This is a genomic window from Haloarcula rubripromontorii (assembly GCF_001280425.1).
Lineage (GTDB): Archaea > Halobacteriota > Halobacteria > Halobacteriales > Haloarculaceae > Haloarcula > Haloarcula rubripromontorii.
Window position 1 is genome coordinate 53,346 of record NZ_LIUF01000004.1, and the last position, 109,266, is coordinate 162,611.

125 protein-coding genes (2 of these 125 running past the window's edge) are annotated in these 109,266 nt (G+C 63.5%); 69 read left to right on the forward strand and 56 right to left on the reverse strand.

Translation table 11 applies throughout. From position 1 onward, the window contains the following. From ilvC to AMS69_RS12615, 4 genes are all read right to left on the reverse strand, one after another. Nucleotides 1-327 carry the beginning of a ketol-acid reductoisomerase gene (gene ilvC, locus AMS69_RS12600; RefSeq protein ID WP_053968430.1) on the reverse strand. It extends 705 nt beyond the left edge of the window, so only the first 327 of its 1,032 coding nucleotides appear in the window; the start codon lies at nt 325-327; the stop codon falls past the left edge of the window. Then, nucleotides 320-907, reverse strand: coding sequence for an acetolactate synthase small subunit (gene ilvN / locus AMS69_RS12605; protein ID WP_053968868.1), 588 nt, complete (start codon nt 905-907; stop codon nt 320-322). Before ilvN ends, ilvC begins: the two co-directional genes overlap by 8 nt. Before the next feature lie 14 nt (nt 908-921). Then, complete coding sequence (ilvB, locus tag AMS69_RS12610) at nt 922-2,679, reverse strand: biosynthetic-type acetolactate synthase large subunit (protein ID WP_053968431.1); 1,758 nt, start codon at nt 2,677-2,679, stop codon at nt 922-924. A 345-nt stretch (nt 2,680-3,024) separates the two neighbouring features. Then, complete coding sequence (locus AMS69_RS12615; RefSeq protein WP_053968432.1) at nt 3,025-4,269, reverse strand: LeuA family protein; 1,245 nt, start codon at nt 4,267-4,269, stop codon at nt 3,025-3,027. 134 nt (nt 4,270-4,403) lie between these two features. On the opposite strand from AMS69_RS12615, the gene AMS69_RS12620 reads away from it, so the two are divergent. Further along, nucleotides 4,404-4,706: a DUF5779 family protein gene (locus AMS69_RS12620; protein WP_053968433.1), complete on the forward strand. Its 303-nt coding sequence runs from the start codon at nt 4,404-4,406 to the stop codon at nt 4,704-4,706. Nucleotides 4,707-4,824: 118 nt separating this feature from the next. On the opposite strand, the gene AMS69_RS12625 is transcribed toward AMS69_RS12620, so the two are convergent. Continuing rightward, a complete protein-coding gene (locus tag AMS69_RS12625) occupies nt 4,825-5,103 on the reverse strand; it encodes a hypothetical protein (protein WP_053968434.1) in 279 nt (92 codons plus the stop codon). A gap of 147 nt (nt 5,104-5,250) precedes the next feature. Further along, the gene (locus AMS69_RS12630; protein ID WP_053968435.1) at nt 5,251-5,937 is read right to left on the reverse strand and encodes a VOC family protein; all 687 of its coding nucleotides are present in this window, start codon (nt 5,935-5,937) and stop codon (nt 5,251-5,253) included. A gap of 126 nt (nt 5,938-6,063) precedes the next feature. Between AMS69_RS12630 and AMS69_RS12635 the strand changes: the two genes are divergently transcribed. Both AMS69_RS12635 and AMS69_RS12640 read left to right on the forward strand, forming a co-directional pair. Beyond that, nucleotides 6,064-6,738: a hypothetical protein gene (locus AMS69_RS12635; RefSeq protein WP_080508841.1), complete on the forward strand. Its 675-nt coding sequence runs from the start codon at nt 6,064-6,066 to the stop codon at nt 6,736-6,738. Between the two features lie 47 nt (nt 6,739-6,785). Next, nucleotides 6,786-7,196, forward strand: coding sequence for a hypothetical protein (locus AMS69_RS12640; protein ID WP_053968437.1), 411 nt, complete (start codon nt 6,786-6,788; stop codon nt 7,194-7,196). Nucleotides 7,197-7,204: 8 nt separating this feature from the next. On the opposite strand, the gene AMS69_RS12645 is transcribed toward AMS69_RS12640, so the two are convergent. The 3 genes from AMS69_RS12645 to AMS69_RS12650 all read right to left on the reverse strand — a co-directional run bounded on the left by AMS69_RS12645 (nt 7,205) and on the right by AMS69_RS12650 (nt 9,059). Next, nucleotides 7,205-7,414 (reverse strand): ribbon-helix-helix domain-containing protein, encoded by a 210-nt coding sequence (locus tag AMS69_RS12645; RefSeq protein WP_004593281.1) that lies wholly within the window; start codon nt 7,412-7,414, stop codon nt 7,205-7,207. A 44-nt stretch (nt 7,415-7,458) separates the two neighbouring features. Continuing rightward, nucleotides 7,459-7,629 (reverse strand): hypothetical protein, encoded by a 171-nt coding sequence (locus tag AMS69_RS20660; RefSeq protein WP_170083701.1) that lies wholly within the window; start codon nt 7,627-7,629, stop codon nt 7,459-7,461. A 254-nt stretch (nt 7,630-7,883) separates the two neighbouring features. Next, the gene (locus tag AMS69_RS12650) at nt 7,884-9,059 is read right to left on the reverse strand and encodes a M24 family metallopeptidase (protein ID WP_053968438.1); all 1,176 of its coding nucleotides are present in this window, start codon (nt 9,057-9,059) and stop codon (nt 7,884-7,886) included. A 133-nt stretch (nt 9,060-9,192) separates the two neighbouring features. Between AMS69_RS12650 and crtD the strand changes: the two genes are divergently transcribed. From crtD to AMS69_RS12685, 7 genes are all read left to right on the forward strand, one after another. Beyond that, on the forward strand, nt 9,193-10,680 hold the full coding sequence (crtD, locus tag AMS69_RS12655) for a carotenoid 3,4-desaturase (protein WP_053968439.1): 1,488 nt from the start codon (nt 9,193-9,195) through the stop codon (nt 10,678-10,680). Between the two features lie 3 nt (nt 10,681-10,683). Beyond that, nucleotides 10,684-11,568: a prenyltransferase gene (locus tag AMS69_RS12660; protein WP_053968440.1), complete on the forward strand. Its 885-nt coding sequence runs from the start codon at nt 10,684-10,686 to the stop codon at nt 11,566-11,568. Then, on the forward strand, nt 11,561-12,442 hold the full coding sequence (gene cruF, locus AMS69_RS12665) for a bisanhydrobacterioruberin hydratase (RefSeq protein ID WP_053968441.1): 882 nt from the start codon (nt 11,561-11,563) through the stop codon (nt 12,440-12,442). The genes AMS69_RS12660 and cruF overlap by 8 nt, the downstream gene beginning before the upstream one ends. 80 nt (nt 12,443-12,522) lie before the next feature. Next, the gene (locus AMS69_RS12670) at nt 12,523-13,359 is read left to right on the forward strand and encodes an RAD55 family ATPase (protein ID WP_053968442.1); all 837 of its coding nucleotides are present in this window, start codon (nt 12,523-12,525) and stop codon (nt 13,357-13,359) included. 133 nt (nt 13,360-13,492) lie between these two features. Continuing rightward, nucleotides 13,493-14,365, forward strand: a complete 873-nt coding sequence (locus AMS69_RS12675) for a hypothetical protein (RefSeq protein ID WP_053968443.1) — start codon at nt 13,493-13,495, stop codon at nt 14,363-14,365. Then, complete coding sequence (locus tag AMS69_RS12680) at nt 14,358-14,993, forward strand: hypothetical protein (protein ID WP_053968444.1); 636 nt, start codon at nt 14,358-14,360, stop codon at nt 14,991-14,993. The genes AMS69_RS12675 and AMS69_RS12680 overlap by 8 nt, the downstream gene beginning before the upstream one ends. A gap of 32 nt (nt 14,994-15,025) precedes the next feature. Then, nucleotides 15,026-15,349 (forward strand): transcription factor S, encoded by a 324-nt coding sequence (locus tag AMS69_RS12685; protein ID WP_053968445.1) that lies wholly within the window; start codon nt 15,026-15,028, stop codon nt 15,347-15,349. Here AMS69_RS12685 and AMS69_RS12690 read toward each other — a convergent pair. Then, a complete protein-coding gene (locus tag AMS69_RS12690) occupies nt 15,346-16,119 on the reverse strand; it encodes a winged helix-turn-helix domain-containing protein (protein ID WP_053968869.1) in 774 nt (257 codons plus the stop codon). The two genes, AMS69_RS12685 and AMS69_RS12690, sit on opposite strands and share 4 nt — an antisense overlap. A gap of 304 nt (nt 16,120-16,423) precedes the next feature. On the opposite strand from AMS69_RS12690, the gene AMS69_RS12695 reads away from it, so the two are divergent. Further along, a complete protein-coding gene (locus AMS69_RS12695; protein WP_053968446.1) occupies nt 16,424-17,251 on the forward strand; it encodes a hypothetical protein in 828 nt (275 codons plus the stop codon). A 77-nt stretch (nt 17,252-17,328) separates the two neighbouring features. Here the strand turns inward: AMS69_RS12695 and AMS69_RS12700 are convergent, their stop codons facing one another. Next, nucleotides 17,329-17,601, reverse strand: a complete 273-nt coding sequence (locus AMS69_RS12700; RefSeq protein ID WP_053968447.1) for a DUF7553 family protein — start codon at nt 17,599-17,601, stop codon at nt 17,329-17,331. Nucleotides 17,602-17,720: 119 nt separating this feature from the next. On the opposite strand from AMS69_RS12700, the gene AMS69_RS12705 reads away from it, so the two are divergent. The 3 genes from AMS69_RS12705 to AMS69_RS12715 all read left to right on the forward strand — a co-directional run bounded on the left by AMS69_RS12705 (nt 17,721) and on the right by AMS69_RS12715 (nt 20,486). Next, nucleotides 17,721-19,031 (forward strand): phosphoribosylglycinamide synthetase C domain-containing protein, encoded by a 1,311-nt coding sequence (locus tag AMS69_RS12705; protein ID WP_053968448.1) that lies wholly within the window; start codon nt 17,721-17,723, stop codon nt 19,029-19,031. An 89-nt stretch (nt 19,032-19,120) separates the two neighbouring features. Next, complete coding sequence (locus AMS69_RS12710) at nt 19,121-19,372, forward strand: DUF7127 family protein (protein WP_053968449.1); 252 nt, start codon at nt 19,121-19,123, stop codon at nt 19,370-19,372. A 103-nt stretch (nt 19,373-19,475) separates the two neighbouring features. Next, complete coding sequence (locus tag AMS69_RS12715) at nt 19,476-20,486, forward strand: DUF368 domain-containing protein (RefSeq protein ID WP_053968450.1); 1,011 nt, start codon at nt 19,476-19,478, stop codon at nt 20,484-20,486. Nucleotides 20,487-20,492: 6 nt separating this feature from the next. Here AMS69_RS12715 and AMS69_RS12720 read toward each other — a convergent pair whose 3' ends face one another. Then, entirely contained in the window at nt 20,493-21,593 is a 1,101-nt protein-coding gene (locus AMS69_RS12720) for an NADH:flavin oxidoreductase/NADH oxidase (RefSeq protein WP_053968451.1), read from the reverse strand. Nucleotides 21,594-21,690: 97 nt separating this feature from the next. Continuing rightward, entirely contained in the window at nt 21,691-22,656 is a 966-nt protein-coding gene (locus AMS69_RS12725) for a beta-ribofuranosylaminobenzene 5'-phosphate synthase family protein (RefSeq protein WP_053968452.1), read from the reverse strand. A 121-nt stretch (nt 22,657-22,777) separates the two neighbouring features. On the opposite strand from AMS69_RS12725, the gene ilvD reads away from it, so the two are divergent. Then, on the forward strand, nt 22,778-24,505 hold the full coding sequence (gene ilvD / locus AMS69_RS12730) for a dihydroxy-acid dehydratase (RefSeq protein ID WP_053968453.1): 1,728 nt from the start codon (nt 22,778-22,780) through the stop codon (nt 24,503-24,505). Nucleotides 24,506-24,749: 244 nt separating this feature from the next. Here ilvD and AMS69_RS12735 read toward each other — a convergent pair whose 3' ends face one another. Continuing rightward, nucleotides 24,750-24,992: a hypothetical protein gene (locus AMS69_RS12735; RefSeq protein ID WP_053968454.1), complete on the reverse strand. Its 243-nt coding sequence runs from the start codon at nt 24,990-24,992 to the stop codon at nt 24,750-24,752. 324 nt (nt 24,993-25,316) lie between these two features. On the opposite strand from AMS69_RS12735, the gene AMS69_RS12740 reads away from it, so the two are divergent. Then, nucleotides 25,317-26,669, forward strand: coding sequence for an ATP-binding protein (locus AMS69_RS12740; protein ID WP_053968455.1), 1,353 nt, complete (start codon nt 25,317-25,319; stop codon nt 26,667-26,669). On the opposite strand, the gene AMS69_RS12745 is transcribed toward AMS69_RS12740, so the two are convergent. The 3 genes from AMS69_RS12745 to AMS69_RS12755 form a co-directional block, all read right to left on the reverse strand. After that, nucleotides 26,666-27,385, reverse strand: coding sequence for a metal-dependent hydrolase (locus AMS69_RS12745; RefSeq protein ID WP_053968456.1), 720 nt, complete (start codon nt 27,383-27,385; stop codon nt 26,666-26,668). The genes AMS69_RS12740 and AMS69_RS12745 overlap by 4 nt on opposite strands. A gap of 74 nt (nt 27,386-27,459) precedes the next feature. Further along, nucleotides 27,460-30,051 (reverse strand): heavy metal translocating P-type ATPase, encoded by a 2,592-nt coding sequence (locus tag AMS69_RS12750; protein WP_053968457.1) that lies wholly within the window; start codon nt 30,049-30,051, stop codon nt 27,460-27,462. 138 nt (nt 30,052-30,189) lie between these two features. Then, nucleotides 30,190-30,453: a hypothetical protein gene (locus tag AMS69_RS12755; RefSeq protein WP_053968458.1), complete on the reverse strand. Its 264-nt coding sequence runs from the start codon at nt 30,451-30,453 to the stop codon at nt 30,190-30,192. Between the two features lie 146 nt (nt 30,454-30,599). Here AMS69_RS12755 and AMS69_RS12760 point away from each other — a divergent pair, with 146 nt between their 5' ends. Further along, a complete protein-coding gene (locus tag AMS69_RS12760; RefSeq protein ID WP_053968459.1) occupies nt 30,600-31,685 on the forward strand; it encodes a S1C family serine protease in 1,086 nt (361 codons plus the stop codon). Between the two features lie 37 nt (nt 31,686-31,722). On the opposite strand, the gene AMS69_RS12765 is transcribed toward AMS69_RS12760, so the two are convergent. From AMS69_RS12765 to AMS69_RS12780, 4 genes are all read right to left on the reverse strand, one after another. Continuing rightward, nucleotides 31,723-32,154 carry a hypothetical protein gene (locus tag AMS69_RS12765; RefSeq protein WP_053968460.1) on the reverse strand — a complete coding sequence of 144 codons (432 nt, stop codon included), beginning with the start codon at nt 32,152-32,154 and terminating at the stop codon, nt 31,723-31,725. 102 nt (nt 32,155-32,256) lie between these two features. Continuing rightward, the gene (locus tag AMS69_RS12770) at nt 32,257-33,216 is read right to left on the reverse strand and encodes a hypothetical protein (protein ID WP_053968461.1); all 960 of its coding nucleotides are present in this window, start codon (nt 33,214-33,216) and stop codon (nt 32,257-32,259) included. Continuing rightward, nucleotides 33,213-34,391 carry a DNA primase small subunit PriS gene (priS, locus tag AMS69_RS12775; RefSeq protein WP_053968462.1) on the reverse strand — a complete coding sequence of 393 codons (1,179 nt, stop codon included), beginning with the start codon at nt 34,389-34,391 and terminating at the stop codon, nt 33,213-33,215. Before priS ends, AMS69_RS12770 begins: the two co-directional genes overlap by 4 nt. 39 nt (nt 34,392-34,430) lie before the next feature. After that, nucleotides 34,431-34,910 carry a GNAT family N-acetyltransferase gene (locus tag AMS69_RS12780; protein WP_053968463.1) on the reverse strand — a complete coding sequence of 160 codons (480 nt, stop codon included), beginning with the start codon at nt 34,908-34,910 and terminating at the stop codon, nt 34,431-34,433. A 120-nt stretch (nt 34,911-35,030) separates the two neighbouring features. Here AMS69_RS12780 and AMS69_RS12785 point away from each other — a divergent pair, with 120 nt between their 5' ends. Next, a complete protein-coding gene (locus tag AMS69_RS12785; RefSeq protein WP_053968464.1) occupies nt 35,031-36,125 on the forward strand; it encodes a DoxX family protein in 1,095 nt (364 codons plus the stop codon). Nucleotides 36,126-36,147: 22 nt separating this feature from the next. On the opposite strand, the gene AMS69_RS12790 is transcribed toward AMS69_RS12785, so the two are convergent. Next, nucleotides 36,148-36,576 carry a type IV pilin gene (locus AMS69_RS12790; RefSeq protein WP_053968465.1) on the reverse strand — a complete coding sequence of 143 codons (429 nt, stop codon included), beginning with the start codon at nt 36,574-36,576 and terminating at the stop codon, nt 36,148-36,150. A gap of 90 nt (nt 36,577-36,666) precedes the next feature. Between AMS69_RS12790 and AMS69_RS12795 the strand changes: the two genes are divergently transcribed. Next, nucleotides 36,667-37,518 carry a translation initiation factor eIF-2B gene (locus tag AMS69_RS12795; RefSeq protein WP_053968466.1) on the forward strand — a complete coding sequence of 284 codons (852 nt, stop codon included), beginning with the start codon at nt 36,667-36,669 and terminating at the stop codon, nt 37,516-37,518. Between the two features lie 99 nt (nt 37,519-37,617). Continuing rightward, a complete protein-coding gene (locus AMS69_RS12800) occupies nt 37,618-37,839 on the forward strand; it encodes a hypothetical protein (RefSeq protein WP_053968467.1) in 222 nt (73 codons plus the stop codon). An 8-nt stretch (nt 37,840-37,847) separates the two neighbouring features. On the opposite strand, the gene AMS69_RS12805 is transcribed toward AMS69_RS12800, so the two are convergent. Then, nucleotides 37,848-38,042 (reverse strand): hypothetical protein, encoded by a 195-nt coding sequence (locus AMS69_RS12805; RefSeq protein WP_053968468.1) that lies wholly within the window; start codon nt 38,040-38,042, stop codon nt 37,848-37,850. 125 nt (nt 38,043-38,167) lie between these two features. After that, a complete protein-coding gene (locus tag AMS69_RS12810; protein WP_053968469.1) occupies nt 38,168-38,902 on the reverse strand; it encodes a proteasome assembly chaperone family protein in 735 nt (244 codons plus the stop codon). Nucleotides 38,903-38,979: 77 nt separating this feature from the next. Here AMS69_RS12810 and AMS69_RS12815 point away from each other — a divergent pair, with 77 nt between their 5' ends. Then, nucleotides 38,980-40,041, forward strand: coding sequence for a mechanosensitive ion channel family protein (locus tag AMS69_RS12815; RefSeq protein ID WP_053968470.1), 1,062 nt, complete (start codon nt 38,980-38,982; stop codon nt 40,039-40,041). Here the strand turns inward: AMS69_RS12815 and AMS69_RS12820 are convergent. Then, nucleotides 40,011-40,457: a universal stress protein gene (locus AMS69_RS12820; protein ID WP_053968471.1), complete on the reverse strand. Its 447-nt coding sequence runs from the start codon at nt 40,455-40,457 to the stop codon at nt 40,011-40,013. The two genes, AMS69_RS12815 and AMS69_RS12820, sit on opposite strands and share 31 nt — an antisense overlap. A 32-nt stretch (nt 40,458-40,489) precedes the next feature. Beyond that, nucleotides 40,490-41,848, reverse strand: coding sequence for a bifunctional metallophosphatase/5'-nucleotidase (locus AMS69_RS12825; RefSeq protein ID WP_053968472.1), 1,359 nt, complete (start codon nt 41,846-41,848; stop codon nt 40,490-40,492). A 72-nt stretch (nt 41,849-41,920) separates the two neighbouring features. Here AMS69_RS12825 and AMS69_RS12830 point away from each other — a divergent pair, with 72 nt between their 5' ends. The 7 genes from AMS69_RS12830 to AMS69_RS12860 all read left to right on the forward strand — a co-directional run bounded on the left by AMS69_RS12830 (nt 41,921) and on the right by AMS69_RS12860 (nt 45,809). Next, nucleotides 41,921-42,160, forward strand: coding sequence for a DUF5816 domain-containing protein (locus AMS69_RS12830; protein WP_053968473.1), 240 nt, complete (start codon nt 41,921-41,923; stop codon nt 42,158-42,160). Between the two features lie 189 nt (nt 42,161-42,349). Then, nucleotides 42,350-42,682 carry a DUF7116 family protein gene (locus AMS69_RS12835; protein ID WP_053968474.1) on the forward strand — a complete coding sequence of 111 codons (333 nt, stop codon included), beginning with the start codon at nt 42,350-42,352 and terminating at the stop codon, nt 42,680-42,682. A gap of 24 nt (nt 42,683-42,706) precedes the next feature. Then, a complete protein-coding gene (locus AMS69_RS12840; RefSeq protein WP_053968475.1) occupies nt 42,707-43,240 on the forward strand; it encodes a mechanosensitive ion channel domain-containing protein in 534 nt (177 codons plus the stop codon). Nucleotides 43,241-43,308: 68 nt separating this feature from the next. Further along, nucleotides 43,309-44,223 carry a metal-dependent hydrolase gene (locus AMS69_RS12845; RefSeq protein ID WP_053968476.1) on the forward strand — a complete coding sequence of 305 codons (915 nt, stop codon included), beginning with the start codon at nt 43,309-43,311 and terminating at the stop codon, nt 44,221-44,223. 61 nt (nt 44,224-44,284) lie between these two features. Further along, entirely contained in the window at nt 44,285-44,905 is a 621-nt protein-coding gene (locus tag AMS69_RS12850) for a hypothetical protein (RefSeq protein WP_053968477.1), read from the forward strand. Beyond that, nucleotides 44,902-45,561 carry a hypothetical protein gene (locus AMS69_RS12855; RefSeq protein ID WP_053968478.1) on the forward strand — a complete coding sequence of 220 codons (660 nt, stop codon included), beginning with the start codon at nt 44,902-44,904 and terminating at the stop codon, nt 45,559-45,561. The genes AMS69_RS12850 and AMS69_RS12855 overlap by 4 nt, the downstream gene beginning before the upstream one ends. Nucleotides 45,562-45,608: 47 nt before the next feature. Further along, nucleotides 45,609-45,809 carry a dodecin gene (locus AMS69_RS12860; protein WP_004516608.1) on the forward strand — a complete coding sequence of 67 codons (201 nt, stop codon included), beginning with the start codon at nt 45,609-45,611 and terminating at the stop codon, nt 45,807-45,809. Here the strand turns inward: AMS69_RS12860 and AMS69_RS12865 are convergent, their stop codons facing one another. Further along, nucleotides 45,810-46,184, reverse strand: a complete 375-nt coding sequence (locus AMS69_RS12865) for a HesB/IscA family protein (protein WP_053968479.1) — start codon at nt 46,182-46,184, stop codon at nt 45,810-45,812. Between the two features lie 86 nt (nt 46,185-46,270). Beyond that, a complete protein-coding gene (gene hisD, locus AMS69_RS12870; protein WP_053968480.1) occupies nt 46,271-47,542 on the reverse strand; it encodes a histidinol dehydrogenase in 1,272 nt (423 codons plus the stop codon). A gap of 211 nt (nt 47,543-47,753) precedes the next feature. Here hisD and AMS69_RS12875 point away from each other — a divergent pair, with 211 nt between their 5' ends. Then, complete coding sequence (locus tag AMS69_RS12875; RefSeq protein WP_053968481.1) at nt 47,754-48,680, forward strand: hypothetical protein; 927 nt, start codon at nt 47,754-47,756, stop codon at nt 48,678-48,680. 38 nt (nt 48,681-48,718) lie between these two features. On the opposite strand, the gene AMS69_RS12880 is transcribed toward AMS69_RS12875, so the two are convergent. Together AMS69_RS12880 and AMS69_RS12885 are read right to left on the reverse strand one after the other, a co-directional pair. Then, nucleotides 48,719-49,900: a redox-regulated ATPase YchF gene (locus tag AMS69_RS12880; RefSeq protein ID WP_053968482.1), complete on the reverse strand. Its 1,182-nt coding sequence runs from the start codon at nt 49,898-49,900 to the stop codon at nt 48,719-48,721. A 45-nt stretch (nt 49,901-49,945) separates the two neighbouring features. Further along, the gene (locus AMS69_RS12885) at nt 49,946-51,055 is read right to left on the reverse strand and encodes a Gfo/Idh/MocA family protein (protein WP_053968483.1); all 1,110 of its coding nucleotides are present in this window, start codon (nt 51,053-51,055) and stop codon (nt 49,946-49,948) included. Between the two features lie 102 nt (nt 51,056-51,157). Between AMS69_RS12885 and AMS69_RS12890 the strand changes: the two genes are divergently transcribed. Next, nucleotides 51,158-51,538, forward strand: coding sequence for a CBS domain-containing protein (locus tag AMS69_RS12890; protein WP_053968484.1), 381 nt, complete (start codon nt 51,158-51,160; stop codon nt 51,536-51,538). 23 nt (nt 51,539-51,561) lie between these two features. Here AMS69_RS12890 and AMS69_RS12895 read toward each other — a convergent pair whose 3' ends face one another. Together AMS69_RS12895 and AMS69_RS12900 are read right to left on the reverse strand one after the other, a co-directional pair. Further along, nucleotides 51,562-52,275 (reverse strand): TIGR00266 family protein, encoded by a 714-nt coding sequence (locus AMS69_RS12895; protein ID WP_053968485.1) that lies wholly within the window; start codon nt 52,273-52,275, stop codon nt 51,562-51,564. A gap of 93 nt (nt 52,276-52,368) precedes the next feature. Further along, the gene (locus tag AMS69_RS12900) at nt 52,369-53,337 is read right to left on the reverse strand and encodes a sugar phosphate isomerase/epimerase family protein (RefSeq protein ID WP_053968486.1); all 969 of its coding nucleotides are present in this window, start codon (nt 53,335-53,337) and stop codon (nt 52,369-52,371) included. 145 nt (nt 53,338-53,482) lie between these two features. Between AMS69_RS12900 and AMS69_RS12905 the strand changes: the two genes are divergently transcribed. The 12 genes from AMS69_RS12905 (at nt 53,483) to AMS69_RS12960 (ending at nt 61,743) form a co-directional block, all read left to right on the forward strand. Further along, nucleotides 53,483-54,355, forward strand: a complete 873-nt coding sequence (locus AMS69_RS12905; RefSeq protein ID WP_053968487.1) for a 3-hydroxyacyl-CoA dehydrogenase family protein — start codon at nt 53,483-53,485, stop codon at nt 54,353-54,355. Beyond that, entirely contained in the window at nt 54,352-54,951 is a 600-nt protein-coding gene (locus AMS69_RS12910) for a hypothetical protein (RefSeq protein ID WP_053968488.1), read from the forward strand. Before AMS69_RS12905 ends, AMS69_RS12910 begins: the two co-directional genes overlap by 4 nt. A 72-nt stretch (nt 54,952-55,023) precedes the next feature. Beyond that, nucleotides 55,024-55,203: an HVO_2753 family zinc finger protein gene (locus AMS69_RS12915; RefSeq protein WP_004516620.1), complete on the forward strand. Its 180-nt coding sequence runs from the start codon at nt 55,024-55,026 to the stop codon at nt 55,201-55,203. A gap of 2 nt (nt 55,204-55,205) precedes the next feature. Beyond that, complete coding sequence (locus AMS69_RS12920) at nt 55,206-55,472, forward strand: elongation factor 1-beta (RefSeq protein WP_004593354.1); 267 nt, start codon at nt 55,206-55,208, stop codon at nt 55,470-55,472. Nucleotides 55,473-55,585: 113 nt separating this feature from the next. Then, nucleotides 55,586-55,876, forward strand: coding sequence for a 50S ribosomal protein L21e (locus AMS69_RS12925; RefSeq protein WP_053968489.1), 291 nt, complete (start codon nt 55,586-55,588; stop codon nt 55,874-55,876). Continuing rightward, nucleotides 55,873-56,229 (forward strand): RNA polymerase Rpb4 family protein, encoded by a 357-nt coding sequence (locus AMS69_RS12930; RefSeq protein ID WP_053968490.1) that lies wholly within the window; start codon nt 55,873-55,875, stop codon nt 56,227-56,229. Before AMS69_RS12925 ends, AMS69_RS12930 begins: the two co-directional genes overlap by 4 nt. A 175-nt stretch (nt 56,230-56,404) precedes the next feature. Then, the gene (locus AMS69_RS12935) at nt 56,405-56,977 is read left to right on the forward strand and encodes a DUF655 domain-containing protein (protein WP_053968491.1); all 573 of its coding nucleotides are present in this window, start codon (nt 56,405-56,407) and stop codon (nt 56,975-56,977) included. A 38-nt stretch (nt 56,978-57,015) separates the two neighbouring features. Then, nucleotides 57,016-57,873, forward strand: a complete 858-nt coding sequence (locus tag AMS69_RS12940) for a 16S ribosomal RNA methyltransferase A (RefSeq protein ID WP_053968492.1) — start codon at nt 57,016-57,018, stop codon at nt 57,871-57,873. Nucleotide 57,874: 1 nt separating this feature from the next. Next, nucleotides 57,875-58,504, forward strand: coding sequence for a HemK2/MTQ2 family protein methyltransferase (locus AMS69_RS12945; protein WP_053968493.1), 630 nt, complete (start codon nt 57,875-57,877; stop codon nt 58,502-58,504). A 62-nt stretch (nt 58,505-58,566) separates the two neighbouring features. After that, nucleotides 58,567-59,565: a 5-methyltetrahydropteroyltriglutamate--homocysteine methyltransferase gene (locus AMS69_RS12950; protein ID WP_053968494.1), complete on the forward strand. Its 999-nt coding sequence runs from the start codon at nt 58,567-58,569 to the stop codon at nt 59,563-59,565. A 3-nt stretch (nt 59,566-59,568) separates the two neighbouring features. Further along, complete coding sequence (locus AMS69_RS12955) at nt 59,569-60,642, forward strand: methionine synthase (protein ID WP_053968495.1); 1,074 nt, start codon at nt 59,569-59,571, stop codon at nt 60,640-60,642. Between the two features lie 588 nt (nt 60,643-61,230). Next, nucleotides 61,231-61,743: an HTH domain-containing protein gene (locus AMS69_RS12960; RefSeq protein ID WP_053968496.1), complete on the forward strand. Its 513-nt coding sequence runs from the start codon at nt 61,231-61,233 to the stop codon at nt 61,741-61,743. Here the strand turns inward: AMS69_RS12960 and AMS69_RS12965 are convergent. From AMS69_RS12965 to AMS69_RS12975, 3 genes are read right to left on the reverse strand one after another with little or no spacing between them, the layout of a single operon-like run. After that, nucleotides 61,740-62,873 (reverse strand): ABC transporter permease, encoded by a 1,134-nt coding sequence (locus AMS69_RS12965; RefSeq protein ID WP_053968497.1) that lies wholly within the window; start codon nt 62,871-62,873, stop codon nt 61,740-61,742. The two genes, AMS69_RS12960 and AMS69_RS12965, sit on opposite strands and share 4 nt — an antisense overlap. Then, the gene (locus AMS69_RS12970) at nt 62,863-63,546 is read right to left on the reverse strand and encodes an ABC transporter ATP-binding protein (protein WP_053968498.1); all 684 of its coding nucleotides are present in this window, start codon (nt 63,544-63,546) and stop codon (nt 62,863-62,865) included. Before AMS69_RS12970 ends, AMS69_RS12965 begins: the two co-directional genes overlap by 11 nt. Then, entirely contained in the window at nt 63,543-65,036 is a 1,494-nt protein-coding gene (locus AMS69_RS12975) for a hypothetical protein (protein ID WP_053968499.1), read from the reverse strand. The genes AMS69_RS12970 and AMS69_RS12975 overlap by 4 nt, the downstream gene beginning before the upstream one ends. 168 nt (nt 65,037-65,204) lie before the next feature. Here AMS69_RS12975 and AMS69_RS12980 point away from each other — a divergent pair, with 168 nt between their 5' ends. After that, on the forward strand, nt 65,205-66,083 hold the full coding sequence (locus AMS69_RS12980; RefSeq protein ID WP_053968500.1) for a carbohydrate kinase family protein: 879 nt from the start codon (nt 65,205-65,207) through the stop codon (nt 66,081-66,083). Here the strand turns inward: AMS69_RS12980 and AMS69_RS12985 are convergent. Beyond that, entirely contained in the window at nt 66,080-67,096 is a 1,017-nt protein-coding gene (locus AMS69_RS12985; protein WP_053968870.1) for a phosphotransferase family protein, read from the reverse strand. The genes AMS69_RS12980 and AMS69_RS12985 overlap by 4 nt on opposite strands. Before the next feature lie 96 nt (nt 67,097-67,192). Further along, a complete protein-coding gene (locus AMS69_RS12990; RefSeq protein WP_053968501.1) occupies nt 67,193-68,380 on the reverse strand; it encodes a sensor histidine kinase in 1,188 nt (395 codons plus the stop codon). Nucleotides 68,381-68,503: 123 nt separating this feature from the next. Here AMS69_RS12990 and AMS69_RS12995 point away from each other — a divergent pair, with 123 nt between their 5' ends. Then, nucleotides 68,504-69,661, forward strand: a complete 1,158-nt coding sequence (locus AMS69_RS12995) for a dihydropteroate synthase (protein ID WP_053968502.1) — start codon at nt 68,504-68,506, stop codon at nt 69,659-69,661. A gap of 120 nt (nt 69,662-69,781) precedes the next feature. On the opposite strand, the gene AMS69_RS13000 is transcribed toward AMS69_RS12995, so the two are convergent. Next, the gene (locus AMS69_RS13000; protein WP_053968503.1) at nt 69,782-70,435 is read right to left on the reverse strand and encodes a potassium channel family protein; all 654 of its coding nucleotides are present in this window, start codon (nt 70,433-70,435) and stop codon (nt 69,782-69,784) included. 3 nt (nt 70,436-70,438) lie between these two features. After that, nucleotides 70,439-71,893 carry an APC family permease gene (locus AMS69_RS13005; protein ID WP_053968504.1) on the reverse strand — a complete coding sequence of 485 codons (1,455 nt, stop codon included), beginning with the start codon at nt 71,891-71,893 and terminating at the stop codon, nt 70,439-70,441. Nucleotides 71,894-72,105: 212 nt separating this feature from the next. Between AMS69_RS13005 and AMS69_RS13010 the strand changes: the two genes are divergently transcribed. The 3 genes from AMS69_RS13010 (at nt 72,106) to AMS69_RS13020 (ending at nt 75,526) form a co-directional block, all read left to right on the forward strand. Then, the gene (locus AMS69_RS13010) at nt 72,106-72,759 is read left to right on the forward strand and encodes a potassium channel family protein (protein WP_053968505.1); all 654 of its coding nucleotides are present in this window, start codon (nt 72,106-72,108) and stop codon (nt 72,757-72,759) included. A 101-nt stretch (nt 72,760-72,860) separates the two neighbouring features. Next, complete coding sequence (locus tag AMS69_RS13015) at nt 72,861-73,292, forward strand: universal stress protein (RefSeq protein WP_053968506.1); 432 nt, start codon at nt 72,861-72,863, stop codon at nt 73,290-73,292. Continuing rightward, nucleotides 73,289-75,526 carry an amino acid permease gene (locus tag AMS69_RS13020; protein ID WP_053968507.1) on the forward strand — a complete coding sequence of 746 codons (2,238 nt, stop codon included), beginning with the start codon at nt 73,289-73,291 and terminating at the stop codon, nt 75,524-75,526. The genes AMS69_RS13015 and AMS69_RS13020 overlap by 4 nt, the downstream gene beginning before the upstream one ends. A 91-nt stretch (nt 75,527-75,617) precedes the next feature. Here the strand turns inward: AMS69_RS13020 and AMS69_RS13025 are convergent, their stop codons facing one another. Further along, a complete protein-coding gene (locus AMS69_RS13025) occupies nt 75,618-76,298 on the reverse strand; it encodes a haloacid dehalogenase type II (RefSeq protein ID WP_053968508.1) in 681 nt (226 codons plus the stop codon). Between the two features lie 108 nt (nt 76,299-76,406). Then, nucleotides 76,407-76,739, reverse strand: coding sequence for a DMT family transporter (locus tag AMS69_RS13030; RefSeq protein WP_053968871.1), 333 nt, complete (start codon nt 76,737-76,739; stop codon nt 76,407-76,409). Between the two features lie 247 nt (nt 76,740-76,986). Between AMS69_RS13030 and AMS69_RS13035 the strand changes: the two genes are divergently transcribed. Continuing rightward, nucleotides 76,987-77,985, forward strand: coding sequence for a TIGR04024 family LLM class F420-dependent oxidoreductase (locus tag AMS69_RS13035; protein ID WP_053968509.1), 999 nt, complete (start codon nt 76,987-76,989; stop codon nt 77,983-77,985). A 15-nt stretch (nt 77,986-78,000) separates the two neighbouring features. Here AMS69_RS13035 and AMS69_RS13040 read toward each other — a convergent pair whose 3' ends face one another. Next, nucleotides 78,001-78,693, reverse strand: coding sequence for a 6-hydroxymethylpterin diphosphokinase MptE-like protein (locus AMS69_RS13040; RefSeq protein WP_053968510.1), 693 nt, complete (start codon nt 78,691-78,693; stop codon nt 78,001-78,003). A gap of 327 nt (nt 78,694-79,020) precedes the next feature. Between AMS69_RS13040 and AMS69_RS13045 the strand changes: the two genes are divergently transcribed. Next, a complete protein-coding gene (locus AMS69_RS13045) occupies nt 79,021-80,481 on the forward strand; it encodes an alpha,alpha-trehalose-phosphate synthase (UDP-forming) (RefSeq protein WP_053968511.1) in 1,461 nt (486 codons plus the stop codon). Nucleotides 80,482-80,500: 19 nt separating this feature from the next. Here the strand turns inward: AMS69_RS13045 and AMS69_RS13050 are convergent, their stop codons facing one another. Beyond that, on the reverse strand, nt 80,501-81,346 hold the full coding sequence (locus AMS69_RS13050; RefSeq protein WP_053968512.1) for a DUF7537 family lipoprotein: 846 nt from the start codon (nt 81,344-81,346) through the stop codon (nt 80,501-80,503). 200 nt (nt 81,347-81,546) lie between these two features. Here AMS69_RS13050 and AMS69_RS13055 point away from each other — a divergent pair, with 200 nt between their 5' ends. Continuing rightward, nucleotides 81,547-82,629 (forward strand): polymer-forming cytoskeletal protein, encoded by a 1,083-nt coding sequence (locus tag AMS69_RS13055; RefSeq protein WP_053968513.1) that lies wholly within the window; start codon nt 81,547-81,549, stop codon nt 82,627-82,629. 43 nt (nt 82,630-82,672) lie between these two features. Here the strand turns inward: AMS69_RS13055 and AMS69_RS13060 are convergent, their stop codons facing one another. Both AMS69_RS13060 and AMS69_RS13065 read right to left on the reverse strand, forming a co-directional pair. Further along, on the reverse strand, nt 82,673-83,752 hold the full coding sequence (locus AMS69_RS13060; RefSeq protein WP_053968514.1) for a dipeptide epimerase: 1,080 nt from the start codon (nt 83,750-83,752) through the stop codon (nt 82,673-82,675). Beyond that, entirely contained in the window at nt 83,749-84,792 is a 1,044-nt protein-coding gene (locus AMS69_RS13065; protein ID WP_053968515.1) for a DUF1611 domain-containing protein, read from the reverse strand. Before AMS69_RS13065 ends, AMS69_RS13060 begins: the two co-directional genes overlap by 4 nt. Before the next feature lie 135 nt (nt 84,793-84,927). On the opposite strand from AMS69_RS13065, the gene AMS69_RS13070 reads away from it, so the two are divergent. Beyond that, the gene (locus AMS69_RS13070; RefSeq protein WP_053968516.1) at nt 84,928-85,674 is read left to right on the forward strand and encodes a helix-turn-helix domain-containing protein; all 747 of its coding nucleotides are present in this window, start codon (nt 84,928-84,930) and stop codon (nt 85,672-85,674) included. 99 nt (nt 85,675-85,773) lie between these two features. On the opposite strand, the gene AMS69_RS13075 is transcribed toward AMS69_RS13070, so the two are convergent. After that, on the reverse strand, nt 85,774-86,526 hold the full coding sequence (locus AMS69_RS13075; protein ID WP_053968517.1) for an IclR family transcriptional regulator: 753 nt from the start codon (nt 86,524-86,526) through the stop codon (nt 85,774-85,776). Between the two features lie 330 nt (nt 86,527-86,856). Between AMS69_RS13075 and AMS69_RS13080 the strand changes: the two genes are divergently transcribed. From AMS69_RS13080 to AMS69_RS20670, 10 genes are all read left to right on the forward strand, one after another. After that, complete coding sequence (locus tag AMS69_RS13080) at nt 86,857-88,410, forward strand: Na+/H+ antiporter NhaC family protein (RefSeq protein WP_053968518.1); 1,554 nt, start codon at nt 86,857-86,859, stop codon at nt 88,408-88,410. After that, nucleotides 88,407-88,679 carry a DUF7513 family protein gene (locus AMS69_RS13085; protein WP_053968519.1) on the forward strand — a complete coding sequence of 91 codons (273 nt, stop codon included), beginning with the start codon at nt 88,407-88,409 and terminating at the stop codon, nt 88,677-88,679. Before AMS69_RS13080 ends, AMS69_RS13085 begins: the two co-directional genes overlap by 4 nt. 79 nt (nt 88,680-88,758) lie before the next feature. After that, the gene (locus AMS69_RS13090) at nt 88,759-89,772 is read left to right on the forward strand and encodes an ornithine cyclodeaminase family protein (RefSeq protein ID WP_053968520.1); all 1,014 of its coding nucleotides are present in this window, start codon (nt 88,759-88,761) and stop codon (nt 89,770-89,772) included. 115 nt (nt 89,773-89,887) lie between these two features. Continuing rightward, entirely contained in the window at nt 89,888-90,847 is a 960-nt protein-coding gene (locus tag AMS69_RS13095) for a nucleoside hydrolase (protein ID WP_053968521.1), read from the forward strand. A 130-nt stretch (nt 90,848-90,977) separates the two neighbouring features. Next, nucleotides 90,978-92,060: a M24 family metallopeptidase gene (locus tag AMS69_RS13100; RefSeq protein ID WP_053968522.1), complete on the forward strand. Its 1,083-nt coding sequence runs from the start codon at nt 90,978-90,980 to the stop codon at nt 92,058-92,060. A 92-nt stretch (nt 92,061-92,152) separates the two neighbouring features. After that, a complete protein-coding gene (locus tag AMS69_RS13105) occupies nt 92,153-93,862 on the forward strand; it encodes a glycoside hydrolase family 13 protein (protein WP_053968523.1) in 1,710 nt (569 codons plus the stop codon). A gap of 11 nt (nt 93,863-93,873) precedes the next feature. After that, on the forward strand, nt 93,874-95,583 hold the full coding sequence (locus AMS69_RS13110; protein WP_053968524.1) for a glycoside hydrolase family 13 protein: 1,710 nt from the start codon (nt 93,874-93,876) through the stop codon (nt 95,581-95,583). A gap of 80 nt (nt 95,584-95,663) precedes the next feature. Then, entirely contained in the window at nt 95,664-96,434 is a 771-nt protein-coding gene (locus tag AMS69_RS13115; protein WP_004516660.1) for a creatininase family protein, read from the forward strand. Between the two features lie 75 nt (nt 96,435-96,509). Then, nucleotides 96,510-96,674 carry a hypothetical protein gene (locus AMS69_RS20665; protein ID WP_004516661.1) on the forward strand — a complete coding sequence of 55 codons (165 nt, stop codon included), beginning with the start codon at nt 96,510-96,512 and terminating at the stop codon, nt 96,672-96,674. Between the two features lie 89 nt (nt 96,675-96,763). After that, complete coding sequence (locus AMS69_RS20670; RefSeq protein ID WP_004516662.1) at nt 96,764-96,928, forward strand: hypothetical protein; 165 nt, start codon at nt 96,764-96,766, stop codon at nt 96,926-96,928. 93 nt (nt 96,929-97,021) lie between these two features. On the opposite strand, the gene AMS69_RS13120 is transcribed toward AMS69_RS20670, so the two are convergent. Together AMS69_RS13120 and AMS69_RS13125 are read right to left on the reverse strand one after the other, a co-directional pair. Further along, nucleotides 97,022-97,222, reverse strand: a complete 201-nt coding sequence (locus AMS69_RS13120; RefSeq protein ID WP_053968525.1) for a hypothetical protein — start codon at nt 97,220-97,222, stop codon at nt 97,022-97,024. Between the two features lie 159 nt (nt 97,223-97,381). Beyond that, on the reverse strand, nt 97,382-97,669 hold the full coding sequence (locus AMS69_RS13125; protein WP_053968526.1) for a DUF5789 family protein: 288 nt from the start codon (nt 97,667-97,669) through the stop codon (nt 97,382-97,384). A gap of 134 nt (nt 97,670-97,803) precedes the next feature. On the opposite strand from AMS69_RS13125, the gene AMS69_RS13130 reads away from it, so the two are divergent. The 3 genes from AMS69_RS13130 (at nt 97,804) to AMS69_RS13140 (ending at nt 99,949) form a co-directional block, all read left to right on the forward strand. Continuing rightward, nucleotides 97,804-98,883 (forward strand): DUF7139 domain-containing protein, encoded by a 1,080-nt coding sequence (locus AMS69_RS13130; RefSeq protein WP_053968527.1) that lies wholly within the window; start codon nt 97,804-97,806, stop codon nt 98,881-98,883. A 118-nt stretch (nt 98,884-99,001) separates the two neighbouring features. Beyond that, nucleotides 99,002-99,328, forward strand: coding sequence for a transcription factor S (locus AMS69_RS13135; RefSeq protein ID WP_005535365.1), 327 nt, complete (start codon nt 99,002-99,004; stop codon nt 99,326-99,328). A 9-nt stretch (nt 99,329-99,337) separates the two neighbouring features. Next, the gene (locus tag AMS69_RS13140; RefSeq protein ID WP_053968528.1) at nt 99,338-99,949 is read left to right on the forward strand and encodes a hypothetical protein; all 612 of its coding nucleotides are present in this window, start codon (nt 99,338-99,340) and stop codon (nt 99,947-99,949) included. On the opposite strand, the gene AMS69_RS13145 is transcribed toward AMS69_RS13140, so the two are convergent. The 4 genes from AMS69_RS13145 to AMS69_RS13160 form a co-directional block, all read right to left on the reverse strand. Further along, nucleotides 99,930-100,310: a hypothetical protein gene (locus AMS69_RS13145; RefSeq protein WP_053968529.1), complete on the reverse strand. Its 381-nt coding sequence runs from the start codon at nt 100,308-100,310 to the stop codon at nt 99,930-99,932. The two genes, AMS69_RS13140 and AMS69_RS13145, sit on opposite strands and share 20 nt — an antisense overlap. A gap of 2 nt (nt 100,311-100,312) precedes the next feature. Further along, complete coding sequence (locus AMS69_RS13150) at nt 100,313-100,522, reverse strand: hypothetical protein (RefSeq protein ID WP_004962941.1); 210 nt, start codon at nt 100,520-100,522, stop codon at nt 100,313-100,315. Nucleotides 100,523-100,598: 76 nt separating this feature from the next. Further along, complete coding sequence (locus AMS69_RS13155; protein WP_053968530.1) at nt 100,599-101,321, reverse strand: methyltransferase domain-containing protein; 723 nt, start codon at nt 101,319-101,321, stop codon at nt 100,599-100,601. 1 nt (nt 101,322) lies between these two features. Continuing rightward, nucleotides 101,323-101,712, reverse strand: coding sequence for a nascent polypeptide-associated complex protein (locus tag AMS69_RS13160; RefSeq protein ID WP_053968531.1), 390 nt, complete (start codon nt 101,710-101,712; stop codon nt 101,323-101,325). A gap of 146 nt (nt 101,713-101,858) precedes the next feature. Here AMS69_RS13160 and AMS69_RS13165 point away from each other — a divergent pair, with 146 nt between their 5' ends. Continuing rightward, on the forward strand, nt 101,859-102,809 hold the full coding sequence (locus AMS69_RS13165) for an AEC family transporter (RefSeq protein ID WP_053968532.1): 951 nt from the start codon (nt 101,859-101,861) through the stop codon (nt 102,807-102,809). Here AMS69_RS13165 and AMS69_RS13170 read toward each other — a convergent pair whose 3' ends face one another. Both AMS69_RS13170 and AMS69_RS13175 read right to left on the reverse strand, forming a co-directional pair. Continuing rightward, the gene (locus AMS69_RS13170; RefSeq protein ID WP_053968533.1) at nt 102,810-103,295 is read right to left on the reverse strand and encodes a hypothetical protein; all 486 of its coding nucleotides are present in this window, start codon (nt 103,293-103,295) and stop codon (nt 102,810-102,812) included. Between the two features lie 117 nt (nt 103,296-103,412). Further along, the gene (locus AMS69_RS13175) at nt 103,413-103,880 is read right to left on the reverse strand and encodes a PUA domain-containing protein (RefSeq protein ID WP_053968534.1); all 468 of its coding nucleotides are present in this window, start codon (nt 103,878-103,880) and stop codon (nt 103,413-103,415) included. Nucleotides 103,881-104,468: 588 nt separating this feature from the next. Between AMS69_RS13175 and AMS69_RS13180 the strand changes: the two genes are divergently transcribed. Continuing rightward, a complete protein-coding gene (locus tag AMS69_RS13180; RefSeq protein ID WP_053968535.1) occupies nt 104,469-104,651 on the forward strand; it encodes a hypothetical protein in 183 nt (60 codons plus the stop codon). Between the two features lie 137 nt (nt 104,652-104,788). Here AMS69_RS13180 and AMS69_RS13185 read toward each other — a convergent pair whose 3' ends face one another. Further along, on the reverse strand, nt 104,789-105,286 hold the full coding sequence (locus tag AMS69_RS13185) for a LabA-like NYN domain-containing protein (protein WP_053968536.1): 498 nt from the start codon (nt 105,284-105,286) through the stop codon (nt 104,789-104,791). Nucleotides 105,287-105,476: 190 nt separating this feature from the next. On the opposite strand from AMS69_RS13185, the gene AMS69_RS13190 reads away from it, so the two are divergent. The 3 genes from AMS69_RS13190 (at nt 105,477) to dapB (ending at nt 107,822) form a co-directional block, all read left to right on the forward strand. Beyond that, nucleotides 105,477-105,767 (forward strand): hypothetical protein, encoded by a 291-nt coding sequence (locus AMS69_RS13190; protein WP_238378415.1) that lies wholly within the window; start codon nt 105,477-105,479, stop codon nt 105,765-105,767. Nucleotides 105,768-106,155: 388 nt separating this feature from the next. After that, nucleotides 106,156-107,076, forward strand: coding sequence for a 4-hydroxy-tetrahydrodipicolinate synthase (dapA, locus tag AMS69_RS13195; RefSeq protein ID WP_053968537.1), 921 nt, complete (start codon nt 106,156-106,158; stop codon nt 107,074-107,076). Next, nucleotides 107,073-107,822, forward strand: coding sequence for a 4-hydroxy-tetrahydrodipicolinate reductase (dapB, locus tag AMS69_RS13200; protein WP_053968538.1), 750 nt, complete (start codon nt 107,073-107,075; stop codon nt 107,820-107,822). The genes dapA and dapB overlap by 4 nt, the downstream gene beginning before the upstream one ends. Nucleotides 107,823-108,185: 363 nt before the next feature. On the opposite strand, the gene AMS69_RS13205 is transcribed toward dapB, so the two are convergent. Continuing rightward, on the reverse strand, nt 108,186-109,266 hold the 3' end of the coding sequence (locus AMS69_RS13205; protein ID WP_053968539.1) for a glycoside hydrolase family 97 catalytic domain-containing protein. The gene runs 2,141 nt beyond the window's last position; the window shows 1,081 of its 3,222 coding nt (coding positions 2,142-3,222); its start codon lies beyond the right edge, outside the window — the gene reads right to left on this strand; the stop codon is at nt 108,186-108,188.

Here is a 109,266-nt window from a genome sequence, read left to right on the forward strand (position 1 = left end):
CTGGAGCGTGTCGCCGGCGTCGAGTTCGTGCTCGATGGCCTCGTAGACGGCCGGCTGAATCGTGTCGGGGACGAGCATCACGACGCGGTCCGCCTCGCCGGCGGCCACGTCGGGCGTCTCAACACGCAGGCCGGCGTCCTCGGCGTCGGCCCAGGAAGACGAATCCTCGCGGAGGCCGACGATTACGTCCACGCCGGACTCGTGGAGGTTCAGCGCGTGGGCGTGGCCCTGCGACCCGTAGCCCAGCACGGCTACGGTCTCGTCGTCGATAGTCGATACGTCAGCGTCCTCGTCGTAGTAGACTGTTGTGGTAAGTTCGTCAGACATCTTTCTCTAATGTTTTCGGGCCGCGTTCCAGTGCGGCGGCCCCGGTTCGCACGATCTCCTGCACATCGAACTGCTTGAACGCCTCGATGGCGGCGTCAATCTTCTGCTTGCTTCCCGTAATCTCGACGGTGACCGAATCGGTCGACGCGTCGACGGCCTGCCCGTCGTACATGTCGGCGACGGCGTTGACGTCGTCGGGCTTCTCGCCGCTGACTTTCACCAGTGCGAGCTCCCGACGGACGGCCTCGCCTTCGAGTTCTCTGACCGAGATGACAGGCACGAGCTTCCGAAGTTGCTTTTTCGCCTGATCGATCCCCGGTTCCGGCTCCTCGATGAGGATCGTCATCCGGGCTGTGTCCTCGTCGACTGTTGGCCCGACGGTGAGACTTTCGATGTTGAACTGCCGGCGGCTGAACAGCGCCGACACCTCCGACAGCACGCCCGGTCTGTGCTTGACCAGCGCGGACAGCACCGCCTGGCGCGGTTCGTGTGTCACTTCGGCCTCGGGGTCGACGCGGATTCCCTGTGTGTTGCGTCGGCCCTTCGGGCGCATCCGTTCGTCCGGCGCTGGGCCTGGCATTCCTCCAGTCATTGTTAGAGCATCTCCAGATGGTCTTCGTTGAGCGCGAACAGGCCGTTGTCACCGCCGCTTGGGACCATCGGGAAGACGTTCTCCCCGGGGTCGATGTGGGCGTCGATGACGCTCGGGCCGTCGTAGTCGCGTGCTTCCTGTATCGTCTCCTCGACGTTCTCGTAGGATTCGAGCGTGAACCCGCGTGCGCCGAAGGCCTCGGCGAGCTTGTCGAACTGTGGGATCCACGGGTACTCCGAGGCCATCCGGCGACCCTCGTAGAAGCCGTCCTGCCACTGGCGGACCATCCCGACCGCCTCGTTGTTGAGGACGACGTAGGTGATGTCCAGTTGCTCGCGGACGGCGACCGACAGTCCCTGAACGGTCATCAGGAACGAGCCGTCGCCGTCGAAGCAGACGACCTCCTGGTCCGGGGCGGCCAGTTTCGCGCCGATAGCGGCGGGCACGCCGTACCCCATCGTCCCGAGACCGTGGGAAGACACCCACGTCCGGGGCTCGGTGTACTCCCAGAACTGGGAGGCCCACATCTGGTGCTGACCGACGCCGGTACAGACGATGGTGTCGTCCGGTGTCACGTCCGAGAACCGCTCGACGACGTACTGTGGCTTCAACGGCTCGTCGTCGGGCGTGTCGTAGTCCATCGGGTACTCCGACTTCCACGCCTGGCACTGGTCGCGCCACTCGTCGGCGTCCGGTGCACGCGGCATCGCGTCGAACAGCTGCCGCAACACGTTCCGGGCGTCCCCGATGAGCGGGTAATCAGCGTAGACGTTCTTGCTGATTTCGGCTGGGTCAATGTCGACGTGGATAACCTCCGCGTCGGGGGCGAAGGAGTCGACGCCGCCGGTCAGGCGGTCGTCAAAGCGCGTCCCGATAGCCAGCATGCAATCGGTGTTGGTGATTGCCATGTTGGCGTAGCCGGTCCCGTGCATCCCGGCCCACTCAAGCGAGAGTTCGTGGTCCTCGGGGAAGCTCCCGATGCCGGGCATCGTCGTGATGACCGGAATCTCGTACTCCTTTGCGAACTCCCGGAGTGCGCTTGAGGCGTTCGCCTTGATGACGCCGCCGCCCGAGAGGATGACCGGGCGGTCGGCTTCGGCCAGCGCTTCGGCGGCCTCCTGAACGTTTTCGTCGTCCGCTTCCTCAGGCACCTCGTAGGTCTCTGGTGTCTCGGGGGCACCGGGTTCGACCTCGGTTTCGCCCTGGGTCACGTCCTTCGGCAGGTCGACCAGCGTCGGCCCCTGTCGGCCGGCGTCGGCGAGGGCAAACGCCTCGCTGACATTGTCCCCGACGGTGTCGGAGTCGGCGGCGAAGTAGCTCTCCTTCGTGATCGGCTGGGTGATGCCGACCGTGTCCGTCTCCTGGAAGGCGTCGTTGCCGACGAACTCCGTCGGGACCTGCCCGGTCAGTGCGATGACCGGATCTGAGTCCATGTTGGCGTCAGCGATGCCGGTCACGAGGTTCGTCGCCCCGGGACCGGACGTGGCGAAACAGACGCCGGGGTCGCCGGTGACGATGCCGTACGCGTCCGCCGCGTGTGAGGCCCCCTGTTCGTGGGCCATGGTGACGTGGTTGATGTCGGAGTCGTACAGCGCGTCGTAGACGGGCATGATCGCGCCGCCCTGAACGCCGAAGACGTAGTCGGTCCCGGCGTTTTCAAGCGCACGAATGACCGATTGTGCGCCCGTTGTGACCGGCTCCGGTTCAGTTTCTGGCTCCGTTTCGTCCTCTTCCTTGGGGACGGATGCGCGTTCGCTCATCGTGTCAGCCCTCCGTCTGTTCGTGTTCGGGGTCGATACCGCGGTGATGTGTGTGCTGCGTGCATGACTGATGACTCTGTGGTGGTATGACGAATCGATTCGGCCGGGGGTGAAAAGGTAAAGAGAGGGGCTATAGTGCCCCTACAATACGCACGCCGAGAATAGCGGTCGCGGTGCTGGCGGGGGTTCGAACCTGTTTTCCAGCAGCCGCGGTCATCACACCCGAATGCAGTTCGTCCCGAATAATAAACGTTCTGTGATAGCTGTTGGCGGACAGCGACTCGAAACCGGGTACTCACCGGTGGCTGCTCACTCGTAGTGACGGCCGGAAGCGAAGGCATGGGCCTACGCCCGGACCTCCTCGCTCTCCTCGGTCACGCCGATCTCCTCGGCGAACCGTTCAAGCACCGACATGGTGACCTGCTCCTCCGCGCCGTACTCCTTGACGCGGCGGGTCACTTCTCGGACCTCCGCCTCGGTCGGGTCGTATCCGGCGTCGACGAGCCGTTCCCGGACCGAGTGCGCCCCGGTGTGCTTGCCGAGCACGAGTTCGCGTGTGGCCCCGACCATTTCGGGAGTCATGACGCCCGGCTCGAACGTGTCGGAGTTCTCGATGACACCGGCGGCGTGGATGCCGCTCTCGTGGGAGAAGGCGTTGCGCCCGACGACGGGCTTGTTCGCCGGCACCCCGATGTCGGATTTCTCCTCGACGATCCGCGACAGCTCCGTGATGCGGGTGGTGTCGATTCCGGTGTCGACGTCGTACAGCGATTCAAGCGCCATCACGACCTCTTCGTAGGCCGCGTTGCCGGCGCGTTCGCCGATGCCGTTGACCGACACCTGCGCCTGGCTGGCCCCGGCCTCGAAGCCGGAGATGGCGTTGGCCGACGCCAGCCCGAAGTCGTCGTGCGTGTGCACGTCGATGTAGGCGTCGGTGCAGTCGTCGACGATCTCGATGAGGTCGTAGAACCGCCGCGGCGTGGCGACCCCACACGTGTCCGGAATGTTGATCCAGTCCGCCCCCGCCGCGGACGTGGCCTCGATGACGTCGACGAGGAAATCCTCGTCAGTTCTCGTGGCGTCCATCGGCGAGAACATGCATTCGACGCCCGCATCCTTGATCATCTCGACACAGTCGACAGCGGTGTCGAGCGCCTCTTGACGGGTCGCGTGCATGGAATCCTGCAACTGTACATCCGACGTCGAGACGAAGGTGTGGACCATGTCCACACCCGAATCCAAGGCCGCCTCGATGTCTTTCTCGACCACACGCGCCAGTCCGCAGGTCGTCACTCGCGTGGACTCGGCGATGTCCCGAACTGCCTCGAACTCCGCGTCGGAGTTGACGGGGAACCCGGCCTCGATGACGTGGGTGCCCATCTCGTCGAGCAGCGCGGCTATCTCGCGTTTGTCCTCGTAGTTGAACGACGTACGTGGTGACTGCTCACCATCGCGCAGCGTGGTGTCGAAAATCCGTGCGTCTGTAATCTCAGACGTGGAATCCAGTGTGCCCTGGAAGAACTCGATCCGCCGGAGATTCCGACGTGCCCTCGTTGTTGGACATAAGCACCCGTAACTGGATGCTTCCACTATTTATACTTGTCCATAAGACGGTGGCACGTCCACACGGCACACAGCTACAGGCCGGGTATTGCAGCCAGTGCGACTGCCGCGCGTCAGACAGGTGGGGAGGATTTTTGCTCTATCCGCCCATGGATGTGGCTATGAGTGATTTCGAGGGCCTGGACCTGCAGGCCGTGGAGGACCAGATGGACGAGGACCGTGACGGGGCCGGCAGCAACCGCGTCGTGCTTGGAGTCCTTGATGGGTCAGAACCGCCCGAACAGTGGATTCAGACAATCGAGAGTGGGTCAGTGCTGGTTCTCAACGTCGATGGCGACCTGAACGAGCTTGCCGCCGGATTCGCCCGCCCTGTCCGAGAGGCCGGCGGGGAACTGATGCACTTCCGTGGGTTCCTGATTGTGACGCCACCGGGAGTCAGCATCGACTCCGAGCGCCTGGATTGAGCGGTAGAGCGGCCTGTATCCGCCGCGGCCCTGTCGCAGATAATACGTTTCTGTGGGGCATTCGCCGAAACCGCAGCGTAGCGGTTTTGATCGACGCCGTCACAGTTAGCACGACCGCTCAGGGGGAGAGCAGTCGCTGCAACAGTCCGTTCCACGCTCGAATGCCGTGGTTCCACGCTTGCCAGTAGGTGTCGAAGAACCGGGACGCTCCACAGTCAGTGTGGCTCGGTCTGGTCGCAATCTGAGCGTGGCACTCCGGGCAGCGGTAGTGCGTGCCGGCGGCGCGCTCGACCACGATCCAGTCACCGTCGTATCTGCTCTGGTGCCCACAGTCCGGACAGAACAGCGTCGCCTTCGCAGGGACACTGTGTTCAGCCCGGGAGTTAGTTGGGGACATCCTCACTTAGACGGTGGCTATCGACACGAAAAGAACCTGCCTATGAGGGGTCTATACGGCTACTAGTACAGGGGAGGTCATTATATTCGCGTCCAGCGAGTGTCTCCCCCGATACCGCTGGTCGGCCGCGCCGACACCGGCGGCTGCCTACGCGGACACCAGCGTCAGGTAGTGGCCGTCCGGGTCCCGGATTCGCACGCCGTCATCGACCGACGTGACCGCGAGCGCGTCGTCGGCGACCTCCCTGGCCGTCGATTTCGGGTCTGCAGCGACAACGCCGAAGTCGACGTGGACGCCGCCGCGGGCGTCGGCGATGCCCAGCCGCGGCGACCACAGTTCCAGATCGAGTTCGCCGGTCGAGAGTCTGACTCGGCCCTCGTCACGGCCGTCGTCGACCACCTCGAACCCCAGCGTGGTGTAGAACTCCACCGCCGAGGACAGCTCTTCGACTTCAAGAACGAGTTCGAACAGGCCCGTGACGCCAGTGCCGCCGACCGCACGCTCACCGAGTTCGACGCAGTTGCCCTGTGGGTCGTAGAAGTACAGCGAGCGCGCGTCCCCGAAGGTGTGTTCGACCAGGTCGAAGCGCTCGTCCAGCCGGTCGTACCAGTCGTCGTACTCCCGCTCGGGGATGGTCAGTGCGTAGTGCGTGTGGAGCCCACCGCGCGGCACTGTCCCCGGCGCGCGGAGTCTGATTTCGGTGTCGCCGGCCGCGAGTACGGCCTCATCTGGGGCCTCTGAAACGATGTCGAGTTCCAGAAAGGCCTCGTAGAACGCTGTGGCACGGTCGGGATACTTCACTTCTAACGTGAGCCAGGCGGGCGACGAGAGCATATCGGCGCTTCGACCGCCACCGACAAAGCCGCTGTGGACCCGTTTCGGGAGCGAAACAATCCCAGCACGCGTGTTTCCCGTTCTCGACCATTTATTCACCTCAGGCTCGTACGGAGGCGTATGCCAATGAAAGGCCAGGGCGAGGCAACGGAGTGGCTGGAGACGAACCGCTGGGAGCGCGGCGTGAGCTACATTCCGTATCCCGACGAAATGATGGTCCGGGCGAGTCACGTCCTCAAGACGGAAGCCGGCGTGTTCGTCGTCGACCCGATAGACGTCGACGGTATCGACGACCTGTTCGCTGAGTTCGGCGAGGTTGCCGGCGTCGTCATTCTGCTGGATCGACACAAACGTGACAGCGCCGCCGTTGCAAACCGACACGACGTATCAGTGTATATCCCCGACTGGATGTCTGGCGTCGAAGAGGATATCGACGCGCCGGTCGAACGCATGCACCGACAGTTGCCGGACACGGACTACGGCGTCCACAAGATAATCGACAACGCGTTCTGGCAAGAAGCCGCACTGTATGGCGACGACGACGACACGCTGGTCGTCCCCGAAGCGGTCGGGGCGGCGGACTACTTCCTCGCTGGCGACGAGCGGCTCGGCGTCCACCCGATGTTGCGCCTGTTCCCGCCCAAGAAGCTGAGCCGCCTCGACCCCGAGCGAGTACTGGTCGGACACGGAGAAGGCGTGATGGAGGACGCCGCCGAGGCCATCGCCTACGCACTTCGTGGGTCCCGCGGCCGGACGCCGGGGCTGTACGCGAAGAACCTCAAGTCGCTCGTGCTCGGCTGAATCGGGGCAAGCGACGCCGTTTTACCCGGGCCGTGCGAAAGTATGGCGTGGTCTACGTCACACGCGGACTCGTCGAGACACTGTTACGGCTCGCCAGCGAGGCCGAACCTGACGACGTGACGATTTCGCTGGCCGTCACGCCTGCAGGAGACCTTCCCGATGCGGACCTACCGGACGAGACACCGGTATTTACTGACTTCTACCTCCCCTCAGCCGGGGCCTCAGTGAAGGCAGTGTTCGGCGTCGATCTGGGGACGCCGGCCGGCCAGACGCAGGGTCGGTTCGTCTCCCACCCAGACGGCTACATGGGTGTCAGCAAGACCGACGACCTCCACGAGGTGGTCTTCGTCGGCATCCCGCCGTGGGATATCGACGCCTTCGGGGCCTTCGACAGAGCCGGACAGGTCCAGGAGATTACGGTTCTCGATGTCGAACCGCCCGAGAAGTATCCGCAGTAGCGGCCCAACTACTCCAGGTAGCCCAGGTCCCGTAACTGGTCGGTGATATCCTGAAACTGCGCTTCGGTCAGTTCGCCTTCCCGCTGGTGTTCGACGACGATACTCCGAAGCAGGAACCGAACGAGGTCGGACGTACTGGAGAAACTTGTCCCTTCGATTGTCTCTTCGACGCGCTCCGCGAGGTCCTTCGGGATGGATACTGTGGTGTAGTCAGCCATATCGGGACGGAGGCGGGCCGTCGGGATATGCGTTATGTCCCAGTTCAGCGCGGGTCTGTGGCCTCAGTGTCGAACTGGCCCATCGTCGCGTGATTGGTCGGAGAGAACATCTTCGGCGCATGGCGGGACCGGGACTGATCGTCCGCGTTGTCGAAAGGCAGCGTGGTTGTCGGGTACGAGTCGTCGTTTCGGGGGGTCGTGATTCGTGTTGTCATCCTGGGGGTCGTGTTGGCCGGCGTCTGTGGTTTGTAGGCAGTGCAGTGGGGGCGGTGTGTGCGGGGCGTACAATGGATACAAGCATTGAGTATCACCACCTTTCGACCCATTCATAATAAATGTTCATGATGAAGTTGTGGAAAATGATGGTAGCAAGTAACATGCGTCTCGGATCTATGCCCTGTGGACCCGGACCGACTGCACCAAATCGGCCTGTTCGTCCTGTGACCAGATGGAACGGCTCTGAATCGACTCAGACGACCAGCTGGACCTCGTACTCGGTCAGGTTTTCGTAGCCGTCGGAGGTGACGACGGCGATGTCCTCGATTCTGACGCCGCCGACATCGGGGTCGTAGAGGCCGGGTTCGATGGTGACGATGTGCCCCGGCTCGAGTTCGCCGCCGTTCGGTGCCAGCCGTGGAAGCTCGTGGACGTCCAGCCCGACGCCGTGGCCCGTGCTGTGGATGAATCCGGTCTCCGTCCGCTCGTCGTCACGCAGTGTCGGTTCGCCGGCGTCTTCGTACACATCACAGACAGCGTCGTGTACGTCCGCGCCGGTCGCGCCGGGTTCCAGCGCGTCGAACGCGGCTTCCATCGCGCGCTCAGTGAGGGCGTACCACTCGCGCACCGTCTCGCTTGGCTCGCCTTTCACGAACGTCCGCGTCATGTCGGCGTGGTACTTTGTCGCCTTGTCCTGCGGGAAGATGTCGATTATAATCGGCTCGTGAGCGAGGAGCGGCCCGCTCCCCCGGTCGTGAGGGTCCGTAGCGTCCGCACCACAGGCGACGATTGTTTCGTCCAGTGAGCAACCGTGACGGAGCAGCGTCACCTCGATCTCCTCTTTGACGCGCTCGCTGGTCAGCGTCTCGCCGTCGAGTTCGAGCGTGTCGTCTTCGGCAATGTCCGACGCATCGAGCAGCGACTCGGCCGCCGCCATCGCCGCTTCGTTTGCCCGCTGTGCCGTCCGGATGTGGTCGACTTCTGTCTCTGTTTTCGTCGCCCTGATCTCCGTGACGATGCCGTCGGTGTCGGCCGTCACGTCGACGCCGCGTGCGCGCAGGCCGTCCGCGGTCCGAAGGGGGAACCGCGGCGGCACGGCCACGCTCTCCACGTCGTAGGCCGCGAGGAAATCAGCGAGGACGTGCGAGACCGCTTCGTCCGGGCCGTACTCCTCGACTTTCTGCTGGTGGTCGAAGTCGACATACCGTTCGACGGTTTCGGCCCGAGACTCGCGCTTGGCTCGGCCGAACTCCAGACTCCGCGGAAAGAGAAGATGTGTCTCACCGTCGTACAGCGTGATGAACGGGTCCGGCGCGTCAAAGCCCGAGAGATAGTACTGGTCTGACACCTCGGAATCCGCATCGAGGAGGTAGCCATCGACGCCGGCGTCGTCGAGATATGCGTCCAGTGCTGAGAGAGCAGGTTCCATACGTGTCAGATTGGCCCCCATCCACATATACGTCTCCACTGCGTCGCTGAACGGCCCGACACATGGCCACGAATACCATACCGATGCAGTTTGGCCGCTCATTTATTGACGTTCCAGCCCCTCAGTTCTAGTAATGAGTGACTTGTCCGGTGAAGACGTGACCGTTGTCGGCGGCGGCATCGGTGGGCTCTCCGCTGCGTGCTACCTGGCGGACGCAGGCGCGGACGTCTCGCTACTGGAGAAAAACGAGCAACTTGGGGGCCGCGCCTCCCGGCTAGAGGTGGACGGATTCCGGTTCGACATGGGTCCGTCGTGGTATCTGATGCCCGACGTGTTCGAGCGCTTCTTTGCGTACTTCGGCAAGGAGCCACGGGACTACTACGACCTCCAGCGGCTCGATCCGCACTACCGTATCTTCTTCAAAGACGGCGACCAGATCGACGTGACCGGCAACAACGACGAGATGCGCGAGAAGTTCGAGGCGTACGAACCCGGCGCGGGCGAGGCGTTCGAAGAGTATCTGTCGACCAGCGAACGCCACTACGAGACGGCGATGAACAAGTTCGTCTACGAGGACCGCTCGGAACTGCGCGACTGGGTCGACCTCGACGTGATGACCGCCGCCCCGGTCGGCCTGCAGCTCATCGGCTCGATGCAGAGCCACGTCGAGGACTACTTCGAACACCCGAAGCTCCAGCAGATCATGCAGTACACGCTTGTCTTCCTCGGCGGCTCACCGAAGACGACGCCGGCGCTGTACAACATGATGAGCCACGTCGATTTCAACCTCGGCGTCTACTACCCCGACGGCGGCGTCGGCGCGGTCGTCGACGGCCTAGTCGAACTCGGCGAGGAACTCGGCGTCACCTACGAGACTGACGCCGAGGTCGCGGAGATTTCACGCCGCAAGCAGGGCTTTCTCGTCGAGACGGTGGATGGCGAGACGACCCACCCCGACGAAGTGGTCGTCAACGCTGATTACGCCCACGCCGAGCGTGAACTCCTCCCGGACCACGAACGCCAGTACGACGACGATTACTGGGACGACAAGACCTACGCGCCGTCTGCCTTCCTCATGTACATGGGCGTCGAGGGCGACGTGGAGCCACTAGAACATCACACGCTCGTTTTGCCGACGGACTGGGACCCCCACTTTGACGACATCTTCGAGGAGCCGGCCTGGCCCGACGACCCGGCCTACTACCTCTGTGTCCCCTCGAAGACCGACGACAGCGTCGCTCCCGACGGCCACTCGAATCTGTTCGTGCTGGTCCCCATCGCGCCCGGACTGCACGACGGCGACGAGATACGGGAGGAGTACCGCGAGAAAGTCTTGGCCGACATCGCCGACAACACCGGCGTCGACCTGCGCGACCGCATCGTCTATGAAAAGCAGTTCGCCGTCTCCGACTTCGGCGAGCGGTACAACGCCACCGAGGGGACCGCCCTCGGTCTGGCGCACACACTCCGCCAGACGGCCCTGTTGCGGCCCAACAACCGCTCGTCGGCCGTCGACGGCCTCTACTTCACGGGGTCGTTCACGACGCCCGGCATCGGCGTGCCGATGTGTCTCATCAGCGGCGAACACACCGCGAAGGCGCTCATCGAGGACACCGCCTGAGTAATGCCCGAACTCCCGACCGACCGCATCACCGCCGTTATCCCGCCGGAGGAGACGCTGCTGGGCTACCTGTTGCGCCTCTCCCGGCCGCGGTTCTGGCTGTACCTCGGTGGCCCGGTCATCGTCGGCGTCAGCTACGCGGCCGACGGCCCGGGAGAGCTGTTCTCGCCGCTGGCTATCGCGCTGTTTCTGTACTTCACCATCCCCGGGAACGTGTTTCTTTACGGCGTCAACGACATCTTCGACGCCGACATCGACGAACACAATCCCAAGAAAGACGAGGGCCGCGAAGTGAGCTACCGCGGGGACAGCGCCGTCACGGCAATCGTCGTCGCCAGCGGCGCGCTCGCGTTGCTGTTTATGCTCGGGCTGCCGACGCTGGGGATCGTGGCCCTGCTCGTCTGGATTGCGCTCTCTGTCGAGTACTCGGCACCGCCGCTGCGGTTCAAGACGACGCCGTTCCTCGACTCCATCTCGAACGGTCTGTACATCCTGCCCGGCGTCATCGGCTACACCGCTATCGAAGGAGTCGCTCCACCGGCGACGGCGGTGGTTGGGGCGTGGCTCTGGGCGATGGGGATGCACACTTTCTCGGCGATTCCCGATATCGAACCCGACCGCGAGGCCGGTATTCAGACGACGGCAACGTTTCTGGGCGAGTCAAACACCTACTACTACTGCGTGATGTGCTGGCTCATGGCATCGTTCGCGTTCAACTTCACGCACTGGGTGTTCGGCCTGCTACTGCTCGTCTACCCCGGCCTCGTCTTCGGGATTCTCGGGGTCGGCGTCGACATCGACGAGGCCTATTGGTGGTATCCTGCGATCAACACCATCGTCGGCATGGTGTTCACGCTCATCGCGCTGTGGGTGATGCTGTATGGGTAGCGGCGAAGACCGGACACTGGCGGGCTGGACGCTCCCGGAGACAAAAACCGATGCGACCGCGCGGTTCGACCAGTTCGTCACCGAGAACCGGTTTACCATCGCCGTCGTCTTCCCGCTCGTCGGCGCGGTCACGCTGCTTGCCAGCGCCGAGGGAGTCCTGCCGGACCCGCTCGCGTTCAATCCCTACTTCGTCCTCTTTGGCACGTTCGTGATGCGATTACCCCTCGTGGCCGGCGTCTTCCCGCTCGTGGACCGCCGTGCTGGGCTGGCACTGATTGCGCTGACGCTCTATTCCTACGGCATCGAACTTGTCGGCGTCAGGACCGGGTGGCCATACGGCGAATTTACCTACGGTGTCGACCTCGGCCCGATGTTGCTCGGTGAGGTCCCGTTCGGCCTCCCGGTCTTCTTCTTCCCGCTGGTCCTGAACGCCTACCTGCTTGTCTTGCTGTTGCTCGGCAGCAGAGCGGCGTCAACCGCGGTTCGGCTGCTGGCGACGCTTTCGACAGTCATGCTTATCGACCTCGTACTCGATCCGGGTGCCGTGGCTATCGGCTTCTGGACATACGCGGTGCCCCAGTTCTACGGCGTTCCGTGGCAGAACTACGCCGGCTGGCTCCTGTCAGGCTCGGTTGCCGTCCTGCTGTTCGACCTCGGGTTCGACCGCGAGGGGCTCCGACAGCGGCTCGAAGCGTGTCCGTTCATGCTCGATGACCTCGTGAGCTTTGTCCTGCTGTGGGGCGGTATCAACCTCTTTTACGCGAACTGGGTCCCGGTCGGTATCGCCGCGCTGCTGGGAGCGGGCCTTCTCTGGACGGACCGCTTCGACTTCGACCTCTCAGAGACTCGGGTCGGTCGTGCCGTCTGGCGGTGACGGTCGGCAGGCTCGCTGTCGCGCTGCTGACGACGCTGTGACAGCCAAGCGTTTAAGCAACCGCGTAGGTAGGTGGACGTATGGATCGAATCCCGTTTGGAATCCGCCAGCTCGACTCCATCATCAACGGTGGGGCACCCGCCGGGAGCGTCGTCTTGCTCTCCGGCGAGGCCGGTGCTGGCTCCCGGGAGTTCATGCACACGAGCGCGCTGATAAACGGGCTCGGACAGGTGGATTCGGAGCTACACGACCTCTACTACGGTGACCTCTCGGCGGACGCCGTCGCGCCGGAGGAGGTCCACTACGTCTCCTTCACCGCGAACGAGTCCCAACTGGTCAGCGAGATGCGGCTGGCGATGGACGGCGACGTGGTCGAGAAGGGGAGCCGGGCCGTCGAGTTCCACGACCTCTCGGAGCGGTACTTCCACATCAGCCCGGTCCCCCGGGACTGGTACGCCGACGAAACCGCGTCGATCACCGACCTCCGGGCGCGCCACGAGCGAGAGGACCTGCTCGGGACACTCGGGATGGTTCTGAACGAGGTGGCGGCGAACAATCTCGTCATCATCGACTCGCTATCGGACCTCGTCAGCGCCATGGGTGAGGAAGTCGACTGGGCGGACATCAGCTCGCTCGTCCAGGGGCTCCAGAAGGCGGCCCATCAGTGGCGCTGTCTGCTCCTCTTGCACATTAATCCTGAGACGCTGTCGGCGGTTCGACACGGGCAGCTCGTCGACGCATCCCACGGAACGATGGAGTTTGCGTGGGAATCCGGCGGCTCCACCCGGGCTCGAACCCTCGTCGTTCAGCAGTTCCGTGGCGTCCTCTCACAGATCGAAGACGAGGACATCGTTCAGTTCGAGACGGAACTGGGCGATGCCGGCTTCGATATCAGCGACGTGCGCAAGATTCGATAGCGATAGTCGGCGGGACAATTGGCAGTAACTGTCGACAGAGAACAACGAGAACGGTGCTTCGGAGTCGCTTCAACTCTCGGTATCTGAAATCGGCGGTAAACCCTTATCAGTCTTGTTCGTCAAGGGTGTCGTAATGTCCTCCGAGTCGACTGATGACGGGGGAGTGTACGTCGAGCTATCTGCAGATCTAGACGAGTGGCTGACCGAGCAGGCCGAGACACTCGGCGTGTCTCGCGACGCCGTCATGGAGCAACTGCTGGCCGCATACATGACGACGGTCGATTCGGACAGCGAGATGGGCGACCACATCCAGCCGTCGTCGGACGAACTGGATGCCGTCGTCGCCGCGACCGTGGACGAGAAGCTGAACGGCTCAGTCGAAGCAGCAACCGAGAGCGCCGTCAACGCTCGCGTCCCGGACGTCGTCGACACGGTAGAACGCCAGCTCGCTGATCGGTTCGAGTCGCTCGAAGCAGACTTTCAGACGAAGATCGAGGATGTCCGCGAACGCGTCGTACAGGTCAAACGGGAGGCCGACGCGAAAGCGCCTGCCGACCACAGCCACGAGGAGTTCGACCGCATCGATGCACTCACACAGGAGATTGAACAGATAGAGACGGAACTCGCCGCGCTTCGAGGTGACGTGACCGACTCGCTCGAAACGCAGGACGAACGCATCGCCGACATCGACGACCGTCTCGACGATGTCGAAGACAAGCTCACCCGCGTCGCCTGGGTCGTCAGCGACCTTCGCGACGACCGAGGTGGTCGGGACCAGAATCAAAAAGCGGTCGACCGGCTGAAACGCGCCGCGGCACAGGAAAATATCTCAACGGCACGGTGTTCAAACTGTGACAAGCAGGTCGAGATCGGGCTACTGACCGAACCCCAGTGTCCACACTGCAACACGACAGTGTCGGATGTCCGACCCGAGGGCGGTATCATCCGCTCGAAGGCGCGGCTGGTGGCCGCAGCACAGCTTGAACCGGGCGAGACCCATGAGTGACGACGAGCGAGACCCCTTCGAAGAGCTTGACCCCGGCGACGACCGCGAGGGCGACCCGTTCGAGCGCCTCGACTCGGGGCCTGACGACACGGACGAATCGACAGACACACGCCAGCCGTCCGACGATGGCTGGACTGCTGCCGAACCGAGCGACACGTCGGCCAACGATGCATCCAAGACAGGTCCCGGTGCGACCGATGTCGACGACCTCCTCTCGGCTGTCGATACGGAGGAGTTCCGGTCGGATTCGGCGGCTGAATCGGACAACTCCGTTCCAGAGTCGTCACCTAGCCCGGACGACCCGTTCTCGGGGATGGACGACCGCGGCGAAGACCCCTTCGGCAGCGCCGAAAGCGCGTTCGAGCGGGTCGATGTCGACCACATCGACGCCGACAAAGTGTGGGCAGAAATCGCTGATGACGACGAGAGCAAGAGCGCGCCAGAGAGCCGTTACGCGGAGGTGTCGAAACACCGCTACTGCGAGCAGTGTGAACACTTCTCCGAACCGCCGAACGCCCACTGCACGAACGAGGGGACTGAAATCGTGGAGTTCCTCGACATGGAGACGGTCCGGCTGCTGGACTGTCCGATCGTCGCCGAGCAACACGAGATCGAGGACGAGCAGTAACGGCTTTTTGCCTCGGTGTCGGACGGGCGTGTATGCAGTTCTGCGACGACTGTGGTTCGATGATGCACGCCGACGGTGACGAGATGGTCTGTCAGTCCTGTGGCACGCGGGTCGCGAAAGACGAGGACCGGGCGGCCGAGTTCGTCACCACGGACGAACAGAGCGGCGACGAACTGATAGAGACCGAAGCGGGCTCGAACTTCGAGGGCAAGCCGACGGCCGACGACGTGACCTGTGAGGAATGCGGGCACGGAAAAGCGTGGTACACGATCAAACAGACCGGGTCAGCCGACGAACCGCCGACGCGGTTTTTCAAGTGCCAGGAGTGTGGCCATCGGTGGCGAGAGTACAACTAGAGGAGCGACTCCAGAATCTGGAGCTCTTCTTCTTCGGAGATGTTCTCGGAGTTCATACACGCATGGACGACTTTGTGGACGAGTTCGGGATCCTGAAACGGATCGGATTGCAGCGAGCCGCCGCCGTCCGCGATGGTTTCGACCTGCCCTTCGAGCTCGGCCAACTGTGCGGAGAGGTCCTCGACAGTCGACTGGAACGTAGTCAGCGTGGTATTCACCTCGCCGGCCGCTGTCTCGACCACCGCTGCCGAGCGGTCGCCGTCGTCGGACGCGGTATCGGGCTCAGACACATGTTCGTCGCGTTCGTCAGGGGTGTCCGGTGACTCCGGGGACGCGCTCTCGGATGCCAGCGCCTCACCTTCGTCCGAGGGCGTCGAATCGGTCTTTTCGTCGCTGAAAACCGCGTTTGCGAACGTTTCTCGGTTCGCCCAGTCGAACCCGTCGATGCCGTTGACGCGATTGCTCACAGTCGAGGCAGTCACATCGAGCTTTTCCGCGAGATCTCGCTGGGACGCAGTGGGGTGTTGCCGAATCGCCCGGAGCGTCTCTCGTTCTGTCGACGAGAGGTCCTCCGGGGTCGGGTGTGGCTGTGACTCCGCCGACGATTCACTCGGTGCCGCGTCTGTCTCGTCGGTCTCAGCTGGGTCGCCGTGTTCTTCGAGGACTCGCTCGACCAGTTCCGCTGTCGCGCTCGGTACTTCGGCCGCAAGCTCTGCGATGGACGCTTCAGGGTTCTCGGCCGCTACGTCGAGTATTTGTTTGTGACGCATCGATTTGGGGGCCGTTCGGCCGTTCGTTGATTTGCTCATTGATATCACCACGTAGGGAAGGTACCGCCACCCGATCCCCCAACCTGATATACATTTGACTGAAACCAATGGAATTGTCAAAAGCTTTTGGTTAGACACAAACATTAATTAATATGTTATTTACGCAGACAGTGCCCGGATGCTACTGATACAAACTATGCAGAGCGGGGGGACCGATCTATTCCGGGACGAACACGGCTCCGTCGGTCAAAACAGAACCTGAGCCTTCTGAAAGCATTTATTCAGGGCAGGGCAACGCAAAGCCATGTACCGCCGTCGTGTTCTGGCACTCTGCGGACTGGCTATCACCGGTGCGGGATGTCAGGGTGAGACTGCTGACACCGAAACAGTGACGCCGGTCCCGTCGCCGGCCGCTAGCGAATCCGACACCGGGCCGCCGCCCGCGGTGACGATTACGCACTCGGTAGTGATGCCCGGTGTCGTGGTCCCGGGCACTGACTCTATCACTGTCCAGTCAGCTGATGGCCAGTACCTTGTGCTCACAGCGACTGTCGAAGGCTCCGGCGTAGACCGCGCCGCGTTCTCGCTCAGATTCGACGGGTCGACGTACAGCCCCGAAACGTTCAGAAACGGCCTGTATCGCGACGGCGAGTGGGGCCGACAGTTCACCGAGGCAGGTGGACCACTGGTCTTTGACCTCCCTGAAACCGGCACAGCCAGCGACGCCCAACTCTCCTGGCCCGGCGGGGAGTGGACGCCGCCGGAACCTGTCAAGAACAGACTCGAAGCTCCGCTCCCCTCGTTCGATGTTACCTTTACCGGGCCGGAGCGCGTCACTGAGCCAGCCATGCCGACGCTTGAAATAACAGTCACGAACACGGGCGACACCCCGGGCCGGTACGTCCTCGCACTCAACCGAACCGGCCCACGCATCGCGTACACGCCGGTCGGACGGTTTGACGGTAAGCTGGCACCGGGAGAAACAGAGCGTATTACACGCGATGGCAAGAGTCCCTACGTCGACGAGACGGGGCCGCGTGAAGTCACGTATCACCTGCGAGCCTCGGAAGATCACAACGACGCGACACACCGAGTCAAGCCGGTCGATGCGGAGACCGCGACCGAGTCGTAGCGATCTATCGCGTTCGAGAACGTCTTTTCGCCGTAGAAAGCCACCGAACAGCTCTGCGGTGGTGCAGGAGCGCCGCCTCAGACCCCTTCGAGGTCGGACCGGTACTCGTTGATCACGTCGTCGGCGTCTTCGATGACGCCAGCTACGTCTTCCGCGTCACCGCTACTCAGGTCGTTGAGCGCCGACTGGATGCGGGCGAGCCGACCGTGGTCCGGGCCGCGTTCGGCTGTCGCGAGGGTGTCGAGCTGGTCGGCGAGTTCGGCGAGACGTTCGCTCGCCTCGTCGCTGTCGGTGTCTTCGGCTGCCGATTCGAGCAGTTCACTCGCAGACGCGAGTTCGTCGCGTGTCATACGTGGAAGTTTACAGATGGGGACTAAAACGGTTCGGCTTATCGGAGCAGGTTTCTCATAACTAAACAGTGGGCGGGGGGACAGGCAACGCTTACCCCGTCCCCGCTCCCAGACCGGGCATGGCAAACTTCCTCTTCTGTTCGCTGGATGCGGCGCTCATCGGCGACATCGCCTGGCAGGTCGCCCGAGAGGGGCACGACGTGAAGTACTACATCGAGGCCGACAGCGACAGGGAAATCGCCGATGGATTTGTCCCGAAAACCGACGACTGGCGCGGGGACCTCGACTGGGCCGATGTCGTCATCTTCGACGATATCTGGGTCGGCAGCGATATCGGTACCGGCGAGATTGCACAGCAACTCCGGGCCGACGGCCACGCCGTCGTTTGCGGGACACCAAACACGGACACGCTCGAAGAGGACCGCGGCTACGCCATGGCGGTCCTCGAAGAACACGGCGTCGACACTATCGAGCACCATGTCTTCGAGGACTTCGACGCCGGCATCCAGCACGTCCAATCGAATCCGGCTCCGTACGTCATCAAACCGCTCGGAGAAGTCCAGAACGTCAAGCGACTCCTCTACGTCGGCAATGAGGACGACGGCAGCGATGTCGTCGACGTGCTCCGGGCGTACAAGAAGGCGTGGGGCCACCGCATGAAGGGGTTCCAGCTCCAGCGGAAGGTCGAGGGTGTCGAAATCGCCGTCTGTGGCTTCTTCAACGGCGAGTCGTTCGTCGAGCCCATCAACTTCAACTTCGAGCACAAGAAGCTGTTCCCGGGCAACATCGGCCCCTCGACCGGCGAGATGGGGACCTCGATGTTCTGGGCGGGGCGCAACGAACTGTTCGCGGAGACGCTCGGCAAACTGGAGGGGTGGCTCGCCGACGAGGGGTACGTCGGCAGCATCGACGTCAACTGCATCGTCAACGACAGCGGTATCTACCCGCTGGAGTTCACGCCGCGCTTTGGCTATCCGACGATAACGCTACAGGAGGAGTCGTTCGAATCCGGAACGGGGCAGTTCTTCCTCGATCTGGCGAACGGGCGTGACCCCGAACTGGCGGTCCATCGCGGGTATCAGGTCGGGGTCCGGGTCGTCCTGCCGCCGTTCCCGTTCGACGACGAGCAAACCTACGACGAGAACTCCCGCAACGCCGCGGTCGTCTTCCAGTCCGACAGCCGCGAGGGCATCCACATCGAGGACGCAAAGCGGGTCGACGGGCAGTGGCGAGTCGCCGGCGAGAGCGGGATGCCGCTGGTCGTGACCGGCAAAGGCGAAACGATGCAGGCGGCGCGAGAGCAGGCCTACGAGCGCGTCGATGACATTCTCATCCCTAATCTGTACTACCGCGACGACATCGGTGAGCGCTGGGTCGACGGTGATGGGGATCGGTTGCAGGCGTGGGGCTATCTCGGCCCGGCCACGTAACGACGTATTGCCTGACTCATCAACTACATCTCTTTGGCACGCGCCGAACGGGGACCTTTACGTGTGTAACACGTACCCATGGTTGACGGATGGACGCACAAACTGAACGGTCGCCGCTACACGTCTCGCATACCGACCACGACGACGGCTGGACGGTCGCCGTCGACCTCGACTCGCTTCAGGTTAGCGACGACCACGTGACAGTCGATGTCATTGGAACAGAAGCCATCGTTGCCGTCGACGCCCCGCACCTCCAGACGGAGTTCGACATCGATCTGCCGGCCGCCGGGGCAGTCCAGACACTCAGGAACGGCGTGCTCACGCTCTCGCAGCGAAGCTAGCGCTGTCGCGGACTCCTTTTTAATCATACCCGCTGTTGTGACAACCACACAACACGATGAAACTCCACAAGGGATTTGGGCGTGATGCTGGAAGCGTTCAGTGATGACCACCCATCCCGACCGGGACCCGAGCGCTCTGTCAACGATTTGGGGCTCGGTGCCGCCGCTTCGTGCGTGGATTCGAACGTTTCTCATTGGCCTCTGTATGGGCAGCGCGGACGGCGTCCCCGGTGTCTCCGGCGGAACAATCGCGCTCATCGCCGGCGTCTACGAGCGACTCATCGCCGCGATTACCGCCGTCACCCCGGGCCGTATAATTCGGTTCGTTCGCGCGCTCGTTCCCGTTGACGGCGGCGTCGATGTCCGTAGCGCGTTCTCCGAACTCCTCGAAATAGATATTTGGTTCCTGCTCGCGCTGGTCGGCGGTGTCGCAACCGCCGTCGTCATCGTGACGCGGATTGTCCACATCGCCAGCCAGGAGACGCCGGCACTCCTCTTCGGGTTCTTCTTCGGGCTCATCGCCGCCTCAGCGCTGGTGTTACTGCGCAGTCTCACGGTTGACTCCGCGTTTCAGATCGTGACCGGAGTCCTCGGGTTTCTGGTCGCGTTCTACGTGTCCGGGGTGTCGACAGCCGCCACAGGTGGTGGCGGCCTCGCACTGGTCTTTTTCGCCGGCATGATAGGCGTCAGCGCGATGATTCTACCCGGCATCTCGGGGTCGCTGTTGCTCATCATCCTCGGGCAGTACACTCGTATGTCGACGGCGCTCAGCGAGTTCGTCGACGCCCTCATCGCCCTTGTCACCGGCGGGCCAGCCGAAGACGTGACCACGACCGCCGTGCCGGTCGTGACGTTCATCCTCGGCGGCCTTGTCGGCCTGTTCACCATCGCCCGCGTCGTCCGTCGTGCGCTTGATTACAACCGCCGGGCGACACTGGCTTTCCTCGTCGCCCTCGTCGTCGGCGCGCTACGCGCCCCTGTCGTGGAAGTTCAGGAGAATGTAGGTTTTTCGACGGACGTACTCATCGCGTTCGTCGCCGCTGGTGCCGTCGGCGCGGTTTTCTTGCTCGTCCTCGACTGGTACGCCGTCGACCTCGACCTCGATAAGGTCTAGCGCGGTTCAGAAGCCCCAGGCGCGGCGGTACTGTGGCGGTCCTTCGATTTCGTCGGTCGCGTCGAGTTCTCTCGCGGCATTCATCGTGAAGTACGGGTCCCGGAGGTGTTCGCGGCCGACGATAGCCATATCGGCCCGGTCGTTAGCGATGACGGCCGCAGCCTGCTCGGGCGTCGTGATGCCGCCGACAGCGCCGACGGCGATATCCGACTCGGTCTCCTCTCGAATCCGCTCGGCGTACCGGAGCTGGTAGTTCGGGCCGGCGTAGTCGGGGCTGGACTCGGGGTGGATGCCGCCGCCGCTCACGTCGATGAGATCCACGCCGATGTCGGCGAGTTGGTCCGACAGGCGCACGGAGTCCTCGACAGTCCACGCGTCGCGGTCGGGGAGCCAGTCCGTCGCCGAGAGACGGACGAACACCGGCTTGTCGTCCGGCCAGACCTCGCGGACGGCGGCGGTGACCTCCCGTGTCAGCCGTGTGCGCCCCGCAAAGTCGCCGCCGTAGTCGTCCTCGCGGTGGTTGGTCACCGGCGAGAGGAACTGATGCAAGAGGTAGCCGTGGGCGGCGTGGACCTCCGCGACCTCGAAGCCGGCGTCAAGTGCGCGCTCGGCGGCGGCGCGGAACGAATCGATGACGGACTCGATGCCGTCCTGGTCGAGTGCTGTCGTCGGTGGGGCCTCGTCGTCGTACGGCCACGGGTCGTCACTCGGGCCGACGACTTCCCAGCCGCCGTCGTCGGGCTGGAGCGGGTCGTGGCCATCCCATGGTCGTTCGATGGAGGCTTTCCGACCGGCATGGGCCAGTTGGATGCCCGGCACGCTGCCCTGGTCGCTGATGAACGTCGTAATCGGTTCCAGCGCCGCCGCGTGCTCGTCGCTCCAGATTCCGAGGTCCTCCGGAGAGATGCGACCGCGAGCTTCGACAGCGGTCGCCTCCGTCATGACCAAGCCCGCGCCACCGACGGCGCGTGACCCGAGATGTGTGCGGTGCCAGTCGGTGGCGAGGCCGTCGCGAGCCTCGCAGGAGTACTGGCACATCGGAGACACCATAACGCGATTCGGGACTGTCGTCTCGCGGAGTTCCAGCGGTGAGAACAGTGCAGTCATCGACGGAGGTTCGCTGGCGAGACGGATAACCGCATTGGCGACTGCAAGCATCGTCGCTTGCGCCGGTGTCAAAGGTCGAACGTCGAAATCTCGGCCCCTAATCCGTCAGTGAGGCACCGGTGTTCCGGGGCGCGACGACGCTGACCGTCCCATCGACATCGGCCGCATCCAGTGCCAGCACGCCCGCTTCGTGGCCCTCAGATTCGTAGTCCGCTGTCGTCAGTCCCCAGACGGTGGGTCCCCAAGAACTCTGGCCGGCCCCGGAAATAACTGGAGCGCTCGCCAGCGAGTCGACGAGTTCACCAGCGGGCGGGCGGTAGACGCCACCCTGCTCGTCGGCGTACCATGCGCCGTTGAGTCGTCCCAGCCGCGCCGCGGCCTGCCCGAAGTCACTGTGCTCTCTGGTCGCAATCGCGGGGAGGACCCGGCGGGTCAGTAACGTCGAAATCTCGTCGGCGATGCCGGGGTCAGCGCGCTCGACGGCTTGCCGCATGCTCTGGTCTTCTGCGCTCCCGCTCTGTCCGGGGTCAGTGTCCGGGACGACGATGACAAAGCGCCAGTGTGCGGGCACGTCGTGATGGGCCAGCACCGGCGGCACGTCCCAGTCACCTTCGGCTGGCGGCTCGGCTGTGAACCGCTCCGTCGGGTGACCGCCGTCGACGATGAACCCGCCCGACTCGAACGCAGCCACCCCGACGCCACTCCGGCCGCCCCGGCCCAGTTGCGGCGCGTACGTCCGTGCGTCGGCAGTCCGGTCATACGCCCGGACAACGGCGATAAGCGTCGCCAGCGAGAGCTGGGTGCCGCTCCCGAGGCCGACGTGGCGCGGGAACCGCTCGTCGACGGAGACCGACGCGCCCGGCACGTCGAGCGCGTCGACGACGCGCCGGACGTACGGTTCGGTCGCCGCGTCGTCACACCGGACCGTCTCGGCTCGTGTCGCTTCGACGGTCAGCCGCGGCTCGTCGAGCGCAAGCCCGACGCCGCCGTAGAGGCGCTCGTGGGCGAGCGAAAGGTTCTGAAATCCGAAGTGGAGTCGCGCAGCGGTCGTGACCGTCGGCATACAGCGGCGGAAGTCCCCGACGGAAAAGAACCTGCTGTCACCGGTGGGTTTCGCCGTGCTTCTGTGTGAGACGCTACCGCGAGTACAAGTTATTTAAGGTTGCCCATGGCCTCGGTGAAATATGAGCAATCAGGAGCGGCAAGAACGTCCGGAAAAAGACCCGGACCTGCGGAGTACCGAGGTGACGGAGGGATACGAGAAAGCCCCCCACCGCGCGATGTTCCGCGCGATGGGCTACGACGACGAGGACCTGTCCTCGCCGATGATTGGTGTGGCGAACCCGGCCGCCGACATCACGCCGTGTAACGTCCATCTGGACGACGTGGCGGATGCTGCCTACGACGGCATCGACGACACCGAGGGGATGCCAATCGAGTTCGGGACCATCACCATCTCCGACGCCATCTCGATGGGGACAGAGGGAATGAAGGCGTCGCTCATCTCCCGCGAGATAATCGCCGACTCCGTCGAGCTGGTCACCTTCGGCGAGCGAATGGACGGCATCGTCACCATCGGCGGCTGCGACAAGAACATGCCCGGCATGATGATGGCCGCCATCCGGACGGACCTGCCCAGCGTCTTCCTCTACGGCGGCTCCATCATGCCCGGCGAGCACGACGGCCGCGAGGTCACCATCCAGAACGTCTTCGAGGGCGTCGGCGCGGTCGCCGACGGCGAGATGACCGAGGGCGAACTCGACGAGATGGAGCGCCACGCCTGTCCCGGCGCGGGCTCCTGTGGCGGGATGTTCACCGCCAACACGATGGCCTCTATCTCCGAGGCGCTCGGCTTCGCGCCGCTGGGGTCGGCCTCCCCGCCGGCCGAACACGAGTCCCGCTACGAAGAGGCTCGGCGGGCCGGCGAACTCGCCGTCGAAGTGGTCCAGGAGCGCCGCACGCCCTCCGATTTCCTCACCCGCGAGTCCTTCGAGAACGCCATCGCCCTGCAGGTCGCGGTCGGCGGCTCGACCAACGCTGTCCTCCACCTGCTCGCGCTCGCGGCGGAGGCCGGCATCGACCTCGACATCGAGACGTTCAACGAGATCAGCGCCCGGACACCGAAGATCGCCGACCTCCAGCCCGGCGGCGAGCGGGTGATGAACGACCTCCACGAGGTCGGCGGCGTCCCGGTCGTGCTGAAGGCACTACACGACGCCGGTCTGCTCCACGGTGACGAACTCACCGTCACGGGCAACACCATCAAGGAAGAACTCGACCGCATCGACCCGCCGGCAATCGAAGACCTCGACGTGGATTACCTGTACCCGGTCGAGGACCCGATCCACGAGCGCGGTGCCATCCGCATCCTCTCGGGCAACCTCGCGCCCGACGGCGCGGTCATCAAGATCACCGGCGAGGACCACCTCCACCACGAGGGACCGGTCCGCGTGTTCGAACAGGAAGAAGGAGCCATGGAGTACGTCCAAGAGGGGCACGTCGAGTCCGGCGACGTGATCTGTATCCGGAACGAGGGCCCGCAGGGCGGGCCCGGAATGCGCGAGATGCTGGGCGTGACCTCGGCCGTCGCCGGGCAAGGCCACGCCGAGGACGTGGCGCTGTTTACCGACGGCCGTTTCTCCGGCGCGACCCGCGGCTTCTCTATCGGGCACGTCGCTCCCGAGGCGTTCGTCGGCGGCCCCATCGCCGCGCTGGAGGACGGCGACACCGTCACCATCGACATCGACGACCACGAGCTGTCGGTCGACCTCAGCGACGAGGAGATGGACCAGCGCCTCGAAGACTACGACCCAGAACCGACCTACGACAGCGGCGTGCTGGCGAAGTACCACAGCGACTTCGGCTCCGCGGCGAACGGCGCGGTGACGAACCCCGGCGCGAAGTGGGACTGAAGCCCGGAACAGCGGTGGCGATTTCACGGGACCGAACGGAGTGCGGTCCCGCTTTTTCGCCCACGTTTTTCGAGGACCCCTCCCGCAACGCCGATGGCGCGAGGAAGGGGGACGCCGAAAAAGGTGGGTGGCCAACGGTGCGATGACGAACCCCGGCGCGAAGTGGGACTGAGACACGGGTCACGGGTTCGACTCACGAAACGGACCACCCGCCTGCGACGGCCCCGCCGGACCCACTGGCGGTTCACGTCCGCGTGACCGTGATAAGCCCTTCTTTCAGCGCCGCTTCGAACCGCTCGTCAAGCGTCATCTGCTCCCAGCCGTCTGGCCGGTTCTCCGCGGCAATCTCAGCGAGCGACTCGACCAGCGACCTGTGGAGGAACCGTCCGTTCTCGCCACAGTCATCGCAGGTCTTGATTATCGACCGAACCTCGAAGTCCCGCTCGACGCCGGCCTGGCATCGGGCACACACGTACGTTTCGGACACACCTGACTATACGCCGTCCGGATACTCGGGTGTTGTGAATTATTTCACATAGATGTCATAAACGGCGATAGACTGTGCCCATCGACGGCAGTCTCTATCGACTACCGTACAGTTCTCTAATCGAGAAATAGCCCTCGCGATGTGAGAGTTCCGTATAGCGGGCATTTAGCCCATTCACCGAGACGATTAAGGCAACAGCTGGTCACTGCGGACAGCAGTGTCCAATATAACTTGTAGGAGCGCATCCCGCTACTACGTCCTATTTTATATTTATCATGACTACTAAACCTATTTACAATCCCAGTGCAAATTGCAGGCGTGTTGATGTCCCCGCCGACCGTCCTCCTCATCACCGCCGAGACTGCTGCCGGAAAGCGGTTACAGGCGGCACTTGAACAGGCAGCAATCGACGCCACGGTCGAGACGACCGACCCCGAATGCGTCGATACGACACTGCTACGTACTGCGGTTGACTGTCTCGTCGTCCCGGTGACGTGTGGGGGCATGGCGGGCGGACATCTGGCGGAGGCGGCTACCGGTCTGTATCCGAAGCTCCCGGTAATCATGTACGGCTCTGAGGCGGACCGTGGAGAACACATTCAAGCGGTCGCCGACGACGATCTCGGGTCGCCGGAACTGACAGCCGCAGTCGGTGCGGCACTCGAAAACAGCGAGACGATGGCCGCACGACCGGCTTCGAGACCTGAGACGATACTTGCGACGATGTTTGAGCGGTACTCCGAACACCTGTACGTGAAAGACGATGACAGGCACTATCTGTTGCTCAATAATTCGTCGTACGCGCCCCCGGAACTGCTCGGCCGGCGGGACGAAGACGGACTCCCCGCGGGGGCGACATATTTGGATGCGGCACGCGGTGACGATTTACAGGTCATCAACGACGGGACCGACATCCTCGACATCCACGAGTTCTCGCCGTCGATGGGAAAGCACCTTCGGACATCGAAGGTCCCCTGGTACGACGAAACAGGCGAGCTGGCTGGCCTTATCGGGATTACGCAAGACATCACCGACCAGAAGGAGCGCGAACGTCTTCTCAGACAGCAGAACGAACGCCTCCGGAAGGTGGCGCTGCTGGCCGCACACGAACTCCGAAACGAACTCCAGGTGTCGACCGGCCATCTCTCGCAGATCGAAGCTGACGGCGAGCACATTGGCGCTGTGGAGGAGTCCATCGACCGACTCTCCAGTATCGTCGACAAAGTCGTCTCGCTGGCGTCGAGCGACTCGCCGGAGTTCGAACCCGAGCAACAGTGGCTCTCGACGGTCACCTGGGACGTGTGGAGTTCGCTGTCGCTGGAAGCCGCGTCGCTCGAAGTGACATCGGATCGGCGACTGTTGGCCGACCCGGAATCGATGCGCCTGTTTCTCGAAATCCTGCTCTCGAACGCCGTCGAACACGGCGGGCCGGACGTGGCGATTCGGGTCGGTGCCACGTCTTCGGGGTTCTTCGTCGCGGACGATGGGCCGGGCGTCGACGTTTCGCCGCCGGAGCGGGTGTTCGAGGCGGGGTACGCATCAGAGAAGCAAAACAGTGGGTTCGGCCTCTACATCGCCAACCGGACCGCAAAAGAACACGGCTGGTCGCTGTCCGTCGATGACAGCGAGGACGGCGGCGCCCGGTTTACTGTGACCGACGTGGAACGACCGGATTAAAGCTCGAAGGTCTCGTCGCCGTCGAGGACGTGGACCTCGGCGTCGCTGCCGGTGCCTTTGACCTCGTTCACGAAGTCCTGCGTCTCGATTTCGATTGGTGGGAACGTGTCGTAGTGCATCGGGAACGCGTGGTCGACATCCAGCCAGTCGACGGCGACGGCGGCCTGCATCGGCCCCATGGTGAAGTGGTCGCCGACCGGGACCGCGGCGGCGTCCGGTTCGAGGAACGGCCCGATGACATCGCGCATCTCCGTCATGAGGCCGGTGTCGCCGGCGTGGTAGAACGTCGTCGACTCCGCGTCGCTGACCTGTGTCGGCTTCGTATCCGAGATGATAAAGCCGCCCGGCATCCCGCCGCTCGTGCCGTAGCTGGTGTCCATGCCGTTCGTGTGGTCGGCCCGGTGCATCGTGACGAAGGCGTCGCCGATTTCGACGGTGCCGCCGAGGTTCATCCCCATGCCGCCGACGGGGTCGAACTCGCCGAAGTTGTCCTCGCAGTACTCGACAATCTCGGGCGTGGCCACGAGCCCACAGCCCTCGTAGCGGTCCACGTCGCCGATGTGGTCGGCGTGGCCGTGGGTCAACAACACGTAGTCCGGGTCCAGTTCCTCTGGGTCGGTGTCTGTGTGTGGGTTATCGAAAAACGGGTCGATGAGCAACTCGGTGTCGTCGACTGTCACGTGCCACGTCGAGTGGCCATGCCATGTGAGTTCCATACCGGATGCACGCTACTCGCGGCGTCTACTTAATATTACAGTGAGCGGGCACCAAACGGCGGAGTCGAACGAACTTACGGCTCGTCGCCACCGCTCTCCGACCGGACCCGTGAGAGCCGCATCGCGTTCCCAGTCACGGCTGTCGTCATCCCGGCATCGCCCGCGAGCACGGCGGCCCAGATGGGAACGAGGCCGAACGGCACAGCGATCGCGAGACCGGCTTTGACCGCCAGGCTGGCCCAGATGTTCTGCCGGATGACGCTGTTGGCGTCGTTCGCCAGTTCGTACAGGTACGGGAGCTTCGAGAGGTCATCGCTCATCAGGGCTATGTCGGCCGTTTCGAGCGCCGTGTCAGTGCCGGCTGCCCCCATGGCGACGCCCACGGTCGCGCTCGCCAGCGCCGGCGCGTCGTTGATACCGTCCCCGACCATGGCGACGCCGTCGTGTTCCGCGACCAAGTCGTCGATTGCGGCGACCTTCTCGTCGGGGAGGAGTTCGGCCTGGTAGCCGTCGACGCCGACCGCCTGGGCAATCGCGCCCGCAGTGTGGTCGTTGTCGCCGGTGAGCATCACTGTCCGCTCGACGCCCAGGTCGCGGAGCCGGGCGATGGCGGCGCTTGCCTCCGGGCGCACCTCGTCGGCGACGGCGATGATGCCCTTGATCTCGTCTTCTGTCCCGACGATGACGACCGTCTTGCCTTCGGCCTGAAGTTCGGGCACGGCGTCTTCCAGCAAGTCCAGACAGTTGTTGCGCTCACAGAGTTGCTGGGTCGTTTTGGTGACAACACCGCCATCGGTGGTCGCGTGGACATGCGAGAGATCGAAGCCGAGGTCTTCGAACAGCCCCGGTTTCCCGGCATAGTGGGGCGTCCCGTCGAGGTCTGCACGGACGCCCTTGCCAGTGATACTCTCGAAGTCATCGACCTCGGCGCTTTCGACGCCGGTAGCTCCCGCCTCCGCGACGATAGCCTCGCCGATGGGATGTTCGCTGCGCTGTTCGAGCCCGCGGGCACACCGCAGGACTTGCTCTTCGGTGTTCCCGTTCAGCGGAATCACGTCGATGACGGTCAGTTCGCCTTTCGTCAGCGTCCCCGTCTTGTCGAGGGCCACCACGTCGACCGCACCCATCGCTTCGAGGTGGTTCCCGCCTTTGATGAGGACGCCGTTCTTCGCGGCGCTGGTGATGCCCGAGACGACCGAGACGGGCGTCGAGATGACGAACGCGCAGGGACAGGCCAGCACCAGCAGCGTCAGCCCGTGTACGACGGCGGTCGACCAGGCCACCCCGAATACGGTTGGGGACGCCAGCGTCACGAGGACGGCGAAGGCGACGACAACCGGCGTGTAGTACGCCGAGAAGCGCTCGACGAACTGCTCGCGCTCGGTCTTGTTCGACTGGGCGTCCTCGACCATCTTGACGATGCGCGAGAGGGTGTTGTCGCTGGCCGCCGCCGTGACCTGCACTTCCAGATACCCCTCCTCGTTGATCGTCCCGGCGTACACCTCGTCACCTTCGGTCTTGTCGACCGGGACGCTCTCGCCGGTGATCGGAGCCTGATTGACGGCGCTGGTCCCGTCGACGACCTTGCCGTCCATCGGAATCTTCTCGCCGGGCCTGATGACGACCACGTCGCCGACCTGCACGTTATCGACGGGGACCGTCGTCTCCTCGCCGTCCTGCAGAACCGTCGCCTCGTCGGGCGAGAGGTCCATCAGCTCTTCCAGCGAGTTCCGCGCGCGGTCCATCGAGTACCGCTCCAGCAGTTCCGCGACGCTGAACAGGAACGCCAGCGTCGCGGCTTCAAAGTACAGCGCCTCGCCGAAAGCCAAGCTGGCAGTAAGCGCGCCCAGAATAGCGATAGACATCAGCAGGTCGATGTCGAGGGTCCGGTTTCTCAGAGAGTAGTAGCCGCCACGCAGGATTTCTTGACCGCCCGTCGCTACCGCGATGAGAAACAGAACGTCGTCGACGTACAGCGTCGTCCCGAGAACGCTTCCGACCTGGGCGTTCGCACCGGGCAGCAAGAACTCCAGAAAGAAAGCGAGGCCCAAGGCGACGAACACGCCGCTGACCCACGTCTTCAGCGCCCGCGAACTGGTCCAGATCGAGTCGCTCTCATCCGACTGTCCGGCTCCCGTATCGTCCTCCCCCGCCGTCTCCGTGACCTCGTAGCCGGCGCTCTCGATAGCCGCCACAATGGCCTGCTCCGTCACCGCTGTCCGGTCATACGAGACAACGACCGTCCCGGTGGTCGGCCGCGTGTCGGCGCGTCTGATACCGTCGACCCCGCCGAGCGCGCTCTCGACCTTCCCGGCACAGGAGGCACAGTCCATCTCCGGGACACTGAGCCGCAGCGTCTCTCCGCCGTCGTCTTCGACGGTGTAGCCCGCTGCTTCGACGCGTTCCGTGATCGCAGCGAAATCCGTCTCGGCTTCGTCGTACTCGACGACGAGTCGTCCGGCCGCTATCTGCGGATCGATCGTCCTGATACCAGCGAGTTCGCGGACGCTCGACTCCACCTTGCCCGCACAGGAGGGACAGTCCATCTCCGGGACGGACAGCTGTGCGACCTGCCGCGTCCGTTCTCCGTCTACCACTGTCGGAGGACCGTCGTCATCCGCGCCGTCACACCCACCACCATCCGAACAGCTGTCGGACTCCGTCATTACCGGTGCTAGGCTACCCGGTCTTATTAATCCAACTGCTAAATTTGGCCCATATAGTGGGATATGTTAATAAATAGCTGCGGATTTGTTATTAATCTGGCCGATATCGACCGTGTAGCTGGCATTGCCACCCGCCACTCACTCGAACGGTGTCGTCCGCGTCGGTTTCCCCTGTGCGTACCGGATCCAGCGCCGCATGTGTCGACCGACGGCCCAGAACAGTACGACAGTCATCGCCAGTAGCGCCGACAAGAAGACGATTCCAAGCCGTATCGGTTCTTCAGTCGGGAGGCCGATAAGCAACACTATCGTCCCGACGAGCGCCATCTCGACACCGCATCGCAGTCCGGGCAACAGGAACCCCGGTGTCGGGGTGTTCGTTCCCGATGAATCCTCTGCCATGCGCCCCCGTATGCTATCGGGACGATTGTAGTTTGTGCCCGCTCTCCGGGTCGAACTGAAAGGCCCAGTCGACAGCAATCAGGTAATCCGGTTATCGTAAATAGCCCTGACCGTGCCTTTTTCGCAGCCCAGACCCACGCTCCAGTATGAAACAGTCTCTCACTCGCCGGGCGATGCTGGGAGCCCTCGGGACAGCTGTTGCGGCCACGGCTGGCTGTCAGAGTCCCGGGACCGGCAGCGACTCGGGCGGTGACACCGGGGGTCAGTCAGAGTCAGCCGACGCGGTCGCGCAGTCCGACAGCGTCTACACCGACGTGTACCGGGAAGTGGCCGATGCTGTCGTCTCGATCAGAGTGTACGCCGAAGACGCCCGCGGCGGGCAGGGCAGCGGCTTCCTCATCGACGACGAGCATATCGTCACGAACGAGCACGTCGTCGCGGGCGGGGACGAGTACTACGTCCGCTTCGCGGACACCGGCTGGCGTGCTGCCTCCGTCGTCGGCGCAGACGTGTACAGCGACCTGGCAGTCCTCCGTGTCGGCGCGACGCCGGACGTGACACCCCTCTCGTTTGTCGAGACCGAACCCACTGTCGGGACCGAAGTCGTCGCTATCGGGAACCCCTTCGGGCTGTCCGGTTCGGTATCGGCGGGCATTGTCAGCGGCGTCGACCGCACGCTCCAGAGCGCCAACAATTTCTCCATCGCCGATGCGGTCCAGACCGACGCGCCGGTCAACCCCGGTAACAGCGGCGGACCACTGGTCACGCTGAACGGCGACGTTGTTGGCGTCATCAATTCGGGCGGCGGCGACAACGTCGCATTCGCTATCTCGGCCCCGCTGACCCAGCGTGTCGTGCCGTCGCTCATCCAGACCGGCGACTACGACCACCCGTACATGGGTGTTGGACTCCGTGGCGTGTCACCCCGACTCGCCGAGGCCAACGACCTAGACCCTGCATCGGGCGTGTACATCGACAGCATCCTTGAGGGTGGCCCGGCGGCGGGCGTTCTGCAGGGAAGCGATGGGAGTACGACGGTTTCCGGGACAGCGATTCCCACTGGCGGTGACGTGGTCAGACAGATGAACGACACCCCGACGCCGACGCGGCAAGCGCTCGGAAGCTTCCTCGCACTGGAGAGCAGTCCCGGCGAGACGGTCGACGTTCTGGTCGAGCGCGACGGGGCACAGGAAACAGTCGAACTCACGCTCGGTTCGCGCCCGGAGCCGTAACGAACGTCGCTGACCGAATCTGAAGCCCGACCGTGCATTACTGGGTCTGGAACCCACCCTGTTCGCTACGGCTGTCACCGGCCGCGAGGTAGCCGACGGCGGCGGCGAGCGGCAGCGTTACCGGGAGCCCCACGATAAGCAGGCTGATACCGAGACTCCCGCCGACGAACACGTAGAGCGCAACGCCGGCTGCGGTGACCGTGACGAAGTCCGCGATGGTTGCCAGCGCGGCCAGTCGAAAGCGAACCGCACGCTCGGGACTCTCACCCGCCGCCGCTCGGTCGCGGTGCCACAGCAGGACGTAACCGGCAAACAGCGCGGTCAGGCCGGCTGACACACCCACGGGAAGGCCGATAAGCAGTGAGAACTCGATCTGTGGTTCGAAGCCGGCGGTTACCGCGACGGTCGTGACAGCGAACGCCACCAGGCCGAGGAGCATGGCAACGACAATACGGACGTGCGTGTTCATACGTATCAACTGAACGACCATATATAAATAGACAGCCGCTGCTGCCGAGCAAGGTCTCTAACGGCTTTTTACACAGCGCACGGTCGACCCCGTCGCGTCGGCTTACTCTAACGGCTCGGCGGCGTTCTGTTCGACCAGCGGATCGGCGTTATCAGCCGGCAGTGTCACCACGTCGTCCGTCGAGAGGTCGTACTCCCGCTGGTCGACGCCGAATATCTCGCCCACGTCGTCCGTTATCCGGACCGTCCGCCGGTCCACGTCGGCGGCCCCAGCCGTGTCAGAGCTGGGTGGTGACTGTTGGCCGCCGTCAGTCTGCGTCGGATCCGCCGATGGGCTGGAGGGAGAGTCAGCGCTCTGTTCGGCTGGTGGTACCGGAACGTCGTTACCACCGCCCGACACGTCCGCCGGATCGGATTGACCGCGGACTGTGGGATTGCTGTCCGCGTCCGGCTCGGGCGGCGGCGTCGGTGCGTCGGAGTCCGCCGCTGGCGGCGACTGGTCCCTGCCGCTGCCCATCATGTCGGCCGCGTCGACGCCCGAGTCCGGCGTCGGCGGTGGCTCGGACTCACCGGCTGTCGCGTCTTTCGCCGCTCGTTGTGGGTCCGAGTCTGGGTCCGGATCGGGGGCCTGTCGCTCGTCCGATTTCGGCTCGTCGCCGACCGCGCCGGTCGGGGCCTCGCCGGCGATCACGTCGAGGACGTGGCCCCGGTTGGACTCGATAGCCTCGACCATTGTCTCGAACAGGTCCCGTTCCTCCTGCGTGAGGCCGTCGTCCTCTGTCGGCATGTCCGCCGCGGCCAGCGACGCCATCTTGACGATTTTACCGACGCGGCGCTCGTAGACGGCCTCGACAGTCTGTTCGGCGGTCTTAATGTCGTCGGTCAGGCGGTTGACCTCGGGCGAGTCGAACGGGTCCTCGGCGCGCTCGGCGGCGCGGTCGCGCTCCGACCGGAGCTGTTGAATGAACTGGCCGGCGTCCTCGTAGAACGTCTCGCGCAGCTGCTGGAGCTGGTCGGTCTGGCGTTCGCGCGATTGGACGGACTGGAGTTCGTCTACGTTCATTCCTTCCCCTTCTCGGCACGCCCGCGGGCCATGAGAAACACGCCCACGTGCTCTGGTACAGTCTGATTACCCGCCTCCAGTGTAAAGCTATCGCCATCTAGCTCGACGAGGCCGCCGTCGGTCACCTCGACGGTGATGTCGTGGCCCCGGAACGTTTCCGGCACGGGGTCGACCAGCGGGTCGAACGCGTCGAGGTCGTCGCGGTCGATTCGCTGGACCTCCAGCCCGCTCCCGCCGTGGAGCGAGCCGGGCAGGCGGATGAGCCGGTTCGTGTCCGTCGTCACCGGTTCGTCGATAGGCGCGTTGTCCGCCGCGACGACCTCGTGGAGCAGAATCTTCGCCAGCTGGTAGAACGCCGGATGCACGTCGATGTTCCCGGCCTCCAGCTGCTCGTAGTTCGACCGGGCGGCGTTCAGCGCCGCCGTCGCCTTCCCCTCGCCGATGCCGTCGTACTCCTGCAGTCGGTCTAGCGCGTCCGCCTCGTCCATCGCCAGCAGCTCGTCGACGACGGCGAGCATATGTCGGTGTGCGCGGGCGCTCCAGCCGCCTTCCGTCGAGAGCGTTCGCTTCTGTGCCGGGCTGGACCGGCCGGCCGTACCGGCGACGGACTCCTCGTCGACGAGTTCGTCGAACTCCAGGCCGATACCGCGGACGTAATCGACGATTTCCCGGCGCGCGTCCCGTTCGAGGTGACGGATGCGCTCGTCGCGGACGTGGACGTGGTAGCCGCGGCCGCCGGAGAAAACGATAGTAAGATCATCGAAGCCAAAATCGTCTTCCAGAAAGTCGAGCAGCCTGAGCAGCGCGTCCTTGCACTTTTCGAGCATCTCGGCGTAACTGTCCTCGCCAAGCACTACGGAGGGCAGGTGGTCGGCGTCGAGGTCGAACACGAGGTCCGAGGAGCGCCAGCCCTTGTCCGACATCGTGGAGGCGCTCGGTTCGTCGTAGCGGCCCGCGGAGAAGTAGACGTGGCGGGGCTTCCGGCGGCCGAGGAAGTCCTCGATTTCGCCGAGGTCCAGCAGCGAACGATGACGGACCATCGTCTCGCCGGGGCCCTCAGTCCACGGAATAAACCCCCATTCACGTTCGTTCGCGGCCGGCGGCGGCGTTACGGCTGCCTGTCGGTAGTGGTCGCCGAACCGGCCACGGAGGTACGCGCGGGTCCGCTCTTCCATCGGCTACCTGCTTGGGGAGGTCCCTTGAAAAGCGTTCGCTTAGCCGGGCAGGAACTTCGACAGTTTGTCGGTAATCGAGTCCTCGCCGAGTTTGAGGTAGTAGGCGTCGCCGCCGTCCTCGTAGTAGTTGTCGATCCGCCGTGTGATCTCGAAGCCGATGTGTTTGTAGAAGCCGAGTGCCTCCCGATTCGTCGCCCGGGCGTGGCAGGTCACGCTGCCGTAGTCCTCGGCGACGCGAGCGACGAGTCGCTTGCCGAAGCCGTGACCCCTGTACTCGTCGTCGACTGCGAGAAAGAGAATGTAGCCGTCGCGCCGAACCGCGGCAAAGCCGATGAGGCGGTCTCTGGAGCGGTCGATGTAGAGATAGGTGGTCGACCGTCGGTAGGCGTCGCGAAAGAACCCCCGTCGCTGCCGGAGGACGCCGTCAGCCTCGCGGATGTCTTCCTTGAGCCGCCACGCCGCGTCGACGTGTTCGTCGTCCCCGCGTTCGACGATCTGTGTCTCGATATTGACGCTCACTGCCGTATAAGTAGTAGAGGCGTGGATATAATTCCACCGCCTACAGAGAGGGGTATCCCACCGCCCAGCGCCGCGGACCGGACGAACAGGGTTAGGTGGATAGCACACGAATTCTCAGGTATGGACACACGTGTACCGAGTTTTGTCGGCACGGCCGTACTCGCGCTCACTCTCTTATCGCGGCCCGCGGCGGCACACGTCGACTACGTGACGGACGGGCCGGGCGAGGCCCTTGACGCAGTAGCGTTTGCGATATCTGTGCTGTCTAATCCGGTGAACGCGGCGGTTTTTGGCGTCTCTGGAGCGGCCGTGACTGTCGGCCTCGCGGCGTATCTCTGGGTCCGGCCGACGATTGCGGACATCGTCATCCTCCGGGACGTACTCGTCGGCTACGCGGACCTCGTCCCGTGGATGCTCCGACTCAGCGTTGGACTGCCACTCGTCGGTGCCGGCTTTCAGGGGTATCTGTTCGCCCCGACAGTGACGTTTGACCCCGCCACGAGCCCGGCTGTCCGCATCCTGTTTATCGGACTTGGTTTCACGCTCTTGTTCGGACTCGCGACCCGTATCGTCACGGCGGTCGGGCTGGTGACCTACGGCTGGGCGCTGAGCGTCGACTTCGGCGTTATTCTCGCTATGGAGTACGTGCCGGCGTTTCTGGCGCTATTGATTCTTGGCGGTGGTCGCCCGAGCGCTGACCACATGCTCCAGCAGGTCGCCAGCACTGACGGGACCTACTACGGCCGTATCGATCCGGTTCACCATCTGAAGGGCTTTCTGGACTCGGTAACGACATCGTACCGCGCATACGTGCCAGTCATCGTCCGTGTCGGCATGGGTGTGACGTTCATCTATCTCGGTCTGTTCCAGAAACTCGCTGAACCCGGGCAGGCGCTCCTGGTCGTCGAGAAATACGACCTCACCGCCGTCGTCCCCGTCGACCCCGGGATGTGGGTACTCGGGGCCGGTCTGACCGAGATGCTGGTCGGACTGGTGTTGATATTCGGCTTCATGACTCGCGGGGCCGCGGCCGTGTCCTTTGTCCTGTTTACCACGACGCTGTTCGGGCTCCCGGACGACCCGGTACTCGCGCACATCACGCTGTTCGGGATGGCCTCGGCGGTGTTCACGATGGGTGCCGGACCGCTCTCGTTCGATGACTGGTTCGGTCGGCCGGCACAGAGCGACCGTGAGACCGTCGTGTCGGCTGACTGAGCAGGCCACAGCAGTCACACAGTCAGTTCGCGCCGTCCCACTGGTCCAGCTGGGTCCGGTTCCCGCTCGCGTTGTGGTATATCGTAATCGTGTCACGAGCGCCTACGCGCCGCCCGTAGGCGTTGCCGCTGCTCAACTGCGCGATGTCGCCCGAGCCGACCATCGCGTCGGGCTCGCGGTTCGCCACTTGCGCCCAGGTGACCGACTTGCTTGGCCCTTCGAATTCGATGTTCCCGGCTTCGAAGTCGTCGCCGCGTTCGTGTGTGACGATGAGCAGTTCGTTGTCCTCGACGTAGTCATAACTGAAGTTCGCCTGCGGGCCGCCGCTATCGTCCTCGATGACGAGGACGTTCAGCCCGACAATGGCCGTCACGAGTAGCGTCAGCCCGACGAGTACGGCGACGCCGATGCCCTCAGTCATTCCGACTGTCTCAGTCCTGAACCGTCCCATAGCCGTCTATCTCCCCTAATGTGAGACGGCGTTAAATGCTGTTCGACGGCGAGGGGAAGACACATATCGGTTCAACTCGCAGCCACCGGTATGATAGACGAGACTGTCGAGGAGATCTCGGAGATGCAGACCCACAGTTCCTCCGTGGTCGCAGTCAAAGCCGCCCAGGCGCTCCGGGACCTGACTGACAGGGAGTACCCGACGGTCGAGGATTACCTCCGCTCGCTCGACCGGAACAGCAGCGCCCTCCGACGAGCGAACCCCTCGCACGCCTCCCTCCATACGACCCAGCACCGGATCGTGAACACCGTCTCAGATGCGGAGCCCGACGACGTGGCGGCCGCCAAAGAACTGACGAACGAGGCTATCGACGACGTTATCGACTCTGTAGAGTCGTCGAAAGACCGCGCCGCGGCACGCGCCGTGTCGGAGATCGCCGATGACGACGTGCTGTTGACGCATGACTTCTCCTCGACGGTCCTTGCGGCCATCGACGACGCTATCGAAGCCGGCCACAGCTTCGAGGTGTACGTTACGGAGTCGCGACCGCGTTTCCTCGGCCGAAAGATGACGCGCCATCTCTCCGACCGGGACGGGGTCGACGTGACGCTCATCGTCGATAGCGCCGCCGGCCACTTCATGTCGGAGGTCGACCGCGTGCTCGTCGGCATGGACTGCATCGTCGACGACACGCTGTACAACCGCATCGGCACGTATCCGATTGTGACGGCTGCGGCGGACAACGACGTTCCGGTAACGGTGGTCGGGGCCGCCGCAAAATACGTCGACGGGGCCTTCGCCTTCGAGAACGAGATTCGGTCGCCGTCGGAAGTACTCCGGGAGCCTGCAGACGGATTCGAGGTCGCAAACCCGGCCTACGACGCGACGCCGACACACCTGCTGGATACGGTCGTCACTGACGACGGGATCCACGAGTACTGAGGCGGACCGCTGTACGTTCGTTCGGAAGCCAGTAGGGCAGGTCCTAATAACGAAAATCGGGGTCGAAGATTCTTGTTGCTGGCAGTGAAGAAGCCATACATGGACGATACTGCCCTCCTCCGTCAGACGATCCGTCGGTGTACCGCCGTACTCGTTGCAACCCTTGCCGCTGTTGGGGTGAGTCTGCAGAGTCCGTCGGAAGCGAGCTACTTGCTCATACTGGCCACCGTCTCAGTGATGTATCTCGCTGCTGAGTTCATCAAGGTGAATCCGACTGCTGAGAACGCTGGAACGTCCTCGTCGACAGAGGAAGAGAGGTAATACGCAGTCTACCGCTGCTGGACGACGACGTCACAGTCCGGACACCGGAGCTGTAAACTGTTCTCGGTCGATTCGGCTGTCCAGTCGCCAGTCACTGCACTCTCGTGACCGCAGTGGGGACAAAACAGCGATGTCTTGGACCGCGTCTGTGGTGGTGGGTCTGAATCGACCGCACTGGTCGTGTAGATTTCGGTGGAGGTCATCAAGGAAAGGAACGCGCTGTAGGCTGAAAAATGTGTCGGCAGAATGTTTGATTGTTCACACACAATGTGGAATTAGTATAGTTTAATACCCCGAGATTGTGGATGTTCGTTCCAGATTTTGTTCTTTACATGTACATTCGGTCATCTGGAAGGTAGTCGGAATCGCCGGCCTCCATCCGCTCTGCGAGTGCCTGATAGTGGGCTTCGATGTTTGCGGCAAAGGCTTCCAGCGGCCCGGTGTCAATCTGGATTGCGTGGACTTCTTTCAGCGCGGTAAGCAGTCTGATTGCGGCCGCTACGTCGGGCGTTTGCGGGTGGGTCGGCGTCGTGAACACGCCGGTCGGAAACGACTCATCGATGCCTCGAGCGACTAGCTCCGCACTCAATCCGTCGAGGAATCCGTTCCCCATCGGTCTGATGTCGGTATCGTCGAGATACGAGTCCTGGTACGCTGGCGTTGCGATGTAGAACGGGACGTGGTCGTCCGGGCCGTGCGCGACGGGGGCGCCGGTAAGCATCGTCATGTTCGAAGCATCTAGTTTTCTCCCAGCGGTCGTGATTGCTGTGGCGAGTGAGCCAGCCTGGGCCGGCGGTACAAACCGCTCACCCACTACGACGGCAAACGACGCTGCTTCGTCGACGTACAGCCGCGTGTGATGTCTCGGGGTCCCGTTCTCGAAGGGCGTAATGAACGGTGGTTCCTTCGTCCGCAGGTGGCCGACCTCGTGCATCGAGTCCCGGTCGGCGAGATAGTCGACGGCTGTGAGGCCAGCCAGACCGTACTCAGAGACACCGACTACTAGCGTATCGACCGGTGGCCGGTCGTCAGAGACGACCACTGAAATGTTATCGGAAGACACAGTCGTTCGGTCGGAGTGAGAGGGCTAAGTAGTTCGGGAGGGGAACCCTTTTCTCGGGCCAGTGTCGATTCCATGGCATGCGTTTTGGCCCTGTCTGGCCCTTGCAGACACCCACTCCGACACCGACCGAAACCGCAACCGAGGTCACAACGGAAGTGGCAACCGACATCGGCGGGCTGTTGCCGTTCGAGATTCCGATGTGGGTGGTGAATATCGGGGAATCCTTGGTCGTCATCGGGCTGGCGATCGTCGTTTCCAGGGTCCTCGTCCGCCTTCTCGGTCGACGCGTCGCTCAGCAGTTCCGGCGGCCGAGTCTCACTCGGACGGTGCTGCGCGGCATCCGTGTCAGCGTGTATATTTTCGCATTGCTGACTATTCTAAACATCTACGGCTTGCGGCTGACGGACATCGGGCTGTCCGTGGCTATCTTTTCGGCCGTGGTTGGTGTCGTGCTGGCCCCGATCCTCGGCAGCTACATCTCCGGCGTCTTCTTGCTGGCCGACCAGCCATACGAGATCGGTGATATGATCGAACTCGCCGACACTGGCCAGCGAGGGTTCGTCGAGGACATCACGCTCAGACACACGAAGATGTTCACGCTCGACAACACGTTTCTCGTCATCCCCAACGGGGAGATTCGCCAGCGGGATGTCGTCAATTACTCCGCGGAGGACTCACGGACGCGGCTGTCCCTCGATGTGCTGGTCACCTACGAGAGTGACATCGCTGTCGCGCGGACTCTCATCGAAGCGGCGGCCCGGGAAGTAGACAACGTCATCTCCGGTGGGCCGGACATTCGCGTCGGCGCGGCCCGATATCCCGCCTCGCCGACTGTGTATATCAACAATTTCGCCGACCACGGCGTGTTGCTGACACTCCGGTACTGGGTGACCGAACCGTACAAACTGCTCGCTGTCCGTTCGAAAGTCCAGACGAACGTCTGGCAGCGGCTCGAAGATGCAGACGTCGAGATCGCCTATCCCCACTCGCACCTGTACTTCGACGACACCAGCGGTGAGATGAACGTCTCACTCAATAACGGGCTTGATGGCATAGACGGCATTGACCAGACCCGCACGGTCACCGGTGACTCGCCCGTCCCACCCTATCAGGACCCTGATGACCTCGCCGACGAGTGACGGCTAGACTGGGCATCCGGCTCGACAGTGACGATTTCGCAGTCGAGTTCCTCGCGGAGGTACTGTTCGACATCGGGGTCGTCGACCAGCCGCCGGATCATCTGCCGCCAGCGACTCGCCTGTTTGCTCCCGATGACGACGATGTCAGCGTCCTGTGCGGCGACCTCGTCGAGAATGGTCTCTTCGACGAGCATCCCCGACCGGACGACGTACCGCGTCCGCGGGACGTGGCCAAAGGACTGCTCGACGGCACGTTTGAGCTCTGTCCGGTCGACGCGGTGGCTGTTCTGGTATAGGTTTACATGCAGGACGGTGAGGTCCGCGTCTTCCTCGTCGGCGATCTGAATGGCCTCCGCGAGCGTGGCTCGGGAGTTCTCCGAGAGCGGGTATCTGACCGGAACGACGACCTGTGGCATCGGCAGAACGTACCGTGCCGAGGTTTAAATCGCTAGCGGCGAGTGAGTCGTCCGTCGACCGCCGGGGCGACATCCGTCTCGCGGACGTAGTCGGCCAGCGCTTCGTACTGGACGTCGGCGACGCTGAGCCGGTGGGACTCGGTGAGGACCGGAAACTCCAGTTCGGTGTAGTAGAGATAATTGCTCGTCGCGAGCGTGTAGGTCTCGGTATCACGCACCGGCCGCCCGTCGACACGCAGTTGCTCGACGGTTTGTGTCTCATCGTTCCAGACCAGTTCGACGCCGCTGAAATGAGCGTGCCACCAGTCCCGGTCGCCGAACGCGACCTGTTGCCCGCTTCCCTGTCGACACAGCGTCCGGAGCTCCGCGCCCGTCAGTTCAGCGACGGTCAGCGGCTCCTCGAACGGAACGACAGAAATCAGGTCGGCGACCGTCAACGCTCCATCGAGCGGAACCGTGTCGTTCCGGAGACCGCCGCTGTTCTGGAGGGCCACATCTGCGTCCGTCGCCCATCGGTACGCGTCCGCGACGAGGTTGCCGAGCCGACACTCGCCGCCGTAGGTGGTCGCCTGCCGCCGGTCGATAGGCTCGTCGACATGCCCAACAACTTCGTCCAGTCCCGCCGCGGAGAGCCTGTCCTCGATGGCTGCCGCGAGCCGGTCGTCGACAGGGCCGTCTGCGGTCTCGCGGAACTGCGCGGTCGGGTCCGGCCCGGTGAGGTCGACCTCGACAACGGCCCGGCCGTTGGCTCCGGGTCTGGTGAGCAGCGTCCCGGCGACGCGGTCGATACGGCGCTCGTGGACGTGCCCGCCGAGAATTACATCAACGTCGCAGGTGCGGGCCAGTTTCTCATCAGTCCGCCCCAGATGTGAGAGCACTACAACAACCTCCGCCCCGGAATCCCGAAGCGCTGTGGCCGCCTCACTGACGGCCTCGACAGGGTCGGTGAACGTCAGCGTCGTCGCCTGTGGATTAGCCGAAGCCGTGTCCGGATTGGTGACGCCGACGAAGCCGACCTGCATCCCGTCGACGGTCCGAATCGCCTGCGGCCGGGTCAGCCGTCGGGCGAACCGCTCGCCGTCCTGTTCGACGTTCGCAGTCAGCCACGTCTGTGGCGACCGTGCGATAATCTCCCGCGTCGCGTCGAGCCCGTGGTCGAAGTCGTGGTTACCCAGCGTCTCGAACGCTGGCGTCAGTGCGGTAAAGAGGTCGAGCGACTGCTCGCCGTCGGTGACCAGCGACAGCACCCCCGGACCGGTGTTGTCCCCGGTGCCGACCACCAGCGCATCAGCGCCATCAGCCGCGGCCACTGTCCCTGCGAATCGACCGATTCGATCGGGTGTGTCGTACGCTTTTTCGACGTCAGAGTATTGAATCAGCCGGGGACTCACACCCACAGTGCAGGGGAAGCAGTCACTAATGGTTTCCGCAGTGATTTAGCCGCTGGCCTGTCATGACTACCTATGGACGCACTCGACGGCCCCGACGGGGAGACACTGTACGTCGACCGCAGCGACGGCGACATCGGCACGAAAGGCGCGTTTTACGTCGTTTACCGCGACGCCGACCGCGACCGTCGCTGGGGCTACTTCTGTAGCAACTGCGAGACGTTCAACAACGCGATGGACTCGATGGGGCGCATCCGCTGTAACGACTGCTCGAACCTCCGCAAGGCCGAGGAGTGGGACGCCGCCCACGAGTGACGGCGGAACCCGGGCGACCGAATCGTTTTGTCTCATACCCACTTCGGTGAGTCGGATGGTCGCTCAGAGGACCGTTCCTCCGACAGTCCCGAACCACGCGCTCAGTTCAGCCGCCGTCTGTCCCGGTGAACTGTCAGCTATGTGGCTAGTGGGAACGTTTATGCGATAGCCAATGGTACTGCCTCTCAGATGGGGGCCGTTACCACATCACTCGACGAGCAGGCCCGGTCGATATTCGACGACCTCGGATACACCGTGTCGCGCACTGGCACCGAACTGCGAGCGGAACACGACTGGCGCGTCGTCACAGTCTCAGTACTCGGCTCGCAGGACCCAATACCAGAGAGCGGTGATCTGCGCTGTTTCGTCACACGTACTGGCGAGGCAACACACCTCAGCCGCCGTCTCAATCGGCTGGACGTGTCATATGACTGGGCCGTCATTGAGATCACCGAGGACGGCGACTACGAAGTGGTCCGTCACCCCGATGACATAGCCACGTCGTCTGACGCCAACACTTAGGAGTCTCTCCGTTCACCATCCGGCGTGCAAGTCGGTGTCATCAATCGAGCGCTCGAACAGCTAGTCACGAACATCGTCGACGCACTCCCGCGGCTTATAACCGCATTCGTCTTTCTCGCCATCGCTGCAGTAGGCATCAAGGCAATCATGTTCGTCGTCCAGGCCGTTCTGAAGCGGTCGTTACCCGGCGAATCGCCCGTGTACCGACAGTTTCTGTCGGTGATCGTACTCGTGTTTCTGTGGTTCGGCGTGGCGCTAGCGTTCCTCTCTATCGTCGGCCTGACGGCCATCGCCGCATCTCTCGGAACGGCGACCGGATTCCTCGCACTTGGGGTCTCGTACGCGCTCTCGGAGATGATCAAGGATGCCGTTGCCGGCGTCTACCTCCTCCGAGACCCCGACTTCAACCCCGGCGACACGGTCAAAGCCGGCGACACCACCGGGGAGGTGGCTGCCATCGAACTCCGAAAGACGCGGTTCCGTGTCGACGGTGACACCGTCGTCAGAGCCAACGCTGCCATCGAAGAACGCTGGACGAAAGTCCGCTCCGAGTCCTGAGCGCGGGGGAAGAGCCGCGCTACCGGTTCACACGAGGTGTTTAAGCCTCTCGCCATCATATTCGGTGTATGTTCGTCGGGCACGCGCTGTTTGCGTTCGCCCTCGGAGCCCTTGCCGCGTGGTGGCTTGGACTCTCCCGCGAGCGGGCGGTCCAGTTGGGCGTCGTGGCCGGCCTGTTCGCCGCGGCTCCCGACGTCGACATCGTCTACGCCCCCTTTGGGCTACTCGTCGGGGCTGCCGAGAACCTGACGGCGGACGGCTTCTGGGAGACCGCGAACGTCGTCCACCGCGGCCCGACGCACTCGCTTGTACTGGGTGCAGCACTCGCCGCCGCGGCCGGCCTCTGGGCAAGTAACTCACGGACTGGCCGAGCCATCGCACTGTCCATCGGCGTCGCACTGACTGCGCTCACGGGCACACTCAGCGGCCCAGTCGCAGGGCTCGTAATGCTCGTGTTCGTCGTCGCCGTGCTTGGGGTCGCCACAGTCGCACAGTCCCGCGATATCAGTCCCCGGACGGTGACCGGACTGGCGCTACTGGGACTGCTTACCCACCCGTTCGGTGATCTCTTCACCGGCGGCCCGCCGCCGTTCCTGTACCCCTTCGACGTGACGCTCGTCGCCGAGCGGGTGATACTCCACCCCGACCCGACGACGCATCTCCTGGCGGCGTTCGCTATCGAACTCGCGACGGTCTGGCTCGCCGTGTGGACGTACGTCCACCTCCGCGGATACACGCTGACAGAACTCGTCCGTCCCCGGGCAGCGCTGGGGATCGGCTACGGCGCAGCCGTCCTGTTCCTGCCCGCACCGACGCTGGAAAAGTCGGCACAGTTCGTGTTCAGCGTCCTCGCGCTGGGCGTCGTCGGCGCACCGACTCGGCCCTTCAGTGACGGTGTCGACTGGCTGGAGACAGTGGTGACGGGGCTGGCGGCAGTGACCATCGCTGCGCTCGCGTATGCCATGGCGTATGGGGCTGTCTGAAACAGGCCCCGCCGCCGATATCGGTCGATAGGGTTTTTCCGGTCCGGACTCACCAGACAATATGAGCCGAGACGTGGCGCGGTTGCTCCGGGACAGGCGCGTCAACGCCCTCGCGGCGTGGTGCATCGTCGCTATGCTGGCGGCCGTTTCGCTGACCAGTGCTGTTCAGGCCGACCTGCTGTGGGCTGGGTTCGCGGCCGCCGTCGCGGCGCTGGCGCTGTTTCCACCGGTCCTGCTCCGGAACCGGGATGCCATGCTCCCTTGGGAAATCCTCTTGCTGGCGGCACTGCCCGTCGTCGGTCGCCTGTTTGCGACGCTCTCGATGACTGGTAATCTCGCGACCTACCTCTCGGTCGCCGCCATCGCGCTCATTCTCGCCGTCGAACTCCAGCTCTTTACGCCCGTCCGGATGACGCCCCGGTTCGCTATCGTCTTCGTCGCTATCACCACGATGGCTACCGCCGGCGTCTGGGCCGTCGTCCGCTGGGTAGCCGACCAGTTTCTCGGGACCACTTTCATCCTCGATCCGACGGTATCCGAACACGTCATCGAGGAAGCGGTGATGTGGGAGTTCGTCGCGTCGACTATCGCCGGCATCGGTGCTGGCGTGGTTTTCGCGTACTACGTCCGTCGGCAGGCCGGGACCAGCCGCGTCCCCGAGGAGGTCCAGCCGGACGTATGAGAGTCCGTGACCGCTTCAGCATCAGCACGACGACACAGCAACGGCTCTCGCGAAGCCTGTCACTCGCACTCATCGGCCTACTTGCGGTCGGGATCGAGCGAGGCAACGTCGGTATCATCGTCAATTCGGGCGTGGCCATCCTCGTCACACAACTGCCGGCGCTGCTGGAACGGGACTACGGCATCGCGCTCGACCCAGCATTGACTCTGTGGATCACCGCAGCGGCGTTCTTCCACGCACTCGGGACTGTTGGTCTCCCGGGGGCCGAAGAGAACTTCTATGTCACCATCTGGTGGTGGGACCACTTCACCCACGCCCTCTCGTCGTCGGTCGTCGCGGCGGTCGGGTACACGACGGTTCGCGCGCTCGACGAACACACCGACGAAATCTCGATTCCCCCGCGGTTCATGTTCGTGTTTCTCCTCCTGTTCGTGATGGCATTCGGCGTCTTCTGGGAGGTGATCGAGTTCTCGATTAGCCTCGCCGCGTCGGCGACCGGGAACGACACGATTCTGACACAGTTCGGGCTCAGCGACACGATGCTCGATCTCGTTTTCGATGGTATCGGCGCTATTATTGTGGCTATCTGGGGGACCGCACACCTGACCGACGCGGTCGGTCACGTCGAGGCACTGTTGAACCGCCAGTCTCAGTGACCTGTCCGTACTTTTATCACATCGCTGTGTGAACAAATAGCACGCAGATGGTTTTCAAAAAGATCACGCTCATCGGGACCAGTTCGGAAAGCTTCGATAAAGCCGCCGACGACGCCATCGAGCGCGCGGAGGCGACACTGGACAATCTCAAATGGGTCGAAGTGGAGGAACTCGGCGTCGAAATCGCCAGCGTCGAAGGTCGCGAGTACCAGGCCGAGGTGGTCGTGGCGTTCGAACTCGAAGAGTAGCTACGTCCGGAAGGACTCGCCACAACCGCATTCGCTGACCACGTTCGGATTCTGGACGTGGAACCCGGCCCCTTGCAGGCCGCCCTCATAGTCGAGTACTGACCCTTCGATGTAGTCGATGCTGGCGTCGTCGACGAACACGCGCAGTCCGTTGCGCTCGAACACTTCATCGTCGTCTTCAGGCTCGTGTTCGAACCGCATCCCGTAGGAGAGGCCGGCACAGCCGCCCTGCTGGACGTACAGGCGGAGCCCGGATTCTTCGACATCCATGCCCTCGCTTTCGAGAAGGTCCAGTGCCTCTCCCGCTGCCTGCTCGGTGACGGCTACGTCCTCGCCCCCCAGGTTCGGATCGCCGTCGTCCGCTGTGCTGCTCATACACTTACGTGGACGCCCGAACGTGTTAACAGTGACGCCGACGGAAGCGGTCGGAGGCGACCGACCGGACCGCTGGGAGAACCGCGCTACTCCTCGAACCGTTTGCGGACGCTCTCGGCGTGTGCCTCCAGCCCCTCGGCTTCGGCGAGCGTCGTAATCGTGTCCGCGATGTCGTCCAGCGAGTCCTCGGAGAGGCGCTGGACCGTCGTCGACCGGACGAACGTGTCCACGGAGAGGCCGCCGGTGACCCGTGCGCTGCCGCCGGTCGGCAGGACGTGGTTCGTCCCAGTCGCGTAATCGCCGGCCGCAACAGGGCTGTACGGGCCGAGGAACACGGACCCGGCGGAGGGAATCCGTTCGAGAAGTGATTCGTCGTCGCCGGCCTGAATCGAGAGGTGTTCGGCGGCGTACTCCTCGGCGAAGAGGACGGCCTCGCTCATCGAGCGTGCGAGGAGGACGCCGGAGGCGTCGTTGTCCAGCGCGGCGCGGATGACGGCCTCGCGCTCCCGACCGTCGGCCTGCTCGTCGACGGCCTCGACGACCTGCTCGGCGAGGTTTTCGTCGTCGGTGACGGCAACGACGGAGGCGTTCTCGTCGTGTTCGGCCTGTGCGACGAGGTCTGCGGCGACCAGGTCCGGGTCCGCGTCGCCGTCGGCGACGATCATGATTTCGGAGGGGCCGGCGAGGAAGTCGATGGCAACGTCGCCGCGGACCTCGGCTTTCGCCGCCGTGACCCAGCGGTTGCCGGGGCCAACGACGATGTCGGTCGCGCTGACGGTTTCAGTCCCGTAGGCAAGCGCCGCGATAGCCTGTGCGCCGCCGACCTGGTAGACGGCGTCGGCCCCGGCGACGTGGATGGCGGCCAGCGTGACGGGATTGACCTCGTCGGCTGGCGGGGTGGCAACAGCAACGTGTTCGACGCCGGCGACCTTCGCCGGGATGACGCCCATCAGCGCGCTGGAAGGGTAGGCCGCCGTGCCGCCGGGCGCATACACACCAGCGCTATCGAGCGGCCGGTACCGACGACCGAGTTCCCGTCCGTCGAAATCGTCTCGCCAGTCTTCGGGGACCTGTCGCTCGTGGAACGCGCGGATGTTCGCCGCGGCGTCCTCGATGGCCTCGCGCACGTCGTCGTCGATTTCCTCGTAGGCTCGCTCGGCGGCGTCCGTAATGTCGATGTTGCCCACCGAGACATCGTCGAACTCCTCGGCGAACCGCCGCAGCGCCACGTCACCCTCCTCATGGACCTGCGAGACAATATCGCGGACATCGTCTCTGACGGCGTCGACACCGGCGTCGCGGTCGAAGAAGGCGGCCCGTTCGTCTGGACCCAAGTCGGCTATCGGCCGTACGTTCATACGCCTGATTCGGGACGGGGCAAAAAACGGGTTTCCCTTCGTCGGCCGGCAACGGCAATACAGCGGAGTGCAGGAGCAATGCACTGTAGCCGTCGAGCGGCAGATGCTCCGGAGCAGAAGCGTCCCGAGGACGAGGAGCAGGCGCGGTACATTGACTGACTGCCGGTCGCTCCCTCGTCACCGTTTTCCGGCACTCGGGCCTACACCAGGTATGGATTCAGTCGACGACCATCGTCGCCGGACGACCGACCTGCCCCCAGCGACGACCGAGTATTTCGCGCCGGAGCTATCGACTATTGAGAGCTATCTGGAGACGGTCCCGCCAACTATCGACACAGCGACCGGCGATGCCGCAGTCGGTCCGATACACGGCCTCCCGTGGTTCTACGTGGCCGACCTGACCGGCTGGCGCGGCAGCACGCTCGCCCGACTGCTGGCCGCAGAGCGGGACGCTGACTGCTATGAGGTCTCAGCTGGCGCTGCGGACGCGCTCCCGTCTCTCTGGTCGCTCATCGACGAGAGCGGGGACAGCCCCGTCGTGCTCCACCTAGACCTTCAGGGTGAGGGCGGGCGGATTGTACGCACGCTTCGGGAGGCGCTCCGGCGCGGCTATGAGTACAGTCCCGACGGCTGGGACGAACCCGTGAGCGGTGAGCCGGCAAACCTCCACGTCATGTTCACCGACACCAACCCCTCGAAGCGCCTATCCGTGCCACTGCCCGCCGCGACGACGCCAACCACCGGCGCTGTCCTCTCGTATGCGCCCCGCCGGAGTATGCTCCCGGAACGGCCCGACGGGACGACCGCGCTTCCGGACCCGCCAGCGCTCCACGACCGCGAGGCCGAACTTGAGCAGTTCCTGCTGGCTGCGCTGGCTGAACGCGGTAGCGACGACGCCAGACAGCAGTACGTCGACAACGCTGTCGACATCCTGTCGATAACCCACTCGCTCATTGGGAAGCGCGACCTGCTGTTCGACGTGTCACCGCGGCTGGCGCTGAAATACGGGTCGCTCTTGGACAATCTCTCGGTCGGTGCGGCGACGGAGCGACTCGGACGGGACGTACTCGGGCAGGTGCCACAGAGTCCTGGGAGCGAGGACATTAGGGCGACGTTGCAGGATCTGTTGCCGAAATAGGTGACCGAGAAAGCGGTTGTACCGGCGTTCGGGCGCACTCAGTTCGCGTCGCTGACGATTTTGATGACCGCTCCCTCCTCCAGCTCCGTCTCGTCGCTGATACGCCGGTTCTCGCGGGCGTCGACGGCGTGGATGTAGCCGTCACCGATGTCGGAGTGGACGGCGTAGGCGAGGTCCTTGGGCGTCGCGCCCCGGCGCAGCAGGAACGCGTCGGGGAGGACGTTCTCCTGCCCGTCTGTCCAGTGCGTTTCGTTCTGGACGGGGTAGGCCGTCAGGTGGTCCAGCAGGTCGTAGACGGCAGTGTCGAGCGCGCCCTGCACGCCGGTGCCGCCGTACTCCTCCATGACGCCGCGGATGCGGTTCAGCCCCTCCCGTTGCTGGTCGCTCACCTCGCCGACGATATCGAAGTCCGGGTCGCCCGGGTCGTAATCGATGACCCCCGCTTTCGCGGCGTTTCGCAACGCGAGTTCGCCGTCAGCCGTCGCGGGTACGACCACGTCGGCGGCGTCCTGCAGGGCCTCGATGTTCCCTTCCGGGGCGATGTCGGCCTTGTTCGCGACGACGACGAGCGGCTTCGTCCGCTGGCGAATCTCCGTCGCCAGCGCCTCGCGGTGCTCGTCGGTCCAGGCGATGGGGTCCTCGGGATACTCCAGGTCTCGCAGCGTCCGCGCCACGTCGAGTTCCGAGGCTCCGACGCCGGCCAGCATATCAACGAGCGACTCGTCGAGTTTGAAGTCCGGCGAGCGTGACTGCCGTTCGATGGACTCCCAGTTGCGCTCGACGATGCTTGCGAGCCACAGGTCCATCTCCTCCTCGATGAAATGAACGTCCTCGACGGGGTCGTGCTCGCCGACCTCGACGGGTTCGCCCTCGGCGTCAGTTCCGCCTGAGGCGTCGACGACGTTGAGGATCACGTCGGCGGTCGACAGCTCGTCGAGGAACTGGTTCCCGAGGCCGCGACCCTCGTGTGCGCCGGGGACGAGGCCGGCCACGTCGATGAGCTCCACCGGAACGTAGCGTTTGCCGTCCCGGCAGTTGTCGTCACCACAGCGTTCATCGCGGTCGAGACAGGGACACTCCGTCCGGACGTGGCTGACCCCGCGGTTGGCGTCGATGGTCGTGAAGGGGTAGTTCCCCACGTCCACGTCGGCCATCGTCGCCGCCTTGTAGAAGGTAGACTTGCCGGCGTTCGGTTTGCCGGCCAGCGCGATAGAGAGCATGCCAGGGCCTACCAGTGGCCACCGAAAGGGGGTTTCGGTTCGGCCCTACAGGCCGACCCACTCGCCGCGCTCGTCGCTTTGCTCGATAGCATCGAGGACCCGCTGTGCGGCGAGTCCGTCGGCGAAGGACGGCTTCTGGTCGCCGCCCTCAACGACGGCCGAGAGGAACTCGTAGTTCTCGTGGACGAACGTGTGCTCCCAGCCGATAACGTGGCCGGGTGGCCACCAGTGGTCGACGTACGGGTCGTCGGCGTCCGTGACCAGCACCTGCTGGAAGCCGCGGTCGCCCTCGGTGAGCACCTCCAGTTCGTTCAGGCGTTCGAGGTCGAACTTTATCGCGCCCTTCGACCCCTCGATTTCGATGGTGTGGGCGTTCTTGTGGCCGTTGGCGACCCGCGACGCTTCCAGCGTTCCCATCGCCCCGCTGTCGAACTCAATCTGAGCGCTGTAGGCGTCGTCGACGGTCACCGGGCGCGTCTCGTCGCTCCCCTCGACGGGGCGTTCCTCGGTGAACGTCCGGAGATGGCCGCTCACCTCCGTTATCTCGCCGGCGGCGTCGCCGAGCAGGAACCGGGCCAGGTCGACCGTATGGGAGCCGAGGTCGCCCAGCGCCCCGCTACCGGCCATCTCCTCGTCGTTGCGCCAGGACCACGGCGCGTCCGGGTCGACCAGCCAGTCCTGGAGGTACTGCCCGCGGAAGTGGTGAATCTCGCCGAGCGCGCCGTCGTCGATGAGTCCCTTCGCGTACTGGATTGCCGGGACGAAGCGGTAGTTGAACGCCGCGCCCGCGGGCACGCCGGCGTCGGCGGCCGCCTCGGCCATCTCTTCGGCCGTGTCGAGCGTGGGCGCGAGCGGTTTCTCACAGAACGTGGGCGTGCCGGCCTCCAGTGCCGTGATGGACGGCTCGGCGTGGACGTGGTTCGGGCCGAGGTTGTAGAACACGTCCACCTCGTCGACGACGTCCTGCCAGTCGGTCGCCGTCCGGTCGAAGCCGAGTCGGTCGGCCGCGTCGGCCAGCGCGTCGGCGTCGCGGCCGACGAGGACGTCCTTGTTGACGGCCGGCGCTTCGGGGAAGAACATGGGCAGGCGGTCCAGCGCGTTCGCGTGGGCCTTGCCCATGAACCGGTAGCCGAGCATGCCGATGTCGAGGGTCATACCCGGCTGTTCACTCGGGGCTGAAATAACGCTCATGGTGACGGCAGGGCGGCGGGCCGCTGCGAGGGAAAAGACAAAACGGGATGCGAGCGATGACCCTGCATGGCCACTGAAACGACCGTTCGTATTGAGGATATCATGTCGACGCCCTTAGAGACGATTTCTGCCGACGAAACCGTCAAAGCGGCCGCAACGCAGATGCAGGCCCAGAACATCAACGGCATCTTCGTTCCCGGGGCGCAAGCGGGGATCATCACGACCACCGACATTGTCGACGCCGTCGCGGCCGGGAAGGATCTCTCGTCAGCGACTGTGGGCGACGTGATGACCTCGCCGGTCGAGCGGGTGACGACCTCGCTCGAACTGGGCGAGGCCGCCGCGATGATGACGACCTACGACATCAAACACCTCCCGGTCATCGACGAGCATCAGGACTACGTCGGCATGGTGTCCTCGACGGATATCACGCAGGCGCTCTCCTAAAACGGATATTCTCCGGCGGCTATTCAGATGAAGTCGTCCAGACCGGACGCGTCGCCGTCGTTGTCACCCGTTCCGGGCAACGCGTCGGCGATAGCCGAGGTGAACGAGTCGAGACCGCGCGTCTGATACCAGACCGTTCCGGGACCGGTGAAGTCCATCACGAGGCCCTCGCCGCTGAGTAGCGTCGACTTGAGGCCGCCAACACGGTGGGCGTCGAAGTCGACCGACTCCTCCCAGGCGACGACGTGGTCGTTGTCGATGGTGTAGGACTCGCCGGCGTCGAGTTCGACGGTCTCCAGCCCGCCGAAGGCCTCGATAAGGACGTTCCCGGTCCCTTTCAGCGCCAGCGGCGTGATGCTCGCGCCGGCCAGCAGCGACTGGATGCCGCCGAACTCCGAGTCGATGTCGATGTTGGGATCGGCCGCGAGAAACGCCCCGTCGACGGCGTACAGCGTCTCACCGGTGAGTTCGTGGTGGTGAACGTCGCCGGGCGTCGGCGGGGCGAGGGTGACGGTGCCGGAACCTCCCGTGGCAGTGAACTCATTAGCGAGCAGCGATTCGCCACCCAGCATCGACTTCGCGGAGCTAAGAAGGCCGTCCCGGCTGGTTGTGGTTTCGATTTCGATCGTCGGCGAGTGGCTGACCATCGCGCCGGGTTCGGCGAGTATCGACTCGCCGCTGTCGAGGGCGGCGCGGACGTGCGTGTACGAGGGCTTGTGTGTGAGTTCGATATCCATAGAGTGTCACTGGATACGGGAATCCGGTCGTAATATCTCACAGACACTATATAAGCGTACGTGCCGGGAAAGCCGCGTCGCTCGTTGTACCGGTCACTCGGCCCAGTAGGCGTCGCCGGGCCGAGTCTCAAAGACAGCGCGGTCGAGTACGTCGACCGCTTTCTCCAGCCCCTCACGTGCGCTAGTGAGCGAGTCCTCGTGTTCGATAGAGAGCGCGCCGTCGTAGCCGACCATCCGCAGCGTCGACACCACGTCCTTCCAGTGGGATTCGTCGTGGCCGTAGCCGATAGAGCGGAACAGCCACGATCGGTCCGCTTCGTCCGTGTACGGCGCGGTGTCCAGCACGCCCTTCTCCCGAGCGTTGGACTCGTACACCTTCGTATCCTTGGCGTGGACGTGATGGATGGCGTCGTGGTCGCCCAGCAGGCGGATGGCCTCGGTCACGTCGATGCCCTGCCAGTACAGATGCGACGGGTCGAAGTTCGCGCCGATGCGGTCGTTCGTCCGGCGGCGCAACTCAAGCAGGCCGCGCGGTTCGTACACCAGCATGTTGGGATGCATCTCGATAGCGACATCCACATCGTGTGCGCCCGCGTGAGCCGCGAGGTCCGACCAGTACTCGTCGGCGACGCGCCACTGGTACTCGTGGGCGTCGGCGTGCTCGGTCGGCCACGGGGCCGTAATCCAGTTCGGGACCTCGTCGTCGGGGCCGCCAGCGGGCAGCCCGGAAAACCCCGTGACGGTGTTGACGTCGAGCTGGTCGGCCAGCCGAATCGCCGCCCGGAGTTCCCGGTCGGCCTCGGCGGCGCGCTCATCGTCGGGATGGAGTGGATTGTTGTGTGTCGCCAGCGCGCTCACGTAGAGGTCGTGTTCGTCAAGGAGCGCCTGCAGTTCGGCCTGTTTCTCTTCCTCGTCGAGATACGCCTGCCGGTCGAGGTGGTCGTCACCGGGGAAGCCGCCACACCCCAGTTCGACCGCATCGACGCCCAGGTCGCTGAGATACGCCAGCGCCTCGTCGAGTGACTGTCCGCCCAGAGGAACCGTCAGTACGCCGATATCCATACCCAGCGATACAGCCGGTGTCAAAAAAAGCGTACTGCCGACGCTCTGGTCACACTGTCCGGCTAGCATGCGATACAGACCAGAAAGAATACCGAGGAGACAGGTCGGCGTAAAGGATTAACGCCGGGAGTGCGGTGGTACTGTCATGATTGTGGCCGTACTCGGAACCGGACAGCGGGGGCGGGATATCGCACAGCGGTGTGTCCGTGCGGGCCACGAAGTGCGTCTTCGGGGAACGGATGCGACGGACGTGATGGACCGAGTCGACGAGATTCGGCGGGCACTAACCGAGGATGTCTCGGCCAGTATCGACGGAACCACCGGACTCGAAAGTGCCGTCAGCGGCAGCGACATCAGCATCGACGTAACCGATGGCGGGAGGGACAGCCACCGAGAAGTGGTCGCCGAAGCGGAGACGATGGTCGAGGAGGAGACGCTCATTGCCGTCAGCGACACGTCACTGTCAGTGACTGCCGTCGCAACTGGCCTGCGGAGTCCGGACCGGGCGGTCGGTCTCAATCTTGTTGCCCCGCCGGACGGCGCTATCGTCGAGGTCGTCATCGCCGAACAAACGACAGCGGCGACCCGCGACCGAGTCACTGACTTCGTCGAGAGCCTGGACGCCTCGCCGATCGTCGTCCGCGACACACCGGGGTTTGCCGCGCTCCGACTCGAACTCGCGACTATCGCCGAAGCGATCCGGATGGTCGAGGACGGCGTCGCCGGCGTTCGTGATATCGACCGGACGTTCGAGCGTGGCGGCTCGGATCGTGACGGACCGCTCGTTCGCGCTGACCGGCACGGACTGGAAACGGTGTTGACGGCCCTAGAAGACCTCGCCGAGCGGCTCGACGAGCGGTTCGAGCCGCCGGCGCTGCTGCGTCAAAAGCTCGCGGATGGGCAACGCGGTGCAGTCTCCGGCGAAGGATTCTACGTCTGGGAAGACGGCGAGCCTACGACCGGAGCCGCCCCGGACCCGGACGTACCAACGCGAGACAGCGACCCTGATCTCAGATGAGCACGCAGGAGGACACCCCGGCCGAACAGGAAAGAGAGGACGACGAGTTCGCGACCCTGTTCGACGAGCTACAGGAGCTAGAACAGCTTGTCGACTCCGAACACGAGCGCCAGCAGGTCCGGGACGCGATGCGCGCGGCCGCGGACTCACAGGACCACGAGCCTGCGACCTTCGGACGGGTCGTTTGGGGCTTCGGACGGTCCGACCTCGCGGAGGCGTTGCTGGGCTCGCTGTTGTTCGGGATACCCATGGCTGTCGAGGGCGGGACAGTCGACGCCGGCCGCCACATCGCCCAGCATCCGCTGTATCTCGCGGCGACTGTCATCATCGCCATCGGGCTGGTCATCTCGATTCTGTACGTGGCCGACTTTCAGGACGTGCGGGTGGCGAACCCGATTTTCGGGCTGATTCCCCGGCGACTCGTCGGCGTCACCGGAACGGCGCTGGTCGTCTCCGTCGCCCTGCTTACGGGCTGGGGGCTGGTCGAGTGGTCGGCGGACCCCGCAGTCGTCTACGAATCGGCCTGCATCTGTGCCGTGGCGTTCGTTCCGATGGCGATCGGCGCGGCGCTCGGGGACATTCTGCCCGGGAACTAGGGCCATGGCAGGCTCTCGCGGTGGCGGTCGCGTTTGGCAATCGTTAAAAGCCGCGGTCGGATACGGGGAGGTATGAGCGAGAGCCAACAGAAACAGGCGCGCAAGTGCGTCTCGTGTGGCATCAACATCGCCGGCACGAACGCCGCCGCGTTCAAGTGCCCGGACTGTGGCCAGCAGATCTACCGCTGTGCCACCTGCCGGAAGCAGAGCAACCTCTACAAATGCCCGGACTGCGGCTTCATGGGGCCATAACAATGGGGAAAGTAGCAGCCAAAATCAAAGTCATGCCGGAGAGTCCGGAAGTCGACCTCGACGACCTGCAGGAGCGTCTCGAGGGTGTGCTTCCCGAAGGAACGAAGATCAATGGATTCGAGCGCGAGGACGTCGCCTTCGGCCTCGTCGCGCTGACGCCGACGGTCATCGTCCCCGACGACACTGGCGGCACGGAAGCCGTCGAAGAGGCCTTCGCGAACGTCGATGATGTCGAGTCGGTCTCCGTCGAGAGCACCGGTCGCCTGTAATCGACTCGCCGCCGTCGTTTTCTACTTGGACCCGTAGCGACTGCAAGAGCGTGACCAGCGACAGTCGCGGAACGCACGTTTTATTAGGGCGACCGGATTAGCGAGGAGCAAGAATGCCTAGTTCAAACGGACCCCTCGAAGGAACGCGAGACAAGCTCAAGAACAAGCCCCGCGACCGCGGCACCTCGCCGCCACAGCGCGCCGTCGAAGAGTTCGACGACGGCGAGAAGGTCCACCTCAAAATCGACCCGTCCGTGCCCAACGGGCGCTTCCACCCACGATTCGACGGTCAGACCGGGACCGTCAAAGGGACGCAGGGTGACGCGTACAAGGTCGACATCGTCGACGGTGGCAAGGAAAAGACCATCATCGTCACCGCTGCGCACCTGCGCCGGCAAGAATGACGATATTTAAAGAGAAAGTCAGCGAGGAGTTCCTGACGGTCGCGGAGACCAAGGAGATACTCGAAGACCTCGAGATGGAGCGGGCGGCCGAGGAGGACCGCGAGATGCGCTACGAGCTCAAGCGAGCCATCGAGCACGTCAACCGGTTTGCCCTCCTCGACCCCGAGGAGTCGCTGCAACTGGTCGAAGAGCTCGAAGAGCTTGAGAAGGTCGACACGCCGACGGCCTACAAGATCGCGAACCTGCGACCGCTGGACCGCGATGAGCTTCGGGCCGTGTTCGCCCAGGAGCGATACACGCTTGACGGTGACGAACTCGACGAGATTCTCAACATCGTCAAGCAGTACGCATAACGAGGGACTCGTCAGTTCGGTTCTTCGCCGTTCTCTCTACGTTCACGGATGAGTAGCCATGCGAACAGTATTCGGTTCCTGCTGCGCCAGACTGACATGAAGGGAGCGACGGCGTCCCGTGAAGCGGTTCGGGGCATCCACCGGCATTAAGTATGCTGTACTCGTACTACCTGACATGACTGAATCGGAGAGCGGCGGCGACACTATGATGGCAGCTGTCCTCGATGTGCTCCCGCACGGACGGCCAGGAGACGACCGGCCGCAGCACCAGAAGGAGCCGCTCGCGTACGCGCTCGACATCGATGAGTTCTATATTTACGAGTTGCAGCTTGCGGATAAGGACGCTGACATCGCCTTTGGTGACCGCGTTGACTTGACGGAGTTCGGCCGCGTGACGGAAGTCGAGTTCGAGGACATCCCCAGCGGCGCCCGTTCGGAACTCGACTACGCCGTCGAAGAAGTCGTCGAGGCAAACGAGCAGCGGTTCGTCGACTTCTACAACGACGCGCAGCCGATCACACTGCGGCTCCACCAGCTGAACCTCCTGCCGGGTATCGGGAAGAAGCTCCGGAACACGATTCTCGACGAGCGAAAGCGAAAGCCCTTCGAGAGCTTCGAGGACCTCGAAGAGCGCGTTAGCGGTCTCCACAGCCCGAAGGAGACGCTTGTCGAGCGGATACTCGAGGAGCTACAGGACGATGACCTGAAGTACCGGCTGTTCGTCCGGCGGGAAGAGCAGTCCTCGTAAGGCGACCCTTTTCTACCGCGACCCGCTACGGCCCGCTAATGACCACGACCGAGACAGGGAGTCGGGACCCCGACGCACTCGTCCGGCGGGCCGGGAAACGGGCCGACACCCGGCAGGACCAGCACTTCCTCGTCGACGACCGGGTGCTGGACCGGATTCCCGAGTACGCGACCGACGCGGCCATCGACACCTCGCACGTGCTGGAAATCGGTGCTGGCCCGGGCGCACTGACGGACCGTTTGCTCGCGACGGCCGAGCGCGTGACCGCAATCGAACGCGACCCGGACTTTGCGGCCCACCTCCGCGAGGAGTTCGCCGAGGAAGTCGCGGCGGACCGGCTCACTATCGTCGAGGGCGACGCACTCGAAGTTGACTTGCCGGAATTCACCGCCAGCATCTCGAATCTGCCCTACGGCGCGTCCTCGGAAATCGCCTTTCGACTCCTGCCGGAGCAGCGCCCGCTCCTGTTGATGTTCCAGCAGGAGTTCGCCGAGCGGATGGCCGCCGAGCCCGCGACAGACGATTACGGCCGGCTGTCGGTCACGGCGGGCCACTACGCCGACGTAGAGGTCGTCGAGACGGTGCCGCCGGAGGCGTTCGACCCACAGCCCCGGGTCACGAGCGCGCTCGTCCGAACGACGCCGCGACAACCCGACTACACCGTTCCCAGCGACGACTTCTTCCTGGACTTCCTGAAGGCGGTGTTCACCCAGCGACGGAAGACGATGCGCAACGCCGTCCGCAACACGGCCCACATCTCCGGGCTGGGCGACCCCGACGCGGTTGTCGAGGCCGCCGACGAGGACCTCATGAGCGCCCGCGCCGGGAAGCTCACGCCGGCCGATTTCGCCACGCTGGCGACACTGGCGTACGAGGTCGGCGAGCCGGAGGCCTGAGATGGGCGAGGAGCCGAGCGACGCGGCCGACGCTGGCGGGGGCGACGACTCCGGCGACCGTCCCTCGCTGGCCGACCAGCGCGGCGTGGAATCGGTGTACCAGCCCGCTGAGGACTCGGACCTGCTGGCCCGGACAGCCCGCAAACGAGTCGATGCAGGCGATACCGTCCTCGACGTGGGGACGGGCTCCGGCTACGTCGCGGCGACGCTCGCCGACGCCGGCGCGCGGGCGGTCGGGGTCGACGTGAGCCCGCTCGCGTGTCAGGAGGCCGCCGACAACGGCGTCACCGTCGTTCGTGGCGACCTTGTTGAACCGTTCCGTGCAGACGCCTTCGACCTCGTGGCGTTCAATCCCCCGTATCTGCCGACGCCGCCCGAACAGGAGTGGGACGACTGGATGGAACACGCACTGTCGGGGGGCGAGGACGGCCGCCGGCTCGTCGACCCGTTCCTCGAAACTGTCGAGCGCGTGCTGGCCCCGGGCGGCGAGGCACTCATGCTCGTCAGCAGTCTCACGGATCCGGACGCGGTGCGGGCGTACGCGAGCGAACACGGGCTGGCGAGCGAGCAGCTTGCGAGTGAGAACCATCCGTATGAAGCGCTCGTCGTCCTGCGGTTCTACCGCGACTGATTACTACCGTGCATTTAATCGAATAGGAAATATTAAAGCCCGTCATTTCATAGCCCAGAGCAATGACACAGGTAATCGCCACGACCCCTGGGCTCTTTCCGCTCCCGGACTGGGCCAAGGACGAACTGGCAGATCTGAAAGGCCATCAGAAGACCGACCTCATCTCGGGCGACGAGTCCGGCGAGGTCGTTGCGGCCTACGACGAAGCCCGCGAGGAAGTCATCGGCGTCCAGCAGGACGCCGGCCTTGACCGCGTTGTCGAAGGTCAGTTCCGCTGGGACGACATGCTCGCGCACCCGCTCGCGGTCCACGACAACGTGGAGACGAAAGGCATCGTCCGCTACTACGACAACAACAACTTCTATCGGGAGCCGGTCGTGCAGGGCGACCTTGGCGCGGACGGCGGCGACGTGGCCGCGGACCTCGGTGCGGCCGCCGACTTCGTCGACGAGGGACTGCAGGCGGTCCTCCCCGGGCCGTACTCGCTTGCGGACCTCGCTACCGACGAGCACTACGGTGACAGCGCCGACTTCCTCGACGCCATCGCCGACTTCCTCGTTGAAGAAGTGAAGTCCTTCCCGGATGTCGAGACGCTGTTCCTGCTTGAACCGTCGCTGGTCGAGAACACGCCCGAGGACGGCGAGGACGAACGCGCCGCCGAGGCGATCGACGCCGTGGCCTCGGCCGCCGACGCCGAAGTCGTCGCACACACCTACTGGGGCGCAATCGAGGAGAAGGCCTACGCGCACCTGATGGATGCCGACGTCGACGCCATCGGCTTCGACCTCGTGGCGAACCACGACCAGACCGTCTACAACGTTCAGGAGTACGGCACCAAAGACGACGTGGCGCTTGGCGTCGTCGACGGGCAGAACACGCTCGTCGAGTCCCCCGAGACCATCCGCGACCGTATCGACTGGTTCGAACAGCAGACCAACACCGCCTATGACACCGTCTACGCGACGGCGAACACGGAGACGTTCTACCTCCCGGTGAACAAGTTCGAAGACAAGCTCGAAGCACTCGCAAACGCCGCGGACCTGGAGGCGGCGGAGGCATAACCCATGACAGGACCACGTGACCAGTTCAAACCGGCGGACCACCCGAACGACCACTTCCTGCTGACGACCGTCGTCGGCTCCTACCCCAAGCCCAAGTGGCACGACCGTGCCCGCGAGCTGTTCGAGGACGAGGACGCCGACTTCGGCGAAGACGAGTGGGAAGAATCGAAAGACGACGCCTCCCGGCTCATCACCCACGAGCACGAGCGAGCGGGCCTGGATGTCATCTGCGACGGCGAGATGCGCCGCAACGAGATGGTGGAGTACTTCGCCCACCGCATCGACGGCTACGAGTTCAACGGCCGCGTGAAGGTGTGGGGCCACAACTACTTCGACAAGCCGAGCGTCGCCGACGAGGTCGAGTACGGCGAGCAGTGGCTCGTCAAGGAGTTCGAGTTTACCGACGAGGTGGCCGAGCGGCCGGTCAAAGTCCCGATTACGGGGCCGTACACGCTCGCCAACTGGTCGTTCAACGAGGTGTACGACAGCGAGGAGCAACTGGCCTACGAGCTGGCTGACCTCGTCAACGAGGAGATTGAGGCGCTGGTCGAGGCCGGTGCCCGCTACATCCAGATCGACGAGCCGGCACTGGCCACGACGCCGGACGACCACGCTATCGTCGGCGAGTGTCTAGAACGCATCGTCGATGAGATTCCGGACGACGTGCGTCTGGGCCTGCACGTCTGTTACGGTGACTACTCGCGTATCTATCCCGAGATTCTGGACTACCCGGTCCACGAGTACGACCTCGAACTGGCCAACGGCGACTACGACCAGCTCGACGTGTTCAAAGACCACGAGTTCACGAAGGACTTCGCCATGGGCGTCGTCGACGCCCACGTCGCCGAGGTCGAGTCTGTCGAGGAAATCAAGGAGAACATCAAGAAGGGTCTGGAGGTCGTGCCGCCGGAGCGGCTCACCGTCTCGCCGGACTGCGGCGTGAAACTCCTGCCGCGCGAGGTCGCCTACGGCAAGATGGAGAACATGGTGCAGGCCGCCCGCGAAATCGAAGAAGAGCTGGACGCCGGCGAGATCGATGTTGTCGCGAGTGGTGCGGAAGCGCACGCAGACGACTGAATCGACGAGAAGGATCGACCACGAGTTGGCAACCGTTTTTGTAGCGGACGAGTAGCGAGTACCCGAACACAGCGGGGAGACTCTCGGATTTCGGTATGACTGACCGTATTTTCGACGAAGGTTGGCCACGATTTCGGCAGCTATCGAAGTCTCTCGGGCGCACCGCACCCGGATCCGGCAAATGTCGCAGACAGGGGCAGCGGGTATCCGGGTCTGGGATCAGACAAAACCTGTGGCATCGCTGGCTAGCGGTGTCTCGAACAGGCAATCACGGGCCTGCCTGAACACAAAAGCTCCCGACATGCAACCGTTAAGTTTCTTATGAATCCTCGAATCCATCAGCTAAACTGGAAGCTATTTGCCGGTAGTTTGTTCGACAATTATCGAAACTAACATCGACCTAAGAGGAATATTATTGTCGCTATACTAATAATATAAGGGCCTTCTCCATTCAGGTAAATATTCTATATTATGCATATAGAGCACCTCATACCGCTAATTCCAGTTCTCTACTTCGTGTGGTGTGTTGGCACGTAAGTCTGGGAAAGAGTTTTGAGGGTCTCTGGAGAAGCTAGCGATGAGAAAGCTATGACAGGGGACACACATCTTCGGGCAGAGCTGTATCTTCGCGGAGATACCTACGGCACGTTCGACGCACAACAGCAGGTACTCAATCGGGTGAAGCGACTGGAGGCAAACGGCGTGTTCAGCGAGTCGATGGTCGCCGGTGAGTGGCAACGGATCAGGACGATGGCGGAGGACAAGCGGTCGGAAGCCATCCAGACCTACGAGGAGTTCACAGGCTGGGCGGCCCGGAACGGTCACTCGCTCGAACCGGCGTTCGAGCGACGGAACCGGAGCTACGTCGGGATGGACCGCATCGACGACGTGGTCGTGTTCCCGGTCGTCTCGCTGGCCATCTACGACGGCGACGACCTGGAGGGTGTGTTCCCGTGCTCGGACGAGGAACGGACTTACACTGTCGGCGACGCGCTCGAAGCCTTCGAGCGCGGCGACGAGGATTGGCTTGCACAGTTCGACTCCCTCTCGGTCGACCGGACCGACCCGCTGCTGGAACCGGGCGTCGACGCGACGATTTAACCGCGCAGCGCGTCGACCGGTTCCTCGCTCGCTGCTTTCCAGGCCGGATACAGCCCGCTGACGATACTCGTCAGCACCCCAAAGGAGAACGCTGCACCGACGTACCAGGCGTTTGGTAGCCTGAAGACAGCCATCGCATCGCCGACAGCGTAGTGATTTATCGCCAGTCCGGCCCCGAGACTCAGAATGACACCAGCGATGCCACCGAGGAATCCGAGCAGCGTCGCTTCCATCAGCATCACTTTGAGGACGTCCCGCTTCTGGTATCCCACTGCCCTGAGGACGCCGATCTCTTCCCGTCGTTCGACGGTGGACATCAGCATGACGTTGAGAATGGAGATGCCAGCCACGAGCAGCGAAATCGATGCGATGCCGGCGAGGACGGTGTTGATGATCTGGAACTGCTCTTCGATGGTGTCGACGAGTGAGCCGAGTTCCTGAACGAAGACCCGCTGCTCGCGGTCGTTGAGCGCGTCGCGGATCCCAATCGCCGTTTCGTTGGCCTGTGTCCCGGTCGACTCGATAACGTACACTTCCGAGTAGCCGCGCTGGTCGAACGAAGCAGCCGGCATGATGATTCGGTTATCGGGGTTTGTCGAGGAGAACGGGTCGCCTTCTTCGAGAACGGCCCGGACGCGGACGCTGGTCCCGTTGACGGTAATCTGGCTCCCGGGATGCAGTTCGTGCTCTTCCGCGACATTGGAACCGACGAGTGCACCGGATCGGAACGGCGATACCCGTCCCTCCTTGGCCTCGTACAGCGCTGCAGCGTCCTCAACGCCGTATATTGTTTCCCTGACTGCGTCCTCGCGGTTGTACGACACCGGCTCTACACGTGTCTTTACCGGCGACACAGTCGCTGTCGGACTTGCCTCTCTGCGAATCGTGCGGATGTCTCGTTCGGTGAGTTCAGTGATGTTTTCGCCGGAGTTCGGGTATACCGTGAGCTGGTTGCCGACGTTACCGAGGTTCTGGGTAAACGAGTACTGGAGCGCGACGCCGAACATCCCCAGCGAAGCGATGGCAACGACACCGATGACGATACCCAGCGACGCCAGCAACGACCGCATTTTCGTTCGCGTGAGGTTGCGCCGCGCCATCAGCGCGGCCGGGAAGAACCTACCCGCCATTCTTCCGTTCCCTCCCGATTGTTCCGTCGACTAAGTGGACGGTTCGGTCGACGTATTCGTTGACAAGGTCATCGTGCGTGACGGCGACGATTGCCACGTCGTCCTCGTCGGCGATGCGACGGAACTCGTCGAGTATCTGCCGCCCGGTCTCGCTGTCGAGGTTACCCGTCGGCTCGTCGGCGAGAACGACCTTCGGGCTGTTGATGAGCGAGCGCGCGATGGCGACGCGTTGCTTCTGGCCGCCGGAGAGTTCGTCTGGCTTGTGGTCCAGTCGGTCACCGAGCCCAAGCCGCTCCAGGAGCGTTCTGGCCCGTTTTTTGACTTTTGGATCACTGTCCAACAGCAGTGGTACCTCGACGTTCTCGACAGCAGTCAGTGTCGGCAGGAGATAGAAGTGCTGGAACACGAACCCGATTGTTTGCTTCCGGAGGCGCGTCCGCTTGCTTTCGCCGAGTCCGGTCACATCCTGCCCCTCCAGCAGGACGGTCCCCTCCGTCGGCGTATCCAGCAGCCCGAGGATGTTCAACAGCGTTGTCTTGCCACTGCCACTGGGCCCCATAATCGAGACGAACTCACCGGCTTCGAGGGCGAAATCGATACCCGCCAGTGCGTAGAGGGTCTGGCCGCCGGTCCGGTAGCGCTTGACCAGTCCCTGTGCGTCGATGACCGTCATACCTCGATATCGTCGTCACTGCGGCGGTAGCGGCGTACGAGGACACCGACGACGACCAGTAGTGCCAGGCCGCCGGCGATGAACACCGGCAGCATACTGTTCTGGTTCCCACCCTCGCTGCCGCCATCCTGGTCCGCTTGCTGTGCCAAACCGCCCATCCGATCGATATCCACCTCGAAGGTCTGTCGCTTCCGCGTGTCGTCAACGAGGTACGTCACCTCCAGTGGCACCGACGTGACGTTCCCCTCCGTCTGGGCGTACACGTCGAAAGAGACGAAGTCGCTGGCCGGGACCGTGCCGACGAAGTAATCGCGGTTTGGGGTCGCCGGAGTGACGTTCTCGGTATCGACGACGCTGACGAGGACGCTGTCCGCATCCGTCGACCCGACGTTGCTCGCACTCCCTGAAATCTGGAGGCGCCCGCCCTGTCGGACCACGTCAAGACCGGTGAGGTCTATCGTTCCCGGGACAGATCGAAGCGTGGTTTCGGTTGTTGTCTGCTCCGTTTCGGTCCCGAGTTCGTAGTTGGCCGTGACAGTAACGTCAGCGCGGGGTTCGTCCATCGTGGCGTTCAGTCGCACCTGCCGGGTCGTGCTGGCTGAGATGTTCTCAAGCAGGACGCGCTGGAACGACGCGTTCTCCGACGTTGCACTCACCATGACATCCGAAAGCGGAGCGTTAGCCCCGTTAGAGACGGCAACCCGCAACGCGCGGTCAGTGCCGCTACCGACCGCAGTCGTATCGAGTTCCACGCTGTTCCGGAGCGGGTCCGACTCGATGACTTTTGACCGGGTTGTGGTGCGCGTGGTGTCGCCAGCGACTGTGTAGCTGACCGTTGCGGTCAGCGAGTGCTCGCCGGCGGATTCAGGCCGGAACCGGAATGGTGCGGTTATTGACCCGTTCTGTGCGATGCTTGACCGTACCGTCCGGCTCTTTGTCATCTCGACGCCATCGCCCTCGACGACGACTTCGACGTTCGTTATCTGGGAATCGAGTCCGTTTGCGACGGTGACTTCGCCCGTCGATTCAACGCCGGCGACAGAGTCGGTAGCCGTGATATCCATCTGCGGATGACGCTCTTCGACGTTTAGCTTCACCGGGTATCTGAGTTCGACGTTGTCGCCCGTCCCGCGGTCACGGCCGTACACGATGACGCGGAGGTCCTTGGTTCCGGCCGAATCAAAGGAGGCAGTCAGGGGGACTTCCAGCGTGCTGCCCGGCGAAATCGAGCCCAGGTCCGAGACGCGTTCGTACTCTGTGATTCCTCTCCCGCCCGACTTCCGGATTGCAATGTCGTTGATTTCGAGCGGTGAATCGCTGCTCTGGAGATTCCGGACAGTCGTGTCGAACGTGACGGTCTCACCCGGTGCTGGTGACGACGGTGACACCTCCACGTCAGATATCGACGCGTTAACGCTTGCGCCGGCGACTGACAGCGGAAGCGAGCCGACGACGACTAAGCAGGCCAGTACAGCCATACTGTGACGCATCAGGCGGTCACCTCTGGCTGTGGTACTCGTATGCCGGTCCAACAACTCATCGGGAGGACGCTATCGGGGACCGTTGCCATGTGCGCCGGTCCGTTCCGGTCAATGTTAAACATGCTGCATATATCTCAGTGGGAAACTGATATCATAGCGCCCCTCCCAGCGGTGGATATGCGCGTCATCTGTGCCGGCCACGTCAACTGGGACGTGACGCTCCACGTCGACCACCTCCCGGAGCCCGACGGCGAGGGGCGTATCACCGACCGGTCACAGTCCAGCGGGGGGAGCGCGGCGAACGCGGCCGTCGCACTGGCCGGACTTGATGCAGACCCGCTAGTCCTCGGTAGCGTCGGCCGGGACGACCACGGAACCATGGCCCGGCGCGAACTGTCGGCCACCGGCGTCGAGACGATGCTGATTGAATCGGACAAGCCGACGGCCGTGAAGTACCTCATCGTGGACGAGAACGGCGACGTTGCAGTGCTTGGAAACGACGGGGCCAACGAGGCATTCGGCGCGTCGGACCTCCAGCCCGGGACCCTGGCCGAGGCAGACCACCTCCACTTGACCGGTCAAGATCCGAGGACGGCTGCAGCGCTCGCACGCGACGCCACGGCCGCGGATGTTCCGGTGAGTTTCGACCCCGGCCGCCGACTCCCGTACCGCGATTACTCATCAGTACTCTCACATGCGGATATCCTGTTTTGCAACGACCGGGAGGCCGACCACGCCAGAAACAGCGGGCTCTTCGAGACGGTGCCGACAGTTGTGGTCAAACACGGGGACTGCGGCGCGACCGCCCATATCGGAGACCAGACAGTCACGAACGGTGGGTATCCGATAGACTCTGTGGACACTGCAGGCGCGGGCGACGCATTCGCTGCCGGATATCTACTCGCCAGCGCAGGGGAGAGTGATCCAGAGCGTGCGCTCGCGGTCGCCAACGCCTGTGGCGCGCTCGCAGCGCAGTCACCCGGCGCACAGACGACACTCGACTGGGAGTCGGTGTGGGCGCTTGTCGACAGCGGGCACTCACCGGACCCAGTTTAGTTCGCCTGTATCTCTTCGACGAGCCGCTCGAACTGCTGGCGGTACTGGGCTTCGGCACGAGCGGTGGCGAGGCCCGACTCGTCAGCGAAGGCGGCCTCGAAGCCAGCCATTCGCCACAGGAGCGTCGAGAGCTGATAGAGGGGGCGTCGCTGCTCGTACCCCTCGTCGAACTCCATCGGGCGCATCTCCTGGTACCCCTCGTGAAACACCGTCCGAAGCGAGTCGCGCAGTTCCGGGTCCTGAAACGACGAGTCGATAAAGAGAAACTCTGTCTGTGCGAGGTTGTACTCCGGCAGCGCCGCGAGTACGTCCTGCCAGTCGAGGACCGCCGTGATCGGCGCGTCCGCCGTTTGCTCGAACATCAGATTCGCCGGCCTGAAATCGTCGTGAACCAGTCGCGGAACGCCGTCCTCGGGAACCATACTCAGTGCCGGTTCGATACAGTCCCACGCTCGGTCTGCCATATCCTCGAAAGGCGTCCCATCAAGATGGGACAGGTGTGATCTGGTGAGACTCTCGAAGTACTCCCGCCAGTTGCCCATCCAGTCACTCACGATGATCCGGTCGTCGTGGAGCGTGAGTCGGCCGAACGCCTCGAATCCGATCTCGGAGTGCATATCTCCGAGGATCCGACCGGACTGGGCCAGCACTCGCCGTCGGTCGTCAGTTGAAAGTCCGGCGAACTCCTCGGCCAGGTTCTCGCCGTGGATGCGCTCGGTGACGAAATACGGCGGGACATCGGCGTCGGGGTTATCCTCGTAGACAAGGATGCGTGGAACAGGGACATCGGTCCGGGCGGCGACGAAGTCGTGGAGACAGGGTTCGACGGCAAACGGCACATCGCCCTGTGGCTTGAACTTCACAACCACTTCGTACGACTCGCCGTTGTGGCGCAGCGTTACCATGTAGACATCGCTCTGGTGGCCCCCGCCCGGAGTCTCGAACTGGAACCCCTCGTAGTCCGGGCCTGACTCTTTCAGCACGGCTTCGATGTCCTGTTCCGGGGTCTGCACTGACATACCATCTAGTGGGCGAGCAAATAAATCTGTCAATCCCGTCACGGAGAGCACTGGCACTTGGTTCAAGCACCGTCGGTGGCCACCTCTACGCTACCAGGAGTGGAACGGTGAGACCGGTTTCGTCCCGTCAGTCACTTCGAATCGTGCGCCGCCGGCCCTGCTCTCGGTCACAGCGATATCCCAGCCGTGGGCATCGATGATCTGGGCAACGATAGACAGGCCGAGGCCGCTGTCACTGCCTGAGAGGGCATCGACTGAAAGAAGGTCGTTCAGTTTGTCGGATGGGATGCCCGGTCCGTCGTCGGCGACGTAGAAGCCGATTACTCGGCCTTCGGTCCGCTCATCCGCACGGTCTATCTCGGCTGCCCCGCTGTCGACAAGTGGGCCGACCCAGACGGTCACGTCCTCGCCCGCGTGGTCCGCCGCGTTCTGAAAGAGATTCTCGAACACCTGTTTGAGGCGGTTCTGGTCACCGAACACCGGGGCGGACCCTTCGATCTTCAACGTCGCGTCGGCTGTTCGGGCCATCTCCCATGTCTGTTCGACAATGGCGTCAAGCGATATGGCGGTGCGGTCTTCGACCGCATACCCCTCCTTTGCAAGTGTTAGCAAGTCGTTGATGAGCGATTCCATGCGAGCCACGCCTTCCGCCGCGTCGTCCAGATGGGACAGGTCACCGGTCTCTCGGACGAGTTCAATGCGTCCCTCGACGACGTGAAGTGGGTTTCTGAGGTCGTGTGAAACGACGCCGATGAACTGTTCCATCCGGTCGCGCTGGACGCGGAGGTCGTGCTCGCGCTCAGCTTTCTGCAGCGCTGCCTGAACGTGTGTCGCGTACATCTGCGCGAGTCGAACCGCTTCATCGTCGAACGTAACGGGGGTTAGCGACCCGATGTTGATAACGCCGTACTCGGCAAGCGGGAGGATAATCTCGCTACTGACAGGGGAGTTCTTGTTGTACTGGCTTCGCTCGCTGTCGAGTTCAGAGTACGTCCGCACTTCGTCCTGCTCGAACGCCTCCCACGAGAGGCTGTTGCCGGGTCGGTAGGTAACCGGCCAGTCGAACACCTCGTCCGCCCGCTCCGTCGATGCGGCCAACTGCAACTCCGTCGCGTCGCTGTCATATAGCCACAGCGCTCCGAGTGGCAGGTCAAACACAGACGAAATCCCCGACATTGCGATTTCACAGATCTCTCGCTCGGACTCCGCAGTCATCAGCTGCCGTGTTACAGCCTCGAACGAGTCGAGATCGAATGTAACGGGTAACTCCCCACCCATCCCGTACAAATCATGCAAACCCATATATAAAACTCGGTGATTCTGTGTCAGTGATACGTTACACGGCGTCGCCAGTCCGCCGATGTCGCGGGACCTATGTATACACAGCCCTCAGAGAGCGGTATGCGAACGGTCGAAATCGACGGCCTGCCGGTGGGCGATGGCCATCCGACGCGCGTCATGAGCGTGCTGAATATGAGTTCGAACTCCGGGTACAAACCGAGCGTGTATCTGGACCCAGCAGAAGCCGCCGACGCTATCGAGGAGACCCTCGTCCCCGCTGGCGCAGATATCATCGATGTCGGCCTTCAGTCGGCGAACCCGAAATACGAGTCCAAACCGGTCGAGATGGAGAAAGACCGGCTCGAAGAGGTCGCCCCGCTCGTCGACGAGCTCGACGCCGATGTGCCGCTGTCGCTCGAAACGCGCTATGCTGAGGTGGCCGAAGAGGCCATCGGCCACGGTTTCGACCTCATCAACGATGTGTGTGGCTTCGCCGACCCGGAGATGAAAGGTGTCGTCGAGGACCACGATATGCCGGTCGTCAAGATGGCCAGCCCGCCGGACCTGGCTCGACCCGGCGCGCTGAAAACCATCGACGACATCTTCGAGGCGCTCCAGCGAGACGGCTTCACAGATCGGACCATCATCGACCCGGCTTTCGGCGGCTGGTACGACGGCAAAGAGTTCGAGGACAACTGGGAGATGTTCCGTCGGCTCCGGGAGTTCCGTGCTTTCGACCGGCCGATGCTCACCGCGACTAACCGCGAGGACTTTCTCGGCGACCTGGCCGACCAGCCCGAGACAGAGAACCAGCTCGCCGTGTCACTGGCCGCAGCGACGATGGAAGTCGAACGCGGCGCACACATCATCCGAACGCACGACACGCAAGAGACACACGACGTGGTCAGAGTGGCCGACGCGCTCGGTGACGAGCGGACGACGCGCCCCGAGACAGACTCCGGCCCCACCGTGTCGGAACTGACGGACGTGTCCCTGCGTGAGGTCGCGCGCCATCAGGCCCTCGGCGAGACGGTCGCCGGCGGCACCGACGACGGCGCGACGCTCACGTTCCTGCTCGGCGACCTGACCGACGACGCCCGGGCGAGCATCCGGGCTGTCGCCGAGGTGACTGACGTAGTGGTGGTCGAGAAAGACAGCGGTAGTCTCTACGTCGGCGGCTCCGCGGCTGCGCTGAAAGTTGTCACCGACAGCCTCGCTGAGGACGGACACCGCGAACTCGCCGGCGAGCTACGGGCCTCGCTGTCCCGACGCGTGTAGGCACGCGGCTGGTCCGTACTTGCAGCGACGGATTTTCACAGACTGCTGTGGAGCAGTCCGACAGTGGCTATCCGTGGAAGCGAGCGAATCACGCGGAGAAGTCTGCAAGCGGAACAGTCACTAGCCGCGCATCAGATTCAGGACCTCATCGACGACAGCAGGCTCAACCGCGATAACGTAGCGGCTCCCTGGCGTCAGGGTTGTGTCGGCACGGGCGATCCGCTCACCGTTATCGTCGGAGACAACGAGAGTCCCCTCGGGAAACCGTACGTCTGTGAGTGGTTTTCCGGCGGCCGGAGCGCCGTCAGCGACGCGGACGAGCATGATATCGAGGCTGCCTGTCACGTCGGCGAGCGTCTGGACATCACTCCCCAAGATTTCGTTCGCTGCCACCCTCGCACCAGCCCGTTCGGGAAAGACCACCGCATCGACAAATCGGGTGTACGCCTCACCGGCTGTGCGGTCAATTCGCGCGACGGTCCGAATATCTGGTGTTAATTCCGAGGCAGCTAAACAGACTGCAAGGTTCAGCCCGGTTTCACCCGTGAGCGCGGCAATCGCGTCCGCTCGGTCGATGCCTGCCTGTTCGATTATCTCCGGATTCGTCGCGTCGCCTCGGATAACCGTCGCGACCCACTGGTCGGCGATCTCCGAGACCATCCGTTCGTCCCGTTCGATGATCGTCACGTCGTGTCCGCGGTCGGCGAGTATCTCGGCTGTCTGGAAACCGACGCGGCCACCGCCTGCGATGATAATGTCGAGTGTCCGGGTCATGCGTTAGTCTTCAGCCTCAGGTGTTATTTCGCTGGCGGCAGTCGCCTGCTCGCGGTCCGATTGCTGTTTCACCCGTTTGAGGGCGAGATACACGACCGCTCCGAGCAGAATCCACGCCACGCTGAGTGCCAGTGCCAGTGGATCCGTCCGCAGCAGAAACTCTACCAGCACCCCAGTCAGGATCAGGTTGAGTACAATCCCGATTATCGGTGGCGCAGGGTAGAACGGCATCTCGTACGGCCGGTTCATGTTCGGTCGTTCCCGGCGGAGCCTGATGACCGCGACGTTGACGATAATGAACGAAAGCAGGAAGAACAGGCTCGACATATTGCCGGCGCTCTGTGTCGGCAGTGCAACTGAGCCAAGCATCACGATGGCACTGGCGAGGATGGCAACGAACGGCGTCCCGTAGCGGTGGTGTATCTGGCCAATCGAAGGGAGTAACTGCCCTTCGCGTCCCATCGAGAACGCGACGCGCGACGACGCGATGACGACGGCGTTGAGGGCGGTCAGCGTCGAGAACACAGCCCCGAAGACGATGAGTGCCCCACCGTTTTGAATGATCGGTAGCCCGGTCGGCATGAACGACGTCGCTGCCGTGGCGATGCCGGCTTCGCCAGCGTCGGCGAGTCCCTCGGCTCCGAGCGTCCCGATAGCGACTGTCACAACTGCCAGATAGACGACGACAGTCACAGCGAGACTGATAAAAATCGCTTTCGGGATGTTTTCCCGCGGGTTCTGTACTTCCTCTGTGACAGTGGTGATGAGGTCGTACCCCTCGAAGGCGATGAAGGTGAGCCCCATCGCCGGCAAGACGGCAGCAGCCCCGCTCCCGTCCGGAAACAGCGGCTGGAATTCGGCCCCCGAAAACATCGGCGACGCGAACCCGAACGCGACGAACACGACCAGTATAGACACTTTGATCATCGTGAAAATCGTCTCGACACTGCCACTGGCGGCCGTCGAGACGGCGTTGAGCGCCACGAGCCCGAGAACTGCGATAAACGCCAACAAGAAGGCCGGCGGGAGCGCTGTATCAATGACCGGAACTACAACGGCGCCGACCTCGTCCGGTGGTGGGACGACGCCGTAGACGTGCAACAGTTCGAGAAAGTTCGGCGCAAATCCCAGTGCGTACAGCGCTCCCGCAATCATGTAGGCGAACCAGAGCATCCAGCCCATAATGAACGAGGCAAAGTCGTCGAATATCTCCCGCACGAACGCGTATCCACCGCCGCTCTTTGGAATCGAAGCGGCAAGCTCCGCGTAAGAAAGTCCTGTGAACGCCGTCACGACGCCGTTCAGTGCGAAGACGAGAATCGCGGCTGGGCCAGCGATTTCGGCGGCCAGTCCCGTTAACACAAAAATACCGGCCCCTATCATCGCGCCCATCCCGATCATCGTCGCGTCGAGGAGTCCGAGTTCAGCCTCGGGCGACCGTGTCTGGCTCTTGCTCATTGCGTTCTGGTTGTAACTGGCGCGCTGTCCATCGTACGCTGTATGTGCTTCGCTCGGTCCATTTGAGTACCGGGGGAAGTTCTCCTATTGTAAGAACTGTGATGGGATTTCATTAAGCCTTCTGCCGCGTGACCGCCGATTCGGCCGGTTGTGTTCCCGCTCCGTTAGAACTGGCGGAGAGTTGAAGATAACACCTCTATAACAGTACAACAATGGCCCGGACAAAGCGATTCGTCATCGCCGGCGGCGGCCGCGTCGGGAAACAAACGGCCGAGAACCTCGTTGAACAGGGGCACGAGGTACTACTGATCGAGTCCGATGCGGAGCGCGTCGAGGCGCTATCGGATGCGTATATCGGCCCGGTCATCCACGGGGACGCCACGCGACCGTCAATTTTGGAACAGGCAGACCTGTCGGAGGCTGACGCTATCGCCGCACTCACCGACGAACCAGGCACGAATCTCGCCATCTGTATGGAGGCACAGCAGTACGCACCCTCGATTCGGACCATCGCGAGAGCAGAGACGGAGACAGACCAGGAGTACGGCGAAGTTGTCGACGCAACGCTGCTCCCCGAATATCTCGGTGGGGACTACGCGGCTGATATACTGACCGGTGAGGATATCAGAACGCTCGTCTACCCGACCGCTGACCTCGATATCATCGAGGTGAGTGTCGCCCCGTCGGCTCCTGTTGCAGGGCGTCGCCTCGACGAGATCGCGCTTCCGTCCGGCAGTCTCCTGATTTCGACGGGCGACCGAACGGAACTCGCAGGCGCTGAAACGGTGCTGGAGCCTGACGAGCGGTATATTCTCGCCGTCGAAACCGATGTCGTCGACGAAGTGTTGAATCTCATGCGCGGGTAACAGGCTGAGTTGTCAGCCTGATAATCAGCATCTCGTATTATTTATTCGTCTGCGAGAAAGCGGATACACACGCTTAACAGCGAGTAGGTTCTCCCACCACTATGAGCAGTGAGCCCACGGACGAGGGTCTCCTCACCCACGTACTTCTTCCCGTCACTGACGAGAATGACGCGTTGGCGACGGCGGAGGCGCTCGAACCGTATGCACCAAGCACCGTGACCGCCTTGCATGTCGTCGAGAAGGGCGGTGGCGTTCCGGACAAGACGCCGGTCGAACAATCCGAGGAACTGGCCGAAGAGGCGTACGCTGCCGTCCGGACAGTGTTCCCCGACGCCGGCGAACACACCGCGTACGGCCGAGATGTCGCGGAGACGATCTTCGAGGCCGCTGAGGAAGTAGACGCCAGCGCCATTGCCTATCGGTCCCGTGGCGGGAACCGACTCATGCAGTTTCTCTCCGGTGACGTCTCCCTGAAACTGGTGACAAATTCGGACCGTCCCGTCATTGCCCTCCCCCGAGAGGGTGGAACATGAGCGAGGAGGACCTTGCCAAAGACCTCGGGCCGCTGGCGGCGCTGACTATCGGCGTCGGGACGATGATCGGTGCGGGTATCTTCGTCCTCCCGGGCGAGGCCATCCTCAAGGCCGGGTCGCTGGCGTCCGTGGCGTTCATTCTGGGCGGCGTCATCGCCATGTTCACGGCGTTGTCGGCTAGCGAACTCGGCACGGCGATGCCGCGTTCAGGCGGGGCCTATTACTACGTTAACCACGCGCTCGGGCCGATGTTCGGCTCGGTCGCCGGCTGGGCCAATTGGCTCGGGCTGGCCTTCGCTAGCGCCTTCTACATGGTCGGGTTCGGCCGGTACATCGCCCGCATCTTCGGCCTCTCCGGCAGCGTCGGCGTCGGCCCAATATCGCTCACCGTCGTGAAGCTCATCGCACTCGTCGGCGGCGCGTTCTTCGTGTTCATCAACTACGTCGGAGCCAAGGAGACCGGGCGGCTACAGAACATCATCGTCGTTCTGCTCATCGGCATTCTCACCGTGTTCACACTCCTCGGGACGCTCCGGGCCGAGCCGTCGAACTTGCCGGCCGCTACTGACGTGGTTACGACTCTGGAGACCACAGGACTCATCTTCGTCTCCTATCTCGGCTTCGTCCAGATTACGAGCGTGGCCGAAGAGATCAAAGACCCCGGAAAGAACCTTCCGCGTGCAGTTATCGGCAGCGTCGTCATCGTGACTGTCATCTACGCGCTCGTCCTCGTGATTATGAGCGCGGCCGTTCCGCAGGGGTTCATCGCGGACATCATCAGCTCCGACGCCGAGAACCCAATCGCCGTCGTCGAGGTCGGGAGCTACATTCAGGGGGCCGTAATGGGGGGTGCGCTCCTGTTCGGCGGCTTGCTCGCCACAGCGTCCAGCGCGAACGCCTCCATCCTCGCGTCCTCACGCATCAACTTCGCGATGGGCCGTGACCGGATCGTCACGCCGGCCCTCAACGAGATACATCCCCGCTACGGGACGCCGTACAGGGCAATCGGCATCACCGGCGGCCTGATTCTCCTGTTTATCATCATCGGGGATCTGACGCTCCTCTCGGGCGCTGCGTCGGGCCTGCATCTCATCATCTACGGATTACTCAACGTCGCACTCATCGTCATGCGGTACGTGAATCCGGAGGAGTACGCGCCGGATTTCGTGGTGCCGTTGTATCCGCTACTGCCGATTCTGGGAGTCGTGCTCTCCTTTGCCCTACTGGTGTTCGTCGCCAGCGACGCCCTGTTGCTCTCGTTCGGCATCGCCGCCGCGGCGATACTGTGGTACGGGTTCTACGCTCGCTCGCGCACGGAAAAACAGGGCATCCTGTCGAAACACATCATCTCGCGGTCCGACGAGATGCCGGACGCGGCCGTCAGCGCGGCCGCCGGCGTCCAGCCCGATGGCGGGCAGTACCGCGTGATGGTCCCACTGGCCAATCCTGCACACGAACAGGACCTCATTACGCTCGCCAGCGCCATCGCCAAACAGCGCGGCGGAACCGTAATCGCGACCCACATCGTCACCGTCCCCGACCAGACGGCGCTTTCGGCTGCCGCCGACCGATCCGATGAGATCGACAAGAGCTCACAGCAACTGCTCGATCAAGCTCGCGAGGACGCCGAGACGTTCGGCGTCGATGTCGAAACGCACACCATCCTCTCGCACAAGTCCTACGAGGCTATCTTCGACGCCGCCCGCACACAGACGGCGGACCTCGTCGTAATGGGATGGGGGCCAGACGCGCACGGCTCGCCCGGGCGGGCGGAGTCTGCCATGGACGAACTCACAGAGACGGTCCCCTGTGACTTCCTCGTTCTCCGCGACCGCGGGTTCGACCCCTCGCGCATCCTGCTCCCGACAGCCGGTGGGCCGGACTCCGAGCTGTCAGCCGCCATCGCGAAACTGTTGCAGTCCGAATACGGGTCCGACGTGACGCTGCTCAACGTCGACGACGACCGCGAGGCCGGCAAGCAATTCCTGCAGGAATGGGCAGCCGAGCAGGGCCTTGAAGACGCCGAGCGCCTCGTCAAATCCGGCGATGTCGAGACCGCGATCCGGAACGCTGCCACCGATTCGACGCTGCTCCTCATCGGCGCGACCGAGGAGGGCCTACTTCGCCGGCTCGTCTCCAAGTCGCTCGTGCTGGACGTTGTCGACGACGTGGAGTGTTCCGTCCTGCTGGCGGAGAAACGCCGCGAGCGCGGCCTCCTTGAGCGGCTGTTCTGAGTAGCTGGTACGTCTTCCCGCTGACTACCCCGTCTTCTGCCTCACTCGACGAACCCACTAAACCGGCACCGTCGCATACCGTTTCGACACCTTACAGTAGTCGCTCGTGAAGGCCGTGGAACGACCCGATGGTGAGATCGGGCTCGCCGGCGAACGAGTCCCAGGGGCCGTCATCGCGATTGACCCAGACGCCCTGCATCCCGGCGTGCATCGCCCCGTACACGTCGAAATAGCCTGCAGTGACGTGGGCGATCTCCCCGATTTCAGTCGACGTTCGGTCCGCTGCGTGACGGTACAGCTCCGCCGCCGGCTTGAACGTCTCTATTTCGTCGGCACTGACGGTGTCTTCGAGCAGGCCGCCGATACCGGCGAAATCAACCATGGAGTCGAGCATCTCGGGGTTCCCGTTCGAGACGACATAGAGGTCGTAGCCGGCGTCGTAGAGTTTGTTCATGCCGTCACGAACGTCGTCGAACACGTCCAGTTCGTGGTAGACGGCGAGAATCTCGTCGCGCTCCTCGGTGGTGATGTCGACGCCGTGGACATCGAGGGCGTACTGGAGCGCGTCGCGGTTCATCTCGTAGAACGGTTTGTAGGCGTCGATCTGGTTCGCGAGGAACGTGTACGCCAGCGAGCGGGAGCGCCAGAGCCGGGACACCGGCCGGGGGTCGTCCACCCGGTCGGCGAGGGCTTTCTGGGCCGCCTCGACGTCGACGATGGTGCTGTACGAGTCAAACGTAACCGTCGTCACGCGGTCCGGGTCGAACGGCATAGGCCCCCGTAGAACCGGCTGCCCCATATAGCCGGCCGCCGAGTCGGGCGCACAGCCGTCCGGCACGGCTCCACTCGCGACGCTGGGCGTGTCGTGACCGGCTCCCGCTCAGTGCGCAGACATCTCCGAGATGACGTTGACACAGTACACGCCGATGATGATGAGCAATATCCCGACGGCACCGGGGAGGTCGATAGGCTCGTCGAACACGACAGTCCCGATTGCCGCGACACCGACGATTCCCAGCGCGGCCCAGGTGCCGTAGACGACGCCGATGGGGAGGTCTTCGAGCGTCAGCGATACCAGATAGAACGCCAGGCCGTAGCCGACGACGACGCCGAGACTGGGGACAGGGCGTGAGAATCCTTCTGAGAGTTTCAGCGACGTTGTCCCGAGCAGTTCAGACACAATCGCGGCTCCGAGGAGGGCATATGGATTCACGGGTTCACTCGTCGAGAATTGTGGACAGATAATATACATTTCGACTGTCGTCGCCTCACCAGTACCCTTTCCGAGACGCCCCCGGCCCCGTCACCGTCCTGCGAATAAACCGCGGACAACGGGCGACACTCCCCCTCTCATGTGGCTTTATCTCCCGTGCGGCCGCACTGCGAGCCATGTCTCAGGCAGATACGTTCCAGCCGACAGGAGTCCGGCCGGTCGCCGCTCGACGCGTGGAGGGTGACAGATGACAGCGCGAGACGTGTATCTCCCGGTCGCAGCCCAGCCGTCGGTCGACACGCTTGTCGGGATGAGCCAGCAGGCGGAGGACAGCGGCTACGACCGGGTCTGGCTCCCGGAAACGTGGGGGCGGGACGCGGTGACGACGCTGACCAGCATCGCCGAACACACGTCGACGGTCGGCCTCGGCTCCTCGATTCTGAACGTGTACTCGCGGTCGCCGGCGTTGCTCGGCCAGACCGCAGCGACACTGCAGGAGGTCTCGGACGGCCGTTTCCGCGCTGGCGTCGGGCCGTCCGGGCCGATCGTCATCGAAGGCTGGCACGGCCGTGAGTTCGAGAGCCCCCTCAAGTACACGCGGGAGACCGTCGACATCATGAAACTGGTACTCTCCGGAGAGACGGTCGAGTACGACGGGGACATCTTTTCGCTGTCCGGGTTCCGACTGCGCTGTGAACCGCCCGAGCCCGCGCCCCCCGTGGATGCCGGCGGTCTCGGGCCGAAATCAGTCGAACTCGCCGGTCGCTTCGCCGACGGCTGGCACGCGCTCATGCTGACCGCTGACGGCCTGCGGGACCGGCTCGAAGACTTCGAGCACGGCGCGGACCTCGGCGACCGCGACCGCGCCGACCAGCGGGTGACGCTGTCGCTGACGTGCTGTGCGATGGACAACCGGGAGCAGGCCCGCGAACTGGCCCGTCAGCACGTCGCGTTCTACATCGGCGGGATGGGGACGTTCTACCGCGATGCGCTGGCCCGGCAGGGGTACGAGGACACCGCCTACGAGATCGCCGAGCAGTGGGGGTCGGGCGACAAAGCGGCCGCCGTCGACGCCATCAGTGACGAACTGCTGGACAGCATCGCCGTCGCTGGCACGCCCGATGAATGTCGCGACCGCATCGCACAGTTCGAGGATATCGACGGTGTGGACGCAATCAACATCTCGTTCCCCCGGGCTGCCGAACGGGACACTATCGACACGACCATCGACGTGTTAGCGCCCTGAGCCGGGGCTTCGGTTTCAGCCGGAAGCGACTGGCTCGATGGCGTCGCGTCGGCCGTCGAGAACGTCGAACCGCTCGCCACGGCGCTGTTCGAGCCAGCGCAGCAGGCGTTCGGCCCAGCGGAGTTTCTGGCGCTTTTCCGCGGTCACGGACGGGTCCTCGAAGTCCCAGCCGAGGAACACCAGCGAGGCAGCGCCGAAGTGGTCGGCGAGGAACGCGGCGCGGTCGCCGTCGGTGAAGCCGCCGTAGTTGCGGACCGGCGGGGCGGGTGTCGCCTGTGTCGTCGGTACAACGAACTCACTGTCGTAGGCCGGAATATGTGTCTCCAGTGCGGGGATGTTGTCGCCGTGGGCGTGGGCGACAACCGGCGTCCCGGCGGCAGTCAGTTCCCGCCCGGTATCGGCGTTCTTGTCGAGGTCCGTGACCATACAGTCGACGGCGACGCCTGCCGCCTGGAGACGGTCGGCGGCCGTGGACGCCGCGAGGACCACGTCGGCGTCGGCTGCACGGTCGGCCTCAGCTTCCAGTGACGGGCCGGCTCCGGCGATAGCTACCGATGCACCGTCGAGTCCGAGAGTCGTCGGGTCGTATGTGCTATCGTCGCCGAGCAGTTCGACGAAGCGTTCACAGGCGCGCTCGTCGCCGTCACGAGGGTAGCCGAAGTCATCGAGGATATCCTCGTACACTGGTTCCCAGGTGCGAAATTCCATCTCTCGTCAGACACTACGCAGTGGCCGTGTTTCTGTCTTGTTTCCCGTCCAGCCACATTGCACTACGCTGCCACTGACCCGGAGCGGTGCTGTCGCTCCCGGGTTCGTGGCCAGATAAACCGAGTTGAGCCGAAATGGCACGTCCGTGTACCCCTACCCGGGTGCCCTTTCGGCTTTCACTCCTTTCTTTCGAGGCCTCCGGTATAAGTTTTCTCTTACCGTCAGACACGAATGGCGGGCCTCACGGGCGGCGATGACTAGTCCTCTCCGTAGCTACGCCAGCAGTCCGCGACAGCCTCAAGACGGGGCAGTCCTTACGAGCGACAAATGGTCCCGGGACTGTCAGTAAATGCGAACGACGGTGCAGTTCCGGATTCGCTGGTGATCGTCTCGAACCGCGAGCCGTATAGCCACGAGCGGACCGACGACGGCGAGATACGGGTCCAGTCCGCCGCGGGTGGCTTGACGAGCGCGCTCGACCCGGTGATGCAGTCACGGGGTGGCACCTGGGTCGCCTGGGGCAGCGGCGACGCCGATATGGACGTGGCGACAAACGGCGTCGTCGAAGTCCCGCCGTCGGACCCGGCCTACGACCTGAAACGCGTCCCGCTCTCCGACGAGGCGGTCCAGGGCTACTACTACGGCTACGCCAACCAGGTGCTCTGGCCGCTCTGTCACGAGGACACGGGCCGGATGTGGGCCGAGCCAGCCTACTGGGAGCAGTACCGCGCCGTCAACGGGCAGTTCGCCGAGGCCGTCGATGCGGTCGCTGACGTGGGCCAGCCGGTCTGGTTCCAGGACTATCATCTGGGGCTCGCTCCCAGACTGCTCCGAGAGAGACGGCCGGAGGCGATGCTGTTGCAGTTCTGGCACATCCCATGGCCCGCGCCGTCGGTGTTCCGGCACTGTCCCCACAGCGACGCGCTTCTCGACGGACTGCTGGCGTGTGACGTCATCGGGTTTCACACGGCAGGGTACGCCGAGCAGTTCCTGCACTGCGTCGACAGCGCGTTTTCCGCGGCGACCATCGACACGGACGCCGGGACAGTCACCCGGAACGACGAGCGGACGCGAGTCGTCGCGAACCCGCTGGGTATCGATGTCGAGGGAGTTCGGGACCGAGCACGAACTGCCGACGTGGGCAGTATCCGTGATACCGTGCTGGGCGGCAGTCGCTCGGACACGTCAATCCGCCTCGCGCTCGGCGTCGAACGCCTCGACTACTCGAAGGGCATTCCCGAGCGGATCGAGGCGCTGGCGCATCTGTGGGACCGGCGGCCGGACCTGCGAGGGGAGTTCACGTACGTCCAGAAGGCGAGTCGAACGCGGGAGGGGATTGCCGCCTACCGCCGGTATCGAGCGGACGTCGTCGATGCCGTCGAACGCGTCAACGACCGCTTCGGGACCGACGACTGGCAGCCCATCGTCTACACCGAAGCCACCCTCGACAACGAGACGCTGGCCGGGCTGTACCGGGCTGCCGAAGTCATGGTAGTGACGCCGCACCGCGACGGGATGAATCTCGTCGCCCACGAGTATCCGGTCGCCTGTGTCGATGGTGACGGCGCACTCGTACTGAGTGAGCTGGCCGGTGCGGCGACCCATCTCGACGGCGCGCTGACAGTCAATCCGCACGATATCGAGGCGATCGCGGACACCATCGAGCGGGCGCTGAAACTGGAGAAATCGGACAGAGCTGACCGGCTGGCGCGCCTGCAGCAAAGCGCCGAGGCGCTCGACAGTTCGCAGTGGGTCGCCAGACAGTTCAGCCCCGGACAGTCACCGTAAGGGGCCGTCAGTATCGGCGCTACGCGTTCGACAGCCAGTCTGGTTTCGTGACGGTGGTATCGTCGACCTGTGAAACGGACAGCGACAGCGTCACTGTCACCGGCCGGCCGTCCCGCTCGGTCGTCATGCTGTACTGGAACGACCGGACGACGCCGTCCTCGTCAACGAGGACGGTTGCACTGGCCGAGGCCGTCGTCCCGTTAGCCGAGACGTTCGTCGAGACGGCGTCGTCGGCCGCGAAGCCGGTAACGTTGCCCCCGGTCGCTTCGAACCGCGAGACGCTGTCACCGTCGACCGCCTCCGTACCGGTGTACGTCCAGTTGATGTCCGACCCCAGCGACTGGAGCAGCGAGCGGTCGATGACGCTGCTCTCGTTGACCGGCTGGACCGGTCCGTCGTACGGTGGTGACGCAGACCGGTACGCCGTCATCTCCTCCTCACCGCGGGCGAGGACACGGCGCTCTGTGGTGGTTCCGTCGGCGGTGTACGTCGTCGTCGTCAGCGCATCGCCGCTGGCCTGAACCAGTTCGCCCTGCGCCAGCGACCGGTCGTTCTCACGGTCGATAGCAACGGTTCGATTGATGAACACCGACTGGTTCTCGCCGTCGCGGATTGTCGAGAGCTGGAACGACAGCGACATGGTGAACGACGAGTTCGACAGGCGCTCGAAGTGCCCGCGCTCAATGGCCGTCGCATCGAAGCCGGACGTTCCCGGTGCGGGGCCGTTGGCGTCAGCCGAGGTCGATGTTGTTTCGGTGTCTGTCCCGCCTGTACTCGATTCAGTGCCCAACAGCCCGCTGCAGCCAGCGGACGCTATCAGTAGCACCGCGAGTGCAAGCGAGAGATGGCGGCGTTCGAGGGACATATCAGTGCCACCGTATCAGTGGCTTAGTTCGTTATGGCCGTTCAGCTGTCATATCCGTCCGGCTTCGGGGTATACACGGACTCGATGACCGGCCCGCCACCGGTACGAAACTGCGGCGATGCCGGTCCCGTCCGACCAGCGTCAGACGCTCGTCATGCACGTCATGAGGGTTTAATACGAACGAAACCGCTATAGGAACCGTGCCACTCGGCTCCGACCCGCTGTCCGAACTCGACATTCCCGACGGAACAACCGTCGAGGAACACGATCTGGTGACCGACGGTGACGTCATCGTCGGCGGCCAGTCGACCGTGGAGTTCGGTGTGCGCGGGCGGACAGTCATCGCCGACGAGCGGGTCCGGTTCGGCGGCCACATTGAGGCCGAAGGTGACTGTCGGCTGGACATGTGGTGTGACGTGGCGGACAACGTGCTGGTCGGCGAGGACGCCTACATCGGCGAACGAGTACATATCGGCGGCGAACTCCGTGTCGCGGGCGATCTGGATATCGGCGACGACGTGGATATCGAGAACGGGTTCGAGGCGAACGGCTGGATCGTCATCCGCAATCCGATGCCGACCATCGTCTTTCTGTTCGTCTACCTCTCACAACTCCTTCGCATCGGCGAGGAAGACGCAGCCGAGGAAGTACTCGACGAGATGCTAGATGACGGCAGTGACGAACACGACCCGGTTCTGATTCCACGCGGTGCGAGCGTCTCGGACGACGCCTGGCGCGTCTCGACGCCGGCGACGGTCGGCGACGACTGCCGGCTTCACGGCAATATCCGTGCGAAATCACTCGAAGTCGGCCGTGACACGGTCGTCTTCGGAAGCCTCCGCGCGAAAGACGATATCGTGGTCGGCCGGGGCACGGAGATCAAAGGGGACGTAACGACCCGCAGCGGCACCGTCCGCGTCGGCCCGGGCGCAAAGGTCTGGGGCGACATCTCGGGGACGACCGTCGAACTCCACGAGAACGCGACGGTCGACGGGACGATCCGGGCCAGCGAGGAGATGCGAATGCACACCGAGGCGGTGCTGGACCGGCCGGACGAATCCGCTGCGGCGATGGCTGAAATGGCTGAATCGCTTGAAGCTGAGACTGACACTACGGAGCCAGCCACCGAGGCGAGCGAGTCCGACGATACCGAGCCGGCAGTTGATGCAACAGCCGACGATACCACTGCGGACAGCGCGGCAACCGGCGGCGGCGATGGGACTGACAGCGATGCTTCAGAAGCCGATCCCGATGTCGAAGAGGCGGCGGAGTCCGCGGAGTAACCGCTCGGACACTATTTTGCGTGAGAACCGTCCCGCTACAGCATCAGTTCTCAGTCGCGTCACGCACAGCCGCTGGCGGCGAAACGCCGTGTCCCGGCCCGTCAATATCGATACGTGGACCGAACGCCATCGATGGCGGCGTGTCGTCGAGCAACAGGTGGCCATCCAGATCGACGTAGTCGAAGGCACCGAGCCCGGCGGCAAGGTGGGCGCTGGTCGCAATCCCGGTCGCACCTTCGAGCATACAGCCGAGCATACAATCGAGCGAAGCGGCTTCGGCGACCGTCGCAATTGCCGCTGCCCCGAGGAGCCCAGACTTCCCGAGTTTGACGTTGATCACGTCGGCTGCCCCGTCGCGAACCACGGCGGTTGCGTCCGCGGGCGTGAATACGGCCTCGTCGGCGGCGACGGGGACCGAGAGTCTGTCACGGGTCCTCGCAAGACCGCGGATGTCGTCTTTCGGTGTCGGCTGTTCGACCAGAGCGAGGTCAACCCCGGCCGTCGCCACCTCGTCGACAAACTGCTCTGTGGCCTTCGGCGTCCAGCCCTGATTCGCGTCCACGGTAATCGTTGCGTCGGGTGCGGCGTCTGCGACCGCAACCGTTCGAGCCACGTCGTCGTCGATCACGCCGCCGGTTTTGACCTTGATATGGTCGAAGCCCGCGGCCGCGGCGCGCGTGGCCCGCTCGGCTGCCGCGTCGGGCGCGACTATCGGAACGGTGATATCCGTCGTAACGGGGGTCGGCGCTCCGCCGAACAGTTCCGAGAGCGGGATTCCCCGGTCGCGACAGTACGCGTCGAGCAGCGCCGTCTCGACGGCGAACAGTGCCGAAACCGCTCCGGGTACTGCCGCCCGCACCTCACTGACGAGTTCGCGGTAGTCGGCGAGGGACGCCCCCTCAAGCATCGACGTTACCGACCGGGCAGTCGCCACGGCGGCCGCCTGTGTCTCGCCGGTCACCGGCGGTAACGGGGACCCCTCACCGTGGCCGACGATGCCCGAGTCAGTCTCCACTGCGACGACCAGATTCCGTGCTTTCTCCCGGGTTCCGAGCGAGATCTCGAACGGCTCGCGGAGTTCGCGGTCGAGCGGTTCGACGGAGACGCGGTCGATACGAGTCATAGCACCTCCAGAACGGCCGTAAGGAGTGTCTCCGGCCCGTCATCGTCGTAGATGTTCGCCGCTGGAAGCCCTGTTCTAGCCGTTTCTTCCTCTGGGTCCCCCCACGTGGAGAGAGCAGCGACTGTCGTCTCTGTGAGGTCGGTAATCGCGCGGCGTTCGGCCTCGACACCGGCTACAGTGAGGTCGTCGAAGTGGGATCGAGTCTCCCGAGCGGGGTCGTCGGCCAGCACGACTGCGTCGGGGGCCGCTCCGTGGAGCAGTCCGAGCGTCACCCCGCCGTATGCGGTGTGCGTGAGGGCGGCCTGCCCTTCGACGAACACGATGTCGTGGTCCGCCGCAACGTCGAGTACCATGTCCTCGACGACGCCAGAGACGAAGTCAGCCGGTACCCGGTCGATAACGACGCCGCGGTCCGCGCCGACGAGGATGCCGGTCTGTCCCGTCGCGACCCAGCCGGCATCGAGTCCAGCATCGGTCGCGGCCCGATACAGTTCAAAGGTTGTCGTTCGCTTCCCGACTGCACAGTCAGTCCCCATCGTCAGGACGACGTCTGCGTCGGCCTCAGCCCCGCGGCCGTCACCAAGCGTCAGATCAGCGACGGCTGGAGGTTTCCGAACGTCGACGAGGTCGACACCGTGTTGCTGTGCGCGCTCGGTCCAGACCGGGCGCTCACTCAGAAAGACGTGCAAGCCGGAGACGATATCACAGCCTCGCTCCATCGCGTGCCTGATTGCCTCGACCCATGACTCCGGGAGGTCACCCCCAGCGGGCGCGACGCCGATGACAAGGACGGCCGCGTCCGGGGCTCGATCCAGCGCTTCGGTGACGGTCCCGACGACCGGGACGTCGTCGGCAGCAGGCCACTCAAGGGCCGCTCCAGCGTGAGGGCTTGAACACGTCGAGTCCACGACGGCCTGCGCGTCGAACAGCTCTCCGTGCATAACGATACCGTTGGCCGTCTTGCCTTCCGGCTGGCCGAACTCCCCCTCTGCGAGTACAACGGCGGGCGTGCCTTCGTCGTATTTTCGCCGCAAGTCCATACTGAACGACACCGCGGGCGTGACTGACAAACCAGAGCCTTACATGTGTGGCTCCCGGTGAGAATACTGGAGGACGACCCGTAATGAAAGCGAGACCAGACGAGCGCTATCGCGCCACAGAACCCGGGGAGAACGATGTCCGCTGACGGCTCTGATATGGCCGCTGCCTCGGACAGCGACGGTCTTCAGTTGACGCTCGAACTGGAGCATCCCGACTGCTGGATGCGGGAAGTGACGGCGGCCACTGCAGCCAAACTGCTGGTCAACGCGGCGTATCTGGTCGACGGGAAGGTCAAAGCCCACGTCGTCGCATACGCTGAGTCGGCGGCCGCGGTCGAGGCGCTCGTTGCGGCGACCCGGGCATCCGACCACACTCATGCAGTCACAGAAATGGATACTCGTCGTAGCTTCGGCGGGATATCGGCACCGGTAAACAAAGCGACGCGCACGCTCCTCGTCGAGTACGGCCCCGAGGAGAGCATCCACGACGCGCTGGTCTCACACGGGTTCATGAATCAGGAGCCGATCCGAATCCGCGACGGGACCGAGTACTGGACGGTTGCTATCGACGAATCGCGGACGACAATACAGGAGAAACTCGACGCCGTCTGCGCACAGAAAGACGCGACGATCACCGTGACCCAGATTACGTCCGCGACCACCGGAAGCAGAGAGCGCGACGAACTGGCTGTCCGACAGCTTTCCGACAGGCAGCGGGACGTGTTCGAACTGGCCCGCAAACGCGGCTATTACGACTACCCGAGAGAGGTAAGCGGGAGCGAGCTAGCCGACGAACTCGGTATCGCGAAGACGACGCTTCACGAACATCTCCGGAAAGTCGAGGCCACGCTTCTCGGTCCGAGAGACGCCGACCGGGGCTGACGACAACACAGCGTCTCGGCCCACTGCCAGTTGTCGTGTCTGCTGTCGCAGAGCAGGTGGCAGCCGTTCCAAGCTTGCGACGACAGACCCGACCGAGCGCTACTGGACTCCGAGTTCCGACTCCAGTTCCTCAACGACGTCCTGCAGCATCGATGCGAGTTCGTCGTTCGGCGGCAATCGATACAGGGGGCCAGAGATGTCGAGCGCCCCGAGAACACCGCCGTGTGGGGCGGTGACCGGCACGCCGACCGACCGAAGCCCCTCGACTGCCTCCTGATCGTTCACCGAATAGCCGCGCTCGCTCGTGCGTTCGATGTCTTCCAAGAGGGCGTCGCGGTCGGTGATTGTGTACTCCGTCTCTGCGGGCAGTCCCCACCGGTCGAGAATCTCGTTGACTCGGGTCTCCGGCAACGCGGCGAGGATTGCCTTGCCAACTGCCGAGTTGTGCAGGTAGTAGTACCGGCCCACCTGGAACCCTTTCGACGGGACGTTAGCGACGACGTTGAACAGCGTTATGGCACGCCCGTACTCTTCGACGGCGAATGTGACCTCCTCCCCACAGCTGTCGGCGAGTTCGTGCGTTTTGCGACGGGCGACCTCGTACCACTCGTTCCGGGTCCGAGCGCCCTCTCCGAGGTGGAACAGCTTCATGCCGAGTCGGTACTGCTCGCCTCGCTTGACCAGATACTCCTGGTCCAGAAGTGTCTTGAGATGGACGTGGATGGTACTCGTCGAGAGGTCCAGCCGGTCTGCAAGCTCACTCATTCGAGCCTCCCCCAGCTCGTTTACCGCATCGATGATCGCGAGGGAAGTTTCGGTCGTCTGGAGACGACGACCGCTAGAGCTGTCCATATCACAGTGGACTCGACACCAGTATAAAAAAGTCCGGTCATAGTGGAACAGATTCCGTCAGAATTATGTTGGTTTCTGATTCTGATTGGTTTTCTAATTACCCAGAATTATGTTTTTAGAATATATGTCTGAAATTGGATCGTCTCACTTCAATCCGGACTGTATTCAGGGGTAGTACGCCACTCGAATTCCAATCCACGTGGACTTTTATATACTAACAGCGACCGAAACGGGATGAGGATTTACCAGAGGCGGCTCTGATGATTTGTTACCGCTGAGTTAGCTATTATCATGAACTTTTGCGTGTGTATTTCACGAGGCACAGAATGCATGTCAGACACGGATAGTGGCGATGGGACTGAGATCGAGGAGATCTCTGGCCCAAATGTCGAAGCAATCGAGTTCTACGGCGGACGGTGGATGAGCGTTATTCCCATAGCGCTGTTTATCCTGTGGGCGATTGTCCAGAGTGGCCTGTTCGGTATCGGGGATACGACTGGCCTTGTCGCGGGAATGCTCGTGGCGCTCATCGTCGGGATGTTCTTCGCCAAAGGAGACTGGAAGAACTACGCGAACACCATCTTCGATGGGATGACGAAGCGAGTCGCCGCGACGGCAGTCGTCGCATGGCTCTGGGCAGGGATGTTCTCGAACACGCTCCAGGCAGGCGGCTTCGTCGGTGGACTCGTCTGGGCAGCGAACGCGGCCAACGTCGGGGGCGCACTGTTCCCAGCCGCCACGTTCATCCTCGCAGCGCTGTTCACGACCGGTATCGGCACCGGTTACGGCGCGGCAGTCGCGTTCTCGGCGCTTTTCTTCCCGGCCGGGATCCTGCTCGGGGCGAACCCGGTGTTGCTGTTCGGTGCAATTCTCTCCGGGGCCGTCTTCGGGGACAACCTCGCGCCAGTCAGTGATACGACGATTGTGAGCGCAGTGACGCAGGACGCCGATATCGGCGGCGTCGTCGCGTCGCGGTTCAAGTACGCTGTTATTGCGGCGGTACTGGCGCTTGCGGCGTACATCTTCGCCGGAAACGCGATGGCCGGGCTCGACATCTCCCAGCAAGCACAGGACCTGTTCGTCCAGAACAGCGAACCAGCGGGACTGTTGCATCTCATCTCCATGCTCGTCGTCATCGTGACGGCAGTCATGGGCCGACACATTGTCGAAGCCATTTCGTGGGGACTTATCGTTGCGGTTGTCTTCAACGTCGTTTTCGATCTCGCACCGCTGAGTGACGTGTTGCTGTTCAAAGTTCCTGAAACGTCAGCAGCCGCGAGCTGGGCCGGTTCGCTCCCCATTGCCGAAGTGGTCGCGCCGCAAAACGCCGGCGTCACCGGCTCGATCTACAACGGTGCAGCCGGGTTCTTCCCGCTGATCGTTCTCGTATTGCTCATCGTCGCCGGATCGGAGATCATGATCCGCGGCGGTGGCTTCGAAGCGATACAGGAATGGCTCCTCGAAAATGTCGCAACGGGCGTCCGAAAAGCCGAGACGACGATGGTGGTCGGCACCGCCCTCGTCAACTCGATGATCACGATCAACACGGCGGCAGAGATCGCGATCGCGCCGTACATCGCCCGCATCGGCCAGCGGTACAACATCAACAGCTACCGCCGGGCGAATATCCTTGACGCGAACACCTCGGCGCTCGGGTACATCTTCCCGTGGGGCGGCGGCGTCCTCATCGGCTTCGCGACGCTACAGGGTCTCCCGGAGCAGTACGAGTGGTTCACCAGCGCGATGATTGTCAACCCCGTCCAGGTGTGGCCGTACGTCTTCCACGGCTGGTTCCTGTTCGGTGTGTTCCTCCTCTCCGCGCTGACCGGCTTTGGGCTTGAGTACACCACTGACCGCAAATCCAAGGATGTGACCCGTCTATGAGCATGCTCAGCAAGTTCCTCACCGGGATGTCCTTCCGGTCGACCACGCCGACGTTCGAGGCGGGCGAAGAGATAGAAGTGTACGTCACGGAGTTCGACGAGGAATCCGGCGAACTGGTCGCACAGGTCGGCGAGACCCGCCTCTACTTCGAAAACGGTGAGGCGGATATCGTCGGCTGTCGCGTGCTCGCAACGGTCGAATCGTTCGACGACGCCGAACACCGCGGCCGCGTCACTCACCGGAAGACGCTGTCACAGGGGTCGTTCTAACAGTGCCACAGAGAGCCGAACAGGGCAGCGAGTCAGTATAGCGCGACCGACGAAACTGATATAAGAGATTCACAGCACTATGAGCAATTCACTATATTCCACAGCACGACAGCACAACCAGACAACTATCGTTCCCAGTACGGACATCGAAGCGACCGTCGAGATGGCAGACCTCGTCCCGGCCATCGAAGCTGCATTCGCCGCATACGAAAACGACACGGCGCAGATGCCACCGAAGTCCTACATCGACCTGCCACAGCACAACGGGGACTTCCGGTCGATGCCGGCCTACCTCGAAACGGACGACTGGGAGGCGTCGGGCATCAAGTGGGTGAACGTCCACCCGGACAACCCCGACGAGTTCGACCTGCCGACCGTGATGGGGACGCTCGTGTACACGGACCCCGAGAGCGGCTTCCCGCTTGCCGTGATGGACGCGACGACGCTGACGATGAAGCGAACCGGTGCGGCCGCCGCCGTGGCGACGGACCACCTCGCTATCGAGGGGGCATCTTCGCTGGGTATCATCGGTGCCGGCGTCCAGTCCTACACGCAACTGGAGGCCATCTCGCAGGTGCGGCCGATCGAGTCCGTCGTCGTTAGCGACCTCGACGACGACCGCGTCCAGCGGTTTATCGACACCTTCGGCGACGAGTTCGACGTGCGAGCCGGCACAATCTCAGAGGCCGCCCAGTGTGACGTCCTGTCGACGGTCACGCCAGTCGAAGACCCCATCGTCACGCTCGACGATCTCGGGGAGCACACCCACGTCAACGCCATGGGTGCCGACGCCGAAGGGAAGCAGGAACTCCACACCGAGGTCATCCGCGAGGCGACGCTTGTCATCGACGACTTTGAACAGACGACCCACTCCGGTGAGATAAACGTCCCCTGGAGTACGGGCGATATCGACGAGTCGGATATCGATGCCGAACTCGGCGAGATAGTCGTCGGGAACGCACCGGGCCGGGAGGACCTGTCCGGGATTACCGTCTTCGACTCGACCGGGCTCGCGATTCAGGACATCGCTGCCGCACGCATCGTGTACGAATCGCTCGGAGACGACAGCGGACACCGCCTCGAAATGGTGTAAGCACGCTGGTCTACAGCACTGGTAGTCGCTCCACAGTGGGTATCGAGTGACGCAGTGTCGATGTGGCACACAGTTGCGGCCCGGGACATTTGTATAGGCCCTGCCATGAGCGGGTATGCGACGCGTCATCATCGACACGGATACCGCGGGCGACGACACACAGGCAATCTTGCTTTCCTGTCTCAGTGACCGGGTTACCGTCGACGCAATCACGGTCGTCGCCGGCAACGTTCCATTCGACAGAGAAGTCGAGAACGCGAAGTATACGCTCGAAATCGCCGATTCACTCGACGTGCCCGTCTACGAAGGGGCGAGACAGCCACTTATCAAGGAGTTCGAACATGCGACGTATATCCACGGCGAAGACGGCCTTGGCGGCGACCTGTTTCCCGAAACCGACATCGAATCAGCGACGGGATTTGGTCCCGACGAAATCGTCGCCCGCTGTCGGGCGGCCCCGGGTGAAATCACGCTGCTCTGTATCGGCCCGCTGACCAATCTGGCGCTGGCGTACGCCCGCGAGCCAGACCTGCCAGACCTCGTCGATGAAGTGTGGGTGATGGGCGGGAACGTCAACTGTGAGGGGAACGTCACCCCCGCCGCGGAGTTCAATCTGTGGGTCGACCCCGATGCTGCCAAGCGCGTGTTCGACGCTTTCGAGGTGACGCTCGTCGACTGGGGCGTGTGCCTTCGGGACGCGGTGTTTGGTGCCGCTGAGTTCGAGATGGTATCGACGCTCGACACTGAACTGGCGTCGTTCTTCGAGTCAGTAACCGAGCAGGCCCGAGCGTTCAACAGCGAGGAGTCCGACGACCCCGGATGGACGGCACTCCCGGACAGCGTCACCGCCGCGCTGCTTGCGTATCCGGAACTTCGAGAGGCGGTGTCGACGTATCACGTCGCGGTGGATGACCGCGAGGGGCTCACCCGCGGGTACACCAGCGTCGACGTCAACGGTGTGACCGACGGCGACCCGAACACCCACGTCGTAGAGTCCGTCGACAGTGACGCCTTCCAGTCACTCATGTACTCACTGCTCCAATCTCGGGACCCTGACAGCGGTATCGCCGAGTGAGTCAGGAGCAGAGGCGAATACGAGAGTAACGGACGGTGTGTCGTCGTTGTCGCTGTGTGAGACTGTGGCACCAGTCCCGGTGTCGCGTGTCGTCCATGGTTTTTACTGGGGGCCGGGGGCATGTCGGGGTATGACGCTTACAGACCGTCTCGACCAGTACCTCCGGACAGCGGGGCTCGAAGCCGTCTGGTTTGCCCGACCGAACTCCTTCGCGTGGCTCACCGGGGGTGGCGACAACGTCGTTGACCGGGAGGTCGGCGTCGGCGTCGCCGCCGCGGGCTACGACGGCGACGAGATACGGGTCGTCACCGACAACATCGAAGCGCCGCGGCTCCGCGACGAGGAACTCGACAGCGACGTGCCCGTCGAGACGTTCGACTGGCACGCGGAGTCGCTGGCCGAAGCCGTCGCTGAAGCGAGTCCGACCCCAGCGGCGGCTGATTTCGATGTCTCCGGCTTCGAATCAGTTGACGCCACGCAGCTCCGCCAGCCACTGACCGAAGCCCAGGTTGAACAGTGCCGCGAACTCGCGCGGGACACGGCCGAAGCAGTCGAGGCTGTCGCGCGGAACGTCGAGCCGTCGCACACCGAACTCGATGTGACCGCGGTGGTCCGACAGAAGCTCGAAGGCCGGGGCATCGCCACACCGGTCGTACTCGTCGGCAGTGCCGAGCGGGCACAATCTTACCGTCATTACACCCCGACTGACACTGAACTCGGTGACTATGCGCTCGTGTCGGTGACCGTCGAGCGGAACGGCCTCCACGTCAGCACCACCCGGGCGGTCGCGTTCGACCCGCCGGAGTGGCTCATGGAGCGCACCCACGAGGCTGCCCGCGTCGAAACCACTGCGCTGGCCGCGACACAGGCGGCTGGCCAGGATGGCGGCACGGCGGGCGACGTGTTCGAGGCGATTCAGGACGCCTACGCTGAGGTCGGCTGGGAGGGCGAGTGGCAGAATCATCATCAGGGCGGCGCGACAGGCTTCGCGGGCCGCGAATGGATTGCCACGCCCGGACATGAGGGCGAGGTCGCGCTGCCACACGGGTACGCCTGGAATCCGACTATTGCCGGCACGAAGAGCGAAGACACGTATCTCATCTCTGGTGACGACATCGAACTGCTGTCCGGGACCGGCGACTGGCCGACTGAGACGGTTTCGGCGGTCGGCTACGACCTCGAACTCCCGCGACACACGGTGCTGGAACTGTAGCGGTACCGGGGCCGTTCAGCCCTGACGAGTGGTTTACAACAGGTGTTGTATGAATCCGTGGGTTTAAGGAACGGCTCAGGCTACCCCTGTGTATGACCGCAGCGCGCGCCTGGTGGAAGGAAGCGGTCGTCTACCAGATTTATCCACAGAGCTTCAACGACAGCGACGGCGACGGCGTCGGCGACCTGCAGGGCGTCATCGAGCGCCTGGATTACGTCGCCGACCTCGGCGTCGACGTCATCTGGCTCAACCCCGTGTACCAGTCGCCACAGGTCGACAACGGCTACGACATCAGTGACTACCGGGCCATCCACGAGGCGTACGGCACGCTGGAAGACTGGGAGGAACTGCTGGACGAAATTCACGCCCGGGACATGCGGCTCGTCATGGACCTCGTCGTCAACCACACCTCCGACGACCACGAGTGGTTCCAGCGCTCGCGCCGGGACGAGGAGGGCTACCGCGACTACTACATCTGGCGCGAGGGCGGCACCGACGCGGACGTCGACCCCGTGCCCCCGAACAACTGGACCACCGGCTTCGGCGGATCGGCCTGGACCTACGACGAACAGGTCGAGGCTCAGTACCTCCACCTGTTTCACGAACGCCAGCCCGACCTGAACTGGGAGAACCCCGACGTCCGCTCAGATGTCTACGAGATGATAGAGTGGTGGCTGGCGAAGGGCATCGACGGCTTCCGGATGGACGTTATCAACCTGATCTCCAAGCCGGAGGGCCTGCCCGACGGCGACCCGGACGAGGGGTGGGTCGGCATCGAGCAGTTCGCTAACGGCCCTCGGACACAGGAGTTCCTCGAAGAGATGGCCGCCGAGACGTTCGACAACTACGACTCGATGACGGTCGGTGAGTGCGTCGACATCGACGTCGACACCGCCGGCGACTACGTCAGCGCCGACGGCCCGCTGGACATGGTGTTTCACTTCGAGCACATGCTCCTCGACCAACAGGAAGGGTGGTGGACTATCGAAGACTGGTCGCTGCCCGAGCTGAAGTCGGTGATGGCCGAGTGGCAGACCGAACTCGACGGCTGGAACACCGTCTACCTGGGCAACCACGACCAGCCCCGAATCGTCTCCCGCTTCGGCGACGACGGGGCGTACCGCGAGGAGTCGGCCACGCTGCTGGCGACGTTCCTGCTCACGCATCAGGGAACGCCGTTCCTGTTCCAGGGCGACGAGATCGGGATGACGAACTGCCCATGGGAATCGGTCGAGGAGATCCGGGACGCAGACGCGTCCAACCGCGTCGAACTCGCCCTTGAGTCGGGCGATATCGACAGCTACGACGAGGCACGCGACGTTGTCGAGTTCCGCTCGCGGGACAACGCCCGGACGCCGATGCAGTGGGACGACTCCCGGAACGCCGGCTTCACCGACGGCGACCCCTGGATAAAGGTCAATCCGAACTACGAGGAGGTGAACGTCGCTGCGGCCGAAGCACGCGAGGACGGGATTCTCTCGTACTACAGGGACCTCATCGACCTGCGGAGCGATCTAGACGTACTCGTGTACGGCGACTACGAACTATTACTGCCCGACCACGAGACGGTGTACGCCTATCGGCGCACGCTCGACGACCCGGCGGCCGATATCGACGACGTGCTGGTCGTTTTGAACGTCTCACCGACGGCCACGCGCATCTCGGTCCCGGTCGAAGCCGAGGCAACACCGCTGTTCGGGAACGAACTGGACGCGGCGGCCGAATCCGGCAGCCACGACGGCACGGACCTGGAACTGCAGCCGTACGAAGCGCGCCTCTACGAACTTTCAGAACAACAATGATGTCATCGCAGATGCTTTCCGACGGTGAACTGGACCGCGAATGGTGGAAAGAAGCAGTCGTCTATCAGATTTACCCACGCAGTTTTAGCGATAGCGACGGCGACGGCGTCGGCGACCTGCAAGGCATTATCGACCGACTGGACCACGTCGCCGACCTCGGCGTCGACGTCATCTGGCTCAACCCGGTCTATGACTCTCCACAGGAAGACAACGGCTACGACATCAGCGATTATCAGACTATCTACGATGAGTTCGGAACGATGGCCGACTGGGAAGCGCTGCTCGCGGAAGTCCACGACCGTGATATGCGGCTCGTCATGGACCTCGTTGTCAATCACACGTCGGACCAACACGAGTGGTTCCAGAAGTCCCGACAGCGCGACCCGGAGTACGAGGACTACTACATCTGGCGTGAGGGCGGCACTGACGCGGACGGCGAGCCCGTGCCGCCGAACAACTGGGAGTCCTTTTTCGGGGGCTCCGCCTGGGAGTTCGACGCGGAGCGCGGCGAGTACTACCTCCACCTGTACGACACCTCACAGCCGGACCTGAACTGGCGTACCGACGCCGTTCGACAGGATGTCTTCGACACTATCGAGTGGTGGCTGGAGAAGGGCATCGACGGCTTCCGGATGGACGTCATCAACCTCCTGTCGAAAGTCGAGGGCCTGCCCGACGGCGACCCGGACAGCGAATGGATCGGCTCCGAGCATTTCATCAACGGGCCGGAGCTGTCGTCGTATCTGACGGCACTAGACGAGTCAGTGCTGTCGAACTACGACGTGATGACCGTCGGCGAGATGCCACAGCTCACCGTCGAATCGGCTCGGGAGTACGCTGGTACAGACGGCCCGCTGGACATGGCGTTTCACTTCCAGCACACGAAACTCGACTACGACGACGGCGAGCGGTGGTCGGTCGGCGACTGGAGCCTGCCGGAGCTGAAAACCATCGTCGACCGCTGGCAGGACGGGCTGGCCGAGGACGGCTGGAACACGCTGTACTGGGAGAACCACGACCAGCCGCGGAGCGTCTCCCGCTACGGCGACCCCGAGAACTACCGCCGGGAATCCGCGACGCTGCTCGGGACGTTCGTCCTTACGCTCCGTGGCACGCCCTACATCTACCAGGGGCAAGAACTCGGGATGACCAACGCCGACTGGGAGACGATGGACGACCTCCGAGACGTGGACGCCATCAACCACGCGCGGGAACTACTCGAGCGAAACGATGTCGAGGACTACGAGGACGTGAAAGACGTGGTCGGCTACCGGACCCGCGACAACGCCCGGACGCCGATGCAGTGGGACGACTCCCGGAACGCCGGCTTCACCGACGGCGACCCCTGGATAAAGGTCAATCCGAATTACAGGGATATCAACGCCGCTGCCCAGCGAACGGATGTGGACTCCGTCTACAACTACTACCGGCGACTCATCCAGTTGCGCTCCGACAGGGACGTGCTGGTGTACGGAGACTACACCGACTTACTTCCCGACCACGAAACCGTCTTCGCGTTCACGCGGTCGCTGTCGACGGACGCGGGAACCGAGCGGGTTCTGGTCGTCCTACACTTCGATGACGGGAGGCAAACGGTTTCGCTCCCGGTCGAGTTTGCCGATGCGACGCTGCTTGCGGGCAATTACGACCGCGACGACGCGGATCCGGAAACGGTGACGCTTGCGCCGTACGAGGCTCGCGTCTACGAGCTATTCGACTGAACACCGTCGCCCCGGCGCACTCCCACCGCAACGGTCGTCGCGAGGCACAGATTCAAGACGCATCCGTCACCAGCAGTGGTATGTACCTTGCCGACGAGACCTGGCCGGACCTCGGCGACTATTTCGAGACGGAGTCGCTCGCGCTCGTGCCGCTGGGGTCGACTGAACAACACGGGCCGCATCTCCCGCTGGCGACGGACCACCTCATCGGGGAGGCCTTCGCCAGAGAAGCCGCCGACAGGACGGGCTATCTCTGTACTCCGACGATCAACGTCGGCGTGAGCCCACATCATAGACAGTTCAACGGGACGATGTGGGTCGACGCGCCGGTGTTTCGCGACTACGTCGAGTCGTTCACCCGGAATCTGGCCTACCACGGCATCGACCGGGTCATCTACGTGAACGCCCACGGCGGGAACGTCGAACACCTGCGAGAGGTCGGCCGTCGGCTCCGGGACGACGAAGTCCTGTACGCAATCGAGTGGATGTGGGACGAGAGCATCCCGGACCTCGTAGACGACCTGTTCGAACAGAACGGACCACACGGCGGCCCGAAAGAAACGGCCATGATTCAACACCTGCGCTCCGAACTGGTTCACGACGACCGCCTCGAAGACGCGCGGGACGGCGGGATTCCGAGCGTCGAGGCGGCGGAGACAAAGAAGTACGGCTCGCGAACCTTCTACGACGCCGCCGACAACACCGCCAATGGCGTGCTGGGCGACCAGACCGACGCCACGGCCGAAAAGGGCGCGGAGATGTTCGAAGCCGCAACCGAACAGCTCGTCAGGCTCTGTGAGTGGCTGGACTCGCAAGCGTTCGACGACCTGCTGCCTGAGCCACACGTCTGAGCCTGCTACCACAGGAGCGACCGGCGGCGCTCACGTTGCAGGTGGATTTTTGCGACAGCCGGATGTACGGGGCGTATGGTCCCTCTCCTGTTTCCCGGTATGCCCGGAGCTGTCGAACTGGTCATCCTCCTCATCATGATGGGGCTGTTCCTCGTCGTTCCCCTCGCACTCATCGTGGCCGCGTACCTGTTCGGCAAGCGCCGCGGCAAAGCCGAGATGGGCGACTCAGGCGATTCGTAACCAATCGCCAGACGGCGGCCAATCGGCGCGTTACGGCCCTCTCGACGCGAATCGACTCGTTTATCGGTCCCTCCCTATGAGGGCAATGTGTGTCCCCACCGAGTCCCCATTCGGAGTCGCTTCGTAGCCGAGCGTTCGAAATAACGGTCGATGACGGACGAGAGACCTTCAACGCGCTCAGTATCGAGCACGCCGACTGTGAGACGGAATGGATTATCTCCGACACGGTGTGTGCGCTCGAAAATATGCGGTAACAGGTAGCAAGCTGTTGTGCTGTGACATAACAGCCAGTCGCACTGCGTCGAAACGGTGACGCCGTTGTGTCTGTAGAGGCGTTTCCTCCTGTGTCACTCCGCTGAGAACCGCCGCCAGACTGGCATGAACACGCCGTAGAACGAGCCAAAGAACAGGACAACGGCCACGATAGCTAATTCGCGCCCCGCCACGCCGAATACATCGTACAGGGTCCGGAGAACGATGATGACCCCGAGTCCCCAGATAGCGAATGCGGCTCCCTCTTTCCAAGACAGCCCCCTCCTACGGAACATACGCTGTCTCCACAACAAACGGTATCAAACCCTGTGGTTCAAACACGGTAGCGGATTGCCTCGTGGACAGGGGGTACACACTGGTCACGTGGTCAGCCGGGCCGCTGCCTGACCAGCTAGTGTGGACATGCCTGGCCAGACAGAGATTCGCGATCCAGCTTACTCGGTCGGGACAGGGCCAGTCCCGATGACATCTCGGACCGCGTTCTCGAACTCCTGGCGGTCGGCGAAATACGGCACGTCGACATCTTCGAGTACCGTTGCGAGCTCCTGCGGGCCGTCCGGCGTCCGGATCGCCGTGTCGCCCTCGCGGTCGACGATGGTGCTGTGTTCGATGCCCCAGGTGAGCCGGGCCGAGACACGGGCCAGTGGCGCACCGGCAACGTCTGGTCCGTCGCCGAGTTCGACAGCCGGCTCCTCCGCGTCCTCGCTTTCGTCGTCGCTCATACCCGAACAGTGCCCGTGGGTCCGATTAGTGCTTTCGGAACGGCTCGCGTGTCCGTTGGGGGTGCGTACGCGCGTGCCCGCGTCATGCATCTGTCTGACGGGTAGTTTTATCGGATGTAGCAGTAGTGTACTGCATGACTAGTCTCACCGACGTGTACGAAGGGGAGGTAGGGCGCGTCGCGTCGCGCCGCCAGCAACTCGTCGGGACAGCCCTGTTTCTCGTTGGTGTTGCCGGACTCGTCGGGGCAATCGCACTCGCAACGACCGCCGTCGGCAACAGATACGGGCTGGACGCCTACGCAGCTAGACAAATCGCCGGCATCATCGCCGGTCTCGGGCTCCCGTCGGTTATCCTCGGCGTGTTCGCAGTGTTGCCGGCCAGTCGACGAATCCGGCTGACTGCTCTTGGCGGGACAGGCGTCGCTGCGGTCGGCGTCTGGCTGTTCCAGTCGCTGTATCCCTACAGCTGGACCAGCAGCGACCCGCTGCTGGCACTACTCACCGGCGTTGTCTACTTCGCTGGTATCGTGACGACGTTCTGGAGTCTGTTCGCGGCGCTTGCGACGTTCAAGACGCGAAACGACCCCGGTGGGACGGCACGGATGGAAGTGACCGAGGAAGGGACGATTCGCCTCGTCGAGGAAGCCCGAACGCTCCCGGGGCTTGGCGGCATCGGGTTTTTCGGGCAGGACCCGGACGGCACAGTCGAGACGCAGACGAACCGGCCGGGAGCGAGCGGCGAGGGCGCTGTCAGCGACGGCGGGACCGGACAGCACTCGGGTAACACGCACACGGCCAATAGCCGCCATCGCCAACCGACGGGCGACACGGAGTCGGACCGCAGCAGGCGGTCCACAGGACAGTCGGACGGCGGTACAGCGACGGAGCGACAGTCGGGCCGTCAGGCAAACGCTCGCTCGAACACCGCGTCGCGTCGAAGGGACCAGAGTGGCCCCTCTGAGAACGCGCTCGATCCGAGAATAGCTGAGGCCGGCCCGGAAGCCTCGCCGTCGACCGACGGCGGCACGGCGACGACAGGGCACGACACGATTACCGAGACGGCGGTCCATCAGGGCGAACCGGACACCTACTGCGGGAACTGCCGGCACTTCGAGTACGTGATGCAGGACGGCGACATCGAGCCGTACTGTTCGTTCCACGGTGAAGTCATGGATGACATGGAACCCTGCTCGGCGTGGGTCCGCAACGACTGAGACGGTCGCCGGTCCGATTTTGCTGTTCGCCTCAGAGTCTCCGACGACACGGAGAGACAGAGTGGTCCGGTCGAAACCGGGTATTTAACACGGCCGGCAAGCAAACGATGGTACTACAATGGAGTTTTGCGACGAATGCGGTTCGATGATGAAAACGGACGACGAGCGCTGGGTCTGCGGTAGCTGCGGCTACGAGAAGGCGCGAAACGCCGAGACCGAACAGGAAATGGCCGTCACCACGCAGGGCCAGGAGGAGTCGGAAGTCGTCGACACCTCCGAGGTCGATGCCGAAGACATGGGGCCGACGACGGGTGCCCGCTGTCCGGAGTGTGGCAACGAGCGAGCGTTCTACGAGATGAAGCAGATACGCGCGGCCGACGAGTCCGAGACACGCTTTTTCACCTGCACCGAGTGCGAACACAAGTGGCGAGAGGACGACCACTGAGGCAAGCCCGTGCCCACTGACCCCGCGTTCCCGGATGTGCCCGCCGCCCAGTTACGCGACGGCGGCTGGGAGCTCGTCGACGAGAGCGTCGAAACGGTCTTTCAGCTACCGACGGCTCGCGTCGAAGGGGCGACGAAGGTGTACGACGCTGCCGAGACGCGCGAGGCCGTTCGGGATGCAATCGGGCTCGACCACCAGTGGCGGTTCTTCTTCGCGACCGCGCTGTCGTTCACGCCGCCGCTTGCGCCGGGTATCGGCCCGGCGATGATTCTCCCGACGGTCCGTTCTGAGGCCCAGTCGGCCTTCGCCAACGAACTGGCTGACAGGGGGTTCAAATCGGTCGAGCGCGGACGAAGAGAGCGCGTCCGCGTCGACAGCGGCGACCGGGCGCGGCTCCGGACCTACAGTGCTGAACTCGACCTCGAACCGGTCGATGCGACACTGTCGATTACTGGCTGGGTCGGCGTCTGGCACGGCGACGGGTTTCGCATCGCCGCCGGCGCATACCCCGACCGATCGCTGGCGACACTGTTGAACGTGGAAAACCCGCCGGAACCACTCCGGCGGTCGCCATCGGACTACCGGGCCGAACTGCTTACCCTCATCCGCGCCGTGGCGTAACCGCCAGGAGCGCGCCGTCGAGGAACAGTTGGATCGGCCCGAGACCGAGTCGCTTCGCGAGCGAACTCGGTACGGCGTCCGTACCGAGGCGGGCGACGGGCGCGCCGCGAACGCGGATTTCGGCCGTCAGTCCGGCAGCAGCCAGCGCCGCGGCGGCGTCCGGTCCTCCGACCATCCGGTCCCGCCAGAGGGCAAACGCCGCTCCGAACGACGGCAGGTCGACGGCGACGAGGTCGTCGTATCCCCGGACGGTGAACGCGACTCCGTCCCGCTCGACGGTCAAGTCGGCGTCGACGAGGAGGTCCGGCTTTCGCTCGATCAGGTCGAACAGATCGCCGACCGCCTTCGTCGTCGTGGCCACTGTCAGTCGTTATCGCGTGTCGTGATGGTCAGCGTGCCGTCAACCCGCCAGCGAGCGTGCTCGGCATCTTCGCCGGCCTTGCTCGGGACATCGACTTCCATGTCGTCGAAGTCGTACGTTATTTCGGCATTACGACCAGTCAGGCGGTCGTAGAGCCCGATTGCGAGGTCTGGCCAGGTTGTCGTCTCCATCGGCGTCTCTGATTCGCTCATGCAGTATCCCATACGTACTCATACATGTTTAAAGTCGACCCCAACAACAGGGGTTCGGCAGAACTGACAGGTGCAGTCAAGGACGCCGCGCGAACGTCAGATAGCCGGTGTGGCCGACACCGCCGGTCGACGGTCGGGAGCCGCGGTCGTCGAAGTCCATCTCCCGCTGGATGGTGTCAAGCGTCTCGACGCCGTCGAGGCCGACCTCAGTGGCTGTTGCCACAACCTCGCGCGTGTTCTCCACGAACGGGGAGTACACCGCCAGCGACCCGCCCCGTTCCAGCAGCGTGGGCGTTCGCTCGACCACAGTCGGTGCGTCCTCGGTATCAAGCGTCAGCACGTCAAAGCCCGAGAGGTCATCGAGGTCATCGGTGATGTCGCCGGTCCGGACCTCAACGGTGTCCGCGACGCCAGCGATCTCCATGTTCTGGCGCGCGACCTCTGCGAACTCGGGGTCCTGCTCATAGGTAACCACGTCAGCGCCAATGCGGCCCATGTATGCGCTGAGGATGCCGGTCCCGGTCCCGGCATCGAGGACGCGATCTGCCGCTGCCACGCCGGTCTTGCCGACGACCAGCCCAACGTCGCGGGGCATCATCGGCGCGCCGGTGCGTTCGAGGTGGGTGAACAGGTCCGGGCCGCGCAGTCGGCGGACGGTGAAGCCAGTCCCCAGATGGGTCTCAACGACGTCGCCCGGTTCCACGTCCTCGGGCACCTCTAAAATACCGAGGTCGGATTCGAACCGCTCGCCGGGGTCCAGCAGGTACTCGCGGTCTTCGTGGACGAAGAGGTACGCCACGTTACTCCAGTTCGTCGACCGCGTCCGCGAGGTCGCCGTCGTTGGCCTCGAGGGCCTCTCGCGCGGTGTCTTCGTCGACGCCGGCTCGCATCGCAACGAGTTCGACGTCGTCCTCGTCGACGCCGGAGTCGCTGGCGGTTTCGTCGGCGTCGTCGGCCGCCGCCGACTCCTCACCGGAGCCGAGTTCCCGGCTTTCGGGCTCGCCGACGACCTGATACGTTTTCTGGCCCTGAGCTTCCATGAGCTGGACCTCCGCGTCGTCGAAGACGAGTTCCTCGTCCGGCGTGCGGATAATCACTTCCTGCGCATCGATGTCCTCCATGTCGATGCCCATCTGTTCCATCATCTGTTTCATCTTGCGCGGGTTCATCCCGCCGCCTCCGCCAAACATACGTAGGACTGGCGGGGCAGGGCAGAAAAGCGTAGCGACCCGGACCCGGACAGGTGTTCGTCGCGGGACAGGCCTGCTGACCGGACAAAACCGGCACGCGCCTACGGCTTCGTAACGGTTCTAAGGCTCGCCCGTGCACTCCCGCCGTGTCACTGCTGTCTATCTTCGCCACAGCGATCCTCCCGGTCGTCGCCGTCGCTGGGGCCGGCTTCGCGCTCGGCCGGCTGAAAGGCACTGACCCCGACGCGCTCAACACCATCACGGTGTACGTCCTCGCGCCGGCGCTGGTGGTCCACAGTCTGGCCACGTCCTCGCTGGCCGGCAACACGATCCTGAGCGTCGTCCTCGCCGTCGTGCTGTTTACCACCGCGATGCTCCTCCTCGCGGAGGGCGTCGGCCGCCTGACCGGCCACTCGGAACCGCTTCTGGGTGCGTTCGTCCTTGTCTCTATCTTCCCCAACACCGGGAACTACGGCATTCCCCTGGCAGATTTCGCCTTCGGTGCGACAGGGCGCAGTACGGCCGTTCTCGTGACCGCGTTGCAGGGCGTGTTGCTCTACACCGTCGGCATTTACATCGCTGCGCGGGGCAGCGGCGGCAGCCCGCTGGCGGATATGCGTCGCGTGTTCGGTGTGCCGCTCATCTACGCTGTTGTCGTTGCGCTTGCACTCCGATGGGTCGGCGCGGTGCCGCCGACGGAGTCGACGGCGATGCAGACGCTGGAACTGCTGGGCAACGCCTCGATTCCGGTGATGTTGCTCATCCTCGGGATTCAGCTATCGAACGTCGACGGCGACAGCGATTTCCGGTCGGTCAGTATCGCCAGCGCGATGAAGCTCCTGTTGGCTCCGGTGCTCGCGTTCGCCGCAGTACTTGCCGTCGGATTCCAGAATCAGACGGTCGCGCGGGTAGTCGTGCTGCTGTTGGCGACGCCGACCGGCGTGACGACCATCATCCTCGTCGGTGCGTTCAGTCACCAGAGTACGGACCGTTCGCCGGGTGAATTCGTCAGCGCGACGGTGTTCCTGACGACCGTCACCAGCGCGGTGACAGTCACGCTGCTGGTGTGGCTGCTGCAGTCCGGACTGGTGCTGTGACTACTCCTCCCAGTATATCCTGATCTCGTCAGCAGTGATGTCGACGAAGTGGTTCGAGCCGCTGCTGAGCGCAAACCGGCCGATAGTCCGTTCGATAGTCCGGCTGGGACCGCCAGCAACCGCGACGGTGATCGTGTATGCACCGGTCGTGCCGATCATCGGGTCGTACTCGACCGATTCGTCGGCGGCCAGCGTCGCTGTCTCGTCAAGTACAGTCGTTTCGTCTCTCGTGATAGTGAGCGTAACAGTCTGCTCACTGTCCGTGTCGTTGTCGACGACAAACAGGATCGGGTCGTCGGGGGCGGGCGTTACTGTCGGTGTCGGTGAGTCCTGTGACGTTCCAGTCGCCAGTGCTGTCGACTGTTCTGCTGGCGTCGCTGTGGCTGTCGATGGCGCCGGGCCGTTCGTCGTCGTGTCGTCACCGGGCGCAATACAGCCGGCGACTGGGGAGAGCGCGAGCGCGGCGAGGAGCGTGCGGCGGCGCATATCGCTCGTCACGACGGGAGCAGCAAATGCTTTCTGTCATACGAGGTGGTGTCGAGTAGAGCCAGAGGATGCCAACTCCAAGGTCGGCACGTACCGGGAGGCGCTACGGACTCCGTCTCAGTCCTCAGCGCCCTGTCGGACCTTCACGGCCATGCCCGTCTCGAAGTCGTCCATACCGCTGCCGGGCAGTTCCGCGCGGCCGACGGCGAGCAGATAGCCGTCCTCGTGGACGACGAGGGCTTCGTCGCCCGGGCGGAGTTCGCTGTCGGCGGACTGGACGAACTTCGCGAAGGCGTTGCGGCCCTCGCGGATGAACGGCTCGCTCTCGTCGCCGACGACCACGCGGTGTCGCGGGGCGTCGAACGCATCGAGAAGCCGGTTCCCGCCGGCAAGCCCGAGCCGAAAGCGCCCGTCGGCGCCGTACGTGGCGATGCGACCATCCGTGGCATGGACCTGTCGCGGACGGCCGGAGCTTGTGTGTGTTACGTCAAGGGCATCAGGGCCTGCGAACAGCGCCATTCCGCCGCCACCGCCGAACTGGTAGTCGGCCGCACGCCGGAGCCCGCGGAACTCATCGTCACTCATTGCCCGTGTTCGATGCCGGGTCATAAACCGCCTTTCGGTTCTGTCCGTCCCACTGTCCGGCGCAGTCCGAAATGAGATGTGTGTCCGACCGTGGCTGCCCGGACCACGGCCGGCCAAATCGTGTGGCGATGAGAATGCCACTCCCCCCGATCCGTTCCGAATCAACGGTCCAGCCCGATGGGTGACGGACCCGAACCGGAATGCCATTGGTTCGCTCCGTCAGTCGCCCCGGCCCGAGTACACGGGGCGCGTGCCTCTGTATCCAATCCGTGGTCGGAGGACCGACTACGATGCCTGGAACTGCAGTGGGTCTCCGTCTCGCGCCTGGCCCGTGACGAGCAGCCGCGAGGTGTCCCGACTATCCTCAGCGCGTGGCAACGTGCCGTCTCTGTGACCCAACTGGTCGAGGGCACTACGTGGGGATGTGTTTGCTGCTTCAGTTATGAAGGTGGGCCGAAAATACCATGCTCCCGGGCCAGCGCGGCGGCGGTCGCTCAAGAAAAAGATGTGCATTGCTGTCTTGTAACATACTTTTCTCCGTCGGTTTTGGGGAAATTTATACCGGATGACTTCTTAGAAACGGATGATATGGCTACCGACACGCGAAAAGTAATGCTGGGTGCTGCACTGCTGGTGATCAGCACTGTGCTCATCCTTGGTACAGGGGCGATCGACATCGGCATCCCGGCCGCCGCCGGAGCGCTTGCTGCACTGGGACTGGCCGCCGGTGCCCTCCTCGTTGGAACGTCAGAAGACGGTCGCCCGGTCTAACCGCCGAAAAAGCCTTTTTCAATCGATAACAACCCAAACACCGCAGCTGTGTGTCCGTCGAGCCGCAGGAAGCGGCGGGAGGGCCTGTCGCTCGTGAGTGAACCAGCAGAGGACACAGCGGCCGCCCACACGCTGGTTTATAACAGGAACCTGTCTGAATCGGCGCTCATGTCGATAAACCCATCAACGGCCGCTTTGAGGTCTTCGGAGGACGACTCCTCGAAGCCCATTGCTTCGACGCGACAGCCTTCGTGGCGGAGATACCGACAGACACGGGCGAAGTCACCGTCACCGGTACAGAGCACTACCGTATCGACGTGGTTCGCCAACGAGACCGCGTCGAGGCTCATTCCGACATCCCAGTCTGCCTTCTTCGACCCGTCCTGAAATGTTTTGATGTCTTTGATGCGCGTCTCGAAGCCAATGTCGACGAGCGCTTCGAAAAAGGTCTCTTCTTCGGGCGAGTCTGCCCGGATGACGTAGGCGATAGCACGAGTCAGTTCGCGGCCGTCAACGGCCTCTTCCAGTAGTGCCTCGTAGTCGATGTTCCGCGAGTAAAGACTCCGGGCAGTGTGGTAGAGGTTTTGCGCGTCGGCCAGTACGGCCACGCGCTGTCCTGGCTGGGAAACTGTCATATCAGGTATTGGCTATCGGCTCGAATATGCTTTCGGGATACAAACGTGAAACAGCGGCGCAATTATGCCCCAACTAACCAGTTGTTGTAGATCAGGCACTTATATTCGTGGCCCGGATGTATCAATACAGGGACTTGATATTCGGTAGTGCAGCCGAACGGTTTATTTGGTCAACCGTCTGTCAGTACGTATGGTGACAATTCAACGGCTGGTATTTCGTGAGCCAGATGGGCGGCAGAAGGGCTTCCTCTTCTTACTCTTCTCGTTCATCTGCATCCTTGGGTGGGTGTATTTCGGGCTTGTACTCGATGGCCCTCACAACATGCTCTTTTTAGGCATCGCGTTCGGACTCTCTGGCTTCGCTGAGTTCCTGCCTCCGGACCGACGACGTGCAGCAGGAGTGCTGCGAATCCTCGGCCTCGGTACCCTCGTCCTCTTCGTGATTCTCCTCGTCTCTGTTCCAGAACTAATCTGGGGCTGAGCGCGAGTAATCGGGTTTCAGTAATGTGTATCCCGAATGACTGGTTGTTGCAGGCAGCAGTCAGATGACTAAGCTGTAGTCGCTCCGTCAAGCCTCGATAGCACTTCAGTTACCCCGTGAACGGCGGCAGCGAGAACACAAAAGCTAAGTCGGTCACACGCAGTTACTCGACCATGCGACAACGCCTTCAGTCCGGAACCGCCTCGTGGCTCCCCGGTGAGGGCGTCGTCCGCGCAAAGCGCAAGCCAACGTTTTAGTGACTCGTGGCGGACGTGGCGACTCCGTCTCGGGTCGGGTCGTTTGACAACCAACAGCCGGCCGTCTCTGCCGGCCATCGCACCGTTTCCGACCGGACAACCGAACCCACAGCGACACTGGACACACAGCAATGACAGCTATCGACTTCCGCGGCGTGTTCCCGGCGATGTGCACGCCGTTTCACCAGGACGGCAGTATTGACTTCGAAACACTCAGACAGGACGCTCAGCGGCTCGAATCCGCTGGCGTCGACGGCCTCGTTCCCGTCGGCTCGACCGGCGAGTCGGCGACGCTCTCACACGACGAACACATCGAGGTCGTCGAGGCGGTCATCGACGCTGTCGACGACGTGCCGGTTATCGCCGGCTCAGGGTCGAACAACACCAAGGAAGCACTGGAGCTCTCCCGGCGCTCCGCCGACGCCGGCGCTGACGCCCTGTTGCTCATCTCGCCGTACTACAACAAGCCCGAACAGCAGGGGTTCATCGACCACTACACGACGCTGGCTGACGCCGTCGACCTGCCACAGATAGTGTACAACGTCCCTTCACGGACGGGCCAGAACATCGAACCCGAAACGGCGGTCGAGCTCGCTTCGCACCCGAACATCCGGGCGTACAAGGCCGCGAGCGGCGACATGAACCAGATCTCAGAGATCATCGAGCGCACCCGGGACGAGGACTTCGCAGTGCTGTCCGGCGACGACGGGATGACGCTGCCGATGCTGTCGGTCGGCGGGACCGGCTGTATCTCCGTCTCGGCCAACATCGAACCGGAGCGCACCTGTGCCATGGTCGGTGCGGCACTGTCCGGCGACTTCGAGCGCGCCCGCCAGATTCACCACGAACTCGGCCCGCTGTTCCGCGCGATGTTCGTCGAAACCAACCCCATCCCGGTCAAGGAGGCCATGCGAATCCGCGGGTACGGCCCGGCGTACCTCCGCTCGCCGCTGACCCGACTCTCGGACGAACACCTCGACCACCTGCGCGACGTGCTGGCGACGCTGGAAACCGAGGACCTCGAAGACGAGTACGCGGAGGCCGAGCGATGACGCGGGTGGCGGTCAACGGCGTCACCGGCCAGATGGGCGGGGCCGTCATCGAGGCCGCCACCGACAGCGAGGTCGTGGTCGGCTTCGCGACGAGCGACGTGGACGCAGTCGACGGCGTCCCGGTCGTCCACCCGGCCGAGGCTGTCGAGGCGCTGCAGGAGTACGACGTGGACGTTGTCGTCGACTTCGCCGTCCCCGAGGGCGCGCTGACCGTCGCCGAGGCCTGCGTCGAGGCGGGCGTCCCGATGGTCGTCGGGACCACCGGTTTCGACGAGGACGGGCTGACTCGCCTGCAAGACGCAAGCGAGGAGATCCCGCTGCTGAAGGCCACGAATTTCTCGCAGGGGATTCAGGTCCTCCAGCGCCTCGTCAGCGAGGCAGTCGGCACGCTCGATGACTACGACCTCGAACTCATGGAGACCCACCACAACCGTAAAGTCGACGCGCCGTCGGGAACTGCCAGCAGCATCCTCGACGTGATTCAGGACGAGCGCGACGTGGAGCCGGTGTACGGTCGGGAAGGCCACGCCCCGCGTGAAGACGACGAGATCGGTGTGTTCGCCCGCCGGGCTGGCGACATTCGCGGAGAGCACGAACTCGTGCTGGCCGGCAACGACGAAGTCCTCTCACTCTCGCATCGGGCCGAGGACCGCGGTGTGTTCGCCGCCGGCGCACTCGATGCGGCAACGTGGCTCGTCGGCCGTGACGCGGGCTGGTACGAGTTTGGCGATGTTGTAGACGCGTAACACGGTCGGCGCTGCGGCGTACATATCCAATTATATGGACTAGTACACTGCGATAAATATTAGAAGTAGCCTTATACGTTGGTCTGTGCGACAGCCTCGTATGGCTACGAACCAATCCGTTCGACTCCCCGCGTCTGACTGTCCACGATGTGCAACCTCGTTCGAAGTAACGGCCCCGCGAATCAGTATGTGCCCAGAGTGTGGCTACATTCCCGGCCACGGGGCCGACTGAAGCGGTAGTAGCTGCCGCCGGGGCACTGGTATCTGACCGCGAACCGGTTCGGTTGCACTGTTCGCGGTCGACCGCATCGAAACAGAACTGCGAACAGGACGATTACGTGTCGACGGACGGCGATACGAGGGTTACAGCTGTTCGAACGTCCACTTCTGGTTGTCGCCTCCGACGTAGCTGTACTGCTGAACGTTCGCGCCGTCAGTCGTTGCGCCTGCCTCGACATCCAGCGCCTTTCCGCTGTGGCGTGCCAGGAGTCGGTAGGTGCCGTCGGCGTTCTCCCTGATGGCCCACTGCTGATTCTCGCCGCCGCTGTACTCGTACTGATGGACGTTCGCGCCATCGCCGGTCGCAGCCGCCTCGACGTCCAGCGCCTTCCCGCTGTGGACGGCTTCCAGTTTGTAGTAGCCGGTGCCGAGGTCAGTGACGACCCACTGCTGGTTCTCGCCGCCGCTGTACTCGTACTGGTGGACGTTCGTGCCGTCACTGGTCGAAGCGAACTCGACATCCAGCGCTTTCCCGCTGTTCTCGTTCCGGAGGACGTACGCTTCACCGGAGACGATGTCGTTCGTGTCACTGCCGTCGGACGGGACGATTCGCATCGCGGTCCCGCCGCTTGCGCCCATCGAGAGGGTCACGCTGTCACCTGCGGTCACGTCGTAGTCGCTGATGACGACCGCTGTCGGGTTGTTGTCAACGCCAGCCTCGGCAGCGTCGGCGTACTCGGTGACGGTCCAGCCGTCAGTCTGACTCGACAGGAAATCGAGTGAGACGGTCACGTCGCGGGCGGTTCCGTCGGTCATCGCGCCGAGATACCACTCGCTACCGCTTCGCTTGGCCGTGACAGCGTAGTCCCCGATCTGGCCGTCGACAGCGACCGTCTCGTCCCAGCTCACGGGGACGGCCTCGATGTAGTCGAACTCCGGTTCGGTGTCGTAGTTCTCGGCGGCGGCGACGCTGTCGGTGAAGTCGGTGTAGGCGGCCGGGAACGGTGCGCCGGCACCCTGCTCGGTGACGCCGACGGTGTTGAGGTTGAAGCCGCCGACGTCGTTCGGCCCGAGTGTGATAGCGAGCCTGTTCGTGCCCGCGTCGAGTTGGACCGAAACAGTGTGGATGTCCCACGTATCCCAGTACGTGGTGAACGACGGCGCAAGCGTCTGCTCCGTACCGTTGACGACGAGAGTTGCTTCGGGACTCCCGTTGTTCTGGACC

Bases quoted from the DNA above. Each gene is read 5' to 3' on its own strand.
- ilvN (WP_053968868.1), bottom strand. From the start codon at position 907: ATGCCAGGCCCAGCGCCGGACGAACGGATGCGCCCGAAGGGCCGACGC.
- ilvB (WP_053968431.1), bottom strand. From the start codon at position 2,679: ATGAGCGAACGCGCATCCGTCCCCAAGGAAGAGGACGAAACGGAGCCA.
- AMS69_RS12620 (WP_053968433.1), top strand. From the start codon at position 4,404: ATGAGTGATTTCGAGGGCCTGGACCTGCAGGCCGTGGAGGACCAGATG.
- AMS69_RS12625 (WP_053968434.1), bottom strand. From the start codon at position 5,103: ATGTCCCCAACTAACTCCCGGGCTGAACACAGTGTCCCTGCGAAGGCG.
- AMS69_RS12630 (WP_053968435.1), bottom strand. From the start codon at position 5,937: ATGCTCTCGTCGCCCGCCTGGCTCACGTTAGAAGTGAAGTATCCCGAC.
- AMS69_RS12635 (WP_080508841.1), top strand. From the start codon at position 6,064: ATGAAAGGCCAGGGCGAGGCAACGGAGTGGCTGGAGACGAACCGCTGG.
- AMS69_RS12645 (WP_004593281.1), bottom strand. From the start codon at position 7,414: ATGGCTGACTACACCACAGTATCCATCCCGAAGGACCTCGCGGAGCGC.
- AMS69_RS20660 (WP_170083701.1), bottom strand. From the start codon at position 7,629: ATGACAACACGAATCACGACCCCCCGAAACGACGACTCGTACCCGACA.
- AMS69_RS12650 (WP_053968438.1), bottom strand. From the start codon at position 9,059: ATGGAACCTGCTCTCTCAGCACTGGACGCATATCTCGACGACGCCGGC.
- crtD (WP_053968439.1), top strand. From the start codon at position 9,193: ATGAGTGACTTGTCCGGTGAAGACGTGACCGTTGTCGGCGGCGGCATC.
- AMS69_RS12660 (WP_053968440.1), top strand. From the start codon at position 10,684: ATGCCCGAACTCCCGACCGACCGCATCACCGCCGTTATCCCGCCGGAG.
- cruF (WP_053968441.1), top strand. From the start codon at position 11,561: ATGGGTAGCGGCGAAGACCGGACACTGGCGGGCTGGACGCTCCCGGAG.
- AMS69_RS12670 (WP_053968442.1), top strand. From the start codon at position 12,523: ATGGATCGAATCCCGTTTGGAATCCGCCAGCTCGACTCCATCATCAAC.
- AMS69_RS12675 (WP_053968443.1), top strand. From the start codon at position 13,493: ATGTCCTCCGAGTCGACTGATGACGGGGGAGTGTACGTCGAGCTATCT.
- AMS69_RS12680 (WP_053968444.1), top strand. From the start codon at position 14,358: ATGAGTGACGACGAGCGAGACCCCTTCGAAGAGCTTGACCCCGGCGAC.
- AMS69_RS12685 (WP_053968445.1), top strand. From the start codon at position 15,026: ATGCAGTTCTGCGACGACTGTGGTTCGATGATGCACGCCGACGGTGAC.
- AMS69_RS12690 (WP_053968869.1), bottom strand. From the start codon at position 16,119: ATGCGTCACAAACAAATACTCGACGTAGCGGCCGAGAACCCTGAAGCG.
- AMS69_RS12695 (WP_053968446.1), top strand. From the start codon at position 16,424: ATGTACCGCCGTCGTGTTCTGGCACTCTGCGGACTGGCTATCACCGGT.
- AMS69_RS12700 (WP_053968447.1), bottom strand. From the start codon at position 17,601: ATGACACGCGACGAACTCGCGTCTGCGAGTGAACTGCTCGAATCGGCA.
- AMS69_RS12705 (WP_053968448.1), top strand. From the start codon at position 17,721: ATGGCAAACTTCCTCTTCTGTTCGCTGGATGCGGCGCTCATCGGCGAC.
- AMS69_RS12710 (WP_053968449.1), top strand. From the start codon at position 19,121: ATGGACGCACAAACTGAACGGTCGCCGCTACACGTCTCGCATACCGAC.
- AMS69_RS12715 (WP_053968450.1), top strand. From the start codon at position 19,476: ATGACCACCCATCCCGACCGGGACCCGAGCGCTCTGTCAACGATTTGG.
- AMS69_RS12720 (WP_053968451.1), bottom strand. From the start codon at position 21,593: ATGACTGCACTGTTCTCACCGCTGGAACTCCGCGAGACGACAGTCCCG.
- AMS69_RS12725 (WP_053968452.1), bottom strand. From the start codon at position 22,656: ATGCCGACGGTCACGACCGCTGCGCGACTCCACTTCGGATTTCAGAAC.
- ilvD (WP_053968453.1), top strand. From the start codon at position 22,778: ATGAGCAATCAGGAGCGGCAAGAACGTCCGGAAAAAGACCCGGACCTG.
- AMS69_RS12740 (WP_053968455.1), top strand. From the start codon at position 25,317: ATGTCCCCGCCGACCGTCCTCCTCATCACCGCCGAGACTGCTGCCGGA.
- AMS69_RS12745 (WP_053968456.1), bottom strand. From the start codon at position 27,385: ATGGAACTCACATGGCATGGCCACTCGACGTGGCACGTGACAGTCGAC.
- AMS69_RS12750 (WP_053968457.1), bottom strand. From the start codon at position 30,051: ATGACGGAGTCCGACAGCTGTTCGGATGGTGGTGGGTGTGACGGCGCG.
- AMS69_RS12755 (WP_053968458.1), bottom strand. From the start codon at position 30,453: ATGGCAGAGGATTCATCGGGAACGAACACCCCGACACCGGGGTTCCTG.
- AMS69_RS12760 (WP_053968459.1), top strand. From the start codon at position 30,600: ATGAAACAGTCTCTCACTCGCCGGGCGATGCTGGGAGCCCTCGGGACA.
- AMS69_RS12765 (WP_053968460.1), bottom strand. From the start codon at position 32,154: ATGAACACGCACGTCCGTATTGTCGTTGCCATGCTCCTCGGCCTGGTG.
- AMS69_RS12770 (WP_053968461.1), bottom strand. From the start codon at position 33,216: ATGAACGTAGACGAACTCCAGTCCGTCCAATCGCGCGAACGCCAGACC.
- priS (WP_053968462.1), bottom strand. From the start codon at position 34,391: ATGGAAGAGCGGACCCGCGCGTACCTCCGTGGCCGGTTCGGCGACCAC.
- AMS69_RS12785 (WP_053968464.1), top strand. From the start codon at position 35,031: ATGGACACACGTGTACCGAGTTTTGTCGGCACGGCCGTACTCGCGCTC.
- AMS69_RS12790 (WP_053968465.1), bottom strand. From the start codon at position 36,576: ATGGGACGGTTCAGGACTGAGACAGTCGGAATGACTGAGGGCATCGGC.
- AMS69_RS12795 (WP_053968466.1), top strand. From the start codon at position 36,667: ATGATAGACGAGACTGTCGAGGAGATCTCGGAGATGCAGACCCACAGT.
- AMS69_RS12800 (WP_053968467.1), top strand. From the start codon at position 37,618: ATGGACGATACTGCCCTCCTCCGTCAGACGATCCGTCGGTGTACCGCC.
- AMS69_RS12805 (WP_053968468.1), bottom strand. From the start codon at position 38,042: ATGACCTCCACCGAAATCTACACGACCAGTGCGGTCGATTCAGACCCA.
- AMS69_RS12815 (WP_053968470.1), top strand. From the start codon at position 38,980: ATGCGTTTTGGCCCTGTCTGGCCCTTGCAGACACCCACTCCGACACCG.
- AMS69_RS12820 (WP_053968471.1), bottom strand. From the start codon at position 40,457: ATGCCACAGGTCGTCGTTCCGGTCAGATACCCGCTCTCGGAGAACTCC.
- AMS69_RS12830 (WP_053968473.1), top strand. From the start codon at position 41,921: ATGGACGCACTCGACGGCCCCGACGGGGAGACACTGTACGTCGACCGC.
- AMS69_RS12835 (WP_053968474.1), top strand. From the start codon at position 42,350: ATGGGGGCCGTTACCACATCACTCGACGAGCAGGCCCGGTCGATATTC.
- AMS69_RS12845 (WP_053968476.1), top strand. From the start codon at position 43,309: ATGTTCGTCGGGCACGCGCTGTTTGCGTTCGCCCTCGGAGCCCTTGCC.
- AMS69_RS12850 (WP_053968477.1), top strand. From the start codon at position 44,285: ATGAGCCGAGACGTGGCGCGGTTGCTCCGGGACAGGCGCGTCAACGCC.
- AMS69_RS12855 (WP_053968478.1), top strand. From the start codon at position 44,902: ATGAGAGTCCGTGACCGCTTCAGCATCAGCACGACGACACAGCAACGG.
- AMS69_RS12860 (WP_004516608.1), top strand. From the start codon at position 45,609: ATGGTTTTCAAAAAGATCACGCTCATCGGGACCAGTTCGGAAAGCTTC.
- AMS69_RS12865 (WP_053968479.1), bottom strand. From the start codon at position 46,184: ATGAGCAGCACAGCGGACGACGGCGATCCGAACCTGGGGGGCGAGGAC.
- hisD (WP_053968480.1), bottom strand. From the start codon at position 47,542: ATGAACGTACGGCCGATAGCCGACTTGGGTCCAGACGAACGGGCCGCC.
- AMS69_RS12875 (WP_053968481.1), top strand. From the start codon at position 47,754: ATGGATTCAGTCGACGACCATCGTCGCCGGACGACCGACCTGCCCCCA.
- AMS69_RS12880 (WP_053968482.1), bottom strand. From the start codon at position 49,900: ATGCTCTCTATCGCGCTGGCCGGCAAACCGAACGCCGGCAAGTCTACC.
- AMS69_RS12885 (WP_053968483.1), bottom strand. From the start codon at position 51,055: ATGACCCTCGACATCGGCATGCTCGGCTACCGGTTCATGGGCAAGGCC.
- AMS69_RS12890 (WP_053968484.1), top strand. From the start codon at position 51,158: ATGGCCACTGAAACGACCGTTCGTATTGAGGATATCATGTCGACGCCC.
- AMS69_RS12895 (WP_053968485.1), bottom strand. From the start codon at position 52,275: ATGGATATCGAACTCACACACAAGCCCTCGTACACGCACGTCCGCGCC.
- AMS69_RS12900 (WP_053968486.1), bottom strand. From the start codon at position 53,337: ATGGATATCGGCGTACTGACGGTTCCTCTGGGCGGACAGTCACTCGAC.
- AMS69_RS12905 (WP_053968487.1), top strand. From the start codon at position 53,483: ATGATTGTGGCCGTACTCGGAACCGGACAGCGGGGGCGGGATATCGCA.
- AMS69_RS12910 (WP_053968488.1), top strand. From the start codon at position 54,352: ATGAGCACGCAGGAGGACACCCCGGCCGAACAGGAAAGAGAGGACGAC.
- AMS69_RS12915 (WP_004516620.1), top strand. From the start codon at position 55,024: ATGAGCGAGAGCCAACAGAAACAGGCGCGCAAGTGCGTCTCGTGTGGC.
- AMS69_RS12920 (WP_004593354.1), top strand. From the start codon at position 55,206: ATGGGGAAAGTAGCAGCCAAAATCAAAGTCATGCCGGAGAGTCCGGAA.
- AMS69_RS12925 (WP_053968489.1), top strand. From the start codon at position 55,586: ATGCCTAGTTCAAACGGACCCCTCGAAGGAACGCGAGACAAGCTCAAG.
- AMS69_RS12930 (WP_053968490.1), top strand. From the start codon at position 55,873: ATGACGATATTTAAAGAGAAAGTCAGCGAGGAGTTCCTGACGGTCGCG.
- AMS69_RS12935 (WP_053968491.1), top strand. From the start codon at position 56,405: ATGACTGAATCGGAGAGCGGCGGCGACACTATGATGGCAGCTGTCCTC.
- AMS69_RS12940 (WP_053968492.1), top strand. From the start codon at position 57,016: ATGACCACGACCGAGACAGGGAGTCGGGACCCCGACGCACTCGTCCGG.
- AMS69_RS12945 (WP_053968493.1), top strand. From the start codon at position 57,875: ATGGGCGAGGAGCCGAGCGACGCGGCCGACGCTGGCGGGGGCGACGAC.
- AMS69_RS12950 (WP_053968494.1), top strand. From the start codon at position 58,567: ATGACACAGGTAATCGCCACGACCCCTGGGCTCTTTCCGCTCCCGGAC.
- AMS69_RS12955 (WP_053968495.1), top strand. From the start codon at position 59,569: ATGACAGGACCACGTGACCAGTTCAAACCGGCGGACCACCCGAACGAC.
- AMS69_RS12960 (WP_053968496.1), top strand. From the start codon at position 61,231: ATGACAGGGGACACACATCTTCGGGCAGAGCTGTATCTTCGCGGAGAT.
- AMS69_RS12965 (WP_053968497.1), bottom strand. From the start codon at position 62,873: ATGGCGGGTAGGTTCTTCCCGGCCGCGCTGATGGCGCGGCGCAACCTC.
- AMS69_RS12970 (WP_053968498.1), bottom strand. From the start codon at position 63,546: ATGACGGTCATCGACGCACAGGGACTGGTCAAGCGCTACCGGACCGGC.
- AMS69_RS12975 (WP_053968499.1), bottom strand. From the start codon at position 65,036: ATGCGTCACAGTATGGCTGTACTGGCCTGCTTAGTCGTCGTCGGCTCG.
- AMS69_RS12980 (WP_053968500.1), top strand. From the start codon at position 65,205: ATGCGCGTCATCTGTGCCGGCCACGTCAACTGGGACGTGACGCTCCAC.
- AMS69_RS12990 (WP_053968501.1), bottom strand. From the start codon at position 68,380: ATGGGTGGGGAGTTACCCGTTACATTCGATCTCGACTCGTTCGAGGCT.
- AMS69_RS12995 (WP_053968502.1), top strand. From the start codon at position 68,504: ATGCGAACGGTCGAAATCGACGGCCTGCCGGTGGGCGATGGCCATCCG.
- AMS69_RS13000 (WP_053968503.1), bottom strand. From the start codon at position 70,435: ATGACCCGGACACTCGACATTATCATCGCAGGCGGTGGCCGCGTCGGT.
- AMS69_RS13005 (WP_053968504.1), bottom strand. From the start codon at position 71,893: ATGAGCAAGAGCCAGACACGGTCGCCCGAGGCTGAACTCGGACTCCTC.
- AMS69_RS13010 (WP_053968505.1), top strand. From the start codon at position 72,106: ATGGCCCGGACAAAGCGATTCGTCATCGCCGGCGGCGGCCGCGTCGGG.
- AMS69_RS13015 (WP_053968506.1), top strand. From the start codon at position 72,861: ATGAGCAGTGAGCCCACGGACGAGGGTCTCCTCACCCACGTACTTCTT.
- AMS69_RS13020 (WP_053968507.1), top strand. From the start codon at position 73,289: ATGAGCGAGGAGGACCTTGCCAAAGACCTCGGGCCGCTGGCGGCGCTG.
- AMS69_RS13025 (WP_053968508.1), bottom strand. From the start codon at position 76,298: ATGCCGTTCGACCCGGACCGCGTGACGACGGTTACGTTTGACTCGTAC.
- AMS69_RS13035 (WP_053968509.1), top strand. From the start codon at position 76,987: ATGACAGCGCGAGACGTGTATCTCCCGGTCGCAGCCCAGCCGTCGGTC.
- AMS69_RS13040 (WP_053968510.1), bottom strand. From the start codon at position 78,693: ATGGAATTTCGCACCTGGGAACCAGTGTACGAGGATATCCTCGATGAC.
- AMS69_RS13045 (WP_053968511.1), top strand. From the start codon at position 79,021: ATGGTCCCGGGACTGTCAGTAAATGCGAACGACGGTGCAGTTCCGGAT.
- AMS69_RS13050 (WP_053968512.1), bottom strand. From the start codon at position 81,346: ATGTCCCTCGAACGCCGCCATCTCTCGCTTGCACTCGCGGTGCTACTG.
- AMS69_RS13060 (WP_053968514.1), bottom strand. From the start codon at position 83,752: ATGACTCGTATCGACCGCGTCTCCGTCGAACCGCTCGACCGCGAACTC.
- AMS69_RS13065 (WP_053968515.1), bottom strand. From the start codon at position 84,792: ATGGACTTGCGGCGAAAATACGACGAAGGCACGCCCGCCGTTGTACTC.
- AMS69_RS13070 (WP_053968516.1), top strand. From the start codon at position 84,928: ATGTCCGCTGACGGCTCTGATATGGCCGCTGCCTCGGACAGCGACGGT.
- AMS69_RS13075 (WP_053968517.1), bottom strand. From the start codon at position 86,526: ATGGACAGCTCTAGCGGTCGTCGTCTCCAGACGACCGAAACTTCCCTC.
- AMS69_RS13080 (WP_053968518.1), top strand. From the start codon at position 86,857: ATGTCAGACACGGATAGTGGCGATGGGACTGAGATCGAGGAGATCTCT.
- AMS69_RS13085 (WP_053968519.1), top strand. From the start codon at position 88,407: ATGAGCATGCTCAGCAAGTTCCTCACCGGGATGTCCTTCCGGTCGACC.
- AMS69_RS13090 (WP_053968520.1), top strand. From the start codon at position 88,759: ATGAGCAATTCACTATATTCCACAGCACGACAGCACAACCAGACAACT.
- AMS69_RS13095 (WP_053968521.1), top strand. From the start codon at position 89,888: ATGCGACGCGTCATCATCGACACGGATACCGCGGGCGACGACACACAG.
- AMS69_RS13100 (WP_053968522.1), top strand. From the start codon at position 90,978: ATGACGCTTACAGACCGTCTCGACCAGTACCTCCGGACAGCGGGGCTC.
- AMS69_RS13105 (WP_053968523.1), top strand. From the start codon at position 92,153: ATGACCGCAGCGCGCGCCTGGTGGAAGGAAGCGGTCGTCTACCAGATT.
- AMS69_RS13110 (WP_053968524.1), top strand. From the start codon at position 93,874: ATGCTTTCCGACGGTGAACTGGACCGCGAATGGTGGAAAGAAGCAGTC.
- AMS69_RS13115 (WP_004516660.1), top strand. From the start codon at position 95,664: ATGTACCTTGCCGACGAGACCTGGCCGGACCTCGGCGACTATTTCGAG.
- AMS69_RS20665 (WP_004516661.1), top strand. From the start codon at position 96,510: ATGGTCCCTCTCCTGTTTCCCGGTATGCCCGGAGCTGTCGAACTGGTC.
- AMS69_RS13120 (WP_053968525.1), bottom strand. From the start codon at position 97,222: ATGTTCCGTAGGAGGGGGCTGTCTTGGAAAGAGGGAGCCGCATTCGCT.
- AMS69_RS13125 (WP_053968526.1), bottom strand. From the start codon at position 97,669: ATGAGCGACGACGAAAGCGAGGACGCGGAGGAGCCGGCTGTCGAACTC.
- AMS69_RS13130 (WP_053968527.1), top strand. From the start codon at position 97,804: ATGACTAGTCTCACCGACGTGTACGAAGGGGAGGTAGGGCGCGTCGCG.
- AMS69_RS13135 (WP_005535365.1), top strand. From the start codon at position 99,002: ATGGAGTTTTGCGACGAATGCGGTTCGATGATGAAAACGGACGACGAG.
- AMS69_RS13150 (WP_004962941.1), bottom strand. From the start codon at position 100,522: ATGAGCGAATCAGAGACGCCGATGGAGACGACAACCTGGCCAGACCTC.
- AMS69_RS13160 (WP_053968531.1), bottom strand. From the start codon at position 101,712: ATGTTTGGCGGAGGCGGCGGGATGAACCCGCGCAAGATGAAACAGATG.
- AMS69_RS13170 (WP_053968533.1), bottom strand. From the start codon at position 103,295: ATGCGCCGCCGCACGCTCCTCGCCGCGCTCGCGCTCTCCCCAGTCGCC.
- AMS69_RS13175 (WP_053968534.1), bottom strand. From the start codon at position 103,880: ATGAGTGACGATGAGTTCCGCGGGCTCCGGCGTGCGGCCGACTACCAG.
- AMS69_RS13180 (WP_053968535.1), top strand. From the start codon at position 104,469: ATGGCTACCGACACGCGAAAAGTAATGCTGGGTGCTGCACTGCTGGTG.
- AMS69_RS13185 (WP_053968536.1), bottom strand. From the start codon at position 105,286: ATGACAGTTTCCCAGCCAGGACAGCGCGTGGCCGTACTGGCCGACGCG.
- AMS69_RS13190 (WP_238378415.1), top strand. From the start codon at position 105,477: ATGGTGACAATTCAACGGCTGGTATTTCGTGAGCCAGATGGGCGGCAG.
- dapA (WP_053968537.1), top strand. From the start codon at position 106,156: ATGACAGCTATCGACTTCCGCGGCGTGTTCCCGGCGATGTGCACGCCG.
- dapB (WP_053968538.1), top strand. From the start codon at position 107,073: ATGACGCGGGTGGCGGTCAACGGCGTCACCGGCCAGATGGGCGGGGCC.